Annotated in this window: 113 protein-coding genes and 3 tRNA genes (1 of these 116 only partly in view); 78 read left to right on the plus strand and 38 right to left on the minus strand. The window is 64.5% G+C overall.

Annotation, left to right across the window (positions count from 1 at the left end; all coding sequences use genetic code 11):
• Both AC1DGP_RS16545 and AC1DGP_RS16550 read left to right on the plus strand, forming a co-directional pair.
• Positions 1–422 (plus strand): amino acid ABC transporter ATP-binding protein (locus AC1DGP_RS16545; protein WP_476832321.1); only part of this gene is annotated, 422 nt, incomplete at its 5' end.
• Between the two features lie 231 nt (positions 423–653).
• The gene (locus AC1DGP_RS16550) at positions 654–923 is read left to right on the plus strand and encodes a hypothetical protein (protein ID WP_162768527.1); all 270 of its coding nucleotides are present in this window, start codon (positions 654–656) and stop codon (positions 921–923) included.
• A gap of 72 nt (positions 924–995) precedes the next feature.
• Here the strand turns inward: AC1DGP_RS16550 and AC1DGP_RS16555 are convergent, their stop codons facing one another.
• Together AC1DGP_RS16555 and AC1DGP_RS16560 are read right to left on the minus strand one after the other, a co-directional pair.
• On the minus strand, positions 996–2,165 hold the full coding sequence (locus tag AC1DGP_RS16555) for a glycerophosphodiester phosphodiesterase (protein ID WP_441505482.1): 1,170 nt from the start codon (positions 2,163–2,165) through the stop codon (positions 996–998).
• A gap of 220 nt (positions 2,166–2,385) precedes the next feature.
• Positions 2,386–2,526: a hypothetical protein gene (locus tag AC1DGP_RS16560; RefSeq protein ID WP_441505483.1), complete on the minus strand. Its 141-nt coding sequence runs from the start codon at positions 2,524–2,526 to the stop codon at positions 2,386–2,388.
• Positions 2,527–2,938: 412 nt separating this feature from the next.
• On the opposite strand from AC1DGP_RS16560, the gene AC1DGP_RS16565 reads away from it, so the two are divergent.
• Genes AC1DGP_RS16565 through AC1DGP_RS16580 form a run of 4 tightly spaced genes read left to right on the plus strand, consistent with a single transcriptional unit; the run spans position 2,939 to position 7,353 of the window.
• Positions 2,939–4,237 (plus strand): RsmB/NOP family class I SAM-dependent RNA methyltransferase, encoded by a 1,299-nt coding sequence (locus AC1DGP_RS16565; protein ID WP_441505484.1) that lies wholly within the window; start codon positions 2,939–2,941, stop codon positions 4,235–4,237.
• 50 nt (positions 4,238–4,287) lie between these two features.
• Positions 4,288–5,850 (plus strand): glutamine-hydrolyzing GMP synthase, encoded by a 1,563-nt coding sequence (guaA, locus tag AC1DGP_RS16570; protein WP_441491912.1) that lies wholly within the window; start codon positions 4,288–4,290, stop codon positions 5,848–5,850.
• On the plus strand, positions 5,847–6,161 hold the full coding sequence (locus tag AC1DGP_RS16575; RefSeq protein WP_441505485.1) for a hypothetical protein: 315 nt from the start codon (positions 5,847–5,849) through the stop codon (positions 6,159–6,161). The genes guaA and AC1DGP_RS16575 overlap by 4 nt, the downstream gene beginning before the upstream one ends.
• 40 nt (positions 6,162–6,201) lie before the next feature.
• A complete protein-coding gene (locus AC1DGP_RS16580; RefSeq protein WP_441505486.1) occupies positions 6,202–7,353 on the plus strand; it encodes an MFS transporter in 1,152 nt (383 codons plus the stop codon).
• A 376-nt stretch (positions 7,354–7,729) separates the two neighbouring features.
• Here AC1DGP_RS16580 and AC1DGP_RS16585 read toward each other — a convergent pair whose 3' ends face one another.
• The 4 genes from AC1DGP_RS16585 to AC1DGP_RS16600 all read right to left on the minus strand — a co-directional run bounded on the left by AC1DGP_RS16585 (position 7,730) and on the right by AC1DGP_RS16600 (position 11,085).
• Entirely contained in the window at positions 7,730–8,980 is a 1,251-nt protein-coding gene (locus tag AC1DGP_RS16585) for an RNA polymerase sigma factor (protein WP_476775426.1), read from the minus strand.
• Positions 8,980–9,333, minus strand: a complete 354-nt coding sequence (locus tag AC1DGP_RS16590) for a YciI family protein (protein WP_476769066.1) — start codon at positions 9,331–9,333, stop codon at positions 8,980–8,982. The genes AC1DGP_RS16585 and AC1DGP_RS16590 overlap by 1 nt, the downstream gene beginning before the upstream one ends.
• 36 nt (positions 9,334–9,369) lie before the next feature.
• Positions 9,370–9,768, minus strand: a complete 399-nt coding sequence (locus tag AC1DGP_RS16595) for an MAPEG family protein (protein WP_441491904.1) — start codon at positions 9,766–9,768, stop codon at positions 9,370–9,372.
• A 327-nt stretch (positions 9,769–10,095) separates the two neighbouring features.
• Positions 10,096–11,085, minus strand: coding sequence for a zinc-dependent alcohol dehydrogenase family protein (locus tag AC1DGP_RS16600; RefSeq protein ID WP_476832353.1), 990 nt, complete (start codon positions 11,083–11,085; stop codon positions 10,096–10,098).
• 105 nt (positions 11,086–11,190) lie between these two features.
• Between AC1DGP_RS16600 and AC1DGP_RS16605 the strand changes: the two genes are divergently transcribed.
• Entirely contained in the window at positions 11,191–12,090 is a 900-nt protein-coding gene (locus AC1DGP_RS16605) for a LysR family transcriptional regulator (RefSeq protein ID WP_441491902.1), read from the plus strand.
• Positions 12,091–12,192: 102 nt separating this feature from the next.
• On the opposite strand, the gene AC1DGP_RS16610 is transcribed toward AC1DGP_RS16605, so the two are convergent.
• Together AC1DGP_RS16610 and AC1DGP_RS16615 are read right to left on the minus strand one after the other, a co-directional pair.
• A complete protein-coding gene (locus AC1DGP_RS16610) occupies positions 12,193–13,116 on the minus strand; it encodes a PLP-dependent cysteine synthase family protein (protein ID WP_476824936.1) in 924 nt (307 codons plus the stop codon).
• 1 nt (position 13,117) lies between these two features.
• On the minus strand, positions 13,118–13,480 hold the full coding sequence (locus AC1DGP_RS16615) for a DUF488 domain-containing protein (RefSeq protein ID WP_441491900.1): 363 nt from the start codon (positions 13,478–13,480) through the stop codon (positions 13,118–13,120).
• Positions 13,481–13,567: 87 nt separating this feature from the next.
• On the opposite strand from AC1DGP_RS16615, the gene AC1DGP_RS16620 reads away from it, so the two are divergent.
• A complete protein-coding gene (locus tag AC1DGP_RS16620) occupies positions 13,568–14,050 on the plus strand; it encodes a MarR family winged helix-turn-helix transcriptional regulator (protein ID WP_441491899.1) in 483 nt (160 codons plus the stop codon).
• Between the two features lie 181 nt (positions 14,051–14,231).
• The gene (locus AC1DGP_RS16625; protein WP_441491898.1) at positions 14,232–14,864 is read left to right on the plus strand and encodes a 2'-5' RNA ligase family protein; all 633 of its coding nucleotides are present in this window, start codon (positions 14,232–14,234) and stop codon (positions 14,862–14,864) included.
• On the opposite strand, the gene AC1DGP_RS16630 is transcribed toward AC1DGP_RS16625, so the two are convergent.
• The gene (locus AC1DGP_RS16630) at positions 14,856–15,515 is read right to left on the minus strand and encodes a helix-turn-helix transcriptional regulator (RefSeq protein WP_441491897.1); all 660 of its coding nucleotides are present in this window, start codon (positions 15,513–15,515) and stop codon (positions 14,856–14,858) included. The genes AC1DGP_RS16625 and AC1DGP_RS16630 overlap by 9 nt on opposite strands.
• Positions 15,516–15,598: 83 nt before the next feature.
• On the opposite strand from AC1DGP_RS16630, the gene AC1DGP_RS16635 reads away from it, so the two are divergent.
• Genes AC1DGP_RS16635 through AC1DGP_RS16645 form a run of 3 tightly spaced genes read left to right on the plus strand, consistent with a single transcriptional unit; the run spans position 15,599 to position 17,022 of the window.
• Positions 15,599–16,195, plus strand: a complete 597-nt coding sequence (locus tag AC1DGP_RS16635) for a superoxide dismutase (RefSeq protein WP_441505488.1) — start codon at positions 15,599–15,601, stop codon at positions 16,193–16,195.
• A 7-nt stretch (positions 16,196–16,202) separates the two neighbouring features.
• Entirely contained in the window at positions 16,203–16,538 is a 336-nt protein-coding gene (locus AC1DGP_RS16640; RefSeq protein WP_441491895.1) for a tetratricopeptide repeat protein, read from the plus strand.
• A complete protein-coding gene (locus tag AC1DGP_RS16645; RefSeq protein ID WP_441491894.1) occupies positions 16,531–17,022 on the plus strand; it encodes a DUF2165 family protein in 492 nt (163 codons plus the stop codon). The genes AC1DGP_RS16640 and AC1DGP_RS16645 overlap by 8 nt, the downstream gene beginning before the upstream one ends.
• A 36-nt stretch (positions 17,023–17,058) precedes the next feature.
• Here the strand turns inward: AC1DGP_RS16645 and AC1DGP_RS16650 are convergent, their stop codons facing one another.
• A complete protein-coding gene (locus AC1DGP_RS16650) occupies positions 17,059–18,093 on the minus strand; it encodes an aldo/keto reductase (RefSeq protein WP_441491893.1) in 1,035 nt (344 codons plus the stop codon).
• Positions 18,094–18,148: 55 nt separating this feature from the next.
• Positions 18,149–19,330, minus strand: coding sequence for an MFS transporter (locus AC1DGP_RS16655; RefSeq protein ID WP_441505489.1), 1,182 nt, complete (start codon positions 19,328–19,330; stop codon positions 18,149–18,151).
• Between the two features lie 104 nt (positions 19,331–19,434).
• On the opposite strand from AC1DGP_RS16655, the gene AC1DGP_RS16660 reads away from it, so the two are divergent.
• The 4 genes from AC1DGP_RS16660 to AC1DGP_RS16675 all read left to right on the plus strand — a co-directional run bounded on the left by AC1DGP_RS16660 (position 19,435) and on the right by AC1DGP_RS16675 (position 22,794).
• Positions 19,435–20,340 carry a LysR family transcriptional regulator gene (locus AC1DGP_RS16660; protein WP_441505490.1) on the plus strand — a complete coding sequence of 302 codons (906 nt, stop codon included), beginning with the start codon at positions 19,435–19,437 and terminating at the stop codon, positions 20,338–20,340.
• Positions 20,341–20,388: 48 nt separating this feature from the next.
• Positions 20,389–20,739, plus strand: coding sequence for an ArsC family reductase (locus tag AC1DGP_RS16665; protein WP_441505491.1), 351 nt, complete (start codon positions 20,389–20,391; stop codon positions 20,737–20,739).
• A gap of 98 nt (positions 20,740–20,837) precedes the next feature.
• The gene (gene tgt, locus AC1DGP_RS16670) at positions 20,838–21,962 is read left to right on the plus strand and encodes a tRNA guanosine(34) transglycosylase Tgt (protein WP_441505492.1); all 1,125 of its coding nucleotides are present in this window, start codon (positions 20,838–20,840) and stop codon (positions 21,960–21,962) included.
• A 34-nt stretch (positions 21,963–21,996) separates the two neighbouring features.
• Positions 21,997–22,794 carry a hypothetical protein gene (locus AC1DGP_RS16675; RefSeq protein WP_441505493.1) on the plus strand — a complete coding sequence of 266 codons (798 nt, stop codon included), beginning with the start codon at positions 21,997–21,999 and terminating at the stop codon, positions 22,792–22,794.
• On the opposite strand, the gene AC1DGP_RS16680 is transcribed toward AC1DGP_RS16675, so the two are convergent.
• On the minus strand, positions 22,699–23,697 hold the full coding sequence (locus AC1DGP_RS16680) for a DMT family transporter (RefSeq protein WP_441505494.1): 999 nt from the start codon (positions 23,695–23,697) through the stop codon (positions 22,699–22,701). The genes AC1DGP_RS16675 and AC1DGP_RS16680 overlap by 96 nt on opposite strands.
• Positions 23,698–23,864: 167 nt before the next feature.
• Between AC1DGP_RS16680 and AC1DGP_RS16685 the strand changes: the two genes are divergently transcribed.
• Complete coding sequence (locus AC1DGP_RS16685) at positions 23,865–24,536, plus strand: hypothetical protein (RefSeq protein ID WP_441505495.1); 672 nt, start codon at positions 23,865–23,867, stop codon at positions 24,534–24,536.
• Between the two features lie 18 nt (positions 24,537–24,554).
• On the opposite strand, the gene eno is transcribed toward AC1DGP_RS16685, so the two are convergent.
• Positions 24,555–25,838 (minus strand): phosphopyruvate hydratase, encoded by a 1,284-nt coding sequence (gene eno, locus AC1DGP_RS16690; protein ID WP_476832322.1) that lies wholly within the window; start codon positions 25,836–25,838, stop codon positions 24,555–24,557.
• Positions 25,839–25,981: 143 nt separating this feature from the next.
• Here eno and queF point away from each other — a divergent pair, with 143 nt between their 5' ends.
• Positions 25,982–26,437: a preQ(1) synthase gene (gene queF / locus AC1DGP_RS16695; protein ID WP_441505496.1), complete on the plus strand. Its 456-nt coding sequence runs from the start codon at positions 25,982–25,984 to the stop codon at positions 26,435–26,437.
• A gap of 2 nt (positions 26,438–26,439) precedes the next feature.
• Here queF and AC1DGP_RS16700 read toward each other — a convergent pair whose 3' ends face one another.
• The 3 genes from AC1DGP_RS16700 to AC1DGP_RS16710 form a co-directional block, all read right to left on the minus strand.
• The gene (locus AC1DGP_RS16700; RefSeq protein ID WP_441505497.1) at positions 26,440–27,642 is read right to left on the minus strand and encodes an MFS transporter; all 1,203 of its coding nucleotides are present in this window, start codon (positions 27,640–27,642) and stop codon (positions 26,440–26,442) included.
• Positions 27,643–27,649: 7 nt separating this feature from the next.
• Positions 27,650–28,510, minus strand: a complete 861-nt coding sequence (gene kdsA / locus AC1DGP_RS16705; RefSeq protein ID WP_441505498.1) for a 3-deoxy-8-phosphooctulonate synthase — start codon at positions 28,508–28,510, stop codon at positions 27,650–27,652.
• A 72-nt stretch (positions 28,511–28,582) separates the two neighbouring features.
• Entirely contained in the window at positions 28,583–30,007 is a 1,425-nt protein-coding gene (locus AC1DGP_RS16710; protein WP_441505499.1) for a multicopper oxidase family protein, read from the minus strand.
• Between the two features lie 227 nt (positions 30,008–30,234).
• Between AC1DGP_RS16710 and AC1DGP_RS16715 the strand changes: the two genes are divergently transcribed.
• The 6 genes from AC1DGP_RS16715 to AC1DGP_RS16740 all read left to right on the plus strand — a co-directional run bounded on the left by AC1DGP_RS16715 (position 30,235) and on the right by AC1DGP_RS16740 (position 38,230).
• A tRNA-Leu gene (locus AC1DGP_RS16715) sits at positions 30,235–30,319 on the plus strand.
• Between the two features lie 91 nt (positions 30,320–30,410).
• Positions 30,411–31,862 (plus strand): trigger factor, encoded by a 1,452-nt coding sequence (gene tig, locus AC1DGP_RS16720; protein WP_441491881.1) that lies wholly within the window; start codon positions 30,411–30,413, stop codon positions 31,860–31,862.
• A 147-nt stretch (positions 31,863–32,009) separates the two neighbouring features.
• The gene (locus AC1DGP_RS16725) at positions 32,010–32,636 is read left to right on the plus strand and encodes an ATP-dependent Clp protease proteolytic subunit (RefSeq protein ID WP_441480223.1); all 627 of its coding nucleotides are present in this window, start codon (positions 32,010–32,012) and stop codon (positions 32,634–32,636) included.
• Between the two features lie 339 nt (positions 32,637–32,975).
• Complete coding sequence (clpX, locus tag AC1DGP_RS16730; protein WP_476832323.1) at positions 32,976–34,244, plus strand: ATP-dependent Clp protease ATP-binding subunit ClpX; 1,269 nt, start codon at positions 32,976–32,978, stop codon at positions 34,242–34,244.
• Positions 34,245–34,535: 291 nt separating this feature from the next.
• On the plus strand, positions 34,536–36,965 hold the full coding sequence (gene lon / locus AC1DGP_RS16735; protein WP_069880649.1) for an endopeptidase La: 2,430 nt from the start codon (positions 34,536–34,538) through the stop codon (positions 36,963–36,965).
• Positions 36,966–37,141: 176 nt separating this feature from the next.
• The gene (locus tag AC1DGP_RS16740) at positions 37,142–38,230 is read left to right on the plus strand and encodes a MerR family transcriptional regulator (protein ID WP_441505500.1); all 1,089 of its coding nucleotides are present in this window, start codon (positions 37,142–37,144) and stop codon (positions 38,228–38,230) included.
• A gap of 245 nt (positions 38,231–38,475) precedes the next feature.
• On the opposite strand, the gene AC1DGP_RS16745 is transcribed toward AC1DGP_RS16740, so the two are convergent.
• The 4 genes from AC1DGP_RS16745 to AC1DGP_RS16760 form a co-directional block, all read right to left on the minus strand.
• Positions 38,476–38,552: transfer RNA gene (locus AC1DGP_RS16745), tRNA-Asp, on the minus strand.
• A gap of 1,277 nt (positions 38,553–39,829) precedes the next feature.
• Positions 39,830–39,905: transfer RNA gene (locus AC1DGP_RS16750), tRNA-Val, on the minus strand.
• 81 nt (positions 39,906–39,986) lie between these two features.
• A complete protein-coding gene (locus AC1DGP_RS16755; protein WP_441505501.1) occupies positions 39,987–40,616 on the minus strand; it encodes a YcbK family protein in 630 nt (209 codons plus the stop codon).
• A gap of 64 nt (positions 40,617–40,680) precedes the next feature.
• Positions 40,681–41,004, minus strand: a complete 324-nt coding sequence (locus tag AC1DGP_RS16760; protein ID WP_441505502.1) for an HdeA/HdeB family chaperone — start codon at positions 41,002–41,004, stop codon at positions 40,681–40,683.
• Between the two features lie 243 nt (positions 41,005–41,247).
• On the opposite strand from AC1DGP_RS16760, the gene AC1DGP_RS16765 reads away from it, so the two are divergent.
• The 29 genes from AC1DGP_RS16765 to AC1DGP_RS16905 all read left to right on the plus strand — a co-directional run bounded on the left by AC1DGP_RS16765 (position 41,248) and on the right by AC1DGP_RS16905 (position 67,624).
• Positions 41,248–41,628, plus strand: a complete 381-nt coding sequence (locus AC1DGP_RS16765; protein ID WP_069882720.1) for an NADH-quinone oxidoreductase subunit A — start codon at positions 41,248–41,250, stop codon at positions 41,626–41,628.
• Positions 41,629–41,693: 65 nt separating this feature from the next.
• Positions 41,694–42,278 (plus strand): NuoB/complex I 20 kDa subunit family protein, encoded by a 585-nt coding sequence (locus AC1DGP_RS16770; protein WP_476832324.1) that lies wholly within the window; start codon positions 41,694–41,696, stop codon positions 42,276–42,278.
• A 68-nt stretch (positions 42,279–42,346) separates the two neighbouring features.
• On the plus strand, positions 42,347–42,952 hold the full coding sequence (locus AC1DGP_RS16775) for an NADH-quinone oxidoreductase subunit C (protein ID WP_441505503.1): 606 nt from the start codon (positions 42,347–42,349) through the stop codon (positions 42,950–42,952).
• A gap of 5 nt (positions 42,953–42,957) precedes the next feature.
• Positions 42,958–43,392, plus strand: coding sequence for a GFA family protein (locus AC1DGP_RS16780; protein ID WP_441491875.1), 435 nt, complete (start codon positions 42,958–42,960; stop codon positions 43,390–43,392).
• 2 nt (positions 43,393–43,394) lie between these two features.
• Complete coding sequence (locus AC1DGP_RS16785) at positions 43,395–44,585, plus strand: NADH-quinone oxidoreductase subunit D (RefSeq protein WP_069880658.1); 1,191 nt, start codon at positions 43,395–43,397, stop codon at positions 44,583–44,585.
• Entirely contained in the window at positions 44,585–45,529 is a 945-nt protein-coding gene (gene nuoE, locus AC1DGP_RS16790) for an NADH-quinone oxidoreductase subunit NuoE (protein WP_441505504.1), read from the plus strand. Before AC1DGP_RS16785 ends, nuoE begins: the two co-directional genes overlap by 1 nt.
• 8 nt (positions 45,530–45,537) lie before the next feature.
• A complete protein-coding gene (gene nuoF, locus AC1DGP_RS16795; RefSeq protein WP_113518448.1) occupies positions 45,538–46,842 on the plus strand; it encodes an NADH-quinone oxidoreductase subunit NuoF in 1,305 nt (434 codons plus the stop codon).
• A 4-nt stretch (positions 46,843–46,846) separates the two neighbouring features.
• Positions 46,847–48,910, plus strand: coding sequence for an NADH-quinone oxidoreductase subunit NuoG (gene nuoG / locus AC1DGP_RS16800; RefSeq protein WP_441505505.1), 2,064 nt, complete (start codon positions 46,847–46,849; stop codon positions 48,908–48,910).
• Between the two features lie 6 nt (positions 48,911–48,916).
• Positions 48,917–49,936 carry an NADH-quinone oxidoreductase subunit NuoH gene (nuoH, locus tag AC1DGP_RS16805; RefSeq protein ID WP_113518450.1) on the plus strand — a complete coding sequence of 340 codons (1,020 nt, stop codon included), beginning with the start codon at positions 48,917–48,919 and terminating at the stop codon, positions 49,934–49,936.
• Entirely contained in the window at positions 49,936–50,178 is a 243-nt protein-coding gene (locus tag AC1DGP_RS16810) for a hypothetical protein (protein WP_441505506.1), read from the plus strand. Before nuoH ends, AC1DGP_RS16810 begins: the two co-directional genes overlap by 1 nt.
• A gap of 22 nt (positions 50,179–50,200) precedes the next feature.
• Entirely contained in the window at positions 50,201–50,689 is a 489-nt protein-coding gene (gene nuoI / locus AC1DGP_RS16815) for an NADH-quinone oxidoreductase subunit NuoI (RefSeq protein ID WP_043236790.1), read from the plus strand.
• A 181-nt stretch (positions 50,690–50,870) separates the two neighbouring features.
• Positions 50,871–51,494, plus strand: coding sequence for an NADH-quinone oxidoreductase subunit J (locus tag AC1DGP_RS16820; RefSeq protein ID WP_113518452.1), 624 nt, complete (start codon positions 50,871–50,873; stop codon positions 51,492–51,494).
• Positions 51,491–51,799: an NADH-quinone oxidoreductase subunit NuoK gene (gene nuoK / locus AC1DGP_RS16825; RefSeq protein WP_043236787.1), complete on the plus strand. Its 309-nt coding sequence runs from the start codon at positions 51,491–51,493 to the stop codon at positions 51,797–51,799. The genes AC1DGP_RS16820 and nuoK overlap by 4 nt, the downstream gene beginning before the upstream one ends.
• Before the next feature lie 27 nt (positions 51,800–51,826).
• A complete protein-coding gene (gene nuoL / locus AC1DGP_RS16830; RefSeq protein ID WP_441505507.1) occupies positions 51,827–53,878 on the plus strand; it encodes an NADH-quinone oxidoreductase subunit L in 2,052 nt (683 codons plus the stop codon).
• A 4-nt stretch (positions 53,879–53,882) separates the two neighbouring features.
• Entirely contained in the window at positions 53,883–55,394 is a 1,512-nt protein-coding gene (locus AC1DGP_RS16835; RefSeq protein WP_441505508.1) for an NADH-quinone oxidoreductase subunit M, read from the plus strand.
• Between the two features lie 12 nt (positions 55,395–55,406).
• Positions 55,407–56,834 (plus strand): NADH-quinone oxidoreductase subunit NuoN, encoded by a 1,428-nt coding sequence (gene nuoN, locus AC1DGP_RS16840; RefSeq protein WP_441505509.1) that lies wholly within the window; start codon positions 55,407–55,409, stop codon positions 56,832–56,834.
• A 13-nt stretch (positions 56,835–56,847) separates the two neighbouring features.
• Entirely contained in the window at positions 56,848–57,606 is a 759-nt protein-coding gene (locus AC1DGP_RS16845) for a biotin--[acetyl-CoA-carboxylase] ligase (protein ID WP_476832325.1), read from the plus strand.
• 111 nt (positions 57,607–57,717) lie between these two features.
• Positions 57,718–59,388 carry a ribonuclease J gene (locus AC1DGP_RS16850; RefSeq protein WP_441491867.1) on the plus strand — a complete coding sequence of 557 codons (1,671 nt, stop codon included), beginning with the start codon at positions 57,718–57,720 and terminating at the stop codon, positions 59,386–59,388.
• A 110-nt stretch (positions 59,389–59,498) separates the two neighbouring features.
• On the plus strand, positions 59,499–59,903 hold the full coding sequence (gene mce / locus AC1DGP_RS16855) for a methylmalonyl-CoA epimerase (RefSeq protein ID WP_476770135.1): 405 nt from the start codon (positions 59,499–59,501) through the stop codon (positions 59,901–59,903).
• A gap of 34 nt (positions 59,904–59,937) precedes the next feature.
• Positions 59,938–60,315 carry a RidA family protein gene (locus AC1DGP_RS16860; protein WP_476770136.1) on the plus strand — a complete coding sequence of 126 codons (378 nt, stop codon included), beginning with the start codon at positions 59,938–59,940 and terminating at the stop codon, positions 60,313–60,315.
• Between the two features lie 102 nt (positions 60,316–60,417).
• Positions 60,418–60,648, plus strand: coding sequence for a DUF1467 family protein (locus tag AC1DGP_RS16865; protein WP_069880671.1), 231 nt, complete (start codon positions 60,418–60,420; stop codon positions 60,646–60,648).
• Between the two features lie 381 nt (positions 60,649–61,029).
• Positions 61,030–61,581 (plus strand): peptidylprolyl isomerase, encoded by a 552-nt coding sequence (locus AC1DGP_RS16870; protein WP_441491865.1) that lies wholly within the window; start codon positions 61,030–61,032, stop codon positions 61,579–61,581.
• Positions 61,582–61,599: 18 nt separating this feature from the next.
• Complete coding sequence (locus tag AC1DGP_RS16875) at positions 61,600–62,229, plus strand: hypothetical protein (RefSeq protein WP_441491864.1); 630 nt, start codon at positions 61,600–61,602, stop codon at positions 62,227–62,229.
• Positions 62,229–62,699 carry a peptidylprolyl isomerase gene (locus AC1DGP_RS16880; RefSeq protein ID WP_441491863.1) on the plus strand — a complete coding sequence of 157 codons (471 nt, stop codon included), beginning with the start codon at positions 62,229–62,231 and terminating at the stop codon, positions 62,697–62,699. Before AC1DGP_RS16875 ends, AC1DGP_RS16880 begins: the two co-directional genes overlap by 1 nt.
• Positions 62,700–62,830: 131 nt before the next feature.
• Positions 62,831–63,937 carry a tRNA preQ1(34) S-adenosylmethionine ribosyltransferase-isomerase QueA gene (queA, locus tag AC1DGP_RS16885; protein WP_441505512.1) on the plus strand — a complete coding sequence of 369 codons (1,107 nt, stop codon included), beginning with the start codon at positions 62,831–62,833 and terminating at the stop codon, positions 63,935–63,937.
• Positions 63,938–63,999: 62 nt separating this feature from the next.
• Complete coding sequence (locus AC1DGP_RS16890; protein ID WP_441505513.1) at positions 64,000–64,662, plus strand: tetratricopeptide repeat protein; 663 nt, start codon at positions 64,000–64,002, stop codon at positions 64,660–64,662.
• A gap of 45 nt (positions 64,663–64,707) precedes the next feature.
• The gene (der, locus tag AC1DGP_RS16895) at positions 64,708–66,099 is read left to right on the plus strand and encodes a ribosome biogenesis GTPase Der (protein ID WP_441491860.1); all 1,392 of its coding nucleotides are present in this window, start codon (positions 64,708–64,710) and stop codon (positions 66,097–66,099) included.
• Positions 66,096–67,193 carry an NAD(P)/FAD-dependent oxidoreductase gene (locus tag AC1DGP_RS16900; protein ID WP_476832326.1) on the plus strand — a complete coding sequence of 366 codons (1,098 nt, stop codon included), beginning with the start codon at positions 66,096–66,098 and terminating at the stop codon, positions 67,191–67,193. Before der ends, AC1DGP_RS16900 begins: the two co-directional genes overlap by 4 nt.
• Positions 67,194–67,210: 17 nt before the next feature.
• Positions 67,211–67,624, plus strand: a complete 414-nt coding sequence (locus AC1DGP_RS16905) for an NUDIX hydrolase (protein WP_476770024.1) — start codon at positions 67,211–67,213, stop codon at positions 67,622–67,624.
• Between the two features lie 112 nt (positions 67,625–67,736).
• On the opposite strand, the gene AC1DGP_RS16910 is transcribed toward AC1DGP_RS16905, so the two are convergent.
• The 10 genes from AC1DGP_RS16910 to rpsF all read right to left on the minus strand — a co-directional run bounded on the left by AC1DGP_RS16910 (position 67,737) and on the right by rpsF (position 77,370).
• Positions 67,737–68,480 (minus strand): SDR family NAD(P)-dependent oxidoreductase, encoded by a 744-nt coding sequence (locus AC1DGP_RS16910; protein ID WP_441491857.1) that lies wholly within the window; start codon positions 68,478–68,480, stop codon positions 67,737–67,739.
• Positions 68,481–68,492: 12 nt separating this feature from the next.
• Complete coding sequence (gene purF / locus AC1DGP_RS16915; protein ID WP_476775416.1) at positions 68,493–69,965, minus strand: amidophosphoribosyltransferase; 1,473 nt, start codon at positions 69,963–69,965, stop codon at positions 68,493–68,495.
• Positions 69,966–70,007: 42 nt separating this feature from the next.
• Entirely contained in the window at positions 70,008–70,691 is a 684-nt protein-coding gene (locus tag AC1DGP_RS16920; protein WP_441505517.1) for a CvpA family protein, read from the minus strand.
• A gap of 107 nt (positions 70,692–70,798) precedes the next feature.
• Positions 70,799–72,196 (minus strand): DNA repair protein RadA, encoded by a 1,398-nt coding sequence (gene radA, locus AC1DGP_RS16925; RefSeq protein WP_441491854.1) that lies wholly within the window; start codon positions 72,194–72,196, stop codon positions 70,799–70,801.
• 6 nt (positions 72,197–72,202) lie between these two features.
• Entirely contained in the window at positions 72,203–73,336 is a 1,134-nt protein-coding gene (gene alr, locus AC1DGP_RS16930) for an alanine racemase (protein ID WP_476832327.1), read from the minus strand.
• The gene (locus tag AC1DGP_RS16935; protein WP_069880684.1) at positions 73,333–74,820 is read right to left on the minus strand and encodes a replicative DNA helicase; all 1,488 of its coding nucleotides are present in this window, start codon (positions 74,818–74,820) and stop codon (positions 73,333–73,335) included. Before AC1DGP_RS16935 ends, alr begins: the two co-directional genes overlap by 4 nt.
• A gap of 166 nt (positions 74,821–74,986) precedes the next feature.
• The gene (gene rplI, locus AC1DGP_RS16940) at positions 74,987–75,553 is read right to left on the minus strand and encodes a 50S ribosomal protein L9 (RefSeq protein ID WP_441491852.1); all 567 of its coding nucleotides are present in this window, start codon (positions 75,551–75,553) and stop codon (positions 74,987–74,989) included.
• Between the two features lie 26 nt (positions 75,554–75,579).
• Entirely contained in the window at positions 75,580–76,527 is a 948-nt protein-coding gene (locus AC1DGP_RS16945) for a DUF2232 domain-containing protein (protein WP_441505519.1), read from the minus strand.
• A gap of 141 nt (positions 76,528–76,668) precedes the next feature.
• A complete protein-coding gene (gene rpsR, locus AC1DGP_RS16950) occupies positions 76,669–76,914 on the minus strand; it encodes a 30S ribosomal protein S18 (protein WP_038367644.1) in 246 nt (81 codons plus the stop codon).
• A 3-nt stretch (positions 76,915–76,917) separates the two neighbouring features.
• Positions 76,918–77,370 (minus strand): 30S ribosomal protein S6, encoded by a 453-nt coding sequence (gene rpsF, locus AC1DGP_RS16955; RefSeq protein WP_113518472.1) that lies wholly within the window; start codon positions 77,368–77,370, stop codon positions 76,918–76,920.
• Between the two features lie 324 nt (positions 77,371–77,694).
• Here rpsF and fabD point away from each other — a divergent pair, with 324 nt between their 5' ends.
• The 4 genes from fabD (at position 77,695) to fabF (ending at position 81,216) form a co-directional block, all read left to right on the plus strand.
• Positions 77,695–78,639, plus strand: coding sequence for an ACP S-malonyltransferase (gene fabD, locus AC1DGP_RS16960; RefSeq protein ID WP_441505520.1), 945 nt, complete (start codon positions 77,695–77,697; stop codon positions 78,637–78,639).
• A 38-nt stretch (positions 78,640–78,677) separates the two neighbouring features.
• A complete protein-coding gene (fabG, locus tag AC1DGP_RS16965; protein WP_476775414.1) occupies positions 78,678–79,415 on the plus strand; it encodes a 3-oxoacyl-[acyl-carrier-protein] reductase in 738 nt (245 codons plus the stop codon).
• Between the two features lie 256 nt (positions 79,416–79,671).
• Entirely contained in the window at positions 79,672–79,905 is a 234-nt protein-coding gene (locus AC1DGP_RS16970) for an acyl carrier protein (RefSeq protein ID WP_043236751.1), read from the plus strand.
• 45 nt (positions 79,906–79,950) lie between these two features.
• Entirely contained in the window at positions 79,951–81,216 is a 1,266-nt protein-coding gene (gene fabF / locus AC1DGP_RS16975) for a beta-ketoacyl-ACP synthase II (RefSeq protein ID WP_441491919.1), read from the plus strand.
• A gap of 44 nt (positions 81,217–81,260) precedes the next feature.
• On the opposite strand, the gene AC1DGP_RS16980 is transcribed toward fabF, so the two are convergent.
• A complete protein-coding gene (locus tag AC1DGP_RS16980; protein ID WP_441491848.1) occupies positions 81,261–81,491 on the minus strand; it encodes a hypothetical protein in 231 nt (76 codons plus the stop codon).
• Between AC1DGP_RS16980 and mltG the strand changes: the two genes are divergently transcribed.
• From mltG to gmk, 3 genes are all read left to right on the plus strand, one after another.
• Positions 81,484–82,716, plus strand: coding sequence for an endolytic transglycosylase MltG (mltG, locus tag AC1DGP_RS16985; protein ID WP_441505521.1), 1,233 nt, complete (start codon positions 81,484–81,486; stop codon positions 82,714–82,716). The two genes, AC1DGP_RS16980 and mltG, sit on opposite strands and share 8 nt — an antisense overlap.
• 184 nt (positions 82,717–82,900) lie before the next feature.
• On the plus strand, positions 82,901–83,782 hold the full coding sequence (locus tag AC1DGP_RS16990; RefSeq protein WP_441491846.1) for a YicC/YloC family endoribonuclease: 882 nt from the start codon (positions 82,901–82,903) through the stop codon (positions 83,780–83,782).
• 6 nt (positions 83,783–83,788) lie between these two features.
• Entirely contained in the window at positions 83,789–84,436 is a 648-nt protein-coding gene (gmk, locus tag AC1DGP_RS16995) for a guanylate kinase (protein ID WP_476775412.1), read from the plus strand.
• A gap of 9 nt (positions 84,437–84,445) precedes the next feature.
• Here gmk and rsmA read toward each other — a convergent pair whose 3' ends face one another.
• Genes rsmA through lptF form a run of 5 tightly spaced genes read right to left on the minus strand, consistent with a single transcriptional unit; the run spans position 84,446 to position 91,210 of the window.
• The gene (gene rsmA / locus AC1DGP_RS17000; protein WP_441505523.1) at positions 84,446–85,300 is read right to left on the minus strand and encodes a 16S rRNA (adenine(1518)-N(6)/adenine(1519)-N(6))-dimethyltransferase RsmA; all 855 of its coding nucleotides are present in this window, start codon (positions 85,298–85,300) and stop codon (positions 84,446–84,448) included.
• Positions 85,297–86,313 (minus strand): 4-hydroxythreonine-4-phosphate dehydrogenase PdxA, encoded by a 1,017-nt coding sequence (pdxA, locus tag AC1DGP_RS17005; RefSeq protein WP_441505524.1) that lies wholly within the window; start codon positions 86,311–86,313, stop codon positions 85,297–85,299. Before pdxA ends, rsmA begins: the two co-directional genes overlap by 4 nt.
• A 49-nt stretch (positions 86,314–86,362) precedes the next feature.
• On the minus strand, positions 86,363–88,870 hold the full coding sequence (locus tag AC1DGP_RS17010) for an LPS-assembly protein LptD (RefSeq protein WP_441491843.1): 2,508 nt from the start codon (positions 88,868–88,870) through the stop codon (positions 86,363–86,365).
• A 58-nt stretch (positions 88,871–88,928) separates the two neighbouring features.
• Positions 88,929–90,017: an LPS export ABC transporter permease LptG gene (lptG, locus tag AC1DGP_RS17015; RefSeq protein WP_441491842.1), complete on the minus strand. Its 1,089-nt coding sequence runs from the start codon at positions 90,015–90,017 to the stop codon at positions 88,929–88,931.
• Positions 90,017–91,210 carry an LPS export ABC transporter permease LptF gene (gene lptF, locus AC1DGP_RS17020; RefSeq protein WP_441491841.1) on the minus strand — a complete coding sequence of 398 codons (1,194 nt, stop codon included), beginning with the start codon at positions 91,208–91,210 and terminating at the stop codon, positions 90,017–90,019. Before lptF ends, lptG begins: the two co-directional genes overlap by 1 nt.
• A 162-nt stretch (positions 91,211–91,372) precedes the next feature.
• Here lptF and AC1DGP_RS17025 point away from each other — a divergent pair, with 162 nt between their 5' ends.
• The 3 genes from AC1DGP_RS17025 (at position 91,373) to AC1DGP_RS17035 (ending at position 93,767) form a co-directional block, all read left to right on the plus strand.
• Entirely contained in the window at positions 91,373–92,866 is a 1,494-nt protein-coding gene (locus AC1DGP_RS17025) for a leucyl aminopeptidase (RefSeq protein WP_441505601.1), read from the plus strand.
• Positions 92,867–92,913: 47 nt separating this feature from the next.
• Positions 92,914–93,366 carry a DNA polymerase III subunit chi gene (locus AC1DGP_RS17030; protein ID WP_441505525.1) on the plus strand — a complete coding sequence of 151 codons (453 nt, stop codon included), beginning with the start codon at positions 92,914–92,916 and terminating at the stop codon, positions 93,364–93,366.
• 134 nt (positions 93,367–93,500) lie between these two features.
• A complete protein-coding gene (locus AC1DGP_RS17035; RefSeq protein WP_441505526.1) occupies positions 93,501–93,767 on the plus strand; it encodes a hypothetical protein in 267 nt (88 codons plus the stop codon).
• A gap of 150 nt (positions 93,768–93,917) precedes the next feature.
• On the opposite strand, the gene AC1DGP_RS17040 is transcribed toward AC1DGP_RS17035, so the two are convergent.
• Positions 93,918–95,792, minus strand: coding sequence for an ABC-F family ATP-binding cassette domain-containing protein (locus tag AC1DGP_RS17040; RefSeq protein WP_441491838.1), 1,875 nt, complete (start codon positions 95,790–95,792; stop codon positions 93,918–93,920).
• A gap of 165 nt (positions 95,793–95,957) precedes the next feature.
• Between AC1DGP_RS17040 and AC1DGP_RS17045 the strand changes: the two genes are divergently transcribed.
• From AC1DGP_RS17045 to AC1DGP_RS17065, 5 genes are all read left to right on the plus strand, one after another.
• The gene (locus tag AC1DGP_RS17045) at positions 95,958–96,146 is read left to right on the plus strand and encodes a hypothetical protein (protein ID WP_441505527.1); all 189 of its coding nucleotides are present in this window, start codon (positions 95,958–95,960) and stop codon (positions 96,144–96,146) included.
• A 54-nt stretch (positions 96,147–96,200) separates the two neighbouring features.
• Complete coding sequence (gene coaD, locus AC1DGP_RS17050) at positions 96,201–96,701, plus strand: pantetheine-phosphate adenylyltransferase (protein WP_441505528.1); 501 nt, start codon at positions 96,201–96,203, stop codon at positions 96,699–96,701.
• Between the two features lie 152 nt (positions 96,702–96,853).
• Positions 96,854–98,185 (plus strand): proline--tRNA ligase, encoded by a 1,332-nt coding sequence (gene proS, locus AC1DGP_RS17055; RefSeq protein WP_441505529.1) that lies wholly within the window; start codon positions 96,854–96,856, stop codon positions 98,183–98,185.
• Between the two features lie 37 nt (positions 98,186–98,222).
• Positions 98,223–99,524 carry a lipoprotein-releasing ABC transporter permease subunit gene (locus tag AC1DGP_RS17060; RefSeq protein WP_441491834.1) on the plus strand — a complete coding sequence of 434 codons (1,302 nt, stop codon included), beginning with the start codon at positions 98,223–98,225 and terminating at the stop codon, positions 99,522–99,524.
• 19 nt (positions 99,525–99,543) lie between these two features.
• On the plus strand, positions 99,544–100,233 hold the full coding sequence (locus AC1DGP_RS17065; protein WP_069880703.1) for an ABC transporter ATP-binding protein: 690 nt from the start codon (positions 99,544–99,546) through the stop codon (positions 100,231–100,233).
• Between the two features lie 27 nt (positions 100,234–100,260).
• On the opposite strand, the gene AC1DGP_RS17070 is transcribed toward AC1DGP_RS17065, so the two are convergent.
• A complete protein-coding gene (locus AC1DGP_RS17070; RefSeq protein WP_441491833.1) occupies positions 100,261–101,235 on the minus strand; it encodes a DMT family transporter in 975 nt (324 codons plus the stop codon).
• A gap of 407 nt (positions 101,236–101,642) precedes the next feature.
• Here AC1DGP_RS17070 and dnaE point away from each other — a divergent pair, with 407 nt between their 5' ends.
• The 10 genes from dnaE to pyrH all read left to right on the plus strand — a co-directional run.
• The gene (gene dnaE / locus AC1DGP_RS17075) at positions 101,643–105,116 is read left to right on the plus strand and encodes a DNA polymerase III subunit alpha (RefSeq protein WP_441505531.1); all 3,474 of its coding nucleotides are present in this window, start codon (positions 101,643–101,645) and stop codon (positions 105,114–105,116) included.
• Positions 105,117–105,133: 17 nt separating this feature from the next.
• Entirely contained in the window at positions 105,134–105,748 is a 615-nt protein-coding gene (gene pncA, locus AC1DGP_RS17080; RefSeq protein ID WP_476832328.1) for a bifunctional nicotinamidase/pyrazinamidase, read from the plus strand.
• A 9-nt stretch (positions 105,749–105,757) separates the two neighbouring features.
• On the plus strand, positions 105,758–106,450 hold the full coding sequence (locus tag AC1DGP_RS17085) for a helix-turn-helix transcriptional regulator (protein WP_441505533.1): 693 nt from the start codon (positions 105,758–105,760) through the stop codon (positions 106,448–106,450).
• Between the two features lie 69 nt (positions 106,451–106,519).
• Entirely contained in the window at positions 106,520–106,891 is a 372-nt protein-coding gene (locus AC1DGP_RS17090; RefSeq protein WP_441491830.1) for a VOC family protein, read from the plus strand.
• Between the two features lie 10 nt (positions 106,892–106,901).
• Complete coding sequence (locus AC1DGP_RS17095) at positions 106,902–107,219, plus strand: EVE domain-containing protein (RefSeq protein ID WP_441505534.1); 318 nt, start codon at positions 106,902–106,904, stop codon at positions 107,217–107,219.
• A gap of 344 nt (positions 107,220–107,563) precedes the next feature.
• Positions 107,564–107,959, plus strand: a complete 396-nt coding sequence (locus AC1DGP_RS17100; RefSeq protein WP_441491828.1) for a pore-forming ESAT-6 family protein — start codon at positions 107,564–107,566, stop codon at positions 107,957–107,959.
• 99 nt (positions 107,960–108,058) lie between these two features.
• On the plus strand, positions 108,059–108,385 hold the full coding sequence (locus AC1DGP_RS17105) for an MmcQ/YjbR family DNA-binding protein (RefSeq protein ID WP_441491827.1): 327 nt from the start codon (positions 108,059–108,061) through the stop codon (positions 108,383–108,385).
• Positions 108,386–108,546: 161 nt separating this feature from the next.
• The gene (locus AC1DGP_RS17110) at positions 108,547–109,551 is read left to right on the plus strand and encodes a 30S ribosomal protein S2 (protein WP_069880713.1); all 1,005 of its coding nucleotides are present in this window, start codon (positions 108,547–108,549) and stop codon (positions 109,549–109,551) included.
• Between the two features lie 203 nt (positions 109,552–109,754).
• Entirely contained in the window at positions 109,755–110,678 is a 924-nt protein-coding gene (tsf, locus tag AC1DGP_RS17115; protein WP_113518499.1) for a translation elongation factor Ts, read from the plus strand.
• Positions 110,679–110,784: 106 nt separating this feature from the next.
• Positions 110,785–111,297, plus strand: the 5' portion of a protein-coding gene (gene pyrH, locus AC1DGP_RS17120) for a UMP kinase (protein WP_069880715.1). 195 nt of this gene lie beyond the right edge of the window; the window shows 513 of its 708 coding nt (coding positions 1–513); its start codon is at positions 110,785–110,787; its stop codon lies off the right edge, out of view.

The raw sequence follows: 111,297 nt of genomic DNA on the forward strand, positions 1-111,297 counted from the left end.
CGATCTGGGTGCGCAAGATGCCGAAGAAGGATGCCGAGGAGATCGGCATGCACTATCTCAAGCGCGTGAAGATCCCGGAGCAGGCGCTGAAATATCCGGGCCAGCTCTCGGGCGGCCAGCAGCAGCGCGTCGCGATCGCGCGCTCGCTCTGCATGAGCCCGAAGATCATGCTGTTCGACGAGCCGACCTCGGCGCTCGACCCCGAGATGGTCAAGGAGGTGCTCGACACCATGGTGAGCCTGGCCGAGGAGGGCATGACCATGCTCTGCGTCACCCATGAGATGGGCTTTGCGCGCCAGGTCGCCGACCGCGTCATCTTCATGGATGCCGGCCAGGTCGTTGAGATGAACGAGCCCAACGAGTTCTTCAAGAACCCGCAGCACGAACGCACCAAGCTCTTCCTCAGCCAGATCCTGCACTGAGGCCGGGCAAGACTTGAACCATGCGGCGCGCCGAACCCTCGGCGCGCCGCAACTGCGTCAAGGTTAGAGCGAGGACCGAGCGTCGTCTGCCATAGTGGACGCTGCCATGGCGATTGATCCAACAGGCATAGATAGAGATAGCCCCCCGTATCTCTCCACTATCGGCGCGATCAAATTCCGGAACAATTCGGGATGTACCCCGTTCTTGCCTGCAGAATGGAGGAACGCATCATGAGATTCATCATTCCGACGATGACTGCTGTCCTGCTTGCGACGAGCGGCGCCTATGCCCAGTCGATCAACATTGGACCGGGCGGCGTCTCGGTCGATCCACGCTCGCCGCGCGAGCGCGCCATCGACCGCGAAATCCGCCGCGAAGAGCGCATGCGCGATCGCGCCCGCTGGGAGCGCAGCAGCTGGCGCGGCGATTGCCGCACCGTGAGGACCATCGAGGAAACGCCGCGTGGCGAGATCAGGCGGACGACGCGGGTCTGCGATTGATCTCCCGCTGAAATGTGCAAGAGAAAGCCCGCCCTGGTGATCCGGGGCGGGCTGCTGATCGTTGGGGCTGGCTTATTTGGCGTCGCGGGCCTTCACGGCGGCATCGGGGAAGTCCGAGAACAGCCCGTCGATGCCGAGATCGAAGAAGGCCTTGTACTCGGCAGCGGGATCGCTCTTGAAATTCGAGGTTAGCCGCTTCGGCTCGCTGCGGAACGTCCAGGTATGGACGAAGAGTCCGGCCGCATGCGCGTCCTTGACGACATTGGTCGGCGCGATCAGCACCCGATCCTGCTCGTCGATCTTGCCGTCGCCGTTCAGATCCTTCGGCTTGCCGTCCTCGCCGATCGTCTGCTTGCCGGCGAGGATATAGGGCTTCCACGGTCCGACGCCGTCGGCATAGGTCTTGATCTCCTTCAGCCCGTCGGCCGTGACCAGGTCCTTGAAGGTGCGCTTGTCGCCGGTGACGACGAAATCGTAGGGCTTGTCGAAGGGCGCGGCCAGCACGATGCCGCCATCCTTGTCGACGTCATCGGCATCGACGAGCTGGACGAGGCGCAGTTGCGTCTTGCCGCGCAGATATTTGAGATTGGCCGTCTCGAAGCTCTGGATGATCACGGGCGAGGACTTTTCGGTCCAGCCGGCCGCCTTCAACTGATCGAGCAGGCGGTCCTCGAGCGGCAGCCCGATCGCGGCATGAAAGATCGGGTGCTTGGTCTCGGGATAGATGCCGATGGTGCGGCCGGTCCGGGTGCTTTCKGCCTTGGCGAGATCGATGATCTCCTGCAGCGTCGGGATCGGGAACTTGCCATTATGCGACTGGTCGCGATCGGGCATCGCCTGCTTGGCGCGCAGCGTCTTGATCTCCGCGAGGGTGAAATCCCCGGCGAACCAGTCATTGGTGTCGACACCGTCGACCTTCCTGACAGTCTTGCGAGCAGCGAATTCCGGTCGCTCCGAAACGTCCGTGGTGCCGCTCAGCATCGGCTCGTGCCGTGCGACGAGTACGCCGTCCTTGGTCGCGACAAGATCCGGCTCGATGAAATCGGCGCCCTGTTCGATCGCCAGCTTGTAGGATTCGAGCGTGTGCTCGGGCCTGTGGCCGCTGGCGCCGCGGTGACCGACGATGAGGGGCTTCTTCCCATCGAGGGTCGGCACGGGTTGGGCGAAGGCGGGCGATGTGGCAGCAACGCCGCCGCAGGCAAGGGCGGCCAGCAACGTGGCCGAAAGTAGCGTCTGTTTCATCGGATCTGTTCCCTGATCGCGGCAAGAGCGCGCGACCATGATCAGACGATATGACAGCTCCGTGAAGTGGTCTTGTGCCGCAAGGACAACTTTGTGGCGAGGCGCGGGGGCGCTGCCCGTCCGGTCTGTATCGTGGCGCGTCCTGACGGACGACGATCGAGAGGCCCGGCAGAAGCGTCGCCCGGCCAAGCCAGAGCGACGCTTGTGATCGGCTGCGGGCTCAGCGCTTGTTTTCGAGCGTCGTCTTGGCGTCGAGGCGCTTCTGCGGGGGCGGCGTCAGGTCTGGCGGCGCTGTTGTGGCGCAGGCCGTGAGGGCCAGGGCAAGAAGACCGGCAAGCGTGATTCGGCAAAAGCGCTGCATGGCGTGGTTTCCACTTGATCGGAGCGATCGCCCCCGGTGTGCCGCTGACGACGACGCTTCGTCAAGCAGACGGCTTCACATGGTAATACGTCGATTTTCAAGCTGGACGCAGCAAGCGCAACCAGCCTCGGTTGCCGGATCATCCTGCGATGAGGACCGTAAGCCCGGGAAGCCCGGCTCGCCATGCGGATTGCGGCATTCGGGGAGAGTGCCGCAAGATCGGCCGGAGTGGTGGCCCGGTCATGAGCGCCCGTGAGCGGCGGAGCAGAACGTCTGCTCAACCGGGACGGAATGTCCGGGACATGCCTTCGCCTCAAGTATCCGGTCGAGACGTTGTTGCCCCTGCCTCGTCTATATGACACCACAGCGCCGAGATTATGCCGCACACGCCGGCACCAGACGGAACGACGCAATGACCCCTGCCGCCCGCATCAGCGCCGCCATCGAGGTGCTGGACGATATCATACAGCGTCGCCGGCCGGCATCCGACGCCCTGAAGGATTGGGGTCTGTCGCGGCGCTTTGCCGGGTCGAAGGATCGTGCCGCAATTGCGACCCTGGTCTATGACGCGCTCCGCCGCCGCTCCTCCTCGGCCTTCGCCATGGGCGAGGAGACCTCGCGCGCGATGGTTCTCGGCATGCTCGCCGGCCTGCGCGAACTCCGGATGGAAGAGATCGCCGAACTGTGCTCGGGCGAGAACCACGCGCCCGCGCCGCTGACGCGCGAGGAGGCGACCCGGCTGATCACCTTCGATCTCGACGACGCACCGGGCTGGGTCCGCGCCGATGTGCCTGAGTGGCTTTGGCCTGCTTTCTCAGCGAGCTTTGGCGAGCAGGCCGTGTCGGAAGGCGCCGCACTGGCCGATCGTGCGCCGATCGATATCCGCGTCAATCGCCTTAAGTCGAATCAGGCCAAAGTGTTGGCGGAACTCGCTCATCTTGGAGCGGAGGCGGGGGCATGGTCCCCTGATGCGATCCGCTTCCTGCCGGGGGCGGATGGGCGCGGCCCTTCGCTGCAGAGCGAGCCGAGCTTCTTCGAGGGCGCCTTCGAGATCCAGGACGAGGGCTCGCAGCTCGTCTCGCTACTGGCCGGCGCCAAGCACGGCGAGACCGTGGTCGACCTCTGCGCCGGCGCCGGAGGCAAGACGTTGGCTCTCGCTGCCCAGATGCAGAATCAGGGTCGCCTGTTCGCGACCGATCTCGATAGCCGTCGTCTGGCGCCACTGCATGAGCGTCTGGCGCGCTCGGGCGCCAGTATCGTCCAGATCCGCGTCCCGCGCAGCCGCGGCCATGAATCCCTCAGCGAAGTCATTGGCGAGGCCGATCTCGTCCTGGTCGATGCGCCCTGCACCGGTTCCGGCACCTGGCGGCGTAATCCCGACGCAAAATGGCGCGTCAGACCGGGCGCGCTCGCCGAGCGGATCAAGGACCAGGCCGAGGTGCTGGCGCGCGCAGCCCGCCTGGTGAAACCCGGCGGTCGTATTGCCTATGTCACCTGCTCGGTGCTTCCGGATGAGAATGACGGGGCCGTTTCAGGGTTCCTGCAGCGCCACCCCGGCTTCACCCTCGTGCCGAGCCAGGAGATCCTGTCGTCGAGGGAAGGCGACTTTGCTTTGCTCGCGCGGTTCTCGACCGCGCTTGGCCTGCAATTGTCGCCGCAGCGCACCGGGACGGACGGATTCTATCTGGCTTGCGTCAGGCGCGAGGCCTGAGGCGCGCTTGCGCCGTTGCGCCTGCGCGCGTGATGGCGTAACCGGGCGCGATGACGAGCAAGCCCCACGACTCCATCCTCATCATCGATTTCGGTAGCCAGGTCACGCAGCTGATCGCGCGTCGCGTACGCGAGATCGGCGTCTATTGCGAGATCGCGCCGTTCCAGTCGGCCTCCGAGGCCTTTCAGCGGATGAAGCCGAAGGGTGTCATCTTTTCCGGCGGGCCGGCCTCGGTGCCGGATGAAAATTCGCCGCGTGCGCCCCAGGAAGTCTTCTCGGCGGGCCTGCCGCTTCTCGGCATCTGCTATGGTCAGCAGACCATGGCGCATCAGCTCGGCGGCAAGGTCGAGGGCGGGCATGCGGCCGAGTTCGGCCGCGCCGATGTCGAGATCGTCGCGCCCTCGGCACTGTTCAGGGAGGTCTGGAACCAGGGCGGCCGCTTTCCGGTGTGGATGAGCCATGGCGACCGCGTCACGCAGTTGCCGGCTGGTTTTTCGGTCAAGGCGACCTCGGAGAACGCGCCCTTTGCGGTGGCGAGCGACGAGGAGCGGCGTTTCTATTCGACCATGTTCCATCCGGAGGTGGTGCATACGCCGGACGGCGCCAAGCTGCTGCGCAACTTCGTCGTCGATATCTGCGGCTGCGTCCCGGATTGGAGCATGTCCGCCTATCGCTCCGAGACCATCGCCAAGATCCGTGCGCAGGTCGGCAAGGGCAGGGTGATCTGCGGGCTTTCCGGCGGCGTCGATTCCGCCGTTGCCGCCGTGCTGATCCACGAGGCCATCGGTGACCAGCTCACCTGCGTCTTCGTCGATCACGGCCTGATGCGGATGAACGAGGCGGAAGAGGTCGTGCGCCTGTTCCGCGACAGCTACAATATCCCGCTCGTGCATGTGGAGGCTGAGGAACTCTTCCTCGCCGAGCTCGCCAAATGCGGCTCCGATCCGGAGGCCAAGCGCAAGACCATCGGCCGCCTCTTCATCGAGGTCTTCGACGAGGAAGCGCGCAAGCTCGGCGGTGCCGATTTCCTGGCGCAGGGCACGCTCTATCCCGACGTGATCGAGAGCGTCTCCTTCTCCGGCGGGCCCTCGGTGACGATCAAGTCGCACCACAATGTCGGCGGATTGCCCGAGCGCATGAAGATGAAGCTCGTCGAGCCGCTGCGCGAGCTGTTCAAGGACGAGGTCCGCGTGCTGGGCCGGGAGCTTGGCCTGCCCGAGGCCTTCGTCGGCCGCCATCCCTTCCCGGGGCCGGGCCTCGCCATTCGCTGCCCCGGCGAGATCACCAAGGAAAAGCTCGACATCCTGCGCAAGGCCGACGCGATCTACCTCGAGGAGATCCGCAAGGCCGGTCTCTACGACGTGATCTGGCAGGCTTTTGCCGTGCTGCTGCCGGTGCGCACCGTCGGCGTGATGGGTGACCACCGAACCTACGACCATGTCTGCGCGTTGCGTGCCGTCACCTCGGTGGACGGCATGACGGCCGATTTCTATCCCTACGACATGGCCTTCCTCGGCCGCACCGCGACTCGTATCATCAACGAGGTCAAGGGCATCAACCGGGTCGTCTACGACGTGACGTCGAAGCCGCCCGGTACGATCGAGTGGGAGTGATTCAGACCCGCTCGAATGTCGCGCTGAGGGTCTTTCCCGGCCTCGAACATCACAATCTGCGCCGGCTCTTCCATGCCGGCATCTGCGTTCCGGTCAACTCCGGTGATCCAACGTATTTTAGAGGTCACGTAAGCGAAAATCTCATCCCCTCGGCCGAGGGATTGGGCCGGACCGCAGAGGAGCAATTGACCCTGGCAGACAACGGCCTCAGGGCCGCGTTCGTCGATGAGGACAGGCGTAAAACGAACCGGAAGGTCATCAAGGGCAGGAGTCCACTGGGTCTTGCAGCGGTCTCCTACAATGAGACCTGAAAATACAGATTCTCCGCTCCGCATCTGGCTTGCGGTAATCGTGCTCGGCATCGCCTCGTTCACAATGGTCACGACCGAGTTCGCGCCGATCGGGCTGCTGTCCCAGATCGCCCTGGATCTGGGGCGAGATCAGGCCTCGGTCGGGCTCACGGTGACGCTCTATGCCTGGATCGGCGCCGCGAGCGGCCTGTTGTCGGTCGTTCTGCTCCAGAAGTTTCCTCGCAAGCCATTGCTCATCGTCTTGATGCTCATTCTTTCCGCGACCAATCTTGCGGCGATGATTTCCCACAGCTTCGACGGGTTGTTGCTGGCACGCGCGGTGGGCGCTGTCGTTCACGGTTTCTTCTGGGCCATGGCTGCTGCGGTCGCGTCACAGATTGCACCGTCCCACCGTATGGGTGTTGCAACCGCAATCATATTCGGCGGGATCTCGATGGCGACCGTTGTCGGCGTGCCGCTCGCGGACCTCGTCGGTCAGGCGAGTGGATGGCGTGCAGCGTTTGGCTCAATTGGCGCAGTCGGGCTGCTTACCTCGGTCCTGATGATCGCAGTTCTTCCCAAAATGCAGCCCGGATCGCCGGCAGGATGGAGAGAGCTTGGATCGGTGTTCCGCAGACATGACCTGCTGGGGATCTATGCTGTAACGGCATTCATGGCGGCGGCGAATTTCGCAGCGTACACTTTTATCGAACCATTCCTCGGAGAAATTCCGGATCTTCCCCAGGTCATGATCGGTGTGTTGCTGTTCGGCTTTGGGGGAGCAGGATTCCTTGGGAACATCCTGACCGGCTTTCTCATCGACCGCTTCATGAAGTCCATCATCACTGCAGGGCTGTTTGCCTTGTGCCTGGCGCTTGTTGGCCTTGGATGGTTCGGTCCTCAGCTGGGAACAGGTTGGGTCTTCGTCTTGCTCGTCATCTGGGGCGCCGCCATCGCGGCGCTGTTCGCGGGCCTGCAGACCTGGATCCTGCGCGCGGCCGGTTCGACAGTCATGTCCGCTGCCGCGATACACTCGGCGGTCATCAATTCGGCCATCGGCTTCGGAGCCATCCTCGGCGCCCGGATATTGACTGTATCCGGCGTATCCGGAGTGATGCTGGCCGCCGGAATGGTCGTCATTGTCCCGCTTCTGATCATCCTGTTGCAAGCGGCTCCCCAGGCTGGCCCGAAGGAAAGGGGGAGCGTTGCTTGATGGTTGAGGCTGCAGTCAGACGCCGGCAGGCTTCTCAAGAATACTGAGACGGGTTCGGCAACGGTCCGGTGATCTTGCCTTTGAAATCAGGACCCCAACTTTTTGACAGTCCTGATGTCGGAGTTTTTGCGGTTACAGATTAGATTTGCGAGAAATGTCCATTGGTTATTCGTTGTTCAAACAATCGAGTGGAGTGAGGGCGAGCGGCGGCAGCAGGCCAGCACCCACCGCTCGCGGGTATGCGAGTATGTGCATGCGACAACGACCTTTGATCGCCGATAGCGCTCCTCAGATTGTCGAGGCCATGGCTTTGACCAACTCCTGAGGGGCTCCTTCACCGCCGGATTTGGGATCAGATTGACCGCCAGTGCGGTCCCTAAGATGTCTCTGCCGCGTGCCGGGCGACCTGATCCCGGCGGCACCTGAGAAAGACCGCGTCCGATGGACTGGACGCAAGGCCGATGGCGCGATCAAAGGCCGCAAGCGCGGCGTCGGTCGGGCCCGAGCGGGACAGCAATTCGGCACGTGCCGCATGAAACGGCTGATAGGCCGAGAGCGCTGAGGCAAGCAACTCAAGAGCGTGCAAGCCTGCTTGGAGTGCGCCAGCTTCCGCCAATGCCACGGCGCGGTTCAACCGGACGACCGGCGTCGGTTCGATCCGCAACAGGCTATCATAGAGCAGGACGATCTGCGGCCAGTCGGGCGGCTCCGCCTGGACATGCAAGGCGGCAATCGCCGCCTTGATCTGAAAGGCCCCCGGCGCGCGTCGCGCCACTGCACGATCGAGCAAGGCCAGCCCTTCGGCAATCCGGGCGCCATCCCAAAGCCTACGGTCCTGCACTGCAAGTGGGACGCTGGTTCCGCCGGCATCGAGCCGTGCCGCGCGGCGGGCTTCGGTGATCAGCATCAGCGCCAGCAGTCCCTCGATTTCGGCCTGGTCCGGACGCAGGCCATTCAACATGCGCGCAAGATAGATGGCCTCTTCACCCAAAGGACTGGCGTGAGATTCGTCCGTGCCCGAATAGGCCTGGTTGAAAATGAGATAGACGACGGTCAGGACGGATTGCAGCCGCTCTGCCCAGGCTTCCGGTCCGGGTACGGCATAGGGAATGCCGGCGGCGAGTATCTTTGCCCGTGCCCGCGAGAGGCGCTGGCCCATGGTGGTTTCGTTGTCGAGGAAAGCAGCGGCAACGTCGGCCGTGCTCAATCCGCCCAGGGTGCGAAGCGTCAGTGCGACCCGGGTCGTGGGCTCCAGCGCCGGATGGCAGCAGGTGAAGATCAGCCGCAGGCGTTCGTCGGCAATATCCTCGGTCGTCGTCTCGGCTGCTTCGGCTAGGGAAAGCCGGGCGATCTCGCCAGCCTTGCGGTCCTCACGGGCCGACTTGCGCAAGCGATCGATCGCCTTGCGCAGCGCGACCTTCAAGAGCCAGCCCTGAGGCGAGGCAGGCAGCCCCGTCCTTCCCCAATGCACCACCGCCGAGGCCAGGGCGTCCTGCAGCGCGTCCTCGGCAAGCTGAAAATTCTTCAGCTGAACAATCAGCGCAGACAGAAGCCGCCCCCGATCCATCCGCACCATATTCTCGATGGCGCAGGAAACCGATCGGGGATCGGGGGCGGCCTCCGACATCAGGCGTCGTAGTCCATCACGGGCCGCACTTCGATCGTCCCATAGGCCGCCGACGGGATCATCGCTGCGAAGTGCAGGGCGGCATCCAGGTCGGGAACCTCGAAAATATAGTACCCGCCGAGGCGTTCCTTGGTCTCGGCAAAGGGGCCATCCATCGTCTCCACCTTGCCTCCGCGAATCCTCAGACTCGTGGCGGTCTCGACATCCTTCAGGCCTTCGCCCGCCACATAAGCGCCCGCCGCCTTCAGGGTTTCGTTGAAGTCGAAATACCCCTTCATCATCACCTCGAATTCAGGCGTGCCATAGGCTGGCTCGAGGGACGGGTCACTATAGATCAGCGCCATGTACTGCATGTCAGGTCTCCGGTGTTGGGCAGGTTCGGGGAGGTGTCAGGGGCGAGAGCCAAGCGCCGCGAGGGCGAGGGCCGCGGTCAGCGTCAGTGTCGCAAGGATGCAGGCGGAGTTACCCGCGATCCGCAGGGGATGGGTGGGGGCATTGGCGCGCAGTCCGATGGGGTGCAAAATCCGCCCGATGACGACCAGCAGCCCGGCGGCATGGAGCCAGAGCGGGCCGGCGCCCTGGCCCTCGGCCAGCACCATCAGGATGAGGATCATCGGCACCCATTCGACGAAATTGCCATGCCGGCGGATGCGTTCGTGCAGATTGGCATTGCCTGCATCTCCGATGGAGACGCTCAATGCCGAGCGGGTTTTGGTGACGCCGATCCACAGGGCCAGAAAGATCACGGCCAGGGGGATCGCATAGAGCGAGGTAATCGGAAAAATCATCAGGTTGGGCCATTCAGCTTGGTTTCGATGCCCCAAGAACGCTGCCCAATCCCGGATTTCGACATCCAGGCAAAAAATTTCAAACGAGCATGCCGGGTGGCATCCGCTAGGGTAAATTGGCCGCCTGGGCCAGTGGTATGAAATTCTATGAAGAATTACTCTGATGGAAAAGGGTGAAGTCGTTCGTATGATATTACATTTCGATACTGTGCCTCACAGCGGATAAATATAGCCTGAAATTCATTCGATCGCCCAATGCGGATAGACTTCGCGGTGAAGTCCGGTCCTTGGAGGCGCCGCGCCTCCGGCGGGAGAACGCACGAGCGATCAGATCGTCACGACGATCTTGCCGAATTGTTCGTTCGACTCCAGGAACCGGTGCGCCTCGACGATCTKGTCGAACGGAAAGATCCTGGCGATGGTCGGCTGAAGCGATCCGGACGCCAGCCCGTCGAGGATGAACGCCTTGGCCGCCTCGAGCCGCGCGGGATCACTGAGGATCTCGTGTACGAGGTAGCCGCGGAGCGTCAGCGTCTTGCTGAGGACGGCGAAGAGCGGGAAGGGGGGCGGTTCAGGGCTCAAACCGCCATATTCGATGAGAATGCCACCCCGCGACATCGCGGCCGTCAGCGGGCCGAATATCGGGCCGCCGATCGGATCGAGCACGACGCGTACACCATTCCGGCCAGCGATGTCCGACAGCCGCGCTTCCAGATCTTCCTCGGCCGAAGCGACGACATGGGTCGCGCCAAAGGCGAGCAGGGCCTGCTTTTTGCCTGAGGTGCGCGTGACCGCGATCGTGGTCGCGCCCACCGTCTTGGCAATCTGGAGCGCGGCAAGTCCAACGCTGCTTGATGCAGCCGTGATGACGACAAAGTCCTCCCTGCGGAGCTTGGCGATGTCGATAAGCGCCCCATAGGCGGTGAGGTACTGCATCCAGAAGGCGGCAGCCGCTTCGAAACTGAGCGATGGCGGATGCTTCACGACGAGTTCGGCTGGAAACGTGGCAAGCTCGCCATAGGCGGGCCAGCGCACCATCGACACGGGTGGCACCACGCTGGCGGCGTCGCCAAGTACCAACCCTTCCACATCGTCGCCGACGGCTTCAATGATGCCTGCTGCCTCAAGGCCGAGACCGGACGGCAAAGTCGGTGTCTCGATATAGGTGCCGGCGCGCAGCAACGCCTCGGCGCGGTTCAGCCCGAGCGCCTTGACCCGGATCTGCACCTCGCCTCGGCCGGGAGCCGGAACCGTCACGGTCTCGATGCGCAAGACCTCCGGACCACCATGCTCATGAAAGCGAACGACGCGTGCCATTGGCTGTAACTCCAAATTATTTGAACCGAATAAGCTATGCGTTCGGGCCGTGCCGCGGATAAATGGCTGAATCGGAAGATCAGTCAAAACTATGGGTTCTGAAAGATGGATCGCCTTACGAGCATGGCCGTGTTCGTCAAAGCCGTTGACTTGGGCTCGTTCGCGGCTGCCGCCGAGGCTCTCGATCTGTCGGGGCCGATGGTCGGCAAGCATGTCCGCTTCCTGGAAGAGCGGCTGGGCGTGCGCCTCATCAACCGCACCACGCGCCGCCAGAGCCTGACGGATTTCGGGCGCACCTATTTCGATCGCTGCCGCGTCGTTCTGGCCGAAGCCGAGGCTGCAGATGCGCTCGCTGCCGACCAGCTTTCAGAACCGCGCGGAAAGCTGCGTGTCACCATGCCTGCGCTCCTCGGCCGATGCTGCGTTGCGCCCATCCTGCTGGAGCTCGCGCGGCGCCATCCCGCGCTGGAGCTTGATCTGTCGTTCAGCGACCGCATCGTCGATCTTGCCGAAGGGAACTACGATCTCGCCATCCGGACAGGCGAGCTGGCGAACAAGACAGGCGTGATCGCGCGACGCATCGCTCGTCACCGGATGCTCGTCTGCGCGTCGCCGTCCTATCTCGAGACACACGGCCGGCCCGGTCAGATCGAGGAGATCGGTCGGCATCACGCCATCATCTACAGCCGGCCGGGCTGGATTCACCCGTGGCTGTTCGCGCGCGAGGGCCAGCCACCGGTGGAGGTTGCGCCGGTCGGCCGGTTGCGGCTCGACGACCTTGATGCCGTGGCCGATGCCGCAGCTTCCGGCCTGGGCCTTGCCTGGCTGCCATCTTGGCTGATTCAGGAGCGCATTCAGGCAGGCAAGCTTGTGCCGTTGTTGCTGAATGAGCCGGGATATGTGTTCGACAACTACGCGCTATGGCTGCAGACGCCTCACCTGCCGCGCAAGGTACGTCTCGCCGTCGATGCGCTGGCATCGGCGCTGCCCAGGCTCATGGCCTGAAATGCAGGGCATAGGGCGTMGCGACGACTTCAAGGCGCTTTCGGCCGCCCATTCCATCCCCACCGGACAAGAACGGAGTGTCGTGCGTCGGCCGGCAGCGCCTCAGTGCTTGCTGAGATATTTCATACCGGTATCGCACATCACGGTGACGATGGTCGCGCCGGGGCCGAACTGCTCGGCGAGGCGTAGCGCTGCGACGACATTGGCTCCCGTCGACGTTCCCGCGAAGAGGCCTTCCTCTCGGGCGAGGCGGCGGGCCATGGTGGCAGCCTCCTCGGTCGAAACCAGATCAATCCGGTCGGCGATGTCCTTCTCCCAGAGCGGCACGACATAGCCGGCGCCGATCCCGTCGATCTTGTGGGCTCCGGTCGCGCCGCCCGACAGCACCGGGGATTCGGCGGGCTCCACGGCCGCAATTGCGATCGCGGCATTGTGCCGGCGCAGCGCCTCGCCGGTTCCGCGGAGCGAGGCGGCGGTGCCGACGCTCTGGACGAAGCCGTCGATCCTGCCCTTCGTCTGCGCCCAGACTTCGTCAGCCATCCGGTGATAGGCCGACATCTGGTCGCGGTTCTTCATCTGGTCGGTCCAGAAACTGCCGGTCTCGGCGGCAAGGACCCGTGCGGCTTCGATCATGTCGCGGGTGAGCTTCTCGGTCATGCGGCCGCTCTCACTGGGAATGATCTGAAGCTGGGCGCCCAGCAGTTTCATATGCTCGAGCTTCTCTCGCGCGAACGCGTCCGAGGTCACGATATGCAGCGGGTAACCCTTCACGGCACAGACCAGCGAGAGGGAGACGCCCGTGCTTCCGCCGGTATATTCGACGACGGAACCTCCCGGCTTCAGGCGGCCGTCCGCTTCGGCGGCCTCGACCATCGCCAGCGCCATGCGGTCCTTCATGCTCCCCGTCGGGTTTTCGCTTTCCAGCTTCAGCAGGATCCGGGCGCCGTTTGCCGGTGCGATCCGCCGCAGCGCGAGGAGGGTGGTGTTGCCGACGAGGTCCAGGATGGTTCGGTCCGGGTGGTTCATCTCAGGCGCCCTGCTGTTCGAGCCAGATCTTGAGCGCAACCGCATTGTTCCGCTCTTCGTCACGCGCCGCGTAGAGCAGGGTCACCGGACCTTCGCGCAGATGCCGGAAAAGCTCCCTGGTGGCCGCTTGCGCCGCTTCGCTCGTCAATTCGTCCGCATAGGCCGCGCGGAACGCATCCCAATCATCCGGCTTGCCGTGAAACTGCTTCCGCAGGGCATTGCTCGGCGCGATCTCCTTGAGCCAGAGGTCGATATGCGCCTTGTCCCTGGAGATGCCGCGCGGCCAAAGCCGGTCGACCAGGATGCGCTTGCCGTCATTGGCGGCCCGGTGGTCGTAGACGCGCTTCAGGACGAATGAGGCCATTGGACGTCTGCCACGTGGGGAACGAGGCGCCCGGATCGCGCGACGCCCATTTCCATGCATCTACATGTATTGTAGATGCATATAACCATGAGAGCTGGGAAGCAATCGCAAGGCAGCCTGCGACGCGAGGCTCGCGCCCTGGTCGACGCTTGCCCGGCCTGGAATGCCCGGCTGGCGGCGCGACGCATTTCGCTGTTCATCGATCGGGACATGGCGGCCCTTGGCCTTACCGCGGCGCAAGCCGGGCTGATGGCGCAGATCGCGACCATCGGCGACGATACGCTCGGCGCACTCGCTCAGCGGACCGGGCTCGAGCAATCCACGCTGTCGCGCAATCTGCGTACGCTGGAACGCGAGGGGCTGATCGAGATCGCGGTGGTGGAGGCAGACTTGCGGCGTCGTGCAGTGTGGCTGACCGAAGCCGGCGTACGGCGGTTACAGGAGGCCCTGCCGGTCTGGCGTCAGGCCCAAGCCCGTCTCGCGCAGATCCTGAGGCCTGGACTGGCGCGCGAGCTCGCAGACCACAGCGAGGCGCTGAACGAGGCGAAGCCCGGATCACGATTGCCTTGAAAGCTCCAAAATCTCTTGGTCGAGTGCGCGCCCTGGTCCCCCTCCGGCGAGCATCGGGCGCTGAGGTCGGTCGCGCTGCGATTGGAGGGCCTGGCTAGCGGGCAGCAGGACAAGCGTATCGGATTTCGTGCTGCGGTAGCGGTCGGGCGTCTTGCCGGACAGGTCGAGAGCGAGGTGCGAGATGACACCTGTCGACGCGTGTGATCTGTCGTTTCCGGATCTCAGTCTTCCGCAGAACCTTCGCGGCCCCCCGCGGGCAGGCAATCGCGAAAGCGTCGCAATCTTCTTCGCGCTCCTGCCGGAGCCGGACACAGCGAGCTACATTTCCCATCTCGCCGGCGACCTTCGCGCCGAGTTCAAGCTGCACGGTCGGCTGCGCCCGCCGAGCCTGCTCCATGTCTCGCTCAACAAGGTCGGCAATTTCATCGAATTGCCGAGGGAAATCATCGCCGCAGCGCTGGAAGCCGGCCGAATGGTCGAGGCCCATCAGTTCGCCGTGAGCCTTGACCGGTTCCTCAGTTTCAGCGGCGGTGAACCTCACGCCCTTGTCCTGTGCTGCGGGGAGGATCTCGCCGCGCTTTCGACACTGCGCCGCAACATCGATCGAGCGCTCAAGAGGGTCGGGCTGAAACCGGGTGGTCAGGCAGGTTCGACGCCCCATGTGACCATATTATACGACCGCGAACTCGTACCTCCCATGGGGCTCGAGCGGCCGATCGGCTGGGTTGCCCGCGACTTTGTCCTGATCGAGAGTTTCCAGGGACAAGGCCGATACGAGATTCTGGGGCGCTGGCCGCTGCACCCGCTATGTTGAAGGTCGAATGCGGTAAGCGCAGCGCCGCGCGCCATGAAGGATGTGTTCCTCTCGTTCGACCGAACAGCCCGGTCCGAGCGCGTCTCTGAAGATCGCGAGTTCGGCGCGGCAAAACCCCTGGCAAATCGACGCCGCGGCGCAGATCGGACAGTGGTTCTCGATCAGAAGCCAGCCATCGTCCGATCGCTGCCATTCGGCCATATAGCCTTCGCGGCTCCGGATCTCGGTGAGCGCCGCAATGCGGGCCTCCAGCCCTTCGGCGCCCGCCATGGCTGCCTGATAGGCGGTTCGCATCTCGGTTTCGCGGGCGTTGATCAAACGGTCGAGCGCGTCTGCCCCCAGGAGTTCGCGCACGGACCGCAACAGGCTGACCGTGAGCTCCGCATGGCTGTCGGGGAAGCGCGCCTGACCCTTGTCGGTCAAACGCCAGAACTGGGTTGGGCGGCCGACACCTCGGGACACGGTCTCGGTTTCGACAAGGGCTTCGGTCGCGAGCTTCGCGAGTTGCTGCCGCGCGTTCTCGCCCGTGGTGCCAAGCGCCCTTCCCAGATCAGCCGCGGTCTGTGCGCCGCGTGTCTTCAGCAGGGTCAGCAGCCGGTCAGCCGGCGGACGGGGCAGTGATGATGCATTTTCCAAGTCGTAGCTTGACATATTTCAGGAGCGCCAATATTCCAAGTCAATACTTGTTTTATAGAGCTTGCAGCAACCCGCTGCAAGCTGCGCTGGAGATGACGATGCCCTTCACGGTTCCGAGCCTGCCTTACGCCCTCGATGCGTTGGCGCCCGTCATGTCGGCAGAGACGCTGGACCTGCATCACGGCAAGCACCATCAAGCTTACGTCACCAAGCTCACCGAGCTTGTTCCGGGCTCGGCCTTCGAAGGTTTGAGCCTTGAGGAGATCATTCGCGGCTCCTTCGAAAGACCGGGCGCAGAGGCGATCTTCAACAATGCCGGCCAGCACTGGAACCACAATTTCTTCTGGCCCTCGCTAAGGCCCGATGCCGGCGGCATGCCCGGCAGGCTGGAAGCCCGGCTGAAGGGCGACTTCGGAACGATCGATGCCTTCAAGGCCGAGTTCGTGAAGCAGGGCCTTGCCCAGTTCGGTTCCGGCTGGGTCTGGCTGGTGCAGACGCGGGAAGGGCGTCTTGCCGTCACCAAATCAGCCAACGCGATCAACCCGCTGGTCCATGACCAGACGCCGCTGCTCGGCTGCGATGTCTGGGAGCATTCCTATTATGTCGACTATCGCAACCGCCGTGCCGATTACCTCCAGGCCTTCGTCGATCATCTCGTCGACTGGGATGTGGTCGCGTCGCGCTTGCCGGCCTGAGCCGATGATGGGACTCGCTGAGCGGCTCTCGGCGCGGCTCGCGGCTGGCGCCGAGAGCCACATCCTCCGCTTCGCCCTTGGCGCCGCCTGCCTGAAGAGCGGCGACGGCCCGGCCGCGATCGTACACCTCGAGCGCGCGGTCGCGCTTGATCCTGATTATTCGGCGGCATGGGCGCTGCTTGGCCGCGCCCGGTTGCTGGCGGGGCGGACGGAAGCGGCGTGCACAGCGTGGCAGCGTGGAATTTCGGCGGCCGAGCGGCGAGGCGACATTCAGTCCGCCCGGCAGATGCAGGTCCTCCTCAAACGCGCTTCAAAACCTGCCGGAGACGTGGATCGTGCCTGATCTGCCCTCAGCGATCCTGCTGTTCAAGACGATGCTGGTCTGCGGTCTTTCGCTCTGGTCGGCGATCACGGTCCTGAACAATATTGGCGACTTCCGTGGGGCGGCCGGCGCCATTGCGCGAACATTGGCGATGACGCCACTCAGGGAGGAGCCCGCGATCCCGACGCCGCTGCTCCGGCGGGCGCTGCGCTGCGATCACTGGTCTGTTCTCGCGCTTGCCGCAATCCTCGCGATGCAGGCCCTTGCGACAGCGCTGCTCGGCCTTGGTGGGTTTGAGTTGATCCGTGCCTGCCTGACTGCCGCGGCTCCGGCGCGGGGCATCTGGTTCTCGACTGCGGGGCTGGGCGTGATGGCGCTGGTCTGGCTGTCGATGATGAGCGGCGGGCTCTGGTTTGGCTACTGGATCCGTCAGGGCGAACTTCAGCTGACGCAGATCGCCCTGCTCACCATGACCGTTGTGGCTGCGCTGGCAGTCAATGCCTGACGCCGCTCGGGCGTCAGGCTGGCTTGTCCTGCTGTCTCAGACGATGGGCGGGTTGAGCCGCGCAAACCCCGCCTGACGGCGATAGGGAAAATAGGGATAAGGCGCGGTCACGCTGCTTGCTGCATCCAGCCGTGCGATCTGCTCTGCAGTCAGCGACCAGCCGACCGCTCCGAGATTCTGCCGGAGCTGCTCCTCGTTGCGGGCGCCGATGATGACGCTCGACACGGTCGGGCGCTGAAGCAGCCAGTTGATCGCGATTTGCGGTACCGATCGGCCGGTCTCCTTGGCGACCTCGTCGAGCGCATCGACCACCGCATAGAGCCTGTGATCGTCGACCGGCGGACCGAACTCGGCGGTCTGGTGCAGGCGGCTTCCCTCCGGCAGCGGCTGGCCGCGGCGCAGCCTACCGGTGAGGCGGCCCCAGCCGAGCGGGCTCCAGACCAATGCGCCCACGCCCTGGTCGCGCCCGAGCGGCATCAGTTCCCATTCGTAGTCACGCCCGACCAGCGAGTAATAGACCTGATGCGCGACATAGCGCGGGTAGCCATGCCTCTCCGCGAGTGCGAGCGACTTCATCAGCTCCCAGCCGGCAAAGTTGGAGACGCCGACATAGCGGAGCTTGCCGGCGCGCACGAGGTCACTGAGCGTCGACAGGACCTCCTCGATCGGCGTATGGGCATCGAAGGCGTGGAGCTGCAACAGGTCGATATGCTCGGTGCCGAGCCGGCGGAGCGCATCTTCGACCGCCTTGATCAGGCGCGGGCGCGACGATCCGGCATCGTTTGGTCCATCGCCCATCGGAAGGCTGGTCTTGGTCGAGATCAGCACCTCGTTGCGGCGCCCCTTGATCGCCTCGCCCAGCACCTCCTCGGACGCTCCGTTGGAATAGACATCGGCGGTGTCGAACAGGGTGAGACCGGCCTCAAGGCAGATGTCGACCAGTCGCCGGGCTTCTCTGGCGTCGGTGGTGCCCCAGGCGCCGAAGAGCGGACCCTGGCCACCGAAGGTTCCGGCGCCGAAGCTGAGGGCGGGGACCTTGAGGCCGGATGCTCCGAGATTACGATAGTCCATGATGGCTCTCCTTGTTGGTGTGATGGAGCAGATAAGTCTGGTTGGATGAAATCGCTCAGCAGCCACTCAGGGCCGGTGCCGTGACCGCGGCTTTGCGATCGAGGCGCAGGCTCCAGAGGGCGACCACGAGGCCGCCGATCGGCATCAGCGCTGCGACGAGGGGGACGGCCGTCAGGCCGGGCCCATGGTCGATCACCGCGCCGCCCGCCCAGGCGCCGAGCGCATTGCCGAGATTGAAGGCGGCGATGTTGAGGCTGGAGGCGAGGCTCTGGCCAGCCCCGGAAGCCTTCTCCAGCACCCAGATCTGAAGGGGAGGGACGGTGGCGAAGCCGGCGGCGCCGAGCAGCCCGACGAAGATGGTGGCTGCGATGCCGTCGTGAATGGCGAAGGTCATCAGCCCGAGCACCAGCGCCAGGACGAGCATGCTGCCGATCACCGTCGGGACCAGGTAACGGTCGGCCAGCCGCCCGCCGATCAGGTTGCCGATGATCAACCCACCCCCGAAGACGAGCATGACCGGTGAGACCAGGCTATCGCCGAGCCCGGTCACCTTGGTCAGGATTGGCGCGATATAGGTGAAGACCGCGAAGACGCCGGCAAAGCCGAGGACAGTCGTCAGCAGGCCGAGCAGTAAGGGGCGTTGCGCCATCGCCTTCAAATCGGTGCGCCAGTCGCTCGCCTCCGGTGCCGCCTTATCCTTCGGCACGAAGGCCGCGATGATGGCGAGCGCGACGATGCCGACGAGCGTCACAGCCCAGAAGGTGGCGCGCCAGCCGAGCTGCTGCCCGAGCCAGGTGCCGAACGGCACACCGAGGATATTGGCGATCGTCAGGCCGGTGAACATGATCGCGATGGCAGAGGCCTTGCGCTCCTGCGGCACCAGGCCGGTGGCGACGACCGAGCCGACGCCAAAGAAGGTGCCATGCGCGAAGGCGGTGAGGATGCGCGCTGCCATCAGCAGTCCGTAGTCCGGAGCCAGAGCGCAGGCGGCGTTGCCGAGCGTGAAGATGACCATGAGGGCGAGCAGCACGGTTTTGCGCGGCCAGCGCGCGGTGAAGGCTGTCATCAGCGGCGCCCCCACGACGACGCCCAGCGCATAGCCGGAGATCAGCAGGCCGGCCGAAGCGATCGAGACGCCGAGATCGGCGCTGACCTCGATCAGGAGTCCCATGATGACGAATTCGGTGACGCCGATGCCGAAGGCGCCGGCGGTGAGAGCATAGAGTGCAATGGGCATGGTGGTTGTCCGCAAGACGGGAGGATGTCTCGCGGCAAGATGGCGCGCTGCAGCATCGTGCGTTAGACTGCCGCAAGGAATATCATTTGTGAGATGAATTCATCATGGCGCGTTTGGAGATCAACCGCTCCGGCGAGATGGAGGTCTTTGCCCGGGTCGTCGAGCTCGGCGGCTTCTCGGCGGCGGCCCGTGCCTTCCGGATGACGCCTTCGGCCGTCAGCAAGCTCGTCGCCCGGCTGGAGAGCCGCCTTGGCACGAGACTGGTCAACCGCTCGACGCGCAAGCTCCAGCTCACGCCCGAAGGCGGCATCTTTTATGAGCGCAGCATCCGTGTCCTGGCCGACCTGGACGAGGCGGAGCGTAGCGCCTCCTCCAGCGAGAGCCCGGCGGGCCGCATTCGCCTCAATACCAACGCCTCCTACGGCACGCATATTCTCGCGCCGGTCGTGCCGGAATTCCTGGCGCGCTACCCGGGCGTGACGCTCAACCTCGTGCAGACCGATGCCATCATCGACCTCATGGAAGAGCGTACCGATGTCGCGGTCAGGGCCGGTCCGCTGAAGAGCTCCAATCTCATCGCCCGCAAGCTCGGCGCGACCCGCATGACGATCGTCGCGGCGCCGATCTATCTGGAGCGGTTCGGCGAGCCGAAGAGTGTCGCGGAACTCGACGGCCATAACCGTATCGGCCTCTGCTACGCCCGCACCATAGAAGGCTGGCCGCTGCTCGATGGCGGTCAAGCCGTCACCGTCCCGATCGTCGGCAGCACGCAGACCAGCGATGGCGAGGCATTGCGGCATCTGGCTGTCGCGGGGGTGGGGCTCGCGCGGCTGGCGACCTTCACCGTGCGCGAGGATATTCGGGCCGGAAGACTGCGGCCGGTTCTGGAGGAGAGCAATCCGGGCGATCTCGAGGAGGTGCACGCCGTCTATCTCGGGCAGGGCGGACCTCTGCCGGCGCGTATCCGGGCGTTGCTCGATTTTCTGGGGGAGAAGGCGCGCGTCGGTTGAGCCTGGCCCAATCCCTGCCTAGACCAAGGCGTTCAGGCAGAGGGCGACATGGCGATCACGATTTACGGCATCAAGAACTGCGACACGATGAAGAAGGCCCGAACCTGGCTGGACGAGCACGGGGTCGCCTATCGCTTCCATGACTACAAGGCCGTTGGCGTGGCGCGCGCCAGTCTCGAGGCATGGTGCGCGGAACATGGCTGGGAAACGATCCTGAACCGCGCCGGCACCACGTTTCGGGCGTTGGCCGATACCGACAAGCAGGGGCTCGACACTGGCAAGGCAATTTCCTTGATGCTGGCGCAGCCCTCCCTGGTCAAGCGGCCGGTGCTCGACCTTGGCTCGCGGACATTGGTCGGTTTCAAGCCGGCGCTCTACGAGGCGGCCTTCCCGCGCTGATCCAGGACCATGGCCATGCCGGGCTCGGCCGTGCCGTCACGGTGGGCCGGCGTGCGCTGCACTTCCGTTGTCGCTGCGGCTGCGCTACCTCGCTGCGCATGACAACCGATTTCAGCTTCCATCTGCTCGGTCGGGACGGCGCTGCCCGTACCGGCGAGATCCGCATGCCACGCGGCGTAATCCGCACCCCGGCCTTCATGCCGGTCGGCACAGCCGCGACCGTGAAGGGAATGTATCCCGAGCAGGTCAAGGCGCTCGGCGCCGATGTGGTGCTCGGCAATACCTATCACCTGATGCTGCGCCCCGGCGCGGAGCGCATCGCGGGTCTTGGCGGCCTGCACAGTTTCATGAACTGGCAGCACCCGATCCTCACCGATTCCGGCGGGTTCCAGGTGATGTCGCTCTCCCAGCTTCGGAAGCTGACCGAGGAGGGCGTGACCTTCCAGTCGCATATCGACGGCTCGCGCCACATGCTCTCGCCCGAGCGCTCGGTCGAGATCCAGAACCTGCTCGGCTCCGACATCGTCATGCAGCTCGACGAATGCGTCTCGCTGCCATGCGAGGATATCGTCGCCGAGAAGGCGATGCGCCTGTCGCTGCGCTGGGCCGAACGCTGCAAGACGGCCTTCGGCAATCCCGCGGGCAGGGCGCTCTTCGGCATCGTCCAGGGCGGTTCCGTGCCGTCCCTGCGTGTCGAGAGTGCCAGGTCGCTCGTCGACATGGACCTCAAGGGCTATGCGATCGGCGGCCTTGCGGTCGGCGAGCCGCAGGACGTGATGCTCGCGATGATCGAGACGGTAGAGCCGCATCTGCCGCAGGAGCGCCCGCGCTACCTGATGGGCGTCGGCACTCCCGACGATATCGTCGAGTCGGTGAGCCGCGGCATCGACATGTTCGACTGCGTGATGCCGACCCGTGCCGGGCGCCATGGCCAGATCTTCACCCGCTTCGGGCGGATGAACCTGCGCAATGCCAAGCACGCCGACGATCCCCGGCCGATCGACGCGCAGTCGAGCTGCCAGGCTGCCAACGGCTATGCGCGCGCCTATCTGCACCATCTCGTCAAGGCCGACGAGATGCTCGGCAAGATGCTGCTGACCTGGGTCAATCTCGCCTACTATCAGGATCTGATGGCCGGGCTGCGCGCTGCGATCGCGGCCGGAACGCTGGTCGATTTCATCGCGGAGACCAAGGAAGGCTGGGCGAAGGGCGAGCCGGCATGATCGCGATTGCGACAGCCAAGTCCCGGCTGGAGCGATGATCGACCCCTGGCTCGGCATGCTGCTGCTCAAGATGGCGACCGCGGCAGCGATCGTCGTCGGTTGCTCGCTGCTGGCCGAGCGGACCGGTCCGCTCGTTGCGGCCCTGATCGCGACGCTGCCGATTTCGGCCGGGCCGGTCTATGTCTTTCTGGCGCTCGACCACGACCCGGCCTTCATCGCCGCCGGTGCGCTCGGCAGCATGGCTGCCAATCTCTCAAATGCCGGTCTGGCGCTGGTCTATGTCCTGCTCGCCCAGCGCCTCGGCATGGTGGCGAGCCTCGTGACGGGGCTGGCGACGTGGTTCACGATTGCCATCGTGCTGCGGCAGCTCACGCCGCCGGTCATGGTTATGGCTGCACTGACTGTGGCGGTCTTTGCCGGCCTTCACATGCTCTTCAGGCCGTATCTGGCGGCGCGGCCGGCGGCGCCTCCCGGGCGGCCCTGGTACGCGATCCCGCTGCGCGCCGCTTGCGTCGCCGGGCTGGCGGGGACGGTGACGACCATCAGCGCACGCGTCGGCCCGGGTTGGTCCGGCGTGCTGGCGGCTTTTCCCATCGTTCTGTCGAGCCTCATCGCGATGCTACAGCCGCGCATTGGTGGCCCCGCGACGGCGGCCGTCATCGCCAACTGCGCGCTCGGCCTTCTCGGATTCGGCCTTGCGCTTGGCCTTGTTCACCTGACGGCGGTGCCGCTCGGCTCATGGCCGGCGCTCGGCCTCGGGCTTCTGCTTTGCGTCGGCTGGAATCTGGGCCTGATGACTATTGCCCGTCGCACGCGTCGGGCGGCGCCATGACGCGATGAATAGGCCGCCAATGATCAGGATGAAGCCCACCACCTGAAGCGGGCCCGGGATCTCGCCCAGGATCGGGATGGCGAGCAGGGTGCCCGTCACCGGGATCAAAGGGGGAAAACGCCCGACGACGGAGGCGCCGAGCACATGTGCCGCCCAGCCCCAGATCCACAGGCCGATGATGACGTTGAGCACGCCCTGGTTGAGCGCATGCGCGACGAGCACCCACCACGGCGCGACATCGAAGCCGCGGAAATAGAACAGGAAGTAGAACGGCAGATAGGCCATCGACAGGACCGAGACGATCGCCGCCGCCTTTAGCCCGTTCACCTTCCAGAGCTGGATCAGCAGCGGGTAGAAGCCCCAGAGCAGCCCGACGCCGAGAAAGCAGAGATCGCCGCGCAAGGTGCCGGCCGTCGAAGCGGTGCTGCCGGCTATGCCGAGGCAGGCCAGGCCTGCGAGAACTCCGATGACGCCGATGATCAGGTTCCGCGTCAGCATGGCGCCAAACAGCACGACACTTCCTGCGATGCCGATCAGCGTCACCGTTCCAGGGCCGATGGTGGCGCCATGAGCCGCCGGGGCTAGCGTCAGCCCGGTCAGCATCAGATAGGTCATCGGAAAGCCGCTGGTGATCGCGAGCCAGATTCCGCGCCGCCAGGTCACGCCGCCGCATGTCGCCAAGCCCCCATCCCTGAGGAAGATTGGCAACAGCAGAAGACCAGCGGTCGTGAAGCGCAGGGCTAGCAGATCGTGCTGGCTCAGTCCGTTGAGCACGGCGTGGCGGCTGATCACGAAGTTCGAGCCGAAGATCAGCACGCTGCACAGCATGCCGATGACGGCGAGACGCCAGCGCAGCCGTACTGCCTTTTGATCCATCAGCGAAGCGTCGGCGATCTTGTCCATGCTTCGATTAATCCCGCATCGCACAATCGCGATATGCCCGATGCTGCATGGCGCGCCCGCACCCGTCGCGGGATGGGAAATCTGTCGAGGGCCGCAATTGCTCCCCGGCTGCGCCATTTTGTCGCCGTGTCCGGCCTCTTCTCTCGAGGCGACCAAGGGATGAACTCATGAACGACGATACGACGAAGATGGCGATCGGCCGGGTTCTGCGCAGCTTCGGCGGCCAGGTCGCGGTTTCGGTCACGGCCTCCGTGGCTGCCGCCGGAGTTCTGGCCTTTCTTCAGATCCAGTCCGGAGCTGCCCATCGCGCGACCATGGCTGAGCAGATCGTCCGGGCGTCGCAGCCTGATGCCGAGCTTGCAAATGCCTCGGAAGCGCCCGTGAGCAAGTTCCTGGAGCGGCATCGCGATCAGATGAGCGCCGGCAATGCGGAGTCCGTCTCGCCCACCAGGGCCTTGGCTGTGCCGGCGACGTTGCTGATGCCGATGGCGACAGCCTGGGCGCTGCCAGCCGGCACGACACCCGCCTTGGCTCGCTTTGAACCGCAACGTAGCAGCGCGCCCGTCACTGCGGCGGCGCACACGGTCCCGCGCGAGCGGAGCAAGCCAAGCGTCGCGGCAGCGCAGCCTTTGCCGATTTCGCCACCGCTGCAACTGGCGGCCTCCGCGGGGGACGCCACGACGGCCGTCGCTTCAACGCGCGGGCCAAGCCTGCTGGGACTGGAACTGCCAGACGGCGTTACGCGGGCCGGCCGCGCGCTGGGCGGCCTCGCCGATCGGGTCGGTGCCGCCGGGACCTGGACGGTCTCGACGGCAAGCCAGCTCCTGCCGAGTTGGTGAGAGCAGGCGCCTTCAGCTTCAGGCCAGCGCCTTCAGCGCCGAGCGGCCGGCATAGATCGCCTGGGCGCCGAGTTCTTCCTCGATGCGCAGCAGCTGGTTGTACTTCGCGGTACGGTCGGAGCGGGCAAGCGAGCCCGTCTTGATCTGCCCGCAATTGGTGGCGACAGCGAGATCGGCGATCGTTGCGTCCTCGGTCTCGCCCGAGCGGTGCGACATCACCGCGGTGTAGCCGGCGCGCTGCGCCATCTCGACGGCGGCAAGCGTCTCGGTCAGCGAGCCGATCTGGTTGACCTTCACCAGGATCGAGTTCGCGGTCTTGCTCTTGATGCCCTGCGACAAGCGGGTGACGTTGGTGACGAAGAGATCGTCGCCCACGAGCTGGCACTTGCTGCCGACGAGATCGGTCAGAGCCTTCCAGCCCTCCCAGTCATCCTCGGCCATGCCGTCCTCGATCGAGACGATCGGGTAGTTGYCGACGAGCTTGGCGAGGTATTTGGCCTGCGCCTTCGGATCGCGGGTTTTGCGTTCGCCTTCATAGACGTAGGAGCCGTCCTTGAAGAACTCCGTCGCGGCGCAGTCGAGTGCCAGCGCGATGTCTTCGCCCGGCCGGTAGCCGGCCTTCTCGACCGCCTGCATGACGAAATCGAGCGCAGCCTCGGCCGATTTCAGGTTCGGCGCGAAGCCGCCCTCGTCGCCGACATTGGTGTTGTGGCCGGCGTCGTGCAGAGCCTTCTTCAGCGTGTGGAAGACCTCGGCGCCCATGCGCAGGGCTTCCGCGAAGGAAGGCGCGCCGACCGGCATGATCATGAATTCCTGGAAGTCGATCGGGTTGTCGGCATGGGCGCCGCCATTGACGATGTTCATCATCGGCACGGGCAGGACGCGGGCGGAGGTGCCGCCGACATAGCGATAGAGCGGCAGGCCCGAGCATTCGGCTGCGGCCTTGGCGACGGCGAGCGAGACGCCGAGAATGGCGTTGGCGCCGAGCTTCTTCTTGTTCGGCGTTCCGTCGAGATCAATCATGGTCTGGTCGATCGCGGCCTGGTCCTCGGCATCCATGGCGACGAGGGCTTCGGCGATCGTGGTGTTGACGATTTCGACGGCCTTCAGCACGCCCTTGCCGAGATAGCGGCTCTTGTCGCCGTCACGCAGCTCTACGGCTTCATGCGCGCCCGTCGAGGCGCCGGAGGGGACCGCGGCGCGGCCCATCGAGCCATCCTCGAGCACGACGTCGACCTCGACGGTCGGATTGCCACGGCTGTCGAGGATCTGGCGGCCGATGATGTCGATGATCGCGGTCATGGGAGGCTCCGGTGCGAGGCGAAACGGAAGGATGCCGCGCTTCTAGCCAAGCGCAGGCGTAACGGAAAGAGGCGTCGCGGCGATTGGCCGGTGGCGCGGGCGCGCCCGAGGCTCTAGAAGGCCGCCTTCAAGGAGCCATGACCATGACGATCGACGCCTCGACCCTGCAACTGGGCCATGCCAGTGCACTGCCGCAATCTCCCGAGGAGGCCCGCCTCGACCGTGTGCCCAATCCGCATGCCGGCACGAATTATCTCGCGCGCTTCACATGCCCGGAATTCACCTCGATCTGCCCGGTGACCGGCCAACCCGATTTCGGCATCCTGGTCATCGATTATCTGCCCGGCCAATGGCTGGTCGAATCGAAGTCGCTGAAGCTCTATCTCGGGTCGTTCCGCAACCACGGAGCCTTCCACGAGGATTGCACCGTCAATATCGGCAAAACACTGGTCGAGCTGCTCGAGCCGGAATGGTTCCGCATCGGCGGCTATTGGTACCCGCGCGGCGGCATCCCGATCGATGTGTTCTGGCAGACCGGCGAGCCGCCGAAGGGGCTCTGGCTGCCCGATCAGGGCGTCGCTCCTTACCGCGGCCGCTGAGTTCAGGTCCGCGAGCCTGCCAGCGGCAGGATGCGCGGCGTCACGATGCCAAGCAGGCCGATCCCTGCCGCAAAGAGCAGGATCGCGCCTGTCGTGCCGAGCAGATGCAGCGCGATGCCCATGGCGACGGGGCCGATCGCATGGCCAAGGAACAGCGCGCAGGCGAAGAGCGAGACGGCCGAGCCGCGCGCTGTCGGAGCGAGCTCGGTCGCCTGAGCCTGGAAGGTGCCGTGCATCAGGAAGAAGCCGAACCCGTTCAGGGTGAACAGGCCAACCGCGCTCCACCAGGGTAAGAAGGGCAGCGAGAACAGCACATAGCCCGTCGCCATCAGGAGCCCGCCGGTGACCGTCATGCGGGCCGGTCCGAGGCGCTCGACCAGGATGCGGGTCAGGATCCCGTAGATGATGCCGCCAAGCCCGGTTCCGGCGATCACCAGCCCGGCCAGCGAGGGGCCGATCCCTGAGCGCTCCTGCAGGATCGCCGCGACATAGGGCGGCATGCCGAAGATCAGGCTGCCCTCGGTGATGACGATCGCATAGAGCAGCTTGCTGCGCGGGTTGGCGAAGACGGATCTGTAATTCGCCAGCGCGCCCGCAAAGCTGAGCGGCAGCCGTGCCGCGTCCGGGCGCGGCTTCAGCACGACGATGACCAGAAGCGCTGCAGCCGCCGCCATGGCAGCGGCCATCACGAAGACACTGCGCCAGCCGAAATGCTCCGCGATGACGCCCGAGCAGGCGGCCCCGGCCATTTGCCCGACGATCATCAGGACAAGGAAGCGTCCGAGCAGTACCTGCCGCTCGGCCATTGGCGCGCGGTCGCCGATCGCGGCCATGGCGATGGGGATGACGCCGCCGGCAACGATGCCCGTACTCGCCCGGATCACCGTCAGTACGTCGAAGGACAGGGAGAAGGCGGCAGCCATCGAGAGCAGGGCAAGCAAGCCGAGGCAGACACTGATCGTCCGCAGCTTGCCGACCGAATCCGCGATCGGGCCCAGGAAGGGCTGACCGACCGCGTAGGCAAAGGAGAACGCAGTTGCCATGGCGGCGATCTGCGCAATCGTCCGGCCGAACTCAGCTGCCAGTGTCGGCACCAGCGGATCGAGGATCCGCATGGTGAAGGTCGATGCGAAGCCGCAGGCCCCGAGGACCAGGATCAGCGGGCGCAGCGAGGCGGGCTTGGTTGCGGTAACGGGCTTGTCCATACGCGCCTTAAACCGGCGCGCGCCTCGCCTTGGCAAGCCGATCAAAGCCTTGCAGCTCTGCGATCAGCGCAGGGAAGTCCGCGAGCGGCACCATGTTGGGGCCGTCCGACGGCGCATTGTCGGGGTCGGGATGGGTCTCGATGAAGAGGCCGGCGACGCCGACCGCGACCGCGGCCCGCGACAGCACGGGCACGAATTCGCGCTGACCGCCTGTGGAGGCGCCCTTGCCGCCCGGCTGCTGGACGGAATGCGTTGCGTCGAAGATCACCGGTGCCCCGATGCCGTCGGCCATGATCGGCAGCGACCGCATGTCGGTGACAAGCGTGTTGTAGCCGAAGGACGCTCCGCGCTCGGTGACCATGACATTCGGATTGCCACTCTCGGTGATCTTGGCCGCGACGTTGACCATGTCCCAGGGGGCCAGGAACTGGCCCTTCTTGACGTTGACGACGCGCCCGGTCTGTGCGGCTGCAACCAGCAGATCGGTCTGACGGCACAGGAAGGCAGGAATCTGCAGGACGTCGACGACCTCGGCCACGGCGGCGCATTGCCCGGCCTCGTGCACATCGGTCAGGACCGGCAGGCCGGTGCGTTCGCGGATCTCGGCGAAGACGGGCAGGGCGGCCTCGAGGCCCATGCCGCGCTGCCCCTTGACGCTGGTCCGGTTCGCCTTGTCGAAGGAGGTCTTGAAGACCAGTCCGATCTCAAGTCTTGCCGCTATCTCCTTGAGCGCAAGCGCGATTTCTAGCGCGTGCTCGCGGCTTTCCATCTGACAGGGGCCGGCGATCAGGGCAAGCGGCAGGGCGTTGCCGAAGCGGACCGGCCTCGCGAGGTCGGCGCCGATCGTGACGATGGCGTTGGCGGACATGGCGGCTCCAATGCGGTTGCTGGTGGCGGGCTTAGGTCGCTCGTCCGGCTGAGGTCAAGCCGGGGCCGCAGCTCAGGTCACCTCGAACCAGGTCCAGAGACCGAGATCGAAGCGCTCCAGCACGGTCGACGAAATCAGCCAGCGGCCAGGATTGTCGGCGATGAAGGCGATGTGCAGCCGCCGCCCTTCGGGGATCTGGACGGTATCGAGGAAATAGGGCTCCCAGCCGTCGTCGAGCGGATGCAGCAGGCGAAAACTATGGCCGTGGACATGGAACGGCTGCAGGAAAGCAGTGCGATTATCGATCGCGATCACCACCGGCGCGCCGCGCCTGACGCTGAAGAGGGGCTTGGCATCAGGCGTGCCGACTGCACCGTTAATCGCCCAGGGCCGGGCGAGATCGAGGCCGGAGAGGTCCAGTTTGCTGTCGGCGGTGACCTTGGCTCCGCCGGTCACGACGACTTCGCTACGCTTGGCGTCCTGCAGTCGCACGGCGAGCGGCAAGGCCGGATTCGGCTTGAGCGCAGCGACCTCGCCTGCCGCCGCCTGCCTTGCTCCCTCCGCGACGAAGCGCAGCAGAGGAACGCCCGAGCCGGTCAGCGCCGTGACCATTGCTGTGGCCCCCGCTTCGTCCGGCATGTCGAAGACGAGATCGTAGCGCGTGCCGGGGGCGAAGGGCAGCTGAGCGCGCACGGGTTCGAAATTATCGGTCGGCTGGCTGTCGACGGCCATGACGAAGGGCTTGATGCCGTCGAAACGCAGCCGCGTGATCCGGGCATTGCAGGCATTGGCGAGGCGCAACCGAACGCGTGCCCCCGGGAGCACCGCGATGCGCTGCGGCGGCGCCTTGCCATTGACGGTGATCCAGTTACCGAGCCGGCCGGCGGCGGCTCCTTCGGGCCCCTTCGCGTCAAAGGCCTGGATCGATTGGTCGTCGCCCAGCAGCCAGTCGGTCACCACCACCGGCAGGTCGAGATCGACGCGTGGCGGCTCAGTCTCCTCAACGATGAGCAGGCCGGCCAGGCCGCGTCCTGCCGGCTCGGACGAGGCGCCGACGAGGAGAGGGCGATACAGGAAGAAGCCCGAATCGGGCGGCGTCAGCCGGTATTCGAAGCTGGCTCCCGGCGCGATCGGCTGCTGGCTGAAGCCTCCGACGCCATCCATCTCGGACGATCCGCGCAGGCCATGCCAATGCAGGCTCAGCGGTCTCGTCGTTCGGTTCTCCAGCCGGAGCCGCAGCGTCTGTCCCAGCTTGATCCGCAATACGGGCCCAGGCGTTTCACCGTCGACGGCCCAGACTTCGCTCTCCGGGGCCGGAGGCGGCCGCAGGCGTGTCTTCGCCGGGCCGGCAACGAGGTTCCGGTTCGGCAGCGCGGCTGAATCGGCGTTCTCCGTCCGGGACTTCACTGGGGTGGTGGCCGGCAAGGATTGTGCGCCCGCCTCGCCCAGGACTGCACAGGCGCCCAGTCCCGCCAGCACGATGCGCCGTGTCGGCATGGTCGCCTGGCAACTGTGAGAAGGAGGACGGCGAGCGCTTCTGTCGGTCATGGCAAGCGGCATAATCCGTGGCGCGCGATCTGGCGAGAGGCCGGTATGGCGCCCCTGATTCAACGGCTTCGCAGAACCGTCGCATTTTTTTGCTGCATGCCGCGCCTGAAATGCGTATAGCACCGCGGCCCAACGATGGCGGCGCTGCGTTTGCTCGCGCGCAGCGCATCGGGTCGGCGGGCGTGGCGGAATTGGTAGACGCACTGGATTTAGGTTCCAGCGGCGAAAGTCGTGGGGGTTCGAGTCCCTCCGCCCGCACCAGACTTGGCCGGATTTCTCAAGCGCGGCGGCGGGCAACCCGACGGCGCGCGTTTGGATTTTTGAATTAACGAGCAGTTGGCGGAACGAAACAATGAACGTGACCGAAACCCTGTCCCAGGGCCTCAAGCGCGAATTCCAGGTGGTGCTGAACGCTGCCGACCTCAAGACCAGGCTCGATGATGGCCTGCAGGGCCTGCAGGGCAAGGCGCGTATCAACGGTTTCCGCCCCGGCAAGGTACCGGTCGCGCATCTGCGCCGGCTCTATGGCCGTTCGGTCATGGCCGATGTGCTGCAGAATGCAGTCAACGAGGCCAACCAGAAGATCGTCGCGGATAACGGCCTGAAGCTCGCTTTCGAGCCGCAGATCCGGTTCCCGGAGAACAAGGACGAGATCGAGGCCGCGATGGAGGCCAAGGGCGACCTCGCCTTCACGGTCGCGCTCGAGGTCCTGCCGAAGATCGAACTCGCCGACATCTCCGACGTTTCCCTGGTCAAGCCGGTGGCGGAAGTGCCTGAGAGCGAAGTCGATGCCGCGCTCGAGCGCATGGCGTCGCAGAACCGCAGCTTCACCTCGAAGGGTGCGAAGGCCAAGGCCGAGAAGGGCGATCGCCTGATGATCTCCTTCGTCGGCACGCTCGAGGGCGAACCCTTCGACGGCGGCACCGGCGAGGGCATTCCGCTCGATCTCGGCGCGGGGCAGTTCATCCCGGGCTTCGAGGATCAGCTCGAGGGCGCCAAGACCGGCGAGAAGCGCACCGTCAAGGTGACGTTCCCGGAGAACTACACCGCGACCCACCTTGCCGGTAAGCCGGCCGAGTTCGAGGTCACCGTCGACGACGTGCAGGGTCCCGACGCCCTCAAGATCGACGACGAGCTCGCCAAGGGCTTCGGCATGGAGTCGCTCGATGCGCTCAAGAGCGCCGTTCGCGAGCAGATCGGCCGTGATTTCGGCGCCCAGTCGCGCCGCAAGATCAAGAAGAGCCTGCTCGACGCGCTTGATGGCAAGTACACGTTCGAGCTGCCGCCGACCCTGGTCGAGCAGGAGTTCGCTGCCGTCTGGAGCCAGGTCGAGGCCGACATGAAGGACGCGAAGAAGACCTTCGCGGACGAGAACACCACAGAGGACGAGGCTCGCGCCGAGTACCGCCGGATCGCCGAGCGCCGGGTGCGCCTGGGCCTCGTGCTTGCCGAAATCGGTGAGCAGGCCAAGGTTCAGATCTCGGATGACGAGGTCACCCAGGCCCTGGTCGAGCGAGTCCGTCAATTCCCCGGCCAGGAGAAGCAGGTCTGGGAGTTCTACCAGAAGAACCCGCAGGCTCTCGCGGAGATCCGCGCCCCGATCTTCGAGGAGAAGGTCGTCGACCATCTGCTCAGTCAGGTGAAGGTCGAGGACCAGACGGTCAGCCGCGAGGCGCTCTACGCCGATGAGGACGCCACCGAGGAGGCCGGTGAGGCCAAGCCGAAGAAGGCAGCCGCCAAGAAGGCCAAGAAGTCCGAGGCCAAGGCGGACGACGCTGCCAAGGCCGACGACGCTTCGGCCTGAGACTTTCGGAAACCTTGATTCAAGATTGGCGCCGCCCGGCAATGGCCAGGGCGGCGCTTCCCTTTTCAGCCACGATCTGCGTGCTTATGTGGATGGTATTCACGAAATCCGCTGATTCCCGGCGACCGCGACCCCAAGGACAGACCCATGCTGCGCGATCCGATCGAGACCTACAACAATCTCGTCCCGATGGTGGTCGAGCAGTCGAGCCGCGGTGAGCGCGCCTTCGACATCTACTCGCGCCTGCTGCGGGAACGCATCATCTTCCTGACCGGCCCGGTCGAGGATTTCTCCGCCTCGCTGATCGTGGCGCAGCTGCTGTTTCTCGAGGCCGAGAATCCGAAGAAGGAAATTTCCTTCTACATCAACTCGCCGGGCGGCGTGGTCACGTCGGGCCTGTCGATCTATGATACGATGCAATTCATCCGCTGCCCGGTCACGACATTGTGCGTCGGGCAGGCGGCCTCGATGGGCTCGCTGTTGCTGACCGCGGGCGCCAAGGACATGCGCTTCGCGCTGCCGAATGCGCGCATCATGGTGCACCAGCCCTCCGGCGGCTTTCAGGGCCAGGTCACCGATATCCTGATCCACGCGCGCGAGGTCGAGAACCTCAAGCGCCGGCTGAATGAGATCTATGTCAGGCATACCGGCCGCAACTACGACGAGGTCGAGGCTGCGCTCGAGCGCGACAACTTCATGACCGCCGAGGCGGCCCGTGATTTCGGCCTGATCGACAAGGTCATTGATCGGCGTCCGGAAGACGCCGCGGCCTGATCGGGCCGGAATGGAGAACCGGGCAGGGGCCGAAACACGCCTTGGGCGTTTCGGCCCCCGTCTGGTGTCGGCTGCGACGAGCCGCCCCGCTATCTGTGGGTTGGCTTGATCAGCCGGGCGTCCCATATTGATTTGGAAAGCGGCCCCATGCTTGCATGGGGACTCGGGTGAGCGGACAGGCGCAGCTGGTGTCCGGTTTTGGGTCAGGTTTTCAGGTCGGATGTCTCGACCTGACGCGTTAACCTAATAATCGCGAACTGAGCGGCCTATTATGACGGAGAGACGACGCCCGCATCCGCTTCGGCTGGTGTGGACCGACTCCGGAAATGGAGATGAACGATGAGTAAGGTCAGCAGCGGCGATTCGAAGAGCACGCTCTACTGCTCCTTCTGCGGCAAGAGCCAGCACGAGGTTCGCAAGCTGATTGCGGGACCGACCGTGTTCATCTGCGACGAGTGCGTCGAGCTCTGCATGGACATCATCCGCGAGGAATCCAAATCCGCGCTGGTGAAGTCGAAGGACGGCGTCCCGACCCCGCGCGAGATCCGCAAGGTGCTGGATGACTATGTCATCGGCCAGGACCACGCCAAGAAGGTGCTCTCGGTCGCGGTTCACAACCACTACAAGCGGCTTTCGCACGCGACGAAGCACAACGACGTCGAGCTGGCGAAGTCGAACATCCTGCTGATCGGGCCGACCGGTTCGGGCAAGACGCTGCTCGCGCAGACTCTCGCCCGCATCCTTGATGTGCCCTTCACGATGGCGGATGCGACGACGCTGACCGAGGCGGGCTATGTCGGCGAGGATGTCGAGAACATCATCCTGAAGCTGCTCCAGGCCTCCGACTACAATGTCGAGCGGGCACAGCGCGGCATCGTCTATATCGACGAGATCGACAAGATCAGCCGCAAGTCAGACAATCCCTCGATCACCCGCGACGTCTCGGGCGAGGGCGTCCAGCAGGCGCTGCTCAAGATCATGGAAGGCACGGTCGCCTCCGTGCCGCCGCAGGGCGGGCGCAAGCATCCCCAGCAGGAATTCCTGCAGGTCGACACCACCAACATCCTGTTCATCTGCGGCGGTGCCTTCGCCGGGCTGGACAAGATCATCTCCAGCCGTGGCAAGGGCACCTCGATCGGCTTCGGCGCGATTGTGAAGGCTCCGGACGACCGCCGTACCGGCGCGATCTTCCGTGAGGTCGAGCCCGAGGATCTGCTGAAATTTGGCCTGATCCCGGAATTCGTCGGCCGTCTGCCGGTTCTGGCGACGCTCGAGGATCTCGACKAGGCGGCGCTGAAGACGATCCTGACCGAACCGAAGAACGCGCTGGTGAAGCAGTATCAGCGCCTCTTCGAGATGGAGGATACCGAGCTCACCTTCACCGATGAGGCCGTCAGCCTGATCGCGCGCAAGGCGATCGAGCGCAAGACCGGTGCACGCGGCCTGCGTTCGATCATGGAGAGCATCCTGCTCGAGACCATGTACGAACTGCCAGGGCTGGAAGGCGTCGAGCAGGTCGTGATCGGGCCGGAGGCTGTCGAGAACAAGTCGCGTCCGCTCTTCATCTATGCGGAACGCGAGGAAGAAACGAAGTCGGCCTCGGCCTGAGCTCCGCTGAATTTGGCCATTTCGGGAACGCGCGCCTGTTGGCGCGCGTTTTGCGTTCGAGAGGCGGTTGCCTTGCCGGAACGCTCCTTGCGACAAAGCAACGTTGGAAGACGTCTTCGGCTTGCTTGAAAGCCGGCACAGAAGCCTCCACTTTAGGTGCACCTGCGAGAGTCGCGCGCCTTCTAAGGGCGGGGCCCGCGGGGGCGGTCAGGCGAATGGTCGTCTTGCCGCTTACGTCCGATCGTTCCGCCCATCAGGGGGTTCGCCGGGCGCAACTGCAAAGGATAAGTCATGACTGGCTCGGCGCCCCGCGCTCCTTTCGTTCCCGGCGAGACCGGCACCTATCCGGTTCTCCCCCTGCGCGACATCGTCGTTTTCCCGCATATGATCGTCCCGCTCTTCGTCGGGCGCGAGAAGTCCATTCGCGCCCTTGAGGAAGTGGTCAAGACCGACGGCCTGATCCTGCTTGCGACGCAGAAGAACGCCGGCGATGACGATCCGGCGACCAAGGACATTTATGAGATCGGCACGCTTGCCCGCGTGCTTCAGTTGCTGAAGCTGCCCGACTCCACCGTCAAGGTGTTGGTCGAGGGCGTCGGCCGCGCCAAGGCGACGTCCTATGTCGCCGAGGAAGCCTTCTATCAGGCTGATGCGATCGGGCTCTCCGAGGAAGAAGGCAAGAAGGTCGAGGTCGAGGCGCTCGGCCGCTCTGTCGTCAGCGAGTTCGAGAGCTATGTGAAGCTCAACAAGAAGATCTCGCCCGAGATCGTCGCCGCCGTCTCGCAGATCGACGAGCCCTCCAAGCTTGCCGACACGGTTGCCTCGCACCTGGCCGTCAAGATCGCCGACCGTCAGGCCGTGCTCGAGATCGTCAATGTTGCGCACCGGCTGGAGAAGGTGCTCTCGCTGATGGAAAGCGAGATGTCGGTTCTGCAGGTCGAGAAGCGCATCCGCTCGCGCGTCAAGCGCCAGATGGAGAAGACCCAGCGCGAGTACTATCTCAACGAGCAGATGAAGGCGATCCAGAAGGAGCTTGGCGACGGCGAGGAAGGCCGCGACGAGCTGGCCGAACTGGAAGAGCGCATCGTCAACACCAAGCTCTCCAAGGAAGCCCGCGACAAGGCGATGGCGGAGATGAAGAAGCTTCGCCAGATGTCGCCGATGTCGGCCGAGGCGACGGTGGTCCGCAACTATCTCGACTGGATGCTCGGCATTCCGTGGGGCAAGAAGTCGAAGATCAAGAAGGACCTCGCCGTCGCCCAGCAGGTGCTCGACGACGATCACTACGGTCTCGACAAGGTCAAGGACCGCATCGTCGAATATCTCGCCGTGCAGCAGCGCGCCAACCGGCTCGCCGGCCCGATCCTGTGCCTCGTCGGCCCTCCGGGTGTCGGCAAGACCTCGCTCGGCAAGTCGATCGCCAAGGCGACCGGCCGCGAGTTCGTGCGCATGTCGCTCGGCGGCGTGCGTGACGAGGCCGAGATCCGTGGCCACCGGCGCACCTATATCGGTTCGATGCCCGGCAAGATCATCCAGTCGATGAAGAAGGCGAAGACCGCCAATCCGCTCATCCTGCTCGATGAGATCGACAAGATGGGTCAGGACTTCCGTGGCGATCCCTCGGCGGCCCTGCTCGAGGTGCTTGATCCCGAGCAGAACGCCGCCTTCAACGACCACTATCTGGAGGTCGACTACGACCTCTCGAACGTCATGTTTGTGACCACGGCCAACACGCTGAACATTCCGCCGGCCCTTCTGGACCGCATGGAGGTGATCCGCATCGCTGGCTACACCGAGGAAGAAAAGGTCGAGATCTCTCGTCGTCACCTGATCCCGGAGACGATCAAGAAGCACGGCCTTGAATCCAAGGAATGGTCGATCGATGACGAGGCCCTGATGACGCTGATCCGGCGCTATACGCGCGAGGCCGGCGTCCGCAACCTCGAGCGCGAGCTTTCCAACACCGTGCGCAAGGCGGTGAAGGACATCATCCTGACCAAGAAGAAGAAGGTCGCGATCACCCCGACCGTGCTCGAGGACTATCTCGGCCCGCCGCGTTACCGCTATGGCGAAGCCGAGACCGAGGATCAGGTTGGTGTCGTCACGGGTCTTGCCTGGACGGAGGTCGGCGGCGAACTGCTGACGATCGAAGGCGTCATGATGCCCGGTCGGGGCAAGATGACCGTCACAGGCAATCTGCGGGACGTGATGAAGGAATCGATCTCGGCAGCGGCATCCTATGTCCGCTCGCGCGCCATCGATTTCGGTATCGAGCCGCCACTCTTCGAGCGGCGCGACATCCACGTCCACGTTCCCGAGGGGGCGACCCCGAAGGACGGTCCGTCGGCCGGTATCGCCATGGCGACTGCGATCGTCTCGGTGCTGACCGGCATTCCGACCCGTCGTGATCTTGCCATGACCGGCGAAGTCACGCTGCGGGGCAGGGTGCTGCCGATCGGCGGCCTCAAGGAGAAGCTCCTGGCTGCGCTGAGAGGCGGCATCAAGAAGGTGCTGATCCCCGAGGACAACGCCAAGGATCTGATCGACCTGCCGAAGTCGGTGAAGAGCGGCCTGGAGATCGTGCCGGTCGCACGCATGGAGCAGGTGCTCCAGCACGCGCTGATTCGCCAGCCGGTGCCGATCGTCTGGGAGGAGGACCTCTCGGCGGTTCGCCCCAAGGCGGCCGAGGATGACGCTTCGGGCGGACTCGTCGCCCACTGACGCGGTCATCCCGCACGACACACGAGTGACCAGAAGGCCGGCAGCATCGCTGCCGGCCTTTCTCGTTTCCGGATGGCTATCGTGATTGCGCTGGGCTCCGCTCGACCACCGTTCGCCGAAGAAGGCGCTTGAGCCGGTCCCTGGGTCATAGCTTACGCCGGGGGCGAGGAGCAGAGATGAGCAACCGATCCGACAGAAACAACCTGCTGGCCGCCCAGGAATGCGCCGAGCGCATTGGCCTGACGGCGCGTGCGCTACGCCTCTACGAGAAGCGCGGCCTGATCAAGCCGCGCCGCAGCGAGAAGGGGTGGCGGCTCTACGGCGCCGACGAGATCGCCCGCCTGCATGAAGTCCTTGCGCTGAAGCAGCTCGGGCTCAGCCTGGCACGCATCACCGCGCTGCTGCAGGGCAAGGCGGTCGATCTCGATCGCATCCTGACGCTGCAGCAAGCCGCCCTGCGGGAGCAGCACAGCCGTACCGAGCGTGGGCTGTCCCTGGTCGGGGCGGCGCGGGCGAAGCTGTCGACCGGCGGCTCATTGTCGACCGACGAACTGATCAAGCTGGCGAAGGAGGCCACGATGAGTGAAACGCAGACCGACGAAGTCGCCTGGCGGCGCTATGAGCAAGCGCGGCCGCGCTCCGCTATCACGATCGATCCGGCCCTGCTCGACGGCTATGTCGGGGACTACCGGCTCACCTCCGGGCTGATCCTGTCGATCAGCCGTAGAGGCGATGCGCTTCTTCTGGAATCGTCGGGGCAGATGCCCGTGGAACTCTTTGCCGAGAGCGCCACGAAGTTCTTTCTGAAGTTTCCAGCAGCGCAGGTCAGCTTTGTTCCCGGTCCTGGCGGGCGCGCCGAGGCCCTGGTCCTCCATCAGGATGGTCACGAATCGATGGCCGAGCGCATTAGCGCGGACGAGGCCCGGAGGATCGCAGAGGCGCTGGGCCGCAGGGTCCAGTCCAACCTCCCGCATCCCGACAGCGAGACGACACTGCGCCGCGTCATCGAGGAGCATCAGGCTGGACATCGCTATGTCGAGAAGATGAGCCCGGAGCTGGCTGTGGCCGTCGAGGAGCAGTTCTCCCTGGTGAGCGCTGCGTTGCTGGCCAAGGGGGCTCTGGAGGCGCTGCGCTTCAACGGCGTCGGACAGAGTGGGGTCGATGTCTATGAGGCGCGCTTCGCCGCGCCCGGCGTGCTGGAATGCGGAATCGGCTGGACTGACGACGGCGTGATTCACACCCTGTGGCTGCGACCAGTGCCATAGGCGCGAGAGCGTCTTCCGATTCGAAGCGAGAATCGACGGCGCGTGCTGACGGCGAATCTGCAGCGCCTGCGGCGGTCACTTCGACGCATCAAGCAGGTCGTGACGGAGCGCTCGAAACCGTGCTTGGACCACACCGAAAACAATGAGAGGCAAAGGCGGGAGGAGCAGTCATCCCGGGGCCCAACATCATCCAAAAACCGCTTGTAACGGTGGATGCGAATTTTCATCTATCTGCTTGAGATAAATGGCGCGGGCGACGGGGCTCGAACCCGCGACCTCCGGCGTGACAGGCCGGCACTCTAACCAACTGAGCTACGCCCGCGCTGGGCGGCTAAGGCGTCTTGGCCTCAGCGAGGTTGGGATTAGGGTGCCGGGCCGGCGGTGTCAAGCGCGAGGTGCCGGCAAAATTCATCTTCCCCAAATTCCAAACCGTCGGGTGCGCCGGCAGGCGCAAGCCGCTGACTTTTGCAGTGCAAAACGAGACACAAGTCGCCTCAAACTCGATTTCATCGGCACTTTCGGCTGCTCGCATGATCCGTCGCGCGCCGTGAAAGCTCGAACCGGGCAGAGGCCCAGAACCCCTAAAAAGGGCCGGGGACCGGTCCAAAGATGGATTCGGCGGGCTCCTCAGCCGAAGCACCTCAGCCGAGTTATCAACAGGCCGGTTCGGCCGACAACTTTCGAACACGCTCGCAACGGCCACCCCCATTGGAGAGGGCGGCTTCATGGCATCGCGGAGCGGCGAGCCGGCTCCATTGCCGGCTTTTTGTTCGCACATGAATCCGCTTGCCGGCCGAAATCTGCTCATGCTTACCTGTGGTTAACCAACAGTCCCGGGCGGGGGCGAAACGATGACGGACGCGACGCGCATTCGACAATTGCGAGCGGAACTCTGCCTCCGGCTTGAGGCGCATGGCGTCGCAGATCCGCGGGCAGCGCAGATGATCGACCCGATCGGGATGGTAACCAGCTGGCCGCCGGGTGAGCCTGTGGAGCAGGCTGGCGACCACCCGGCGCTGCTCCGTTCAGAGGCTCGCGACGCTCACATACTGGGCTGTCTCGATGGCGCGATCCGTCAGATCTCCCGGCGATGATCGGTGCGGGGCGACACGATCGGAAAACTGCTCGAACAGCTGAGCGAAACGACGGGGCACGGTCCAGGGGAGGCGCCAGCAGCTCTCATCTCCCCGGCCCTGGACTGGTCGGATTGTGCGGATGGCAGCGAGCGTGGCTGTTGATCCTCGTCTTGCTGCTGCTGTGGGTGGCTCCCTGGATCATCGTGCACGTCACGAGAACGGCGTCCCTGTGAACGGCTCGGCGACCTCTGCGGCGTTGTCCGCGCGCACAGGATGACGACACTTCACGGCCGGTGCCTTGCAAAAGGGTCAAAGGGCCGTCGCATGTACGGTGCAATCAACCACCCAGCCGATCGAGCGTGCAGAACAGGGCTATGGGCAGGATCGACACCCGTTGCCGCGACAGCCTGAACGAATTCCTGGGGGCGGCAATCGCGGACGGAATGGGGCTAGATGAGCACACCGGCCGCGCGCTCTGCCGGAAGCAGGGCGGGAACTGGCCTGAATTCATGGTGCTGGGCGCTGGTGGGCGGTGACGGGCTCGAACCGCCGACCCTCTCGGTGTAAACGAGATGCTCTACCAACTGAGCTAACCGCCCCTCCGAGTTGCGGTTTAAGGCTTCATCGCCGCGCCTTCAAGCCTTGAGAGCGGGGGAAGCCAGGATAAGGCCTCACCAGTCTCACCAGGGCCGGCGTGGTCCGGTGTCGATGTGGATAAGTCCGTTCCAATAGACCTTGTGGCCGCCGACCTCCGGCAGCGAGCGGGCATAGTCGAGCACGACGCGCGGCCGCACGCCGGGTACGCGGAAATCCATGGCCTCACAGCGCTTATGATAGGAGCCGCGCCGGGCGCGCCAGGGCGGCCGCCAGGTCGAGGTCACCTTCACGGCTCCGTACTTGTCGGCAATCTTGCCGAGAATCGATTTGAGCAATTGCGGCAGGCAGGCGGTCGAGGTGCCGGGGTCAGTCGAGATGCCCGGCCGGTCCGGTTTTTCGTCCGGATCGAAGGCCGGCTCCGCTCCGGCCTTCTGGCCGGGTGTCAGCTTCGGCCATTCCGGGCCTTCATCTTCATCGGGCTCCGTGACGGCAGGCGAATTCGGGGCCGGCGGAGAATCGGCCTGCTCGGCGACTGGCACGGGAGTAAGAACCGGGGCGGCCGGGGGAGGGACCACGATGGCAGGCATCGCCGCCTTTGCCGGCAGGTCCAGATCGAAGGGCCGTCCGGGCGGGAGCGGCGCCAGCATCATCTGGCCGTCCTCTGCGCCGGCGTGAGATGCCGACAAGGCGAAGACGATCGCGAGCAGCGGCAACGGGAACCTGAGCGGCAGAGGCGATCCGATATTTCCTGTAGGCAAGGGCTTAGGCAAAGGCATCTCAGGGGGTGGGCGCTGGCAGGAAGACGGCGCGTGTCTCGGCGCCGAGGAGCGGAAGCTGCGGCGTCTTTGCGCAGAGCGAGAGAAGTTCGGCAGGCGCCGCGGTGACCTTCTCGACGTCGAGCAACGGACGCTGCGCACCGCCGGCATAATAGCCGGCGAGCCACAGCACGAGCTGACTCTGGTCGTTGCTGATCATGGCGCTGAACTCGGCGCAGGTCGCGCGGGCGAGATCGATACTCTCGGCATGTGTTGCGCCGGCGGGGGCGAGCAAGCTCCCGGCCAGAGTCGCGAGCGCCGCGATACGGTGGAGTGGTCGGACCATGCGTCTCGCTCCTGGGGCGGCTGATTCCCGCAATAAAGCCGATTCGTAACCATCTTGTCGCGGCGTGCGCCTGCTACTTGGTGCGAGCTATCGGTTTTGCGGTAAAAATTGCGTGCAATGCGTCTGGTTCATTGCCGTGGCGCGGTTGTGCGACGCGGCGAACCCTTGCGTGATTCTAGAGTAGGGGCTAATCGACTGCCGATGCGTGTGCCGCGGGTCTGGGCCCGCGAAGCGAGGTTGTCCATGCAAGCATTACCTGTACCGTCCTTGCTGAGCGACTACCTGCCGCTGGCCATCTTCATCGGCGTTTCCATGGTCATCGGTCTTGCGCTGCTGATCGCACCGTTCGCCGTCGCGTATTCAAAACCGGACGCTGAAAAGCTCTCCGCCTATGAGTGCGGTTTCAACGCGTTCGATGACGCGCGCATGAAGTTCGATGTCCGCTTCTATCTGGTCTCGATCCTGTTCATCATCTTCGATCTCGAGGTCGCCTTCCTGTTTCCCTGGGCGGTCGCGTTCGGCGATCTCGGCTGGTATGGTTTTTGGTCAATGATGATCTTTTTGGGCGTCCTGACCGTCGGATTCGTCTACGAATGGCGCAAGGGCGCGTTGGAGTGGGACTAACCGCCGGCTCGCGAGGCGCCGCCTCGGTGTTGATCTGACGGTAACGGGTTCACAAGGGTAGTTTCATGGCAATCACAGCGATCGACCGCGGCGATCCGCTCGTCGCGCCCGCGCCCCGGGGGCTGCTCGGCCCGGACGGGAAGCCGGTGGGTGCGCGCGATCCCTTCTTCGTCGAGATCAACAACGAACTCGCGGACAAGGGTTTCCTCGTCACGGCGACCGACGACCTGATCAACTGGTCGCGTACCGGATCGCTGATGTGGATGACCTTCGGCCTCGCCTGTTGCGCCGTCGAGATGATGCAGCTGTCGATGCCGCGCTATGACGTCGAGCGCTTCGGCTTCGCGCCACGCGCGTCCCCGCGCCAGTCCGACGTGATGATCGTTGCCGGAACGCTGACCAACAAGATGGCTCCGGCGCTGCGCAAGGTCTATGACCAGATGCCCGAGCCGCGCTACGTCATCTCGATGGGCTCCTGCGCCAATGGCGGCGGCTATTACCACTATAGCTACTCGGTGGTGCGCGGCTGCGACMGCATCGTGCCGATCGACATCTATGTGCCCGGCTGCCCCCCGACTGCGGAAGCGCTGCTCTATGGCGTGCTGCTACTGCAGAAGAAGATTCGGCGTACCGGCACGATCGAACGCTAACGCCCCCGCACCCTGGCGGGGATTGCTCCGGTCGTGACGATGCGAGCGGCGAAAAGGTTGAGGTTGAGATGAGCGAAGAGCTCGTGACACTCGGTGAAGAGATCAAGGCTGCGCTGCCCGGCGCGGTCGTGAACGCTGTCGTCGCCTTCGATGAGCTGACGGTCGAGGCCGAGGCTGCGTCGATCGTCCAGGTCATGGCGACGCTTCGCGACGATCCGCGCTTTCGCTTCGTGAACTTCACCGATATCGCCGGCGCCGATTATCCCGCACGCGAGAAGCGCTTCGACGTCGTCTATCATCTGCTGTCGCCGCGCCATAACCGGCGTATCCGCGTCAAGGTGCAGACCGACGAGGCGATCCCGGTTCCGTCGATCATCGATGTCTTCCCGGCCGCGAACTGGTACGAGCGCGAGGCCTATGACTTCTATGGAATCCTGTTCTCGGGGCACCCGGATCTGCGTCGAATCCTCACCGATTACGGGTTCGAGGGCTATCCGCTGCGCAAGGACTTCCCGCTGACCGGCTTCGTCGAGGTTCGCTATGACGACGAGCAGAAGCGGGTCGTCTACGAACCCGTGAAGCTCAGCCAGGAATTCAGGAATTTCGACTTTTTGAGTCCCTGGGAAGGCACGGATTACGTGCTGCCAGGTGACGAGAAGGCGAAGGGAGCCTGAACGCGATGGCTGCTGCCGACAAATCCCTGTCCGGAGGCTGTCTCTGCGGTGCGGTCCGCTTTGCGGCCGTGCCGGAGAAGCTGGAAATGGATGTCTGCCATTGCGGCATGTGCCGGAAATGGAGCGGCGGCACCTTCATGGCCGTGCCATGCACCGGGGTCACGGTAGACGATGACGCGTCGCTCAGCGTGTATCCGTCGTCCGACTGGGGCGAGCGCGTGTTCTGCAGGACCTGCGGCTCCAGCCTGTTCTGGCGGCTGCGCGGCGGAGAGGGGCATGTCGCCGTCTCCTTGCAGAGCTTCGACGACCTTTCGCCCTTTGCCTTCACCGAAGAAATCTTCATCGACGAGAAGCCAGCGCTCTATGCCTTTGCAGGAGAGCGGCCGCGCAAGACCGGCGCGCAGGTCGTCGCCGAATTCGCCGCGAAACAGGCGGGCTGAGAATGACCGAGCACAACATCCGCAATTTCTCGATCAATTTCGGGCCGCAGCACCCGGCGGCACACGGCGTGCTGCGCCTCGTGTTGGAGCTCGACGGTGAGATCGTCGAGCGCGTCGATCCGCATATCGGCTTGCTGCATCGCGGCACCGAGAAGCTGATCGAAGCCAAGACCTATCTGCAGGCGCTGCCCTATTTCGACCGGCTCGACTATGTCGCGCCGATGAACCAGGAGCATGCCTATTCGCTCGCGGTCGAGAAGCTGATGGGGGTGACCGTGCCGCGGCGCGGCCAGCTCATCCGCGTGCTCTATTCCGAGATCGGCCGCATCCTCTCGCATATCCTCAACGTCACCACGCAGGCGATGGACGTCGGTGCGCTGACGCCGCCGCTCTGGGGCTTCGAGGAACGCGAGAAGCTGATGATCTTCTATGAGCGGGCCTGTGGCGCGCGCATGCATGCGGCCTATGTCCGGCCGGGCGGCGTTCACCAGGACCTGCCGCCCTCGCTGATCCACGATATCGCCGAATGGTGCGACCCCTTCCTCAAGGTCTGCGACGACCTCGAAGGACTGCTCACCGACAATCGCATCTTCAAGCAGCGCAATGTCGATATCGGCGTCGTCGATCTCGACACCTGCTGGAAATGGGGCTTCTCGGGCGTGATGGTGCGCGGCTCCGGCGCCGCCTGGGACCTGCGCAAGAGCCAGCCTTACGAATGCTATGAGGAGATGGAATTCGACATCCCCATCGGCAAGAACGGCGACTGCTACGACCGCTACTGCATCCGCATGGAAGAGATGCGCCAATCCGTGCGCATCATGAAGCAGTGCTGCGAGAAGCTGCTGGCTGCCGATGGTGGCGGCCCGGTCTCCTCGCTGGACGGCAAGATGGTGCCGCCGAAGCGCGGCGAGATGAAGCGCTCGATGGAAGCGCTCATCCATCATTTCAAGCTCTACACCGAGGGCTACAAGGTCCCCGAAGGCGAGGTCTATGCCGCCGTCGAAGCGCCAAAGGGCGAGTTCGGCGTCTATCTCGTCTCCGACGGAACCAACAAGCCCTATCGCTGCAAGATCAAGGCTCCGGGCTTCGCCCATCTCCAGGCCATGGATTTCATGTGCCGCAAGCACATGCTGGCGGACGTCTCCGCAATCCTCGGCTCTCTCGACATCGTTTTTGGTGAGGTGGACCGCTAATGTCCGTCCGTCGTCTCGCGCCCGATCACGTTCAACCCGCGTCCTTCGCCTTCACTGCGGCGAACGAGAACTGGGCTGATCAGCAGATCGCCAAATATCCGGAAGGCCGGCAGGCTTCCGCCGTGATTCCGCTGTTGTGGAAGGCCCAGGAACAGCATCACGGCTGGGTTCCGCGCGCCGCGATCGAGGCCGTGGCGAAGAAGCTCGCGATGGCACCGATGCGCGTGCTGGAGATCGCGACCTTCTACACCATGTTCAATCTGCAGCCGGTCGGAGCCCATTTCATCCAGCTCTGCGGCACGACCCCTTGCGCGCTGCGCGGAGCCGAGGCGCTGAAGAAGGTCTGCGAGGACGTCATCGGCCCGCAATCGACCGTATCTGCCGATGGCAAGCTGTCCTGGCTCGAGGTCGAATGCCTCGGCGCCTGCTGCAACGCCCCGATGGCGCAGGTCAATTTCGACTATTACGAAGACCTGACGCCCGAGAATTTCCGCGCGCTCCTCGACGATCTGCGACATGATCGGCCGACGAAGCCCGGCCCGCAGATCGACCGCTCCTGCTCGGAACCGGTCGGCGGTGGCGAAACGCTGAAGGATCCGGGCCTTTATGACGGCTCCGTGATCGGGGCCGGCAACTGGCAGGCTCGCGTCACCGAACAGCGCAAGGCAGCGGCCGAGGCTGCAGCTGCCACGGCTGCGGCGGAGGCAGCGGCCAAGGCGGCTGAGGCGACGCCGGCAGCGGTTGCGACCAAGCTTGCTACCGAGACGGCGGCTCCCGCCCGTCCGAAGCCTTCTTCCCCGGCCCAGCCTGCGGGCTCCGCGCAGGACACACCGGCAGCCGGCGGCAAGGTCGACAAGGACGCCGTTGCTGAATCTGCGAAGCCGGCCGATGCGCCGGCGCGCCGTACGCGCGCTGCCAAGCCCAGCGACAAGCCGAAAGAGTGAGGCGAGACATGCTCGCAGATCGCGACCGCATCTTTACGAACCTCTACGGCCGGCACGACCTGTCGCTGAAGGGCGCCATGGCGCGTGGCGCCTGGGACGGCACCAAGTTCCTGCTCGAGCAGGGGCGCGACTGGATCATCGACGAGATGAAGCGCTCGGGCCTGCGCGGGCGCGGCGGCGCCGGCTTCCCGACCGGACTCAAGTGGTCGTTCATGCCGAAGCAGAACGACGGGCGTCCGCATTACCTCGTCGTCAATGCCGACGAATCGGAGCCCGGCACCTGCAAGGACCGCGAGATCATGCGCAACGACCCGCATACGCTGGTCGAAGGCTGCCTGATCGCTTCCTTCGCGATGGGCGCGCATGCGGCCTACATCTATATTCGCGGTGAGTATGTCCGTGAGCGCGAGGCGTTGCAGCGCGCCGTCGACGAGGCCTATGCGGCAAACCTCATCGGCAAGAACAACAAGCACGGCTATCCATTTGATCTCTATGTGCATCACGGCGCCGGCGCCTATATCTGCGGCGAAGAGACGGCGCTGCTGGAGAGTCTCGAAGGCAAGAAGGGCATGCCGCGGCTGAAGCCGCCATTCCCGGCCAATGTCGGCCTCTATGGCTGCCCGACCACCGTCAACAACGTCGAGTCGATTGCGGTGGCGCCGACCATCCTGCGCCGCGGCGCGAGCTGGTTCTCCTCGCTCGGCAATCCAAACAATGTCGGCACCAAGCTGTTCTGCGTCTCGGGCCATGTGAACAAGCCCTGCAACGTCGAAGAGGTGATGGGCATCCCGTTCCGCGAGCTGATCGACCGCCATTGCGGCGGCATCCGCGGCGGCTGGGACAATCTGCTCGCTGTCATCCCCGGCGGCTCTTCCGTGCGCATGGTGCCCGCCGAGCAGATCATCGACACGCCGATGGATTTCGATTCGCTCTCGAAGCTGCGCTCGGGCCTTGGCACCGCCGCGGTGATCGTCATGGACAAGTCGACCGATATCGTCCGCGCCATTGCCCGCATCAGCTATTTCTACAAGCATGAGAGCTGCGGCCAGTGCACGCCGTGCCGCGAGGGCACGGGCTGGATGTGGCGCGTGCTCAACCGCATGGCCGAGGGCAGGGCGCAGAAACGCGAGATCGACATGCTGCTGGACGTCACCAAGCAGGTCGAAGGCCACACGATCTGCGCGCTCGGCGATGCCGCGGCCTGGCCGATCCAGGGGCTGATCGCGCATTTCCGTCACGAGATCGAAAAGCGCATCGACGATTATGCCGCCAATCCGCATTCCGAGCCGGCGCGGCTGATGGCGGCGGAGTAAGACCATGACCAAACTCGTCATCGACGGCATCGAGGTCGACGTCCCGGCCGATTACACCGTGCTCCAGGCCTGCGAGGCTGCCGGCGCCGAGGTGCCGCGCTTCTGCTTCCATGAGCGCCTCTCGATCGCCGGCAATTGCCGCATGTGCCTCGTCGAGGTGAAGGGCGGGCCGCCGAAGCCCCAGGCCTCCTGCGCCATCGGCGTGCGCGACCTGCGCCCCGGCCCGAATGGCGAGCCGCCGGTCGTCTCGACCAAGTCGCCGATGGTCAAGAAGGCGCGCGAAGGGGTGATGGAGTTCCTGCTCATCAACCACCCGCTCGACTGCCCGATCTGCGACCAGGGCGGCGAATGCGACCTGCAGGACCAGGCGATGGCCTATGGCGTGGACAATTCCCGCTATGCCGAGAACAAGCGTGCGGTTGAGGACAAGTATATCGGCCCGTTGGTGAAGACGACGATGACGCGCTGCATCCACTGCACGCGCTGTGTCCGCTTTACCACCGAAGTCGCCGGCGGCACCGATCTCGGCGCCATTGGCCGCGGCGAGGACATGGAGATCACGACCTATCTCGAACAGGCGATGGGTTCGGAACTCCAGGGCAACATCGTCGATCTTTGCCCGGTCGGCGCGCTGACCTCGCGGCCCTACCAGAACAAGGCCCGACCCTGGGAGCTGACCAAGACCGAATCCGTCGACGTGATGGATGCGGTCGGCTCGGCCATCCGGGTCGATTCCCGCGGCCGCGAGGTGATGCGCATCCTGCCGCGCGTCAACGAGGCGGTGAACGAGGAGTGGATTTCCGACAAGACCCGCCATGTCGTCGACGGCCTGCGCACGCAGCGTCTCGACCGGCCCTATATCCGGCAGAACGGCGCGCTGAAGCCTGCAAGCTGGAACGAGGCCTTTGCGCTGATCGCGGACCGGCTGAACGCGACCGGGCCTGAGCGCGTTGGCGCGATCGTCGGCGACCTTGCCGCGGTCGAGGAGGTTTTCGCGCTGAAGAGCCTGATGGTCGCGCTTGGCGTCGGCAATATCGACAGCCGCCAGGATGGGACGAAGCTGCATCCCAAGCATGGTCGCGCCAGCTACCTCCTCAATGCCGGCATCGCCGGGATCGAGGATGCAACCTCGCTGCTGATCATCGGCGCCAATCCGCGCAGGGAAGCGCCGATCCTCAACGCCCGCATCCGCAAGCGCTGGCTGCGCGGTGACTTCAAGGTCTCGCTGATCGGCGAACAGGCCGATCTGACCTACGCCCATGACTATCTCGGCGCTGGTCCCGAGACCCTCGCCGATCTCGTCAAGCGCGCTCCGGCTGCCGGCGACAAGCCGATGGTTCTGGTCGGGCAGGGCGCTCTCGCCCGCGCGGACGGCGACGCGATCCTCTCGCTCGCCGCCAAGGCGGCACAGGTGCTGGGCGCGGTCAAGGACGGCTGGAACGGCTTCGGCGTGCTGCACACCGCAGCCGCCCGCGTCGGTGCGCTCGATCTCGGCTTCGTGCCGGGCGAGGGTGCACTCGATGTCGCCGGCATGGTTTCGCCCGGCGCACTCGATGTGCTGTTCCTGCTCGGCGCCGACGAGGTCGAAGTCCCGGCCGGGGCTTTCGTGATCTATCAGGGTACCCATGGCGACCGTGGCGCGCATCGCGCTGATGTCATCCTCCCGGGCGCCACCTATACCGAGAAGTCCGGCACCTATGCCAACACCGAGGGCAGGGTGCAGATGACCGATCGTGCCACTTTCCCGCCGGGCGATGCCCGCGAGGATTGGGCGATCCTGCGGGCGCTCTCCGGTGTGCTCGGCAAGACCTTGCCCTTCGACTCGCTCGCGGCGCTGCGCCAGGCACTCTACGCTGCCCATCCCCATTTCGCCGGGCTCGATACGCTTCCGGCGGCTGACGCCTCTTCGCTTGGCGCCCTTGCGGGACTTGGCGGCAAGACCGACAAGGCTGGCTTCGCCTCGCCGGTCGCTGATTTCTACCAGACCAACCCTATCGCGCGTGCCTCGGCCGTGATGGCGGAATGCTCGGCGCTGGCCTCCGGCCGGATGCGGCAGGCGGCGGAGTAAGGCCAGATGAACTGGGATATCGTCCTCGATCTCGCGATCATTCTCGGCAAGAGCCTGCTGCTGCTGGTTTGCCTGCTCGTCTTCATCGCCTTCATCCTGCTGGCGGACCGCAAGATCTGGGCGGCGGTGCAGCTTCGGCGCGGCCCGAACGTGGTCGGGCCGTTCGGCCTGTTCCAGAGTTTCGCCGACCTGCTGAAATTCGTCTTCAAGGAGCCGATCGTCCCGTCGAGCTCCAACAAGGGCGTCTTCCTGCTCGCCCCGCTGGTCTCCTGCGTGCTCTCGCTCGCGGCCTGGGCGGTCATCCCGGTCGCGGATGGCTGGGCGATCGCCGACATCAATGTCGGCATCCTCTACATCTTCGCGATCTCGTCGCTCGGCGTCTATGGCGTGATCATGGGCGGCTGGGCCTCGAACTCGAAATACCCGTTCCTCGGCGCCCTGCGCTCAGCGGCCCAGATGGTCTCCTACGAAGTCTCGATCGGCTTCGTCATCATCACCGTCCTGCTCTGCGTCGGCTCGCTGAACCTGTCAGCCATCGTGGAGGCGCAGAACACGAGCTGGGGCATGCTGCGCTGGTTCTTCCTGCCGCTGTTCCCGATGTTCGTGGTCTTCTTCATCTCGGCCCTGGCCGAGACGAACCGGCCGCCCTTCGATCTGCCGGAAGCGGAGTCCGAGCTCGTCGCCGGCTTCATGGTCGAGTACTCCTCGACGCCGTATCTGCTGTTCATGCTCGGCGAATACGTGGCGATCATGACCATGTGCTCGCTGACCACGATCCTGTTCCTCGGGGGGTGGCTGCCGCCGTTCCCGATCGCGCCCTTCACCTGGCTGCCCGGCGTGTTCTGGTTCGCGCTCAAAATCTGCCTGGTGTTCTTCATGTTCGCCATGGTGAAGGCCTTCGTGCCGCGCTACCGCTATGACCAGCTGATGCGCCTCGGTTGGAAGGTGTTCCTGCCGATCTCCCTGGTCTCGGTGGTGGTCGTGGCGGCAGTGCTGCAGATCACTGGCTGGGGGCCGGTGCGCTGATGGAATTATCCGCTGCGGGGCTGATCGGCGCTGCCGTCGGTCTGGTCCTGGGGTGGGTGGACTACAAGGTCGTCGGAGATCTCGTCGAGCGCGCGCTGCGCCGGACGGACACCTCGACGACACGCGAGGAGAAGGACGATTACGAACGGCGCATCAGGCTGTTCAGGATCGTCTTTCTGATCGGCACCATGGGGTTCTTCCCCATTCTGGGTTACCTGCTCGGCCGTCTGCTGTTCGGTTGAGTTTGTGAAGAGGATGAGAGCGATGTCACTCGCGCAAGCCGCCAAAGGGCTGCTTCTCAAGGAGTTCGTTTCGGCGTTCTTCCTGTCGATGCGCTATTTCTTCAAGCCGAAGGCGACGCTCAACTATCCCTTCGAGAAGGGCGTGCTTTCGCCGCGCTTCCGCGGCGAGCATGCGTTGCGCCGTTATCCCAATGGCGAGGAGCGCTGCATTGCCTGCAAGCTCTGCGAGGCGATCTGCCCGGCCCAGGCCATCACGATCGAGGCCGGTCCGCGACGCAATGACGGCACGCGTCGCACCACGCGCTACGACATCGACATGACGAAGTGCATCTATTGCGGCTTCTGTCAGGAAGCCTGCCCGGTGGACGCCATCGTCGAGGGGCCGAACTTCGAATTCGCGACCGAAACCCGCGAAGAACTGTTCTACGACAAGGCAAAACTGCTGGCGAACGGTGATCGCTGGGAGCGCGAGATCGCGCGCAACATCGCGATGGATGCGCCGTATCGCTGAGGCGGTGAAGACCTCCGCGGCTCCGGGCATCCGGGGCAGCGGGCAGGGATGACGAGGGATGGGGAGCGTCGCGCGGTTGTCGCGTCCGGCGGGCCTCTCTATAGACGCTCAAAACTGTGCCTGACTCGCTCGGGCACGCTTGAAACGAGGGCCGCCCGCAAGGGCGGAAGGGCTGACCGAGATGAACGCCGCAGCGGCATTCTTCTATCTGTTCTCTGGCATCACCGTCGCTTCGGCGTTCATGGTGGTGTCGTCGCGCAACCCCGTTCATTCGGTGCTGTTCCTGATCCTGGCCTTCGTCAATGCGGCTGGCCTGTTCCTGCTGCTCGGGGCCGAGTTCCTCGCGATGCTGCTGGTCGTCGTCTATGTCGGCGCGGTCGCGGTGCTCTTCCTCTTCGTGGTGATGATGCTCGACGTCGACTTCGCCGAGTTCCGCCAGGGCTTCCTGAACTACCTGCCGGTCGGGGCGCTGGTCGGGCTGATCTTCCTGGTCGAACTGCTGCTGGTGGTTGGCGCCTGGGTGATCGATCCGAAGATCGTCAGCACGCCCGTCGCCGCGATCCCGGCCAATATCAGCAACACCGAGGCGCTCGGCCAGGTGCTTTACACCCAGTATGTCTATTACTTCCAGGCGGCCGGTCTGGTGCTGCTCGTCGCCATGATCGGCGCGATCGTCCTGACGCTGCGCGACCGTCCCGGCGTCAAGCGCCAGAATGTCGTCGCCCAGAACGCCCGCACCAAGGAAACCGCGATGGAAGTGCGCAAGGTGCCCTCGCGCGCCGGCCTGCCTGAGGAGACCGTCTGATGATCGGCCTGGGACATTATCTCGCGGTCGGCGCGATCCTGTTCACGCTTGGCGTGCTCGGTATCTTCATCAACCGCAAGAACGTCATCGTCATCCTGATGTCGATCGAGCTCATCCTGCTCGCGGTCAACATCAACTTCGTGGCCTTCTCGTCGTTCATGAACGATCTCGTCGGCCAGGTCTTTGCGCTCCTGGTGTTGACTGTCGCGGCGGCGGAAGCCGCGATCGGCCTCGCCATTCTTGTCGTCTACTTCCGAAATCGCGGCACGATCGCGGTGGAAGACATCAACATGATGAAAGGCTGAGCGCGCCTGCGCGCCCTGCTAGCTGCCATGTATCACGCGATCGTCTTCCTCCCGCTCCTCGGCTTCCTGATCGCCGGCCTCTTCGGCCGGCTGATCGGATCACGCGCCTCGGAGATCGTCACCACCTCGCTGCTGATGGTCTCGGCCGTCCTGTCCTGGATCGCCTTCTTCAATGTCGGCTTCGGCGCGGGCACCACGCGCATCCAGGTGGCGACCTGGCTCGCATCCGCCGATCTGCGCGTCGACTGGGCTTTCCGCGTCGACACGCTGACAGCGGTCATGCTGGTCGTCGTCAACACCGTCTCCTCGCTCGTGCACCTCTACTCGATCGGCTACATGCACGAGGATCCGCACCGGCCGCGCTTCTTCGCCTATCTCTCGCTCTTCACCTTCGCCATGCTGATGCTGGTGACGGCGGACAACCTGGTCCAGATGTTCTTCGGTTGGGAAGGCGTCGGTCTCGCCTCCTATCTGCTGATCGGCTTCTGGTACCAGAAGCCCTCGGCGAACGCGGCTGCGATCAAGGCTTTCGTCGTCAACCGCGTCGGCGATTTCGGTTTCCTCCTCGGCCTCGCCCTGGTCTTCGTGCTGTTCGGCTCGGTCACCTTCGACAGCATCTTCCCGAAGGCGGGCGAACTGACCGGCCAGACCTTCCGGTTCCTCGGCTATGAGTGGAACGCGCTGACCCTGACCTGCCTGCTGCTGTTCATGGGCGCGATGGGCAAGTCGGCGCAGTTCCTGCTCCACACCTGGCTGCCTGACGCCATGGAAGGCCCGACTCCGGTCTCGGCACTGATTCATGCCGCGACCATGGTCACCGCCGGCGTCTTCATGGTGGCGCGCCTGTCGCCGATCTTCGAATATGCGCCGGTCGCAATGACCGTCGTCGTCGTCATCGGCGCAACCACCGCCTTTTTCGCGGCGACCGTCGGTCTGGTGCAGAACGACATCAAGCGCGTGATCGCCTATTCGACCTGCTCGCAGCTCGGCTACATGTTTGTCGCGCTGGGCGTCGGAGCGTATTCCGCCGGTATCTTCCACCTCTTCACCCACGCCTTCTTCAAGGCGCTGCTGTTCCTCGGGGCCGGCTCGGTCATCCACGCGATGCACCATGAGCAGGACATGCGCCGCATGGGTGGGCTGCGGAAATACATTCCCTTCACCGCGGCCGCGATGACGATCGGCACGCTGGCGCTGACCGGTTTCGGCATTCCCGGCACCATGTTCGGCTTCGCGGGCTTCTTCTCGAAGGACGCGATCATCGAGAGCGCCTTTGCGGCCAAGCATGGCTTCGCCACCGACTACGCCTTCGTGCTGCTGGTCGTGGCTGCCTGCTTCACCTCGTTCTACTCCTGGCGCCTGTATTTCATGACCTTCGAGGGGCGTCCACGCTGGGCCGACCACGGCCATGACGCGCATGGTCATGACGATCACGCTCATGCCGCGCACGCGCATGGTCACGATGACCATGCCCATGTCGGACATGGCCATGACGGTCACGGCGATCACGCGCACCAGCCGCATGAGAGCCCGCTCAGCATGCTCGTGCCGCTTGCGGTGCTCGCGCTCGGTGCCGTTGCCGCGGGCTTCGTCTTCAAGGAAGCCTTCATCGGCCACGACTACGAGCATTTCTGGAAGGCCTCGCTGTTCACCGGCAAGGACAACCACATCCTGCATGCGATGCACGAGGTTCCCGGCTGGGTCGTGGCCTCGCCCTTTATAGCGATGGTGCTCGGCTTCGTCGGCGCGCTCTACTGCTACGTGCTGCGCCCGGACGTGCCAGGCAAGCTCGCGAAGGCGAACCCTGTCCTGTACCGCTTCCTGCTCAACAAGTGGTATTTCGACGAGATCTACGACTTCCTGTTCGTTCGCCCGGCGAAATGGCTCGGCCGCTTCCTCTGGAAGAAGGGCGACGGCTTCATCATCGACGGTTTCGGCCCCGATGGCGTCTCGGCTCGGGTGGTCGATGTCACGAACCGCGTCGTCCGGCTGCAGACCGGTTTTGTCTATCACTATGCCTTCGCCATGCTGATCGGCGTCGCGGGCCTGGTGACCTGGTATTTGCTGACTCGCGGGTGAGATGATGTTCGGTTTCGGTATCCTCACCGGTCTACTCCTCCTGCCGCTGGTTGGCGCCGCCTTCATCCTGGCGCAGCGCGGCGACGAGGCTTCGGTCAGCTCCAACGCTCGCTATGTCGCGTTGGCGACGACGATCGCGACCTTCTTCCTGGCTTGCGTCGCCTGGGGCCGGTTCGACTCGGCCAATCCGGCCTTCCAGCTGGTGGAGACCCATGGCTGGGTCTCGGATGCGATCAGGTTCAAGCTCGGCGTCGACGGTTTCTCATTCCCGTTCGTGGTGCTGACCGCCTTCCTGATGCCGTTCTGCATCCTCGCGTCCTGGACGTCGGTCGAGAAGCGGGTTCGCGAATACATGGTCGCGTTCCTGATCCTCGAGACGCTGATGATCGGTGTCTTCGTCGCGCTCGACCTCGTGCTGTTCTACGTCTTCTTCGAAGCCGGCCTGATCCCGATGTTCCTGATCATCGGCATCTGGGGCGGCAAGCGCCGCGTCTACGCGTCCTACAAGTTCTTCCTCTACACGCTGCTCGGCTCGGTGCTGATGCTGCTCGCGCTGATGGCGATGTACTGGAATGCCGGTACCACCGACATCCCGACGCTGCTTGCGCATAAGTTCCCGGTCTCGATGCAGCCCTGGCTCTGGCTCGCCTTCTTCGCATCCTTCGCCGTGAAGATGCCGATGTGGCCGGTCCATACTTGGCTGCCTGACGCCCACGTGGAAGCACCGACCGCGGGCTCCGTCATCCTGGCGGCGATCCTGCTGAAGATGGGCGGCTACGGCTTCATCCGTTTCTCGATCCCGATGTTCCCAGAAGCCTCAGCGATGTTTGCGCCGCTGGTCTTCGCGCTCTCCGTCATCGCCATCATCTACACCTCGCTGGTGGCGCTGATGCAGGAGGACATCAAGAAGCTGATCGCCTACTCGTCCGTCGCCCATATGGGTTTCGTCACCATGGGCCTCTTCACCCTGACGCCGCAGGGCATTCAGGGTGCGATGTTCCAGATGGTCAGCCACGGGCTGGTCTCCGGCGCACTCTTCCTTTGCGTCGGCGTGATCTATGATCGCATGCATACCCGCGAGATCGCCGCCTATGGCGGGCTGGTCAACCGGATGCCGCGTTACGCCGTCGCCTTCATGGTCTTCACCATGGCCAATGTCGGGCTGCCCGGCACGGCCGGCTTCGTCGGTGAGTTCCTGACCATCTTGGGGGCCTTCAAGGCCAATCCCTGGGTCGCGTTCTTTGCAGCTTTCGGCGTCATCCTCTCGGCCGGCTATGCGCTCTGGCTCTATCGCCGCGTCGTGTTCGGCGAACTGGTGAAGCCCGAGCTCAAGAGCATCACCGATCTCAACACCCGCGAGGTCGTCATCCTCGCTCCGCTGATGCTGCTGACGATCTGGTACGGCATTGCGCCGGGTACCATCCTCGACGCCTTTGCTGCGCCGACCGAAGCCCTCATCAAGAATTATCAGGCCGCACTCACCGCCGCGAAAACGGCGATGCTGGTCGTACAGTAAGGTTTGGCAGCAATGACCTTGCCCGCCCTCGGCCCAGCTCTGCCGGAAATCACCCTCGCCATCGGCGCGATCGCCATGGTGCTCTACGGCGCCATCCGCGGCGAGGGCGCGACCCGTACGCTCGAAGCCTTCGGACTTGCCTTGCTCGCGCTAGCGCTCGTGATGGTGCTCTCGGGCACCGGCAAGGCGGTGACCTTCAACGGCGGCTTCGTCGCTGACGGTTTCGCGCGCTTCATGAAGGCACTGACCCTGATCGGTGCCGGCGCGGCGATCGTGCTCGCAGGCGATTTCATGCGCCGCGACGGCTCGATGCGTTTCGAGTTCCCCGTGCTGGTCGTGCTCGCCACGATCGGCATGATGATGATGATCTCGGCCAGCGACCTGATCGGCCTTTATATCGGTCTCGAGCTGCAGAGCCTTGCGCTCTATGTCGTCGCCGCCTTCGACCGCGACAATACCAGGTCGACCGAAGCGGGCCTGAAGTACTTTGTCCTCGGCGCGCTGTCCTCGGGCATGCTGCTCTATGGCAGCTCGCTGGTCTATGGCTTCACCGGCACCGTGACCTATTCCGGCATCGCCCAGGCCGTCCACGGCGAGCATATCAGCCTCGGGCTGATCTTCGGCATCGTCTTCGTCGCCGCCGGCCTTGCCTTCAAGATCTCGGCCGTGCCCTTCCACATGTGGACACCGGACGTCTATGAGGGTGCGCCGACGCCGGTCGCCGCCTTCTTCGCGACTGCGCCCAAGATGGCTGCGATGGCGATGATGGTTCGCATCTTCGTCGGGGCGTTCCCGGGCGCGCTGCATGAGTGGCAGCAGATCATTATCTTCATGTCGATCGCCTCGATGGCGCTCGGCGCCTTCGCTGCCATCGGCCAGCGCAACATCAAGCGCCTGCTCGCCTATTCCTCGATCGCCAATATGGGCTATGCGCTGGTTGGCCTTGCGACAGGAACGGCAGCGGGCGTCCAGGGCGTGATGACCTATATGGCGATCTATCTCGCCACGACGCTTGCCGCTTTTGCCTGCGTTCTGCTGATGCGCCGCAACGGCAAGCCGGTCGAAGACATCTCCGAGCTTGCCGGGCTCTCGCGTACCAATCCCTGGATGGCTTTCGCGCTGGCGATGATGATGTTCTCGCTCGCCGGCATTCCGCCGCTGGCCGGTTTCTGGGCGAAGTTCTACGTTTTCTATGCCGCGATCGATGCCAAGCTCTACGCACTTGCCGTGATCGGCGTGGTGACCAGCGTGGTCGGCGCCTACTACTACCTGCGCGTCATCAAGGTGATGTATTTCGACGAGGCGAAGCCGGCCTTCGAGAAGGGGGACATCGGCGTGCGCGGCGTGCTGCTGGTCTCGACTCTGTTCGTGCTGATGCTCTCGTTCGTGCCGGCCCCGCTGTTCGACTCGGCTGCTGCTGCCGCCAAGTCGCTGTTCTAAGGGGGCGGGCGGCGTGCTCGGCGAGGCGGCACGCGCCGCCGGCTACCGGCTGATCGTGCGGGACGCGGTAGGCTCGACCATGGAAGAGGCGCGTCGCGCCTCCGACCAGGGCGACCCTGGCTTACTCTGGATCGTGGCTCGCAGCCAAAGCGCCGGGCGTGGCCGTCATGGCCGCAACTGGGGCTCACCGCCCGGAAATCTCTACGCCAGCCTCTTGCTCGTGCAGCCCTGCGAACCTGCGCTGGCGCCGCAGCTCGGGTTTGTTGCCGGCCTCGCCTTGCATGACGCCGCAGCCAGGGTGACCGGCCTCTCTGCTCCGCGCCTTGTTTTGAAATGGCCCAACGACCTGCTGATCGACCGCGCCAAGACGGCGGGGCTGCTGCTCGAAGGCGAGAGCCGGGCAGGGCGCTTTGCGGTCACCATCGGCATGGGCGTCAATGTCGCCAGCCGACCGGACGATACCCCTTATCCCGCGACCTTCCTGAAGGCCGAAGACCAGGCTGCGAGTATCGAGGCTCTGCTGGCCGCGCTCAGCGACGCCTGGGTTGCCCGCTTCGATGCCTGGTCATTGCCGGGCGGCTTTGGCCCGGCCCGGGCGGCCTGGCTCGAACGTGCAGCATTCCTCGGCGAGACCATCACCCTGCGCCTGGCGGAGGGGCCGCTGAGCGGTCGCTTCCTTGGCCTCGATGCTTCGGGTCGGCTCGAGCTCGATGTCGCAGGCGCGCGACATCTGGTTGACGCAGGCGATCTCTATTTCGGCCCTCCCGGCTGAACGGCTACGCCTGTCCCAGAGCGGCTCCTGTCGCGCTTCCACGGCCTTCATGCTAGGCCTTGCCACTCATCCGGCGCGCTCTGCGCCCTGCCTTTTGCCTTAGGATTTCCCGTGACCCGTTCCAGCGACCAACTCGTCTTCGTTCCCCTCGGCGGCCTAGGCGAGATCGGTATGAATGCGGCACTCTATGGCTTCGGGCCTGAAGGGCGGCGCAAATGGATCCTGGTTGATTGCGGCCTGTCATTTGCCGGTCCCGATGTTCCGGGCGTCGACATCGTCCTCCCCGACCTGCGCTACATCATCGAGGAGCGGGCCAATCTGCTTGGCATCGTGATCACCCACGCGCATGAGGATCATATTGGCGCGCTCGCGGCGCTGTGGCCCTCCCTGCGCGCGCCCGTCTACTGCACACAGTTCGCGGCCGGGCTGCTTGCCACGCGGCGGCTGGGCGAGCCCGGCGCTCCGAAGGTGCCGATCAACGTCGTCGCCCAGGGCGGACATGTTACGCTGGGGCCCTTCGAGATCGAGTTCGTGCCGGTGGCGCATTCCATTCCGGAATCCTGCGCGCTGGCGATCCGTACTCCGGTCGGCCTCGTCGTTCATACCGGCGACTGGAAGATCGACCCGACGCCGCAGGTCGGCCTGCCAACCGACGAGAAGCGACTGCGCGAGCTCGGCGACGAGGGCGTGCTCGCCCTGATCTGCGACTCGACCAACGTTATGCGTGACGGCATCAGCCCGAGCGAGGCGGACGTCGCAGCCAAGCTGAAGGAACTGGTCGCTTCCGCGCCCGGCCGAGTCGCCGTCACGACATTCGCCTCGAATGTGGCCCGGCTGCGGGCCGTCGCCGAAGCTGCCATGGCCGGTCATCGCGATGTCGTCGTGGTCGGCCGTGCGATGGACCGTGTCATCGATGTCGCGCGCGAATGCGGCTATCTCGACGGCATTCCGGCATTCCGCTCCGTCGAGCACTATGGCTACCTGCCGCGCGACAAGGTTGTGGCGCTGCTCACCGGCAGTCAGGGTGAGCCGCGCGCCGCGCTCTCGCGCATTGCGTCCGACGATCATCCCGAGATCGCCCTGTCGCCAGGCGACCGTGTGATCTTCTCGTCCCGCACCATTCCGGGCAATGAGAAGGCGGTCGGCAACATCCTGAATGCACTGGCACGGGACAATATCGAGATCATCACGGACCGCACGCATCTCGTCCATGTCTCGGGCCATCCGCGCCGCGAGGAAATGGCCCGGCTCTATGGCTGGCTCCGACCGAAGATCGCCATTCCCGCCCATGGAGAGGATCTGCATCTGAGCGAGCACGCGGCCTTCGCACGCGGGCTCGGCGTCAAGAACGTCGTTCGTGCCGGCAATGGCGACATCATCGCCATTACGGCCGATGGCGCCGGCAAGATCGATGAAGCACCCCATGGCCGGCTCTATCAGGACGGGGCTCTCCTGGTGAATGCCATGGAGAAGACGATCCAGGAGCGCCGCCGGCTCTCCTTTGCCGGCATGATTTCGGTCGCGGTTGCGGTTGACGACAAGGGCGGTATCGCCGGCGAGCCAGAGATTGCCGTGCTGGGCCTGCCGCCGGCCGCGCGCGACGGCACGCCCTTCGACGAACTGGTCGCCGATGCGGTCTCCGACCTGCTCGACAACATCCCCAAGGCGCGTCGCCGCGATCCTGAAGCGCTGCGCAACGCGCTGGAGCGTGGCCTGCGTAGCACCGTCAACGAGGAATGGGGCAAGAAGCCGCTGGTGCATGCGCTGGTGATCGAAGTCTAAGATATCGGCCCGAAAACTGGATTGCGGTTTTCGGGCCGATGCCAGCGCGGAAGGCTAGATCATCGGCAGTATGGACGGCGGTGTTCTCGCCGGATGCAAGGGAGCTCTGAATGATTGGTCGCCTCAACCATGTCGCCATCGCCGTAAAGGACCTTGCGGCCTCGAGTGCGCTCTATCGCGATACGCTCGGTGCACGCGTCTCCCAGCCGCTGCCGCAGCCTGAGCACGGCGTCACGGTCGTCTTCGTCGAGCTGCCCAACACCAAGATCGAGTTGCTCGAGCCCCTTGGAGCGGATTCGCCTGTCGCGAAATTTCTCGAGCGGAATGTCGATGGCGGCATTCATCACATCTGCTACGAGGTCGACGACATCCTGGCTGCGCGGGACCGGCTGAAGGCAACGGGCGCGCGCGTGCTCGGTTCCGGTGAGCCGCGCATCGGCGCCCATGGCAAGCCAGTCCTGTTCCTGCACCCCAAGGATTTCTGCGGAACGCTTGTCGAACTGGAACAGGCCTGAGATCCGACGGCGCGAAACAAGCGGGAGACGATTGATGATCGAGTTCTTCGGTGAGCCCGAAGCGGGCTCGCCACGCCCGTTCAGTGCGGCGACGCGGGCAGCGGGGCTTATCTTTGTCTCCGGACATTCGGCTCCGCATGATCCTGCGAACGGCATCCACCGCGGTGCGACACCGGTCGATGAGGTTCGCAATGCGCTGGGGCGGATCAGCGAGATTCTGACGGAAGCGGGCAGCAGCCTCGACCGTGTCGTGCAGATGACGATGCTGATCACCGACCCATCCGACTACGTCGCCTGCAATGCTGAATATGTGAAGCATTTCCCCGGCGGCCTGCCGGCGCGCCATACCGCGCGCTTCGGCGTGCCCACGGAAGCGCGCGTCGCATTCTCCTGCGTCGCCTTGGTCGGATAGGCTTTCGCGTGGATTGCGAGGGGCTGCGGCAGCGAGGAGCCTTGCCGCAATCCCGCTGGCTTGCCATGAGATGACCGCCTCCGCCCGAGAAAGGATCAGGCCATGACCATTGCTGGCGGTCTCGCCGTTTATTTCGTGATCTGGTGGACGGTTCTGTTCGTGACCCTGCCGTTCGGGGTCCGCAGTCAGGCGGAGGACGGGGAGGTCGTTCAGGGCACCGAGCCAGGCGCGCCCGTGCTTCCGGGCCTCGCCAAGAAGGCGCTGATCACAACGATCCTGGCCGGAATCATCTTCGTGTTCGTCTGGTATATCTGGTCGGCCTACGATCTTTGATCGGCCGCGGACGGTAACGCCAAAAACAAAGGGCAAGGCCGAAGCCTTGCCCTGGAGTCTGTTTTTTCCGCAGTAACGGCGCACATCTGGTTGCGTGCGACTCATATACTAGGCGGGCGTTTGTTCCTCCCGAGACCTGGTCCGCGGCGCTCAAGGTTTCCCCGAGCGAGCCCAGCGCCAGATGAGTATCCGATTGTGACAGGGCTGTCACCCATTTAGGCAGCGCTAGCCTGATCTTTTTGCAAGTTAAATGAAGTTTGCTCTTGTGCAGTGCAGCATGCTCCAGATGTGGCGGCTCAACGCCTTGTTCCCGTCAAAGGATGCCGTTACGACGCCGGTGATGATCGGCCGGATCCTCCGGCAACGACGGAGATGCTTCACATGCTGCGCAGTTCTCTCGCCATTCTCGCCCTTGCTGCGTCGCTCGGCTGCGCTCAGGCGCAAGCGCCGGCCTCCGATCCCAACAATACGGTCGTGCTCGAGACCAAGGACGGCAACATCACGATTCGTCTTCGTCCCGATCTGGCGCCCAAGCATGTCGAGCAGATCAAGGCGCTGACCAAGCGTGGCTTCTATGATGGTATCGTCTTCCATCGCGTCATCGACGGCTTCATGGCCCAGACCGGCGACCCCACCGGCACCGGCACGGGCAAGTCAGACCTGCCTAATCTCCCGGCTGAATTCAGCCCCACGCCCTACAAGGTCGGCTCGGTCGGCATGGCGCGTTCCGCCTCGCCCGATTCCGCCAATTCCCAGTTCTTCATCTGCTACGAAGGCTGCGGTTCGCTGACGGGGCAGTACACGCTGTTCGGCGAAGTAGTGTCCGGCATGGATGTGGCGCGCAAGATCAAGAAGGGCAGCTCGGCCAATAATGGCCAGGTCAGCGGCCCCGACAAGATCGTGCGCATGCGTCTTCAGTCCGACGCGAAATAGCAACGAGCGGCTACCTGCATGTCGCGTGTCCTGCCCCTGTTCGTCGCCGGCTTGTCGATCGTCATGGTCGGCGCTGGCGCGGCACAGGACACACGCGACCTGGGATTGCCACCGCCCTCCGGCTCGCAGAACCCGGTTCTGCCTCCGCCTTCCGGCTCGCAGAATCCCGTGCTGCCCCCACCGACGGGGCAGCGCTACCTGCCGGGGATCGGCGGGCCGTTCGGGGAACACGCGCCACGCCGCGCCATTCCAAGCCTGCCGCCTCCTGTCGATTCGGGGCTGAGCGGTTCGGTCTCGCCAGTGACGCGGAGCTTTGAAGGCGACGCCGTCGATCGCGTTTCGGAGCTCGGTCCAGCGTTTCGACGCTGCTGGAATCCGCCTGCGATGACCGGCTCCAGCGACAGCGCCATGGCGACTGTCCGCTTCAGCCTGCGGCGCGACGGCACCATCTTTGGCCAGCCGCGCGTCACCTGGGAAACGCGCCGCACCGACCCCGATCTGCGGGAACGGTTCACCGCCTCCGTGATCGACGCCATCCGAAACTGCGCACCTGTGAGGTTGTCGCCGCGCTTCGGAGCGAGTATCGCGGGGCGACCCTTCACCATTCGCTTCCACGGCCGTGCGCCGTCCAATGAAAGGCCGATCTGATGTCGCTCGATCCCGAGAACACCCTCGTCATGGAAACCACAAAGGGCCGCGTTGTCATCAAGCTGCGCCCCGACCTCGCCCCTGCCCATGTCGAGCGCCTGAAGACGCTGGCGCGCCAGGGCTTCTATGACGGCATCGTCTTCCACCGCGTCATTGATGGCTTCATGGCGCAGGTCGGCTGCCCGCATGGCACCGGCACCGGCGGCTCCGACCTGCCGGACCTGAAGGCCGAGTTCAACGCCGAGCCGCATGTTCGGGGCATCTGCTCGATGGCCCGTTCGCAGAACCCGAACTCGGCCAACAGCCAGTTCTTCATCGTCTTCGACGACGCCCGCTTCCTCGACAAGCAGTACACGGTCTGGGGGCAGGTCGTTGAAGGCATGGAGAATGTCGACAACATCAAGCGGGGCGAGCCGGTGCGTGAGCCGGACTCCATCGTCTCGATGAAGGTGATGGCCGACGCGGCCTGATATCGCCACGGGCCCCGTTCGAACGGGGCCTGAGTTCAGATGAGCCCTCATCCCGGCAGCGCCGCAGGCGCGTCCCGACGGATGGGGGCTCATCTTGTTCTGGTTCGCAGTTTTGTGAGGCGGATTCGATCGTGGATGTCGAACTTTTCGACTTCGACCTGCCGGAAGAACGTATCGCGCTGAGGCCCGTCAGCCCACGCGATGCTGCGCGGATGCTCGTGGTGCGGCCGGATGCAGCCGAACCATTCGAGGATCGCGGCGTTCGCGAACTCGCCAGCCTGCTTCAACCCGGCGACGCGCTCGTCCTCAACGATACGCGCGTGATCCCGTCCCGGCTCTACGGCCGGCGCGTCAGGGGAGAGGCCTCGGCGCGCGTCGAGATCATGCTGCACAAGCGCGAAGCATCCGACCGATGGCTCGCGTTTGCCAGGCCGGCCAAGAAGCTCGCTCTCGGCGAGACGGTCGTGTTCGGCTCGGATGCGGCATCGAATGCGTGCGAGCTCGGCGCGCTGCATGCCGAGGTCGTCGGAAAGGGCGAGGGCGGCGAGGTCGAGTTGCGCTTTGCCTGGTCCGGTCCGGTGCTCGATGAAGCGATCGCGCGGCTGGGTGAGTTGCCGCTCCCGCCCTATATCGCGGGCAAGCGGCCGACCGATCTGGCCGATGCCCACGACTATCAGACGGTTCACGCCCGTATGGATGGAGCCGTGGCCGCCCCGACCGCCGGTCTCCACTTCACGCCGGAGCTGTTTGCAGCCCTCGACGCGCACGGCGTTTCCCGCCATTTCGTGACGCTTCATGTCGGCGCGGGCACGTTCCTCCCGGTCAAGGCCGAGGATACGCGCGAACACCGCATGCATGCCGAATGGGGTAGCGTGAGCACTGAGACCGCAGCAGCGCTGAACCAGGTCAAGGCAAGGGGAGGCCGCATCGTTGCCGTTGGGACCACGGCCCTGCGGCTGCTCGAGAGCGCTGCCGGTGAGAACGGGGTCGTCGCGCCATTCTCCGGTGATACGGCCATCTTCATCACGCCAGGCTATCGCTTCCGGGCCGTCGATATCCTGATGACGAACTTTCACCTGCCGCGCTCGACACTGTTCATGCTGGTCTCGGCTTTCTGCGGGCTCGACCTCATGAAACAGGCCTATGCCCATGCGATCGCGGAGAAATATCGGTTCTATTCCTATGGTGACGGCAGTTTGCTGTTCAGGGCTGAACCCACCACGCCACGCCACGCTTGATCCGGCTCGCAATCGGCCAGCGAAAATGCTACCCGGCAGGGTGAAGAGGATTGTGACACCCTATGGCCGATATTTTTCGTGAGATCGACGAGGAGGTCCGGCGCGACAAGGCGGCGGCGCTCTGGAAGAAATATGGCAACCTGCTGATCGGTTTGGCCGTGGCTGCTGTCGTGGCCGTCGCAGCCTGGCAGGTCTGGCTGTATCGCGAGCAGCAGGCTTCGCAGGCCGTGGGTGCGCGGCTGGAAGAGGCGCTGAGGGCTTCGCGCGACAATCGCGGCGCCGAGGCGGAGTCGATCCTCGTTGACCTCGCGGCCAACGCGCCGGCGGGATACCGCCAGATCGCGCGGTTCCGCCTGGCTGCCGAAACCGGCAAGCGCGACGCTGCCGCGGGCGCAACGGCCTTCGACGCACTGGCGAATGACAGCTCTCTCGATCAGCTCTATCGCGATCTTGCCCGGCTTCGTGCCGGGATGTTGCGCGTCGATCTTGCGCCCTATGCCGAGACCCGCGCCGCGCTTGAGCCGCTCGCGTCTCCGCAGGGCGTCTGGCGCCATTCGGCCCGTGAGTTTCTCGGCATTGCCGCCCTCAAGGCCAATCTGTTCGAGGATGCCGGCCGCTGGTTCGATGCCATCGTGACCGATCCGCAATCGCCGCAGGTGCTGCGCCAGCGTACCGATCTCTATCTTGCGCTGGTGCGCGGCGGCGCCGTCGAGACCAAGAATTGACCCGACGCGCCGATCCCGGCGCGTAACAGGACGAATTTGAACACCATGACCGCGACCGTCGCCATCATCGGCCGGCCGAATGTCGGCAAATCGACGCTCTTCAACCGGCTCGTGGGCAAGAAGCTCGCTCTGGTCGATGACCGGCCGGGCGTGACCCGCGACCGGCGCGAAGGTGATGCCTCACTCGGCCATCTGCGCTTCCGCATCATCGATACCGCCGGACTCGAGGAGGCCGACAAGGACTCCCTTGCGGGCCGCATGCGCGCTCAGACCGAGACCGCGATCGCTCAGGCCGACGTGATCCTTTTCATGATCGATGCGCGGCTTGGCCTGACGCCGATGGACCAACCCTTCGCGGATCTGGTGCGCCGTTCTGGAAAGCCTGTGATCCTGCTCGCCAACAAGGCGGAAGGGAACAAGGGCAAGGACGGCACATTCGAGGCCTATGCGCTCGGGCTCGGCGACCCCGTTCCGTTCTCGGCCGAACATGGCGAAGGCACCGCGGATCTGCTCGAAGCGCTCGTGCCATTCATTGCCGACGAGCCAGACGAAGACGAGGACGATCAAGCCTGGGCCGAAGCTCCCGCCGCGGATCTCGATGAAGACAGCGACCCCAACAAGCCGCTGCGCGTCACCATTATCGGCCGCCCCAATGCCGGCAAGTCGACGCTGGTCAACCGGATGATTGGCGAAGACCGGCTGCTGACGGGACCGGAAGCCGGGATCACCCGAGACACCATCTCGGTTGACTGGGAGTGGCGCAGCCGCCCGGTCAAGCTCTTCGACACGGCGGGCATGCGCAAGCGCGCCCGCATCGAGGAGAAGCTCGAAAAGCTCTCGGTCGCCGATGCGCTTCGGGCCATTCGGTTCGCCGAAGTCGTCGTCGTCCTGCTCGATTCGACCATTCCCTTCGAGAAACAGGACCTGACGCTGGTCGACCTGACCGAGCGCGAAGGCCGGTCGGTTGTCATCGGGCTGAACAAGTGGGATCTCGTTGCCGACAAGCAAGGCCTGCTGGCCGAGCTCAAGGAGAAGGCGAACCATTTGCTGGCGCAGGTGCGCGGCGTGCAGATCGTTCCGCTGTCAGGTCTGGCGGGCGAGGGTATCGACCGGCTGATGCAGGCTGTCTTCGCCAGCTATGACGTCTGGAATCGCCGCGTCTCCACGGCGCGGATCAACCGCTGGCTCGAAGGCGTGCTCTCGGCTCACCCGCCTCCGGCCGTCGCCGGACGCCGCATCAAGATCCGCTATATGACGCAGGCAAAGGCGCGCCCGCCGACTTTCGCGCTGTTCGGCAACCAGCTCGACCATTTGCCGGTGTCCTATACGCGCTATCTCGTCAACAATCTGCGCGAGGCATTCGAGCTGCCGGGCACACCGATCCGCCTGCATACGCGCGGCGGTGACAATCCCTACGATCGCAACAAGCGCAAGTGAAGGTCACCGTCGTCGGCGCGGGCATTGGCGGCCTTGCGACGGCCTGGGCTCTCAGCGGACGTGGCCATGACGTAACGCTGCTCGAGCAGGCGCCGGTGATTCCCAATCCCTACGCCGCCTCGGGCGACCAGCATCGCATCATCCGTCGCGCCTATGGCAGTGCCGATGGCTATGCCCGCACCATCCCGGAGGCCTTCGCGGCATGGGACGAGATGTGGGCTGATCTCGGCCGGTCCCACCTCGCCAATTGCGGCGTTCTCGGCGTCTCGCTGCAGGAGGGCGACGAGGGCGAGCAGTATCGCGACGGGCTCGACCGGACGTCACAGCCTTATACGCTGCATGCGCCTGCCGAAGCCGCGACGCGCTGGCCCTTTCTCGATGCGGCAAGCCTCCGCTACGCCTATTTCAGTGCCGACGGCGGCGCTCTCTTTCCGGCACGGATTGCGGCGGATCTGCTCCGACTTCTGGCGGAACGCGGCGTCGCGATTCAGGCCAATGCGCGTGTTTCTGCCGTGGAGCCGGATGCCGGCGTCGCCATCCTTGACGATGGGGCGCGGATTGCTGCCGACCAGGTCGTGGTGACGGCTGGGGCCTGGGTGCTGCGCCTGTTCCCGGAACTCGGCGATGCGCTGAAGACCTACCGCACTGCGGTCGTCTATCTCGATCCGCCCGGGGATCTCCGTGACGCCTGGCAGCGTGCGCCTGCCATGGTCAGCGTCGGTGGCGACAGACACGGTTACATCCTGCCGCCGGTGGACGGGACCGAACTGAAGCTGGGCGCAGGAATCCATCGCCGCCCGAGAGAGCCCGACGAGGAGCGCGAGCCTCGTCCCGGGGAGGGCGAGCAGATCCGCGACTATTTTGCCCCGCCGCTCGCTCAGCTCGATGAGTATCGCGTCAAGCGTACCGCGACCTGCGCCTATACCTTCACCGAGGATGGCACATTCTTCGCGCGCCGGATTGGCAAGGCGCTCGCGGTCTCCGCATGTTCGGGGCATGGCTACAAATTTGGCGCCGCGGTCGGTCGACGGGTCGCGACTGCTCTGGAGAGCGGAGACGACGCCGCATTGTTCCGCTGGTTGCGGGCGGAGTAGGCCAGATGGAGGGGCGGATGCTCGAGACGGTCAGCGCCCTGTTCGTCAGCCCGGAAAACAAGGTTCTGCTCGGCTTGAGGGCATCCTGGAAGCGCGCATGGGCCGATCACTGGGATGCGATCGGTGGCCGGGTCGAACCGGGGGAAGGCCTCCAGGAAGCGCTTCTGCGCGAATGCCGTGAGGAAGTTGGCCTTGTCCCGACACGGTATCAGCTGGTGCTGTCGGAGCCGGAGCGCTTTCCGGAGCGCAATGGCGAGGCGCTGCACCACATCTACGTCGTGCATGCCTGGGCGGGCGGGGACGCGGTCAACCTCTGCGACGAGCATGTCGAGATACGCTGGTTTACGCTCGACGAGATGGCGGCGCTGCCAAACCTCACCATCCCCGATCTGATCACGCTGGCGCGTGCGGCGCCGCGCGCGGGAGACTGATTGCTCTCGAGCAGGGCATCAGACCGAAAAGTGGAATCCACCTCTCGGGGAAAATCCGATGCTGCCTAAAGAGAGGGATCGCCACTTTGCGCCCCCCAGGACGCGCGCCAATTTAGGCCGGCATTTGCGGGCTCAGTACCTTGCCCTGCGGAAAATCGAAAATCTTGCCGGTCTCCGCCCAATCGGGCGAGGCCAGGCGTACGAGATGCGGAGCGAGGTCTTCCGGGGTCTTCAGCGTCAGCGGATCCTCGCCMGGCATCGCTTCTTCCCGCATGCGGGTGCGCAGGGGGCCGGGGTTGACGATCATCACCTTGAGCGGGGTCGTCACGGTCTCGGCTGCATAGGTGCGCGCCATGGCCTCGACGGCCGCCTTCGAGATCGAGTACGGGCCCCAATAGGCCAGGCACTTATGCGCCGCACCTGACGACATCACGATGACCCGGCCCGAATCCGAGGCCTGCAGGGCCGGTTCGACCGATTTGATCAGGCGCCAGTTGGCCGTGACATTGGTTTCGAACACCTTGGCCCATTCCTTCGGCGAGGCATGGGTGAGCGGGGTCAGGGGGCCGAGGATGCCGGCATTGGCGAGCAGGATGTCGAGTTTGCCCCAGCGCTGCAGCAGAGCGGGGCCAAGCTTCTCGATCGCAGCCGCATCGCCGAGGTCGACAGGAACCAGCGTCGCACTGCCGCCAATGCCCTGAATCTCATCATCGAGTTCTTCAAGCGCGCCGGAGGTTCGCGCCAGAGCAACGACATGGGCGCCGGCATTGGCGAAGGCGAGGGCTGCGGCGCGGCCAATACCGCGCGACGCGCCAGTGACGAGCGCGACGCGCCCTGCGAGAGGCTTGGTCATCATAGACTCTTGTGATCAGCCGGCTTCGGCCAAGAGGGACAATTCCTGCTTGGCGCTCTCGCCGATGACGTCGGTCAGCGAGGTCGGGTAGTCGCCGGTGAAGCAATGGTCGGTGAATTGCGGCCGGGCGGGATCGCGCCGTTCATGCCCCATGGCGCGGTAAAGACCGTCGACCGAGAGAAAGGCGAGCGAATCCGCGCCGACGAACTGGCGCATCTCCTCAAGGGTATGCGTTGCCGCCAGCAGCTTCTCGCGGTCGGGCGTGTCGATGCCGTAGTAGTCGGGATGGGTGATCGGCGGCGACGAGATGCGGAAATGCACCTCGCGCGCTCCAGCCTCGCGCATCATCTTGACGATCTTGAACGAGGTCGTACCGCGCACGATCGAGTCGTCGACCAGAACGATACTCTTGCCCTCGACCACGCTGCGGTTGGCCGAATGCTTCAGCCGCACGCCGAGTTCGCGGACCTTCTGGGTCGGCTCGATGAAGGTGCGCCCGACATAATGGTTGCGGATAATGCCGAGCTCGAAGGGAACGCCGCTTGCCTGGGCAAAGCCCAGCGCCGCCGGCACGCCCGAATCCGGTACGGGCACGATCACATCGGCATTTGCCGGCGCTTCCGAGGCCAGCTGCGCGCCCATGCGCTTGCGACGTTCATAGATGCTCTGGCCCTTCACGATCGAGTCCGGCCGGGCGAAGTAGATATACTCGAAGATGCAGGGGCGTTCCGCAACCGGCGGGAAGGGCTTGTGGCTCTCGATGCCGTCCTCGGAGATGACGACGACTTCGCCGTTCTCGACCTCACGGACGAACTTGGCGCCGATGATGTCGAGCGCACAGGTCTCGGAGGTCAGGATCGGTGCCCCGTCGAGCTCGCCGAGCACGAGCGGGCGGATGCCCAACGGATCGCGAGCGCCAATCAACTTCTTGTTGGTGATGCCGACGAAGGCATAAGCGCCCTCGATCTGGCGGATGGCATCGACAAAACGATCGATGAAGCGGGTCTTGCGGCTGCGGGCGACAAGATGGAGCAGCACCTCCGTATCGGAGGTCGACTGATAGATCGCACCGTCACGGACAAGGTTGCGGCGCAGCGTCAGGCCGTTGGTGAGGTTGCCGTTATGCGCAACGGCAAAGCCGCCGCCATGCAGCTCGGCGAAGAGCGGCTGGACGTTTCGGAGGATCGTTTCCCCCGTTGTCGAATAGCGCACATGACCGATCGCCTGCGCGCCCTGGAGATTGTCGATGACCGAGGCTTCCGAAAACGCATCGCCGACAAGGCCGAGACGCCGCTCCGAATGGAAGCGCCTGCCGTCGAAGGTCACGATACCAGCCGCTTCCTGGCCACGATGCTGGAGAGCATGCAGGCCGAGCGCGGTCAGCGCGGCGGCATCGGCATGACCGAAGATGCCGAAGACGCCGCATTCCTCGCGCAGCCGGTCGGCATAGGGATCGAAGGCGTCGTGGGTCTCGGGTTGAGACGTCATTACGGGCTCCATACGCTGTAACACGGCTGCGTTACGCTCCAATTACGGACGAGTTTGGGCAGGCGTTCCCGGGCGGGTGCCTTCGATCGCACGCTGTAGCGCCTGGCGGTCGTTGGCGTTCGGCACTTCAGTGCGGCGCTGCGGGTCAGCGGTCGGGCTCGCCGGTGGGCGCGGCTCCTCGGCCGGCGCCTCGGCGGGCTCTTCGCCGGTCTTGGGCTTCAGCAGCTTCTTGACGAAGTCAGAATTGATGTCCTGCGGCAGCATCGTCAAAAGCGAGCGGCCGGTCTCTTCGAGGATCGGCTTGGCCTTGGCGTCCTTTGCCCAGGTCGGGAGATTCTTGTCGCCCATCAGCGCGGTGAAGAACACGTAACCGATCACCGCCAGCAGCAGCCCGCGGGCGGCGCCGAAGACAAAGCCGAGCGTCCGGTCGAGCGCGCCGATACGCGAGTCGAGGACGAAATCGGAAATCCGGGCAGTCACGAGCGACACGATGATCAAGGTTACCAGGAACAGGGCCGCGATCACGGCGACCAACGCGATGGTCTGGTTCGGGATATGTTGCTGCGCCAGCGGCAGGAGCTGGGGATGAAACACCCAAGCCACCACAGCTGCCGTCGCCCAGGACGCGATAGCCAACACTTCTCGTGTCAGCCCGCGCACAGCGGCCAGCAACGCCGAGATCAGAACCACGCCGATGACGACGAGATCGAGGATTGTGACAGGCATGTAGGAAGCCGCTTCTCTAGCATCTAGGGGTGGCCCGCAAGAAATGGGCTGGCCGCAACGATTTTGCTATACGCGTTCGAAGGGGTTCCGTCACCCTTGGGGGCGGTTCATTTCACATCCCTGCGAGGAGCGCGAGCCGCGATATCGGCGACGAGCTCCGCAACATGCCCGAAACGGCGCAGTCCCAGCCCGCTGCCATCGCCGAAATCTGCTCCACCTGCGGGAAAGAGTGCAGCCTCGAAGCCGAGCTTGGCAGCCTCGCGCAAGCGGGCAGCCGTGACGGAAACCGGACGAATCGCCCCCGACAGTGCGATCTCGCCAAAATAAACGCCTTCGGCCGGCAGAATCGCTCCGGTCAGCGAGGAGATCAGCGAGGCGGCAACCGCCAGATCCGCGGCCGGCTCGTTGACCCGCAGGCCGCCGGCTACGTTGAGATAGACATCATGCTGGCCGAGCCTTAGGCCGCCATGGGTTTCGAGCACGGCAAGCACCATCGCGAGACGGCTGTTCTCCCAGCCGACGACAGCGCGCCGCGGCGTGCCAAGTGAGGTCGGCGAGACCAGCGCCTGGATCTCGACCAGCACCGGCCGCGTGCCCTCAACTCCGGCGAAGACCGCGGCCCCAGGGGCGGCCTGATCCCGGCCCGCCAGGAAAAGGGCCGATGGATTGGTGACTTCCGACAATCCCTTGCCGGTCATCTCGAAGACGCCGATCTCGTCAGTTGCTCCGAAGCGGTTCTTCTGCCCGCGCAGGACGCGGAAGGCATGTGCGCCTTCGCCCTCGAAGGAGAGAACGGCGTCGACCATATGCTCGACCACACGCGGCCCGGCGATCTGACCGTCCTTAGTGACATGGCCTACGAGGATCAGGCAGGCGCCGCTGGTCTTGGCATAGCGGATCAATGCCTGGGCCGAGCCTCGTACCTGCGTCACTGTGCCCGGCGCGCTTTCAACCTCGCCCGACCACATGGTCTGGATCGAATCGATCACGACGAGGGCCGGACGCTGACCCTGATTGAGGGTGGCGACGATGTCCTCGACATTGGTTTCTGCAGCGAGGTCGACCGGCGCATCGGCGAGGCCCATGCGTTCGGCCCGCAGGCGGACCTGCCCGGTCGATTCTTCGCCCGAGACATAGACGACGCGATGGCCGCCATTGGCGAGCGCCGCACAAGCCTGCATCAGCAGGGTCGATTTGCCGATGCCGGGATCGCCGCCGATCAACAGCACAGAGCCGGGCACGAAACCGCCACCGGTGACGCGGTCGAGCTCACCGATGCCGGCGACAATGCGGGGAGCATCCTGTGTCTCGCCTTTGAGCGTCTCGAGCGCAAAGACACGGCCCCGCGCGCGGCCGTTCGACGAGCCGCGTCCGCCCGGCACCGGCGCAGCCTGCGCTTCCTCGCTGAGCGACGACCATGTGCCGCAGGCGTCGCATTTGCCCTGCCAGCGATGATAGACTGCGCCGCAGGCTTGGCAGGTATAGGTTGGACCGCGTTTCGCCATTCGGCACTAGAGCCCGACATAGCGGCGCGCATAGCGCCCGCCCAGCCCGGTCAGGATCTCGTAGCCGATGGTCTTGGCTCCAGCGCCCACCGTCTCGATGTCGAGCGGCCCGCCGATCAGCGTCACCGGCGCGCCCCGCACGGCGGCAGCGGCAGGCGCATCCGTGACATCGATGATGATCAGGTCCATCGAAACCGTGCCGACGAAGGGGCAGGTAACGCCGCCAACGATCGCCGAACCGCCGGTGCTGCTATCCGTCCAGCTCGCATTGCGCGGGTAGCCATCGGCATAGCCGAGGCAGATCGTGGCGAGCTTGCGCGGCCCCGGTGCGGTCCAGCGGCCGTTATAGCCCACCTGCGTGCCGGCCTGGACCTCGCGCAGTTGGAGAATGCGTGCCTCCAGCCCGATGACAGGCTGCATCGGGTTCGGCTGGTTCGGCGTCGGGTTGCCGCCATAGAGTGCGTAGCCCGGCCGGGTGAGCTGATAGGATGGGACATCCTTGAGGAAATGACCCGAAGAGTTCTTCAGCGAGGCGGGAATGCCGGGGAAGGCGGCTGCAATATCGGCGAAGGCTGCGGCCTGTCGCGCGTTGGCTGGATCGGCCTCATCCTCGGATGAGGCGAAATKCGACATCACAAGACCGATGCCTGCGGCCGTGATCGTGCCTGAGCGCTCACGCGCGAGGTTCAAGCCTTCGCCGGCCCAGAGCCCGAGCCGGTTCATCGCGGTGTCGACATGCAGTGCCGCCGACCTGACCGCGGCTCCGCCCTGGCGGAAAGCGGCCCATTCGAGCAGTTCTTCATGCGAACCGAGCACCGGTGACAGGCCGTGCAGGGCAAAGTGGCCGCAGGTTTCCGGCAAGAGGCCGTTCAGCACATAGATCGCCGCGTCCGGATCCACGGCTCGTGCCCGAATGCCCTCGGACAGATGGGCGACGAAGAACGTCCGGCAGCCGGCCTTGGCGAGAGCTGTGACCGCTGGCTCGATGCCGATGCCATAGGCGTCGGCCTTGACCACGGCGCTGGTCTCGGCCCCGCTGGCACGCTGTCCGAGCGCACGCCAATTCGCTACCAGCGCCCCGAGATCGATCGTCAGTGTCGCGCCGGCCATGCCGGCATCCGGGGTATCGAAGGCGGTCATATCTGTTCCGGCAAATGGGCTTCTTCGGCGCGGTCGGAGAAGCGTGTGACGTCGGCATCGAACTGCAGGGCGATGGTGCCGGTCGGGCCGTGACGCTGTTTGCCGATGATCAACTCGGCGAGACCATGGGCCACCTCCATCTCGTTGAGCCAGGTCGCATGTTCCGGCGTGCCGGCACGCGGTTCCTTGCCCTTGAGGTAATATTCCTCGCGATAGACGAACATCACGACGTCAGCGTCCTGCTCGATCGAGCCCGATTCGCGCAGGTCCGAGAGCTGGGGCCGCTTGTCGTCGCGGTTCTCGACCTGGCGCGAGAGCTGCGAGAGCGCGATGATCGGTACCGAGAGTTCCTTGGCCAGCGCCTTCAGGCTGGTCGTGATCTCGGTCAGTTCCTGCACGCGGTTCTCGCCCTTCTTGGCCGAGCCCGAGAGCAGCTGGAGGTAGTCGATGAAGAGAGCATCGAGCCCCTTCTGGCGCTTCAGCCGTCGCGCGCGCGCCATCAGTTGGGCGATCGAGAGGCCACCGGTCTGGTCGATATAGAGCGGCAGTTTCTCGATCTGGTTTGCGACATCGGCCAGCCGCGCGAAATCGCCTTCGGAGATGCGGCCCTGCCTGATCTTGTATGACGAGATGCCCGATTGTTCGGCGACGATACGGGTCGCGAGCTGGTCGGCCGACATTTCGAGTGAGAAGAAGGCGACGATACCGCCGTCGACGGATTTGAGCGAACCGTCATCCTGTCGCTCGCCGCGCCAGGCCTTGGCGATGTTGAACGCGATATTGGTCGCAAGCGAGGTCTTGCCCATGGCCGGGCGACCGGCCAGCACGATCAGGTCCGAGCGCTGCAGGCCGCCCATGCGCGCGTCGAGATCGCGGAGGCCGGACGAGATGCCTGAGAGACCGCCGGCGCGCTGGTAGGCGCTCGCCGCCATGTCGATCGCGAGGCGAAGCGCGCCATCGAATTTCTGGAACCCGCCCTCGTAGCGGCCCTTCTCGGCCAGTTCATAGAGCCGACGCTCGGCTTCCTCGATCTGCTCGCGAGGCGCCATCTCGACCGGTGCGTCATAGGCGACGTTGACCAGATCCTCACCGACGCCAATGAGCAGGCGCCGGATGGCGAGTTCGTAGATGGTGCGCCCGTAATCCTGCGCGTTGATGATGGTCGTGGCCTCGGCCGCGAGGCGCGCGAGATATTGCGAGGCCGTGATGCCGCCAAGATCGATCTCGGCGAGAAATGTCTTCAACGTGATCGGCGTCGCGATCTTGCCCGCTCGGATCAAACTCGCGGTCAACTCGAAGATGCGCTGGTGGATCGGCTCGAAGAAATGGTCCTGCAGCAGGAAGTCCGAGACGCGGTAGAACGCGTCGTTATTGACCAGGATTGCACCCAGCAGCGCCTGCTCAGCCTCGATATTATGGGGCTGGACGCGATACTCCGCCTCTTGACTGTCGAGACGGGCAACGAGGGCGGTGGCAGTGGCCATGATCTGCGGGCAAGCTCGGCTGAGATGAGTCGGATAAAATGTACTCTAGCACCCTGACGCCCGATGCCAGCAGGCAATGCGGCTTCCTCCCGATCTTCACACCCCTCCAACGAAAAGGGCGCCGTGTTGCCACGGCGCCCTTGACTCATGGTTAGACGAGGTCGTCTCAGCGATCGTCGTTGTCGCCGGCCTCGGCCAGTGCCGCGCCGACCTCGAGACCGAGATCGTCGAGATCGAACTCCTCGCGAGCCGTGACGTTCTCACCGCGGACCTGGCGCTCGGCCTCTTCAGCGGAACGGGCGATGTTGATGGTGACGGTGACCGAAACCTCAGGATGCAGCACGACCGGAACGGTGTGCAGACCGAGCGTCTTGATCGGCGCGTTCAGGGTGATCTGGCTACGGTCGACGCTGAAGCCGTCCGCGGTCAGGGCCTCGGCGATGTCGCGGGTCGAGACCGAACCGTAGAGCACGCCGGACTCGCCCGACTGACGCAGCATCACGACCGAGTGGCCGTTCAGCGTCTCGGCGACCGAATCGGCCTCCTTCTTGAGCTCGAGATTGCGGGTCTCGAGCTGGGCGCGCTGCGTCTCGAAGCGCTTCCTGTTCTCTTCGGTGGCGCGCAGCGCCTTGCCGCGGGGCAGCAGGAAATTACGGCCGAAGCCGTCACGCACGCGGACGACTTCGCCCATCTGGCCGAGCTTGGCGACGCGTTCGAGCAGGATCACTTCCATTGGTCTTCTCCTTCTTGTGTTTGATGTCAGGCGTTAGGCATGGGTGGAACGGTGGGTGGGGCCTTTCGGCGCCCCAGCAGAGAATCGACGATGCCGGCAAGCGACAGCAGCGGTGTCAGCAGGGCCTGCATGATGACGAGCGCGAGATAGACCGAGATCAGCGCCGGCCCGCGCCAGGCTTTGCCGCGCGTCAGATCGTGGATGGTGGCCAGCCCGCTGAACATGAAGGCAGCGAGGAGTGCGCCGGTCATCGCAGCTCCGGCGACGCCGATGAAACCGCCGAGCGTGCCTATCGCCATTGCCAGGCCAAGCAGGATCAGCGCCTGGCGGGGAACCGTCGTTGCCGGAATGAAAGGCCACGGGCGCGGCAGCCGGCCGGAGACCTGCACTGCCTTGGCCGCAAGCCAGAGATTGGCGACGATCGTCGTGACGAAGGACGCGCCGATCCCGACGGGGACCGCGGGCGCGAGCGTCAGCGCAAGCTCGGAAACCTTCACATCTGCTGGCAAGGCGATGAGGCGGCTGCGCACCATCTCGGAGAGCAGGTTCTCGATGACGCGTGCGATCACCGTGCGATAGGTGTCGTAGTCCGTGGTCATCACGAGAGCGCTGCCAACGGTTGTCAGCGCGGCTATTGCGGCGATCCAGACCAGAAGATGACCGAGCGGATACCACTCGGCACCGCCCGTGCCGTCATGACGGGCAAGAAGCGCGAGGTAGGCAATCCACCAGGCTGGCAGCGCGACGATCAGCGCATAATTCAGCCCGGCGGCAAAGCTGAGCGCGATCATGCCGGCGATCGCGCCGGCTGCGGTCGCAACAAGCCCGGCGCGATGATTCCAGCCGAGTGCCGCGATGAAGATCGGAAGAGGGGCTGCGGAATACAGCAGAATAGCCAGCGGCGATCCGGTGATCACCACTGCGAAAAGAAGGGCCGAGACAAGGCCCGCACCGATGCCGACGATCGGAAGCATTCTTCGTCCTGCTGTCCCGCTGCTCGAAAATGGCAGGGTGAGAGGCATCTTGCCTCAACATACCCGGCGGGATTTCACCGCTGGGCGACTAGGGGTTCGGCCATCGCCGGTGCAAGGCACCGGCGATGGGTCGCAATCCGCTTAGCGGATGACGTAGGGCAGCAGGCCCAGGAAGCGGGCGCGCTTGATCGCCTGGGCGAGCTCACGCTGCTTCTTGGCCGAAACGGCCGTGATACGCGACGGCACGATCTTGCCGCGCTCGGAGATGTAGCGCGAAAGCAGGCGCACATCCTTGTAGTCGATCTTCGGAGCGCCTTCGCCCGAGAACGGGCAGGACTTGCGGCGGCGGAAGAAGGGGCGGCGGGCGCCGGCGGAAGCGGTCGACATGGCTTAGGCCTCCGTGCCGGTGGTTTCGGTGGTCTCGTCTTCGCGACGCGGACGGTCACGGCGCGGGCCGCGATCGAAACGGTCGCCGCCACGCTCGAAGCGGTCACCGCCGCGCTCGCCGCGGTCGTCACGATCGCGCTTCTGCAGCATGGCCGACTGGCCTTCCTCGAGCTCCTCGACGCGGATCGTCAGGAAGCGCAGGACGTCTTCGTTGATGCGCATCTGGCGCTCCATCTCCAGCACGGCGGCGGAGGGAGCGTCGATGTTCAGCAGCGAGTAATGAGCCTTGCGGTTCTTGCGGATGCGATACCCGAGCGACTTCACGCCCCAGTACTCGGTCTTGGTGACCGAGCCGCCATTCGCCTCGATGATGCCCTTGAACTGTTCGACAAGAGCTTCGACTTGCTGCGCGCTGACATCCTGCCGCGCGAGCAGCACATGCTCGTACAATGCCATTATGGCCTTCCTTTGTTTTACCCTGTTTCGCTCGGCGCGGAGCCCTCCGAGCCCTGGATAAGGCCCGACAGGATTTCATCGAAGGCGGAGACACGGGATGGCGGTTCGAGAGCCGAACCTGCGGATGCTTGATAAGCGCCCGCCATCCGTTCAGCCTCCGGCCGAACAAACAGGAGGCGGCTGATACAGCGTCGTGGCCATTTCCGCAAGCCAAATCACTGCACAGGTGGCCGCGAATTCTCCAGCAAAGCTTGACTTGGCCTCCCAAGCAATGTGAGAGCGCCGTCGCGATGACTAATTTATGAACATCGGGATTTTCTCAGCATGACAACCGCGTTCATCTTTCCCGGCCAGGGCTCTCAGGCCGTCGGCATGGGCAAGACCTTGGCCGACGCCTTTCCGGTGGCCAGGGCAGTCTTTGCCGAGGTCGACGACGCCCTGTCGCAGAAGCTTTCGGCGATCATGTGGGATGGTCCTGCCGAGGAGTTGACGCTGACCGCCAATGCTCAGCCTGCCCTGATGGCTGTGAGTCTTGCCGTGATCCGCGTCCTTGAGGCGGAGGCGGGCCTGTCGCTGCAGCGCGATGCGGCCTTCGTGGCCGGCCACTCGCTCGGCGAGTATTCTGCGCTGGCGGCTGCCGGCAGCTTCTCGATTGCGGATGCTGCGCGCTTGTTGCGGATTCGCGGCGACGCCATGCAGAAGGCTGTGCCGGCAGGCGAGGGGGCGATGGCAGCGCTGCTCGGGGTCGAGCTCGAACAGGCGCGCGAGATTGCCAGGGATGCAGCGCAAGGCGAGGCCTGCGAAGCTGCCAATGACAATGGTGGCGGACAGGTCGTTCTCTCCGGCAGCAAGGCGGCGATCGAGCGGGCTATTGCGCTCTCCGGGCAGCGCGGCGTCAAGCGCGCCCTGCCACTACCGGTATCAGCGCCCTTCCATTGCGCGCTGATGCAACCTGCCGCCGATGCTATGCGCGAGGCCCTGGCAAGGGTCGCTCTGGCGGCGCCGGTTGTTCCGGTGATGGCCAATGTCGGAGCTGCTCCGCTGAGCGACCCGGATGCGATCCGCGCGTCGCTGGTGGCGCAGGTGACGGGAACCGTGCGCTGGCGCGAATGCGTGCAGGCTATGGCCGATGCCGGCGTGACCCGTTTCGTCGAGGCAGGCAGCGGTAAGGTGCTGGCCGGCTTGGTCAAGCGTATCGCAGCCGGCACGAGTGCGGTTTCGCTCGGCGCCGCCGACGATATCCGCAATTACAGTGCCCAGAACGGGTGAGCCGGCAGGATGCCGGGTCGATATAAAGAGGAGGCAGCATGTTTGACCTGACGGGGAAGAAAGCCCTGGTCACCGGCGCGACCGGAGGGCTGGGCGGCGCGATCGCCCGCACGCTCCACGGCCTCGGTGCCAGCGTCGCTCTGTCCGGCACGCGGGTCGAGGCGCTCGAGGCTCTCGCAGCCGAGTTTGGCGAGCGCGTCGTGATTGCGCCCTGCAACCTGTCGGACAAGGATTCGGTCGAGGCGCTCGTCCCGACTGCTGAGGAGAAGCTCGGGGGGCTCGATATCCTCGTCAACAATGCTGGCGTGACGCGCGACAATCTTTTCCTCCGCCTCAAGGACGAGGACTGGGACAGCGTGATCGCCGTCAATCTGACCGCAGCATTCCGGCTGTCGCGGGCGGCCGTGAAGACGATGATGCGCCGCCGCTATGGCCGCATCGTTTCGATCGGTTCGGTCGTCGGCGTCACCGGCAATCCCGGGCAGGGCAATTACGCCGCCTCGAAAGCCGGGCTGATCGGGATGTCCAAGGCGCTGGCGGCGGAAGTCGCCAGCCGCAACATCACGGTGAATGTCGTTGCACCGGGCTTCATCGAGTCGCCGATGACGCAGGCGCTCAACGACAAGCAGCGCGAAGGCATCCTCGCCGACGTGCCGATGGGCCGATTGGGTGTGGGTGACGATGTTGCTGCAGCTGTCGCTTATCTCGCCAGCAACGAGGCCGCTTACGTGACCGGGCAGACGCTTCACGTCAACGGTGGAATGGCAATGATTTGAAGGTCTTGAGAAGGTTCTTTGTAACCTTCCCAGATCGGTTTGCGGCTCTCGTCAGCTATCGACGAGTGTGTTAACTAGCGCCGTCGCGCTGCAGCGCGCGTGCTCGGGGGGACTTGACGCGAACCCTGTTGTTGCGTTTGTGCAGCCTTAAGAGTTCCGCCCCGGCGGCATTCCGGAAGGGGTGCCGGGTGGCGGGAGCGGTTCCCTACACGCATCGCGATCCAGCGATGCGTTTCAAGCTTTGAGGAAAAGATCCATGAGCGATGTCGCCGAGCGCGTGAAGAAGATCGTGATCGAGCATCTCGGCGTCGAACCCGAGAAGGTCGTCGAAGGCGCCAACTTCATTGAAGATCTGGGTGCCGACAGCCTCGATACGGTCGAGCTCGTGATGGCTTTCGAGGAAGAGTTCGGCGTCGAGATTCCGGACGATGCTGCCGAGACGATCGTCACGGTCGGCGACGCCGTCAAGTTCCTCTCGAAGAGCGCCTGATCGGCCTCTGGCCGTTACTGCATCATGAGCCCACGCAGCTACACCATGCGACGTGTCGTGGTGACCGGGCTTGGCATGGTGACGCCGCTTGCATGCGGCGTCGAGCCGACCTGGTCACGTCTGATCTCCGGCGCCAGCGGCGCCGGTCCGATCACGAGCTTCGACGCGAGCGACCTTCCCGCCCAGATCGCCTGCAATATTTCGCGCGGCGATGGTTCCGACGGCACCTTCAATCCTGACGATTGGATGGAGCCGAAGGAACAGCGGAAGGTCGATGATTTCATCGTCTTCGCAATGGCGGCTGCGACGCAGGCGCTCAATGATGCCGGGTGGAAACCCGAAAGCTACGAGGACCAGATCGCGACCGGTGTCGCGATCGGGTCCGGCATTGGTGGGCTCGGCGGCATCTATGAAGCGTCGATCCTGCTCAAGGAGCGCGGCCCGCGCCGCCTCTCGCCTTTCTTCATTCCCGGCCGGTTGAGCAATCTCGCCGCCGGCTATGTTTCGATCACGCACGGCCTCAAGGGGCCGAATCACGCAGTGGTCACGGCTTGCTCGACCGGCGCTCATGCCATTGGCGATGCCTCGCGGATGATCGCTCTCGGCGATGCCAAGGTGATGGTCGCGGGTGGCACCGAATCGGCGATCAACCGCATCGGCATTGCCGGGTTCTGCGCGTGTCGCGCGCTGTCCACTGGCTTCAACGACACGCCTGAGAAAGCCTCGCGTCCCTATGACAAGGATCGCGACGGCTTCGTCATGGGCGAGGGGGCAGGGGTCGTCGTTCTCGAGGATCTCGAGCATGCCAAGGCGCGCGGTGCGCGCATCTATGCCGAAATCGTCGGGTACGGCATGTCGGGTGATGCTTATCATATCACCTCGCCGGCCGAGGATGGCGACGGTGCCTATCGTTGCATGTCGGCGGCGCTCGATCGTGCCGGGGTCACGGCGGGTGATCTCGACTACATCAACGCGCATGGCACCTCGACCCAGCTCGGCGACGAAATCGAGCTGCGGGCAGTCGAGCGGCTGCTCGCCAACGCTCCGCGGAAGCCCGCCATGTCCTCGACCAAGTCGGCGACGGGACACCTGCTCGGCGCGGCAGGCGCGATCGAGGCGATCTTCACGGTCCTCGCGATTCGCGACCAGATCGCACCGCCGACGATCAATCTCGACAACCCATCCGTCGAGACCGATCTGGACCTGGTGCCGAATGTCGCGAAGAAGCGCAGCATCGAGATCGCTCTCTCCAATTCCTTCGGGTTTGGCGGGACGAACGCCTCGCTGGTGATCCGGCGTTTCGTCGACTGACGCACCGGCCGATGAGGCTCAGCGCGCTTTCGCCATAATTTCTGCTAGTCTGTCACCGGATTTCGGGACAGGCTCGAAATGCGTCGCATCGCCAGGGCATTGCGGCGAACCTCACGACACCAGAACGCGAGCGCCAGCACTGTGAACACTTCGCCCCGCGTCGCCCCGAAGAGCCCGAGCGAGGCGTTGAAGCCGGTGGCGCCGCCTGCTCCGCCGCCGAAGGCGCGTCGCAGGAGGCGCAATCCCTTCATCGGCATGCTCAGCGGGTTGTTCACGACTGCGCTCGTCTTGGCCGGCGTCGTCGGTGCTGGAATCGCTGTGGTCGGCAGCCAGGGTAAGGCGCCAGGGCCGCTCGCGAGCGACCGTGTGCTGATCATTCCCAAAGAAAGCGGCCTCACCGAAATTGCCGAGCTCCTTCAGCGCGAGGGATTGATCGAGCATCCCTGGACCTTCAAGGTTTCGGCGCTGATCTCCGGCAATTGGACCAAGCTCAAGGCGGGTGAGTATCTGTTCAAGGCTCGCGCCAGCCAGCAGGACATTCTCGACATCATTGCCGAGGGCAAGGCGGTCGAGCATTCGATCACCGTGCCGGAAGGTCTGACCAGCGAACAGATCATCGCGCGGTTGCGCGACAATGATCTCCTCACGGGCGACGTCATTCAGGTGCCTCGCGAGGGGACCATCCTGCCCGACACTTTCAAGTTTCCACGCGGGTTCACACGGCAGGCGATCGTCGACCGGATGACGCGCGATCAACGCCGTATCCTCAACGATGTCTGGAGTCGCCGCCCTGCCGACCTGCCGATCAAGACGCCGCAGGAGTTGGTGATCCTGGCTTCGATCGTCGAGAAGGAAACCGGCCGCGCCGACGAGCGCCCACGCGTTGCCGGTGTCTTCATCAACCGTCTGAACCGCAAGATGAAGCTGCAATCCGACCCGACGATCGTCTACGGGCTCGTCGGCGGCAAGGGCACGCTCGGCCGCGCGATCCAGCGTAACGAGATTACCCAGGCGACGCCCTACAATACCTATGTCATCGACGGACTGCCGCCGGGCCCGATCGCCAACCCGGGCCGTGCCGCAATGGAGGCCGTGGTCAACCATTCCAGGACCAAGGAGCTCTACTTCGTGGCTGATGGCAGTGGTGGGCACGCCTTCGCCGAGACCTTGGAGCAGCATAACCGCAATGTCGCCCGCTGGCGGCAGGTCGAGTCGCAGCGGCGCGAGGCTGGCAAGCCCTCGCCGGATTCGAATGTCGACAAGGTGGAACCGCCGCCCTCGCCGGATAATCGCACCGAAGCGCCTGGGGCCTCGCGAGCGGCCGATGCGACGTCCGGGGACAGCGAGACGGTGGGGGGCAGCCGGCGTGCGTCGGCGGATGGTCCGGCGGGAACGCGCGCGCGCGCCTTCGATGCGTCGGAAGGGACGAACCGCGATCCGCTGCTGAACCGAAGCTACGATCTCAACTCGTCGAAGCAGGTTCCAGCACTGCGCCCCTGAGCGGCTCTGGCGAGTATGGGCAGTCACGCCCGATTTCTCCCCATCTTCGCGCTTCTATGTGTGCAGCGCGACTTGCGAGCGGTGTTTCGCCTCACTACGGTCCCGCCGCATCAGATACAGCGTCGAGCGGTGATCCTGCGCATTGTGATCGCACGGTGAGCCGTCGGGGGGAGTTTCAGCGTCCATGGCGATCGAGAGCATGACCGGCTTTGCCCGCGCAGCCGGCACCGCAGGTCTTCATGCCTGGGCATGGGAAATCCGCAGTGTCAATGCGCGCGGCCTCGATGTGCGCGTCCGGGTACCTTCCGGGTTCGAAGCCCTGGCCGAGGCGGCGCGCAAGCGCCTCGGCGCCGCCTTTTCTCGCGGTACATTGCACGTGAATCTCTCGATCAACAGCGATGCCCGGCCGGCGAAGCCTCGTATCAACGAGGCGGTGCTTGCGGGCCTGCTGGAATCCGTCGCGAGGCTGCCCGCCTCCGACAGCATCCGTCCGGCGTCCTTTGACGCGCTGCTTGGGATTCGCGGCGTGGTCGAGATTGCCGACGAGGACGAGGATATCCTGGCGCAGCTCGAGGCCCCCTTGCTTGCTGGCCTGGACGCGGTGGTCCTGGGTCTCAAGGAGGCGCGCTCCGCCGAGGGGAGAGCGCTTGAATCCGTTCTCACAGGCCACCTTGCCAGCATTGGCCGTCTGACCGATGAGGCGGAGCAGCATCCCGGGCGGAGTGTGGAAGCGATCCGCGCACGGCTCGCGACGCAGGTGCAGGCCCTGCTCGATGCCAGCCCGGCACTCGATCCGCAGCGCCTGCATCAGGAGGCCGCGCTGCTAGCGGTCAAAGCCGATATCCGCGAGGAGATCGACCGGCTGCATGCTCATGTTGCCGCGTTGCGGGGCTTGTTCGATCAGGGCGGGCCGATCGGCCGGAAGCTCGACTTTCTTGCGCAGGAATTCGGGCGAGAATCCTCGACGCTTTGCGCCAAGGCCGGTGATGCCGGGTTGTCGCGCATCGGGCTCGAGCTGCGGACGGTCGTCGACCAGATGCGCGAACAGGTTCAGAATGTGGAGTGACGGCTGATGGCCGATCTGGTGCGCCCGGCCCGTCGTGGCCTGATGTTGATCCTGTCCTCTCCCTCGGGAGCGGGCAAATCGACCCTGACGCGAACGCTGTCGCAGAAGGAAACCAATCTCGATCTATCGGTCTCGGTCACGACCCGGCTCAAGCGCCCCTCCGAGATTCATGGCGTCCATTATCACTTCATCGACCGCCCTGCCTTCGAGACGTTGCGCGAGCGCGATGATCTGCTCGAATGGGCCGAGGTCCATGGCAATGGCTACGGGACCCCGCGCAAGCCCGTCGAGGATGCGCTGAAGGCCGGCCGCGATGTGCTCTTCGACATCGACTATCAGGGCACGCAGCAGATCCTCGAAAAGGCGCGCGAGGATGTCGTCGCCATCTTCATCCTGCCGCCGTCCATGGCGGAACTGCGCTCTCGGCTCGTGCGTCGCGCCGAGGATGCGCCTGAGGTCATCGCCAAGCGACTCGACAACGCCCGCGACGAGATCGCTCGTTGGAGCGTCTACGACTACGTCATCATCAATGACGATCTCGGTGCTGCCTATGAATCGGTCCGCGCGATCCTCACCGCCGAACGCCTGAAGCGTTCGCGCGCGATTGGTATGAGTGAATTTGTCGCCGGGCTCCTCAGCGAAGCAATCGCGTAGGGTGCGCCGCTATCCGGCCTTCAGCCCAGCCAGGGCGTTGGCGAGGCGCACGAATCCTGAAACGGGCACTTCCTCTGCGCGCGCCGTTGGCGACAGGCCGGCGGCCTCGATCATCGGCTGCGGATCAGGCGTCACGGCCTTGAGGCTCTGGCGCAGCATTTTCCGGCGCTGGCCGAAAGCAGCCAGCGTGACACGCTCCAGCAATCTCTGTTCGCAGGGCTCCGGCCTCAGTCGCGGCACGAGTTGAACGATAGAGGACGTGATTTTCGGCGGCGGCACGAAAGCGGACCTGGGCACGTCGAACAGGATCTTGGTTTCGCAACGCCAGTTCGCGAGAACGGCCAGCCTGCCATAATCGGCGCGCTGCTCCGGGGTTGCAACGATGCGCTCGGCCACCTCGCGCTGGAACATCAGCGTGAGCGAGTTCCACCAGGAGGGCCAGGGTTCCTGGCTGAGCCAGCCAACGAGCAACGGCGTGCCGATATTATAGGGCAGGTTGGCGATGATCCGGGCGGGCGAGCCGCCAAGATGAGAGGAGAGGTCGACGGCAAGCGCATCGCCGTCAATCACCTCAAGCCGTCCCGGGTAATGTGCGGCGATCTCGGCCAATGCCGGCAGGCAACGTCGATCACGCTCGACCGCGATGACACGTCCAGCCCCGTTAGCGAGCAAAGCACGCGTCAGTCCACCTGGGCCAGGGCCGATCTCGACCACAGTCTCGCCATCGAGTGGCCCGGCGGCGCGGGCGATCCTGCTTGTCAGGTTGAGATCGAACAGGAAGTTCTGGCCCAGCGACTTCTGCGCCATCAGGCCGTGGCGTTCGACCACCTCGCGCAGCGGCGGCAGCGTGTCGATCTGACTCATGGCAGGCGGCTTTCGGAATGGGCCGCCATGCGGGCTGCCAGCCGCAGCGCGGCGCAAAGGCTGTCGGGGCGGGCAATGCCGCGGCCTGCAATGTCGAAGGCCGTTCCGTGATCCGGTGAGGTACGGATGAAGGGCAGGCCAAGTGTCACGTTGACGCCCTCGTCGAAGGCAATCGTCTTGATCGGGATCAGTGCCTGATCGTGATACATCGCCAGTGCCGCATCGTACCCGGCACGGGCGCGGGAATGGAACATCGTGTCGGCAGGATAAGGACCGCTTGCGTCGATTCCCAACGCCTTGAGCTGCGCGACGGCTGGCGCCACCACCGCAGCATCCTCCTCGCCCAGCGCTCCACCTTCTCCCGCATGCGGATTCAGCCCGCTCAGTGCGATCCGTGGCTGCGGAATTCCGAAGCGGGAGGCCAGTTCGCGAGCGACAATTCGCCCCGTCTCGACAATCAGATCCGTCGTCAGCAGCGATGGTACTGCACTGAGCGGCACGTGGATCGTTACCGGAACAACCGCCAGATCTTCGCACCAGAGCATCATCACGGGGTGGGGCGTCCTGCCTCCATCCGCCGCAAGATGCGCCAGATATTCCGTATGGCCGGGATGCCTGAAACCGGCGGCGTAAAGAACGCTTTTGGCAATGGGATTGGTGACCAGCGCGGCCGCATGTCCTTCGCGCACCGCGGCGACGGCGCGATCGATCGCCTCGATAGTCCCCGCAGCCGTGGCCGGATCAGGATGTCCGGATACCACGATCGCGGTCTTCTCAAGCGCAATGACGGGCAGGGCCTGTTCGAAAAGCGCCTCTGCCTCATGCCAGGCGCAGCCAACGATGGGCACATCGAGGCCCAGCCGTCGTGACAGGCTTTCCAAAAGACCGGGGTCGGCAATGCAAGCAAACGGCGGAAGAGCTGCGGGCTCCCGCAGCACCCAGGCTTTCAAGGCCAGCTCAGGGCCGATCCCTGCCGGATCACCTTGCGTGAGAGCGAGCAGTCGCGGTGACACGTTCTTCTCCACCCGCACCGGCTCGCTCGCAGTAATCCTGATTCTACCCTCAGCGAGCGGCGACGCCGTCGCCTGTCGAGCCCTGGCCCAGGTTCTGCGAGTAGCTGATCTCGCCCAAGGTGCGCAGTTCGAGCTTGAACATCACCGTCCGCGTATCCTTCGTGGCGCCGGACTGCCGGTCGGCATAGGACTGCGAATAGGAGATGTCGAACACGGTGCATTCGTCGGTGTAGTTGATGCCGAAGCTCATCGAGGCGGGCTGGAACGGGCCCGTCTTGGGATAGGTGAGTGCCGCAAGGGCTACGGGATCGAGTTGGGCTGCCACGAAGGCATCACGATACCGCTCGCGGTCGAACTTGTACTTGTCGAGGTCGAACAGGACCCCGGCGCGGACGCGCCAGTATTGCGCGATCCCGAGCGAGCCGTTCAGGCCGAGACCCTCGCGCCGCCGCGGAATGCCCAACTCGGGCTGGGGCTCATAGCGGCCATAGGTCACGGAGGTCGATACCACGCCATTGCTGTAGGTGGCGCCTGCATCGATCCGCTGCGCCTCGAACGTCGATTCGTCCAGCCGCGCCGCGCCGGACAGGAAGAAGTTCTTGAACGGCGAGATTTGCGCGCGGGTGACGAAATCGGACCGCGTCGTTTCGAGACCTGAATCCAGGCCGGTATTGACCAGGTCGGCTTGTGCGAAGGAATTGCGCCCGGCGAGATTGAAGGACTGGCCGACAAGGAAATTGGCGTAGGCCTCCTTGCCGAAACGGCCTGTGTAGAGCGCGCCGACATTCGCTCGCGTGCCACCCTCGACCCGATCATAGCCGGAGAACTTGCCGCTCCACTCGAACAGGTTGGTGTCGTCGAAGACGAGGCTTTGCGCATCTTCGTTGGCGACCCGCAAGACATTCGTCTCGTTCGGACGTGCAACGAACTGGGCGACTGGCTCGATGATATGCGTGCCCCACGAGGTCTTGGCCACGAAGGGGTAGCGGTACATCAGGCCGACCGCCGGCATGACGCGCCCGAAGACATCGTCGGATGTGTTGAAGATCGAGGAAACGTTGGCGTTGGAAAAGCCGGTCGTCGACGGATTGACCGAGAAGATATCCGCGCGAACCGACGCATACGGCGTCCAGACCTGGCCGAGCGAATCGATGAAATTGCGCCGCCAGGACACTTCCGCTGTTGCGCGCGCCACCGAACCGCCGATGCCGCGCACCAGGCACTGGTCTTTCTGGTAGACCGCGCAGCCATCATAGAGCGGGTTCGGCGTCGTGATCAGGAAGTTCTTCTGGGCCGGAATCTGCTGGAAGGCAGCGGCGTCCCGCGTGAGGCTTGTGACGTTCACATTGAACGCCAGTTCACCGCCAATGACGTCCGGCTTGTGCACCCGCTTGTTGTAGTCGAATACCGGCAGGACGAGCGGCTGCTGCTTCTGCCAATCGGACGACGTCAGGGGTTGGAAATAATAGCCACGCAGGTCGAACCAGGCATTCGGGCTCTGGCCGTTGAGATAGCCCGTAGAGATCGATTCCTGCAGGTAGGTCGTCGAGCTGATGCTCTCGCTTCGGATGCGATAGTTCTTCCAGAACCAGCGGTCCGTCGACATCGCGACGTCCCAGCCGTAGGTCCAGCGCGGATTCAAATAGAATTTGCCAGTGGTTTCCAGCGAGCCGCGGAAATCGCTGTCGCGCGCGCCGTACGGCGTCGGCTGGAACGCATCCGGCTCCGCCTGGAAGATGCCGGCTGCACGGATGTTATAGGACCCGTTGACGAGCCGGTGACGCCACTCGGCCTGGCCAAGGAATCCCTGCCGCGAGAGATAGGTTGGCGTGACTGTGAGATCGTAGTTCGGGGCGAGGTTGAAGAAATAGGGCAGGCCAACACCGAAGCCGAGCGCGCTGGTGTTGATGAAGGCCGGCGACAGGAAGCCGCTCTTGCGCTTCACCGTCGAGTCCGGGCCCGACATGTACGGGATATAGGCGATCGGAACCCCGGCGAATTCCAGCCGGGACGATTCGTAATAGATCGTCTGCTCGGACTTCTTATGGATAATCCGCGCCGAGCGGACCTGCCAGAGCGGCGGCTTTTCGGGCTTGTCCTTGCAGGGCTCGCAAGCGGTGTAGATGCCCTTCTCAAAGACGAAGGTCTCGCCGTCCGTACGTTCAGCCCGCGGAGCGGTAAACCGCGTCTTGTCCGGGTTCACGACGCGCAGCGAATCAATGAAGCCGTCGCGGAAATCGTCCGTCAGATTGAAGCGGTCGCCGGTGATGACGGTACCGTTCGATTCGGTGATCCGGGCATTGCCGCTGGCGATGACGCGCTTGCTGGCGCGGTCATAGGTGACCTTGTCGGCTTCGATCGTACGGCCCTGATAGAGAATCTGGACGTCGCCGACAGCCGAGACGCTGTTGTTCTTGTTGTCGTAGACCAACTCGCGCGCGTCGACGACCATGCGTTCCTGCGGCTTCGCCGGAGCTTGCGCGAAAGCGCTCCCTCCTGCCGTCAGGCAATAGGCCAAACTCGAGGCGAGGGCGGTCGCCGCGGCAAAACGAGCCATGCGTCTCACGCCAGAGGCCATATGCTCAATCCAAAATTAACCATAGGCACAGTACTAGTTACCCGTCTTCCTGGTGAAGGAGAGCGAGCGCCCCAAGCATCGTCCCCACAACCGCCGGCAACCACGCGGCCACCATGGGATTGACGATCCCTGATGCCCCGAGCTCTTCCGACAGCTGCGTCGCGACATAGAGCACGAACCCGGCCGCCACGCCACCTATCACCAATCTCGTAACACCACCAAATCTGAAAAATCTTAAGGAAACGGATGCCGCCACCAGGATCATGGCAACGAGCAGAAGCGGCCGCGCCTTGAGCGACTGATAGCGCAGCTCGTAGCGCGTGGAATCAAGGCCGGCCTTCTGCGTCCGTTCGATCACTGTCGGCATCGACCAGAACCCAACAGCGTCGGGCGGGGTGAAACTTTGCCGCACCTGGTCGGGCTCCAGAGTCGTCGCGAGCAGATAGGTCGTGTAGCTCTGTGGCTCTTCCGTGGCAGACACGACGCGTGCATCGGTCAATTCCCAATAGCCGCGATGCAGGATCGCTTCCCTTGCCTCCACGCGCTCGTTGAAGCCGCCATTCGCATCGAAGCTAAAGACAGCGACCTGGGAGAGGCCTGACGCGTCCGGCAAGGCTGCCGCAGCGCGAATAATCGCCTGCCCGTCGACGCTGCGCTGGCGAATCCAGATTTCCTGCGCTCCGGACGCCTGGGTACTCCTCGCGAAGAGCCTGGCTTCGAGGGCCGTCGCGCTGCGCTTCAGTTCGGCTGCGAGCGGGTTGTAGATCATGATCGAGACAAAGCCGATCACTGCTGCGACCAATGCGGCCGGCTGCAGGAATTGCCAGGCCGAGACGCCCACGGAGCGGGCCACCACGAGCTCAAGCTTCCGGCTTAGCGTCAGCAGTGCGAACATGCCACCGAACAGCACGGCAAAGGGAAAGATCTGCTCCGCCACCGCAGGCGCGCGAAACAGCGCGAGCCTGATGATTTGCGGCGTCGTCGCGAGCGGCGAATCGCCGGCACGGCGCATCAGCTCGACGAAATCGAGCGTCAGGATCAGAAAGAAGAAGGTGCTGAACACGCTGATGATGGCGCGTGTGAAGCGCTTCGTCAGGTATCGGCCGAAGGTCGAGACAAGCAGCATCAGGCGCGACGCAGGCGAGAGGGCAGGGCGGATAGCGACAGGATGATCGGCTCGAACAGCTTGTTGAGCCGCGGCCTCAGCGACGCGCCAAACATGATAAGGGCCGTAGAGCAGATGATTGTGACCAGGGGCAGAAGGTAGAGCAGGACGACTGCAAAACCCGATCTGACGCTGGCGGTCCACGCGGCGTAGGCGCCGATGCGGACCGCACCGACAATCAAAATCGCTGCCTGGATCGCGACATTGCGGCCCTGACGCGTCGTACGCGCTTCGCCGAGGGCGGCGAAGGCGACGAGCATGAACGCGATCGGGTAGAGCGGCGCCGAAAGACGATTGTGCAGTTCGGCGCGGAACCGCCCGGCCTGCAGCTTGTAATAGGCTTCATTGGGGTCCTGTCGCAGCAAGGCCCAGGTCGTGCGTTCGCGTGGCTTGTAGATCACCCTGTCGCCATTGCCTTCGCCATCGCCGCCTGTCGACTCGCCCGATAGAGCCGACAGGTTGAGCGCGTAGCGCTCGAAGGAGATGATCGAAGTCGACTCCTTGTTCTTGGCTTCGCGCTGGATGGTACCCTTCTCCAGCATCAGGAAGCTGTTGCCGTCCGATTCCACTGTCCGGCCGCGCTCGGCGATGTAGACGGAGGGTTGGCTGGGGTCGCGGCGGTCCTGCATAAAGATGCCGAGCAGCGCGTCACCCGAACGCTCGCGGTAGTGAAACGTCACTCCGGAATCGAGTGAGACGAACTGGCCTTCCTTCACGACATTGGCGACGAAATCGGCCCTGATCAGCGTGATCAGGTCCCGCAACGCCCGGAACCCCGACGGCATGACCGAAATCGCCATCCAGCCGACAAGGAGGGAGGTCGCCAGCGTCAGCACGATGAACGGGCGGGTCAGCCGGTAGGGCGCGACTCCGGCCGCATTCATGACGATCAACTCCGAATCGCCGTTCAGCCGGTTCAGCGTGTAGAGCGTCGACATGAACAGCGCGACCGGTGCGATGCCCGCGATCAGCGCCGGCAACGAAAGCAGTGTCACCGTGAAGAAGATGTAGATGGTCTGGCCCTTGCCGGTGATCAGGTCGACCTCACGCAGGGCCTGCGTCACCCAGATCACGCTGGTCAGCCCGATCAGAAGTACGATCGCTGCGACCGCGGCGATCTTCAGGATGTAGCGGTCGAGACGGAGAAGACGCACGCGTTAGCTTCCGGTGAAACCGAGGGCAGTTCGAGGCTCCCCTTGGACGGTTCGCCAAACACTCCCTATGGTATAGCCACGATCATGGCGCAAACGGGAATCGTTCGCATCATGTTCACGACCTTCCTGAAGAGCCCTATTCCCGCCAATTGTGAGCAGCTTATGTCGCAGCGCCTGAAGCTTGAGGTCAAAGCCCTGAACACCATCGGCGGGCAGGACCTCGTCATTTTCGTGTCGGACAAGCTGACCCCGGCGAAGCTTGCCGAGGATTGGCTCGGAGAGGGCGCTCATGCACTGCTCGCCAGGGCTGCGGCAGCCGACAAGTTCAAGGGCAAGGTGTTTTCCGGGATGACGTTGCTGGCGCCGGACGGGGCCGGGTATGAGCGGCTGGTCGTCATCGGGGTCGGACCTGATGCAGATCACGATAAGCTCGATTTCGCCAAGCTTGGCGGGGCTGTTGCGGGCAAGCTTGGCAGTGGCCGCTCGGCCGATGTGATCATCGCTCTGCCTGACGTTGAAATCAGTGCCGAGCAAGCAGCCGCGGTCGCTCTCGGGTTGCGGCTCCGGGCCTATGTCTTCGACCGTTACAAAACCAAGACCCGCGAAGCCGACGATGCCGATCCGATCACCGTGACGCTGCGCACCCCCGACCCTGCCGCTCTCAAGAAGGCCCTCAAGGCCTGCGAAGCTGTCGCCGGCGGCGTCGAGATTGCTCGCGATCTCGTGAACGAGCCGCCGAATGTGCTCTATCCCGAAGAATTCGCCGAACGCGCCGCCAAACTTGAGAAGCTTGGTGTCGAGGTCGAGATTCTCGATGAGAAGCAACTCAAGAAGATCGGCATGCGGGCCTTGCTTGGCGTTGGCCAGGGGTCGCGCCGGGAGAGCCGCGTCGTCGTCATGCGCTGGAATGGCGCCAAACCCGGAGTTCGGCCCGTCGCCTTCGTCGGCAAGGGCGTCACGTTCGACACTGGCGGCATCTCGCTGAAGCCGGGCGCCGGGATGGAGGACATGAAGGGGGACATGGCCGGAGCCGCCTGCGTCACCGGACTGATGCATGCGCTCGCAGCGCGCAAGGCCAAGGTCAATGCGATTGGCGTGATTGGGCTGGTCGAGAACATGCCGGATGGCAACGCCCAACGCCCCGGTGACATCGTCACCTCGCTTTCAGGGCAGACCATCGAGATCATCAATACCGACGCAGAGGGGCGGCTCGTCCTCGCCGATGTGCTCTGGTACACGCAGGACAAGTACAAGCCGCGCTTCATGATCAACCTGGCAACCCTGACAGGAGCGATTTTGGTAGCGCTCGCGCAGGAGAATGCCGGGCTGTTCTCGAATGATGACGAGTTGTGCGAGCGACTGGCAGTCGCTGGCAAGGCCACCGGCGAAACCGTCTGGCGCATGCCGCTTGGCGCAGCCTACGACAAGATGATCGATTCAAAGTTCGCGGACATGAAGAACTCGGCCGGGCGTTATGGCGGTTCGATCACTGCTGCGCAGTTCCTGCAGCGGCATGTCAATGAAACGCCCTGGGCGCATCTCGACATCGCCGGCACCGGCATGGGCTCGCCAAACAGCGAGACCAATCGCTCCTGGGGCTCGGGCTGGGGCGTGCGCCTCCTCGACCGGCTCGTCGCGAATCATTACGAGTCCTGATTCACTCGAAACATTGTTTCGCAATGCTCTGATAAGAAAGGGCTTTCATGACGGAAGTCCTGTTCTTCCATCTTCAGTCGCGTCCGCTGGAGCAGGTTCTCCCGACCATCCTCGATCGGGCGCTGTCGCGCGGCCAGAAGGTGGTCATCGAGGTCTCCAGTTCCGAGCGGGCGAGCGTGCTGGACGATCATCTGTGGACCTACGCGGATGACAGCTTCCTGCCGCATGTCATGGCGAGCGAGCCGGATGCACCGACCAATCCGGTCGTGCTGACGACACAGGCCCATAATCCCAACGCGGCCCAGGTTAGAATCTGCGCTGACGGCATCCGTATTCCCGACGCATTGCAGGACTACGAGCGCGTCGTCCTCATCTTCGACGGCGACGACCCCGACGCGCTTGCGGCTGCGCGCGAGGATTGGAAGGCAGTTCGCGCCACAGGCGCGACGGCCAGCTACTGGCAGCAGGACGAAACCGGTCGCTGGGAGAAAAAAGCGTGAGAGTGCCTGTTCTGTTCGTGTGCGCTGTGGCTCTGGGCGGATGTTCCGTCGATATTGGCGGTTTCTCCTTCACTCAGGATTCCAGCGGTACGCGAACCAGCAGCGCTTCAGCCCGCGCATCCACTCAGGAAGCCATGCTGACCGCCGATGGCGGTTGCGAGGCGGAGGTTTCGCTCGATCCGTCGACGCGTCCACTGCCAAGGGAGATCGCGCTGGGCGTGACCGAATGCGAACTCGTGAAATTGAAGGGGGGCCGGCCGACCGATGTCCTCATCGGTGAGAGCGGCAAGGGCCAGCGCGAGGTGCAGGTGCTCTATTCCGAGCCCGGCGGCCGCGAGATCTATATGTTCACCGACAACCGCCTCAGCCGAATCGTAAAGCCGGGACAAGGGGAGGGCTGAAGCATCGGCCCGAACAGTGGATTGCGGTGTTCGAGCAAGCCGATTCCACCACAGGAGCTTAGATCATCGGACCGGATACGCGATCCGATCGGATGATCTACGCATCGGACGATAGTTCGGATTTCGCCCGAGCCTATCGTCTGGGCCGCTTCAGGCGTTCTCGAGTTCCTCGCTCAGTCCGAGCCATTCTTCCTCCGCGGCCGTCAGTGCCTCCGACAATTCCGCACGCTGGCGCGAGAGCTGCAGGGCTTTTTCCGGATCGCGGGCGAATGCTGCACCGTTGCCTAGCACGCCATCGACCTTCTCGATCAATCCGGTCAGCTTGGCGATCCGTGCCTCGGCCAGGTTGAGCTTCTGACGCAGCGGCCCTTGGGCCACACGCTTGACGGCTGCGCCCTTGCGTTCTTCGGCCTTGCTGTTGGTATTCGCCGTCTCTGCGGGCTTCTCGCGACGGGCTGCCTTGGCGCCTCCGAGGACGAAGGCGCGATAATCCTCCATGTCGCCGTCAAAATTCTTCACCGTGCCGTCGCCGACGAGCCAGAGCCGGTCAGCGCAGGCTTCGATCAGGAAGCGGTCGTGGCTGACCAGGATGACAGCGCCGGGATAGTCGTTGATAGCCTTGACCAAGGCGGTGCGACTGTCGATGTCGAGATGGTTCGTCGGTTCGTCCAGGATGAGCAGATGCGGGCCACCGAAGGCCGCGATTCCGAGCATCAGCCGCGCCTTTTCGCCGCCGGACAGGTTCTTGACCGGTGTATCCGCCTTGCTGGCGGGAAAGCCGATCTGAGCCGCTTTCGAGCGCACCTTGGCTTCCGGCGCATCAGGCATCAGGTCGCGCAGATGCGCGACCGGCGTTTCCTCCATCCGCAGCTCGTCGAGCTGATGCTGGGCGAAATAGGCGGTCTGAAGCTTCGACGAACGTCGCAGATCGCCTGACAGGGGTGGGAGCCGCCCGCCGATCAGCTTGCAGAAGGTCGATTTGCCGTTGCCGTTCGAGCCAAGCAGCGCAATCCGATCGTCCGGCAGCAAAGTGAGGTCGAGCCGCGACAGCACCTTGCGCTCGCCATAGCCGGCGCTGACATCATCCAGCACCACCATGGGTGGCGAGAGCGGCCGCTCCGGCCCCGGAAGGCTGAATGGCTGCACGTCACGGTCGACGATGGTCGCGATCGATTCCATCTTCTCCAGCCGCTTGACGCGCGATTGCGCCTGGCGCGCCTTCGAGGCCTTGGCCTTGAAGCGATCGACGAAGGCCTGGAGATGCTTACGCTCGGCGTCCTGCTTCTCGCGCTGCTTCGCGAGCAGCATCTGCTTCTCGGCACGCTGGCGTTCGAACGAGGAATAGCCGCCGCGATAGATGGTGAGTTTGCCCTGATCGAGATGCAGGATGTGATCGACACAGGTGTCGAGCAGTTCGCGGTCGTGGCTCACCACCAGGACGGTGTGCGGATAGCGCTCCAGATAGTCGTAGAGCCAGAGCGTGCCTTCGAGATCGAGATAATTGGTCGGCTCGTCGAGCAGCAGCAGATCCGGTTCGGCGAAGAGCACGGCAGCGAGAGCAACGCGCATGCGCCAGCCGCCCGAATAATCGGAGCAAGGGCGTTGCTGCGCGGCCTCATCGAAGCCGAGCCCGTGCAGGACGGTCGCTGCCCGGGCCGGGGCGGCATGCGCGCCGATATCGGCGAGCCGGGTCTCGATCTCGGCGATGCGCAGCGGGTCGGTCGCGGTTTCGGCTTCCTTCATCAGGGCCGCGCGCTCGGTGTCGGCTGCGAGCACGACCTCGATCAACGATTCCGGGCCACCGGGGGCTTCTTGGGCGACGCCACCGATCCGCATGCCCCTCGGCACGCTGACCGAACCGCCCTCAGGCGAGAGATCGCCGGTAATGATCCGGAAGAGCGTGGTCTTGCCGGTGCCGTTGCGACCGACGAGGCCGACGCGTGATCCGTCCGGCAGGGCCGCACTGGCCCGGTCCAGGAGCAGCCGTTCGCCGAGCCTGTAGGTGATATCGTTGAGCGTGAGCATGGCGCGGATTTAGGGCCTGGAGCCATGGCAAGCAATGGTTAACGCTGCGGGCTAACGCGATCGAAAGACCAATCATGTTTTTGACATGAAGCAGCCACGGCTCCGCCGGAGCTGCCCTTCAGCCATGGGATTGCGTCTATATCCATGATTCGCAAAGAGAAACCGATGCATCTCAGCCCCCGGCATATGGTTCAGCGGCGCTTCTCCACGACCGCAGCTGCCCTGGCGATCGTCTCTCTGATCCTGGGCAGCGCCGGTGCGCTGAGCGCGCTTCTGGTCGATCGTCGCACCGAGCCGTCCGTGACCTGGCAGTCCGTGCCGCAGCAGGATGCCGGGACGACGTCGTTCAGATAGAGCCGGTTCGCTGCCGCGCTTGCCGCAAGGATGCCCCGAGGGTAACGCTGTCCCATGAGCAGAACCGCTTTCTATCCTGGATCCTTCGACCCGATCACCAATGGCCATGCCGATGTGATCGCTGGTGCTTGCCGGCTATGCGACAGGCTGGTGCTCGCTATTGGGGTCCACCCGGGCAAGGCCCCGATCTTCTCGGCAGACGAGCGCGCTCATCTGCTGCGGGAGGTTGCAAGCCCGATTGCTGCTGCTGCCAAAGTCGCGATCGAAGTCGTGACCTTCGACTATCTCGCCGTTCAGGCGGCCAGGGAGGCAGGTGCGACGATCATGATTCGCGGCCTGCGTGACGCCACCGATTTCGACTACGAAATGCAGCTTTCCGGCATGAACCAGGCCATGGTGCCCGAGTTGCAGACCGTGTTTCTGCCGGCTTCCGCGAGGACGCGCCACATCACTTCGACGCTTGTGCGGCAGATCGCCTCCATGGGGGGCGATGTCTCGGCTTTCGTGCCATCCGCGGTCAGCGGCCAACTCAAGGCGAAGTTCCCGAAGCGCTGACCTAGCGATAGTCGAGAGCCGAGCCGATCGTTTGGCATCTTCCTCCGTATTCTGCGGATTTGCGTTTGCATTTTGCCGGCGGCGATGGTGTCTCTGGGACAACATGACTCGCTGCGCGCTGAGCCGCGTACTGCCCTCGAACGAGTTTTCCGATGCGCCTTTCCCGCTATTTCCTGCCGATCCTGCGTGACACGCCCAAGGAAGCCGAGATCGTCTCGCATCGCTTGATGCTGCGCGCCGGTATGATCCGCCAGCAATCGGCAGGAATCTACTCGTGGCTGCCACTCGGCCTGCGGGTGCTCAACAAGATCAACGCGGTGGTGCGCGAGGAGCAGAATCGTTCGGGCGCTATCGAGGTTCTGATGCCGACCATTCAGTCGGCCGATCTCTGGCGCGAGAGCGGGCGGTATGACGCCTATGGCAAGGAGATGCTGCGCATCAAGGACCGGCACGACCGCGACATGCTGTACGGGCCGACCAACGAGGAGATGATCACCGACATCTTCCGGTCCTATGTGAAGTCCTACAAGGACCTGCCCCTCAATCTCTACCATATTCAGTGGAAGTTCCGGGATGAGGTCAGGCCGCGCTTTGGCGTGATGCGTGGGCGCGAATTCCTGATGAAGGACGCCTATTCCTTCGATCTCGACCAGGCCGGCGCGCGGCACGCCTACAACCGCATGTTCACCGCCTATCTCAGGACCTTCGCCCGGCTCGGGCTGAAGGCAATCCCGATGCGTGCCGATACGGGCCCGATCGGTGGCGACCTCAGCCACGAGTTCATCGTCCTCGCTTCCACCGGCGAGAGCGAGGTATTCTGCCACAAGGACTATCTCAGCTTCGAGACGCCGAAGGTCGACACCGACTTCGATAGCGTCGACGGATTGCAGGCCATCGTCGACAAATGGACGAGCCTCTACGCTGCGACCGAGGAGATGCACGACAAGGCGGCATTCGACGCGGTTCCCGCCGGCCAGCAACTGTCGGCGCGCGGTATCGAGGTCGGGCATATCTTCTATTTCGGCACGAAGTATTCCGAGCCGATGGGCGCGACGGTGACCGGGCCGGACGGGCAGCAGGTGCCGGTGCATATGGGCTCTTATGGCATCGGCCCGAGCCGTCTCGTCGCAGCGTTGATCGAGGCCGGTCACGACGATGCCGGCATCGTCTGGCCGGACGAGATCGCACCGTTCGACATCGCGGTGCTGAACCTGAAGATCGGTGACGCAGCGACCGACGGCGCCTGCGAGCAACTCTACAGAGCGCTCTCCGCCAAGGGCTATGACACGCTCTATGATGATACAGACGGTCGGCCAGGCGCCAAGTTCGCGACGGCAGACCTGATCGGCGTACCGTGGCAGGTCATCGTCGGGCCTAAGGGCCTGGCTGAGGGCAAGGTGGAAATCAAACGCCGCGCCGGCGGAGAGCGCGAACTCGTCTCGCTCGCGGCTGCGCTGGAACGCTTCCCGGGCCGCTCGGCTTGAGTGGGAGCGGCATGATCGCGGAGCGGAGCAGGCGCCGATGAACGTGGCGGTGGAGTCGATGTCGACCGAAGCAGAGCAGCCCACCGGCACACGCCCCTTTGCGGGTTTCGAATGGCTGCTGGCCGGGCGCTACCTGCGCACGCGTCGGCGCGAAGGCTTTGTTTCGGTCATCGCGGGCTTCTCGTTCCTCGGCATTTTGCTCGGGGTCGCCACGCTGATCATCGTGATGTCGGTGATGAACGGCTTCCGGAAGGAACTCCTGGAGAAGATCGTCGGCGTCAACGGCCACATCTTTGCGACGCCGATTGATCGCCCGCTCGATGACTACGAAGCGGTCGCGGCACGGCTGCGGCAGGTTCCCGGCATCAAGCTCGCAATCCCCTTGGTGGAAGGCCAGGCGCTTGCTTCGTCGCAATACGCCAATGGCGGCGTGCTGGTGCGCGGCATTTCCGAGGCGGATCTGAAGTCGATCCCCTTCATCGGCAACAATATCAAGCGCGGTACGCTCGATGGTTTCGACGCCGCCGCCGGCGTCGCCATTGGCAGTCGGCTTGCCGCGGCGCTCTCGCTGACCGCTGGCGACACGATCACGCTCGTTTCTCCGAAGGGAGCCTCGACCCCGTTCGGAACCGCTCCGCGCATCAAGGCCTATCCGATCCAGGCGGTATTCGAGATAGGCATGACCGAGTTCGATTCCTCGTTTGTCTTCATGCCGCTGGCAGAAGCGCAGGCCTATTTCAACCGCGATGGCGATGTGAACGTCATCGAGGTCTTCATCGACAATCCGGATCGGACCCAGGTCGTGCGCGATGCGATCGAGGCCGACGCGCCACGGCCGCTTGTGCTGTCCGATTGGCGGCAGCGCAACCGTACCTTCTTCAACGCGCTCGAGGTCGAGCGGAACGTCATGTTCATCATTCTCACCCTGATCGTGCTGGTGGCGGCGCTGAACATCGTCTCGGGCCTGATCATGCTGGTGAAGGACAAGACCGAGGACATCGCGATCATGCGCACCATGGGCGCGTCTCGCGGCACTGTGCTGCGCGTCTTCCTGATCACGGGGGCGGCCATCGGCGTGTTCGGTACATTGGCAGGGCTAGGCCTCGGCGTTCTCTTCGCCAACAACATCAAGTCGATCATGGCCACCCTGAATTGGATCACCGGGGCCAATCTCTGGGATCCGACAGTACGCTTCCTGAGCGACATTCCCTCCGTGATCGACTGGCGGGAAGTGGCGAGTGTCGTCGGGATGGCGTTGGTCCTATCGCTGCTGGCGACGCTGTATCCGGCCTGGAAGGCCGCGCGGCTGGACCCGGTCCAAGCCCTGCGGATGGGTTGAGGCAGAAGAACCCGTGGCCATGCAACGCGAAACACCGGCGCTCTTCCTCTCCCAGATCGAGCGCTATTACCCACAGACCGATGCTCCGCTCGAGATCCTGCGCAAGGCGGATTTCGCACTGTGGCCGGGCGAGCTTGTCGCGCTTGTTGCACCGAGCGGTACCGGCAAATCGACGCTCCTCCATGTCGCCGGCCTGCTCGAGAAACCCGATAGCGGCGAGGTCTTCGTCGGCGGAATCGCGACCAGCAAGCTGGACGACAAGGGCCGCACCCGGCTGCGCCGCACCGAGATCGGTTTTGTCTACCAGTTCCACCATCTGCTGCCTGAATTCACGGCGCTCGAGAACGTCATGCTGCCGCAGCGCATTCGCGGCCTGCGGAAGCGGGAAGCCGAGGAGCGGGCGACTGAACTGCTCGCCTTTCTCGGGCTCGGCGAGCGGCTCGACCATCTTCCGGGCGAGCTTTCCGGTGGCGAGCAGCAGCGCGTCGCGATTGGGCGTGCGGTCGCCAATGCGCCCCGTCTGCTCCTCGCGGACGAGCCGACCGGCAATCTCGACCCTCACACCTCGCTGCATGTCTTCAACACGCTGGTCGCCTTGGCCCGGGCTTCGGGTCTCGCGGCCCTGATCGCGACCCATAATCTCGACCTCGCCCGGCGGATGGACCGGCAGGTGACGATTCGGGACGGGCTGGTCGTTCCGCTGCGTTAGCGCGGGCACGGCTTCTCCCGTTGCGCACTACCGGGCGCGCCCGCGCTTTCCGCGAGCTGGCGCCACGACGGCAAGGCCGGCAATCACGATCACGAGAATGCCGATCCAGGTCGCGGTCGATGGCAGATCGTCGAACATCGCGTAACCCAGCGCGGTCGCGCCAAGCAGTTCGAGATAGACGAGCGGCGACAGCGTCGAGACCGGCGCCATTCTGAAGGCGCTGATCGTGAGCAGGTTGCTGACGGCCGAAAGCAGTCCCATCAGGAGGATCAGCAGAATCTCCTCGCGATTGGGCACCGTCCACTGGAACAGGACGATAGGCGTCAGCAACAGGATGCCGAAGACGAGCTGGATGGTCAGTGCCGACAGCGGTGTGCTGCCCTGGGCGGTCGCTCGGGTCATCACAAGGTAGCACGCCATCAGTCCGCCCGACGCCAGCGCGATCAGCGTGCCGGAACTGCCGTCAGCGCCCGGTCTCACGATCAGCATGGCTCCGATGAAGCCTAGAATGACGGCCGCCAGCTTTCGGCGATCAAGCCGCTCGCGCAGGACAATCATGGCCAGCAGGGTCGCGATGATCGGCGCGATGAAGTAGGCACCCAGAGCGTCGGCAAGCGGAATGCGCGCGATTGCGGTGAAATAGAGCGTCATCGCGCCAACCAGGAAGGCGGTGCGCAGAAGCTGCGGCAGGATCTGGTTGCGGCCAATCAGCGGCGCCGGCGCGCGCGCCTGCACATACAGCACGACAGGCAGTACGAAGCCGAGCGCCGCGACATAACGAGCCCAGCTTAGAAAGGCCGGGGAATGCGCTCCGCTGAGATACTTGCCGATCGCATCCGCGCCCGGGATGAACAGCATCGATATGGCCATCAGGACGATGCCCAGCGCGGGGCTACGCGTGCTGCCGGAGGCTGACGCGCGCTCGTCCTGCTGGTTCGCCTCGGCGGGTTCTGAGCGGAGATTGGCGACGGAAGCGCCGGAGGCATCTGAACTTTGGTCCATGCGGCTCTCTAGCAGATTCCGCGGCGCCGACAGCCGTGGACGAGCCTGAATGCGCCGACGGGAAAGCGTACGCGACCTACGCCGAAGGGTTAATCGCCTTCCACCACCATCAAGGGGATATTAACCTCCATCCAGACGTCCAGAATGGAACTAACGCTGCGCGATTGACGAGAACAAAACAGGAATTATGATGGACATATAGCGAACATCTGGAGGTCAAGATGGTTTTAGCACGTAAGCTGGTCGTCGGAATGGTGGAGCTTGCCTCGCTCGGCCTCTTCCTTGGGATGATCTGGCTCTGGGCGGCGCTGCTCGCCGCTCCTAGCGTCTGAGCCATCCACAGCCGGGCGGAAAGCCTCTCGACTGGACCGGTCGGCCCGCTCCATAAGGGCGGACGAGGTGACCCGATGAGTCGTGAGCAGGGCCGGTCCCGCATTCTGTCCGAGGTGGGTTTCGTCCATCTCCACGTTCATTCGAGCTATTCCCTGCTCGAAGGGGCCATGACGGTCAGCACGCTGGCCAAGCTAGCCACTGCGGACGGCCAGCCCGCTTTGGCCCTGACCGACAGCAACAATCTCTTCGGCGCACTCGAATTCTCCGAGAAGCTCGCTGGTGGCGGCATCCAGCCCATCGTGGGCGTCCAGCTCTCGGTCGATTTCGCCGACGAGGTGGATAGCGGCCGCCGGCCCGTTCAGGCGCAGGCCGTGCCGCACATCGTGCTGCTTGCCATGTCCGAGGCGGGCTACGGCAATCTGATGAAACTCGTCACCGAAGCGTGTCTCGCAAGCGGCGGCGCCGGGCAGCCGATTTCGTCGCTCGAGAAACTGACGGCACATCATGACGGCGTGATCGCGTTGACCGGCGGGCCGGGCGGCCCGATCGACAGTGCGCTGCGTGCCGGGCAGGTAGCCCAGGCTGGCGCTCGCCTGGCAAAGCTCGCCGAAATCTTCGGCGACAGGCTCTATGTCGAGATCCAGCGCCATGGCCGTGATGGCGAGGCTGCCGTCGAGGCGCATCTGCTCAGGCTCGCCTATGATTCCGAACTCGCCATCGTCGCGACCAACGAGCCCTTCTTTGCCAAGGCCGGGGATTTCGAGGCGCATGATGCGCTGCTTGCGGTAGCCGAAGGGCGGCTGGTCTCCGACGGCGAGCGCCGGCGCGTGACGCCAGGGCATTTCTTCGTCACCCGGTCCGAGATGAAGCGCCGCTTCGCCGATCTGCCGGAGGCGCTGGCCGCGACCGTCGAGATCGCGATGCGCTGCACCTGGCGCGTCACGACACGCAAGCCGATCCTGCCGCGTTTCGGCGAGGAGGGGCGCGACGAGGCAGAGGAGCTCGAGGTCCAGGCGCGCGCCGGTCTGGCGGCTCGGCTGTCCAAGCACGGCCCGGCTTCGGGCTATACTGTCGGTGAATACGAGTCGCGGCTTGATTTCGAGCTTTCGATCATCAACCGCATGAAGTTCCCGGGCTACTTTCTCATCGTCTCGGACTTCATCAAATGGGCGAAGGACCAGGGCATCCCGGTCGGGCCGGGACGCGGCTCCGGCGCGGGTTCGCTCGTTGCCTATGCGCTGACCATCACGGACGTCGATCCGCTCCGCTTCGGCCTGCTTTTCGAGCGCTTCCTCAATCCCGACCGCGTCTCGATGCCGGACTTCGACATCGACTTCTGCCAGAACCGACGCGAAGAGGTGATCGACTACGTCAAGCGGCGCTATGGTGAGGAGCGCGTTGCGCAGATCATCACCTTCGGCACGCTGCTGGCGCGTGGTGTGCTGCGCGACGTCGGCCGCGTGCTGGAAATGCCCTATGGCCAGGTCGACAAGCTGACCAAGCTGGTGCCGCAGAACCCGGCGAAGCCGATCTCGCTGCCGGAGGCGATCGCTGGCGAGCCGAAGCTGCAGGCGGCTGCGGACGAAGAGCCGGTTGTGGCCCGCCTGCTCGAAATTGCCCAGAAACTGGAAGGGCTTCACCGCCACGCTTCGACCCACGCCGCAGGCGTGGTGATCGGCGATCGACCGCTCGAGCAACTCGTCGCGCTCTCGGTCGATCCGCGTACCGGTATGCGCGTGACCCAGTTCAACATGAAATGGGTCGAGCAGGCCGGCCTGGTGAAGTTCGACTTCCTCGGCCTCAAGACGCTGACGACGCTGACGACCGCCGTCACGCTGATTGCCCAGCGCGACATCCAGATCGACCTCGCCAAGCTGCCTTTCGACGATCCGAAGAGTTACGAGATGCTGGCGCGCGGCGAGACGGTCGGCGTGTTCCAGGTTGAATCGGCGGGCATGCGCAAGGCCCTGGTCGAGATGAAGGCCGACCGGATCGAGGACCTGATCGCGCTCGTCGCCCTCTACCGGCCGGGTCCGATGGACAACATCCCGACCTATTGCCGCCGCAAGCTCGGCTTGGAGGATCCCACCTATCTCCATCCGAAGCTGGAACCGATCCTGGCCGAAACGCATGGCATCATCGTCTACCAGGAACAGGTGATGCAGGTGGCTCAGGCGCTCTCGGGCTATTCGCTCGGTGAGGCCGATCTGCTGCGTCGCGCCATGGGTAAGAAGATCAAGGCGGAGATGGACGCTCAGCGCGACCGCTTCGTGAAGGGCGCCGTCGAAGGCGGCATGACGAAGAGCATCGCCTCCGAGATCTTCGACCTGCTCGCGAAATTCGCCGACTACGGCTTCAACAAGAGCCATGCCGCCGCCTATGCCGTCGTCGCGTTCCAGACCGCCTATCTCAAGGCGAACTTCCCAGTCGAGTTCCTCGCCGCGTCGATGACGCTCGACATGGGCAACACCGACAAGCTCTCGGAATTCCGGCGCGATGCCGAGCGCCTCGGCATCACGGTCGAGCCGCCGTCGATCAACCGCTCGGGCGTCGAGTTCGACGTGGCCGATGGCGCGATCCGCTACGCGCTCGGCGCGATCAAGGGGGTGGGGCGCACGGCGGTCGAATCCGTCGTCGTGGCGCGTAATTCGGACGGGCCGTTCCGCGATCTCGCCGATTTTGCGCGCCGCATCGACACCAAGCTCGTCAATCGCCGCACGATCGAGGCCCTGATCGCCGCTGGTGCGCTCGATCCGCTGGAGAAGGACCGTGCACGTGCCATGGCGGCGATCGACGGCATGCTGGCGCTCTCCAACCGCACGCGCGAGGCGGCTGCCGGTGGCCAGTCCGAGCTCTTTGGTGGGGGCTCCGTCGCGGAAGCCTTTCGCATCCCGCCGACCGAGCCGTGGGCGCCGGCAGAGCGGCTGCGGCGCGAACATGACGCTGTCGGCTTCTTCCTGTCGGGGCATCCGCTCGACGATTACGAACATGTGTTGAAGCGGCTGCGCGTTCAGCGCTTTGCCGATTTTGCCAAGACGGTCAGGGCAAACGGAACCTCCGTCGCCAAAGTTGCGGTCTCGGTCATCGACAAGTCGGAGCGGCGCACCAAATCCGGCAACAAGATGGGCATCGTCAACCTGTCAGACCCCAGCGGGCAGTTCGAGGCGATCCTGTTCTCGGAAGGACTGCAGCGTTACCGCGATCTGCTGGAGCCGGGCCGGGCGCTGGTGTTGCGCCTCAGCGCGGTACTCGATGGCGAGGATGTGCGACCACGCATCGAGGATGTCGAGGTGCTCGATGATCTGGCCGCTCGCCAGAAACAGGATCTGCTGGTCTACTTGCGCGACGACAGGGCACTGGGCAGCATTGCGGAGCGCATTCGCCCGCGCGAAGGCGCCCGCGCCGAGGGCAAGGTTGCGGTGATCATGATCCTCGATGACGGCGCGCAGGAGGTCGAGATCGAGTTGCCGGGCCGCTACCCGGTCAACCAGCAGATTGCCAACGCGGTACGGGCGGCGCCGGGAGTGGTCAGCGTCGAATTGCGCTGAGAGGCGGAGAGGGCAGCATGACAGCGCTGATTGTCGTCGATGTGCAGAACGATTTCTGCCCGGGCGGCCGTCTCGCCGTTACTGGCGGAGACGAGATCATCCCTCTGGTCAACGCGCTCGGTCTCCGCTTTGAAACGGTGGTCCTGACCCAGGACTGGCATCCGGCGGGGCACTCCTCCTTTGCCTCGCACCATCCTGGCAGGAAGCATTTTGAGAGTGTGGCGATGGCCTATGGCGAGCAGGTGCTTTGGCCTGATCACTGTGTCCAGGGCACGCGAGGCGCGGAGTTTCGTCCAGGCCTCGACCTGCCGCATGCCCAAGCCATCATCCGCAAGGGCTATCGATCCGGGATCGACAGCTACTCCGGCTTCTTCGAGGCCGACCGTGTGACACCCACAGGATTGGGGGGCTATCTCAAGGAGCGCGGCATCTCGCGAGTCGCCATTGTCGGGCTCGCGACGGATTTCTGCGTCAACTGGACGGCGCAGGATGCTGCCCGGAGCGGGCTGGAGACCTTTGTTGTCGAGGAGGCCTGCCGCGCCATTGATCTCAATGGCTCGCTGGCCAAGGCCTGGTCCGACATGTCGGCGCTGGGGGTGAGGCGCTTCGCCCCGCAGGAGTTACCAATGTGACGCAGGCAGATGTCGCGCTCGCAACGCCTGCTTGATCTGATCCAGCTGCTGCGGCGCCATCGTCGCCCGGTCTCCGGCCGGCGGCTCGCCGACGAGCTCCGTGTCAGCATACGCACCCTCTACCGCGACATCGTCACCTTGCAGGCGCAAGGCGCGCCGATCGAGGGGGAGCCGGGACTGGGCTATGTTCTCAAGCCGGGTTTCATGCTGCCGCCGCTGATGTTCTCCGAGGACGAGATCGAAGCACTGGTGCTCGGCTCGCGCTGGGTTTCCGACCGGGCTGATGGCCGCCTTGCCCTGGCTGCGCGCGATGCGCTGGCCAAGATCCTCGCCGTCCTGCCGGGGGATCTGCGCGATGATGCCGAGGCGTCCGCCCTGTTGGTCGGCCCCGGTGCCGCGATCATGGCGGAGAGCTTCGATCTCTCGGCCATCCGCAAGGCGATCCGTTCAGAGCGCAAGCTCTCGATCCTCTACCGGGATGGTGCCGGGCAGGCGAGCGAGAGGGTCGTCTGGCCATTCGCCTTGAGCTTTTTCGACCATGTCCGCGTCGTCGTCGCCTGGTGCGAACTGCGGCAGGATTTCCGGCATTTCCGCACCGACCGCATCTCGCAGGTTCAGCCGCTCGATATCCGCTATCCGCGCCGGCGCCAGGGCTTGCTGAAGGAGTGGCGCGAGCGGGAGGGAGTTCCGCCGCCATCGTGAGCGACACTGCCGGAAATTGGCAGCATCTGCATCTAGGATCTCCTCATCGCCCAACCGGAGACACGACCGATGCAGAACGCCAGTTTCGTCATCCTTTACGTCGACAGCCCGACTGCTAGCTGCCGGTTCTATCGTGCGCTGCTCGGAGCCGAACCGGTTGAAGCCTCTCCGACCTTTGCATTGTTTGCGCTGAAGTCGGGCATCATGCTCGGGCTCTGGTCGCGCCATACGGTCGAGCCGGGAGCGGAAGCGGCCGGTGGCGGCGGAGAACTGGGCATGCCTGTCGGTCACGCCGATCAGGTCGATGCGATCCATAAGGAGTGGAAGGAACGCGGCATCACCATCCTTCAGGAGCCGGTCGATCTCGATTTCGGCCGCACCTTTGTCGCGACCGACCCGGATGGCCATCGCCTGCGTGTTTTCTCTCCGACCGAAGCCTGAGGAGGCGAGCATGACCGGCTATTGGATCGCCGTCGCTTCAGCCGAGCATGTCCGGCTAGGGGTGGCCGGAGGCTTCATGCAGGTTTGCCATGGCAAGACCGGGCCCTTGCGTCGGATTCGAGCCGGTGATGGCGTCGCCTGCTACTCGCCGACTGAAACCTTCGGTGGCGGGGAGAGGCTGCAGGCCTTCACCGCGATCGGCCGAGTCTGCGGCGATGAGCCCTATCCCGCCGATATGGGGGGCGGCTTCGACCGTCCCGGCGCGATGTCGCCTGGCTTGCCGCATCCGAGGCATCGATCAAGCCACTGCTCGACAGGCTGGAATTGACATCCGGGCGGCTGAACTGGGGCTATCTGTTTCGCTTCGGGCTGGTCGCCGTCAGCGCTCATGACTTCACTCTGATCGCTCAGGCTATGTCTGCTCGCGAGTCGGAAACCCTGACAGCTGCGTGACGCCTGGCGCCCGAGCGGCGCCGTCGCAAGGCGGGCGGCTGTCCGGATCCTTGCCAAAAGGGGACGATCGGGAATGCTGCGCTGCGGGGCGACCTCCGGTTGAGTGTACCCTGCCATGACAGTCGCGCGATTGTCTTGACCTGCCCGCAAGGTTAGTCACGACCCTGGGGAAGCGGGGTACGCGTCGATCCGATCTTCATTGCTTGAGGGAAAGCCGTTATGTCGTTTCTTTTGAAGCCCTTTTGCGCAGTTGGCGCACTGGTTTCCGTTCTCTCTGCCGGTCCGGCCTTGGCGCAGAGCCAGGCCGACCAGCTCGCTGTCGTCTATCAATCGGGCCGCAATCAGCTTGGGATCCTGACCTACTGCAACGAGAAGGGTCACATCGGAGCTGATGTGGTCGAGATCCAGAAGAAGATGCTCGGCCTGATCCCGGCTCCTGCCGACAAGAGCGGCGGGGATGCCGCCGAAGCGCAGGGCAAGAAGGGGACGATCGCCATGATGGGCGTCACTCAGGACATCGAGGCCATAGCCAAGGCCCAGAATGCATCGGCCGCGACCTACTGCAAGCAGATTGGCGATGTGGTGAAGCAAGCGGGCGCAGCCCTGCCCAAATAGCCATCCGGGGTCGCGCTCTCGGGTTATGGTCGCCGGTCATGATGAGGCCGGCGAATCCGGCTTCCGGCTGAATTCGTTCTGGCTTGGGAGGTGAGGACGATGCCGACGGGAGATGATCTGCGCCGTCTGGCGCTGGCTCTGGACGGCACGGTCGAGGCTCCGCACTTCGACCGGGTCGCCTTCAAGGTCTCGCGAATCTACGTCACTCTCGCTCCTGACGGTTGCAGCGCGAATTTCGGCTTCTCGCCCGAGGAGCAGGAATTCAGGTGCATGATGGCGCCGGATGCCTTCAGCCCGGTGCCAAATGCCTGGGGCAAGCGGGGTTGGACGACAGCCGATCTCTCCAGGCTGGGCCTGGCTGAACTTGCCGGAGCGCTCGAGGCGGCATGGGCGCATGGCGCGCAAAAGAAGCCACGGCGCCGATGACCTGGTGAGGTGCGAGCCTTGCGTTGCCACGCTTTCCCGTGTAAGGCGCAGGCCATCCCACATGGGGAGCATCGCCTCACTTCCGAGGCGTTCCGGTGACGTGGCAGTCCATGCCTTGTTCATTCGCACCCCAGAGGCTCAACCGGAAGGACGATCGAATCATGGCTCTGCCAGACTTTTCCATGCGCCAGCTGCTCGAAGCCGGCGCGCATTTCGGCCACCAGGCTCACCGCTGGAACCCGAAGATGTCGCCGTATATCTACGGCACCCGCAACAACATCCACATTCTCGACCTGTCGCAGTCGGTGCCGATGCTCTCGCGCGCCCTGCAGGCTGTCAGCGACACCGTGGCCCGTGGCGGCCGCGTCCTGTTCGTCGGCACCAAGCGCCAGGCGCAGGACTCGATCGCCGACGCTGCCAAGAGGTCGGCTCAGTACTACGTGAACTCCCGTTGGCTCGGCGGCATGCTGACCAACTGGAAGACCATCTCGGCCTCGATCCAGCGCCTGCGCAAGGTCGACGAGCTCCTGAATGGCGGCAGCACCGGCCTGACCAAGAAGGAACGCCTGATGCTGGCGCGTGAGCGCGACAAGCTCGAGAAGGCGCTCGGCGGCATCAAGGACATGGGCGGCACGCCCGACATGATCTTCGTGATCGACACCAACAAGGAAGCGCTCGCGATCAAGGAGGCCCAGCGCCTCGGCATCCCGGTCGCCGCCATTGTCGACTCGAACTCGGATCCGGATGGCATCACCTACCCGGTGCCTGCCAATGACGACGCCGGCCGCGCCATCCAGCTCTATTGCGACCTGATCGCCCGTTCGGCCATCGACGGCATCTCGCGCGCCTCGGGCGACCATGGCATCGATCTCGGTGCTGCCGAGGCCCCGATCGTTGAGACGGCGATCATCGAGCCGGCCGCAGACGCTGCCCCGGTGTTCGAGCTGCTTACTGCGCCGCGCGGCGCGCCGGACGACTTCATGAAGCTCTCCGGCATGGGTCCGGAGCTGGTTCAGAAGCTCAATGACGGTGGCCTGTTCCACTTCTGGCAGATCGCTGCGATGTCGCCGGCCGATGTCGTCAAGGTTGATGCCGATCTGAAGCTCGGTGGTCGCATCGAGCGCGACGGCTGGGTTGCCCAGGCGCGCGATCTCGCCGAGGCCTGAGAGCAAACTCAGGGCGGCGCGTCATCGGCGCGTCGCCTCGGCAGCGCAGCAATGCGCGGCAGATGAATGAAGTCACGCCGACGGCCGGTCACGGAGCGTCGGCGTTTTCCCTTCGCGCTATGGCGCGCTCTGAAATCGAAGACCGTGCCGTTGGCCGCCAGCGTCGTTGCGCAGGCCCGGCACATGACAGCAAGGAACGACAGATGGCTGCGATCACCGCCGGCATGGTGAAGGAACTCCGCGACAAGACTGGCGCGGGCATGATGGATTGCAAGACCGCGCTGGCCGCGACCGACGGCAACATCGAGGCCGCCATCGACTGGTTGCGCACCAAGGGCCTCGCCAAGGCCGCGAAGAAGGCCGGCCGCGTTGCCGCCGAGGGCCTGGTCGCCGTGGCCGTGTCCGAGAACCGCGGTGTCGTTGCCGAGGTCAATTCCGAGACCGACTTCGTTGCGCGCAACCTCGAGTTCCAGGCGCTCGCCCGCACGATCGCCGACGTCTCGCTGGAGCGCGGCGGCGACGTCGAGGCACTGCTCGCCCATCACTATCCGGGCGGCGGCACCGTCGCTGACGCCATCGCCAATGCCATCGCCACGATTGGCGAGAACATGACCCTGCGCCGCGTCGCCGAGGTCAAGGTCAGCGCCGGCGTCATTGGCCATTACGTCCACGGCTCGGTCGCCGATGGTCTCGGGAAGATCGGCGTCATCGTCGGTCTCGAGACGACCGGCAAGGGCGAGGAGCTCGCAGCCCTCGGTCGTCAGCTTGCCATGCACGTCGCCGCTACCAATCCAGTCGCGCTCGATCTCGCTTCGGTCGATCCGGCGATCCTGGAGCGCGAGAAGGCGATCCTGGCCGAGAAGAATGCCGGCAAGCCCGCCAACGTGCTCGAGAAGATCACCGAGAGCGGCTTGAAGAGCTACGCCAAGGAATACTGCCTGCTCGAGCAGGCCTATATCCATGACGGCTCGAAGTCCGTCGCCCAGGTGCTGAAGGAAGCCGAGGGCAAGGTCGGTGCTCCGGTCAAGCTGACGGGCTTTGCTCGCTTCGCGCTCGGCGAGGGCATCGAGAAGGAAGAGACCGATTTCGCTGCCGAAGTCGCTGCGGCTGGTGGCACGACGGGCTGAGAAGCCGGTTGATAGGATCTGAAAAAGGCCGCGCTCTGCGCGGCCTTTTTTGTAAGAAGACGATGTTGGTGCCGAATCGCGCCGTCCCAGTCCATGGAGAAAGCCGGTGAGACCCAAACGCGTTCTTGTGAAGCTCTCCGGCGAAGCCCTTGCGGGGAAGGCCGGATCCGGCCTCGACGGTACGACGCTGACTGCGCTCGCCGCCGATATCGCAAAGGCCGCGCATGAAGGTGTCGAGATTGCGATCGTCGTCGGCGGCGGCAATTTCTTTCGCGGCGTCCAGGGCTTGAACAAGGGCCTCGACCGACCAAGCGCCGATTCGATCGGCATGCTCGGCACGGTGATGAACGCTCTTGCGCTGGAGCATGCCATCGAGATCGCCGGCGCCCCGGCCCGCGCCATGTCGGCTGTGCCCATGCCCTCGCTCTGCGAGAGCTACGCTCGCCGGCGCGCGCTCGACCATCTCAGCCACGGCAAGGTCGTCATTCTCGGGGGCGGCACGGGCAATCCCTATTTCACCACCGATACCGGAGCTGCCCTTCGGGCGGCCGAGCTCGACTGCCAGCAATTGCTGAAGGCGACGCAGGTCGATGGCGTCTACACCGCCGATCCGAAGAAG

The organism is Allobosea sp. 05T433 (assembly GCF_056396065.1).

Excerpts from the sequence above, each read along its gene's own strand:
- AC1DGP_RS16550 (WP_162768527.1), top strand. The coding sequence starts at position 654 with ATGAGATTCATCATTCCGACGATGACTGCTGTCCTGCTTGCGACGAGC.
- AC1DGP_RS16560 (WP_441505483.1), bottom strand. The coding sequence starts at position 2,526 with ATGCAGCGCTTTTGCCGAATCACGCTTGCCGGTCTTCTTGCCCTGGCC.
- AC1DGP_RS16565 (WP_441505484.1), top strand. The coding sequence starts at position 2,939 with ATGACCCCTGCCGCCCGCATCAGCGCCGCCATCGAGGTGCTGGACGAT.
- guaA (WP_441491912.1), top strand. The coding sequence starts at position 4,288 with ATGACGAGCAAGCCCCACGACTCCATCCTCATCATCGATTTCGGTAGC.
- AC1DGP_RS16585 (WP_476775426.1), bottom strand. The coding sequence starts at position 8,980 with ATGTCGGAGGCCGCCCCCGATCCCCGATCGGTTTCCTGCGCCATCGAG.
- AC1DGP_RS16590 (WP_476769066.1), bottom strand. The coding sequence starts at position 9,333 with ATGCAGTACATGGCGCTGATCTATAGTGACCCGTCCCTCGAGCCAGCC.
- AC1DGP_RS16595 (WP_441491904.1), bottom strand. The coding sequence starts at position 9,768 with ATGATTTTTCCGATTACCTCGCTCTATGCGATCCCCCTGGCCGTGATC.
- AC1DGP_RS16605 (WP_441491902.1), top strand. The coding sequence starts at position 11,191 with ATGGATCGCCTTACGAGCATGGCCGTGTTCGTCAAAGCCGTTGACTTG.
- AC1DGP_RS16610 (WP_476824936.1), bottom strand. The coding sequence starts at position 13,116 with ATGAACCACCCGGACCGAACCATCCTGGACCTCGTCGGCAACACCACC.
- AC1DGP_RS16615 (WP_441491900.1), bottom strand. The coding sequence starts at position 13,480 with ATGGCCTCATTCGTCCTGAAGCGCGTCTACGACCACCGGGCCGCCAAT.
- AC1DGP_RS16620 (WP_441491899.1), top strand. The coding sequence starts at position 13,568 with ATGAGAGCTGGGAAGCAATCGCAAGGCAGCCTGCGACGCGAGGCTCGC.
- AC1DGP_RS16625 (WP_441491898.1), top strand. The coding sequence starts at position 14,232 with ATGACACCTGTCGACGCGTGTGATCTGTCGTTTCCGGATCTCAGTCTT.
- AC1DGP_RS16630 (WP_441491897.1), bottom strand. The coding sequence starts at position 15,515 with ATGTCAAGCTACGACTTGGAAAATGCATCATCACTGCCCCGTCCGCCG.
- AC1DGP_RS16635 (WP_441505488.1), top strand. The coding sequence starts at position 15,599 with ATGCCCTTCACGGTTCCGAGCCTGCCTTACGCCCTCGATGCGTTGGCG.
- AC1DGP_RS16640 (WP_441491895.1), top strand. The coding sequence starts at position 16,203 with ATGGGACTCGCTGAGCGGCTCTCGGCGCGGCTCGCGGCTGGCGCCGAG.
- AC1DGP_RS16650 (WP_441491893.1), bottom strand. The coding sequence starts at position 18,093 with ATGGACTATCGTAATCTCGGAGCATCCGGCCTCAAGGTCCCCGCCCTC.
- AC1DGP_RS16655 (WP_441505489.1), bottom strand. The coding sequence starts at position 19,330 with ATGCCCATTGCACTCTATGCTCTCACCGCCGGCGCCTTCGGCATCGGC.
- AC1DGP_RS16660 (WP_441505490.1), top strand. The coding sequence starts at position 19,435 with ATGGCGCGTTTGGAGATCAACCGCTCCGGCGAGATGGAGGTCTTTGCC.
- AC1DGP_RS16665 (WP_441505491.1), top strand. The coding sequence starts at position 20,389 with ATGGCGATCACGATTTACGGCATCAAGAACTGCGACACGATGAAGAAG.
- tgt (WP_441505492.1), top strand. The coding sequence starts at position 20,838 with ATGACAACCGATTTCAGCTTCCATCTGCTCGGTCGGGACGGCGCTGCC.
- AC1DGP_RS16675 (WP_441505493.1), top strand. The coding sequence starts at position 21,997 with ATGATCGACCCCTGGCTCGGCATGCTGCTGCTCAAGATGGCGACCGCG.
- AC1DGP_RS16680 (WP_441505494.1), bottom strand. The coding sequence starts at position 23,697 with ATGGACAAGATCGCCGACGCTTCGCTGATGGATCAAAAGGCAGTACGG.
- AC1DGP_RS16685 (WP_441505495.1), top strand. The coding sequence starts at position 23,865 with ATGAACGACGATACGACGAAGATGGCGATCGGCCGGGTTCTGCGCAGC.
- queF (WP_441505496.1), top strand. The coding sequence starts at position 25,982 with ATGACGATCGACGCCTCGACCCTGCAACTGGGCCATGCCAGTGCACTG.
- AC1DGP_RS16700 (WP_441505497.1), bottom strand. The coding sequence starts at position 27,642 with ATGGACAAGCCCGTTACCGCAACCAAGCCCGCCTCGCTGCGCCCGCTG.
- kdsA (WP_441505498.1), bottom strand. The coding sequence starts at position 28,510 with ATGTCCGCCAACGCCATCGTCACGATCGGCGCCGACCTCGCGAGGCCG.
- AC1DGP_RS16710 (WP_441505499.1), bottom strand. The coding sequence starts at position 30,007 with ATGCCGACACGGCGCATCGTGCTGGCGGGACTGGGCGCCTGTGCAGTC.
- tig (WP_441491881.1), top strand. The coding sequence starts at position 30,411 with ATGAACGTGACCGAAACCCTGTCCCAGGGCCTCAAGCGCGAATTCCAG.
- AC1DGP_RS16725 (WP_441480223.1), top strand. The coding sequence starts at position 32,010 with ATGCTGCGCGATCCGATCGAGACCTACAACAATCTCGTCCCGATGGTG.
- lon (WP_069880649.1), top strand. The coding sequence starts at position 34,536 with ATGACTGGCTCGGCGCCCCGCGCTCCTTTCGTTCCCGGCGAGACCGGC.
- AC1DGP_RS16740 (WP_441505500.1), top strand. The coding sequence starts at position 37,142 with ATGAGCAACCGATCCGACAGAAACAACCTGCTGGCCGCCCAGGAATGC.
- AC1DGP_RS16760 (WP_441505502.1), bottom strand. The coding sequence starts at position 41,004 with ATGGTCCGACCACTCCACCGTATCGCGGCGCTCGCGACTCTGGCCGGG.
- AC1DGP_RS16765 (WP_069882720.1), top strand. The coding sequence starts at position 41,248 with ATGCAAGCATTACCTGTACCGTCCTTGCTGAGCGACTACCTGCCGCTG.
- AC1DGP_RS16775 (WP_441505503.1), top strand. The coding sequence starts at position 42,347 with ATGAGCGAAGAGCTCGTGACACTCGGTGAAGAGATCAAGGCTGCGCTG.
- AC1DGP_RS16780 (WP_441491875.1), top strand. The coding sequence starts at position 42,958 with ATGGCTGCTGCCGACAAATCCCTGTCCGGAGGCTGTCTCTGCGGTGCG.
- AC1DGP_RS16785 (WP_069880658.1), top strand. The coding sequence starts at position 43,395 with ATGACCGAGCACAACATCCGCAATTTCTCGATCAATTTCGGGCCGCAG.
- nuoE (WP_441505504.1), top strand. The coding sequence starts at position 44,585 with ATGTCCGTCCGTCGTCTCGCGCCCGATCACGTTCAACCCGCGTCCTTC.
- nuoF (WP_113518448.1), top strand. The coding sequence starts at position 45,538 with ATGCTCGCAGATCGCGACCGCATCTTTACGAACCTCTACGGCCGGCAC.
- nuoG (WP_441505505.1), top strand. The coding sequence starts at position 46,847 with ATGACCAAACTCGTCATCGACGGCATCGAGGTCGACGTCCCGGCCGAT.
- nuoH (WP_113518450.1), top strand. The coding sequence starts at position 48,917 with ATGAACTGGGATATCGTCCTCGATCTCGCGATCATTCTCGGCAAGAGC.
- AC1DGP_RS16810 (WP_441505506.1), top strand. The coding sequence starts at position 49,936 with ATGGAATTATCCGCTGCGGGGCTGATCGGCGCTGCCGTCGGTCTGGTC.
- nuoI (WP_043236790.1), top strand. The coding sequence starts at position 50,201 with ATGTCACTCGCGCAAGCCGCCAAAGGGCTGCTTCTCAAGGAGTTCGTT.
- AC1DGP_RS16820 (WP_113518452.1), top strand. The coding sequence starts at position 50,871 with ATGAACGCCGCAGCGGCATTCTTCTATCTGTTCTCTGGCATCACCGTC.
- nuoL (WP_441505507.1), top strand. The coding sequence starts at position 51,827 with ATGTATCACGCGATCGTCTTCCTCCCGCTCCTCGGCTTCCTGATCGCC.
- AC1DGP_RS16835 (WP_441505508.1), top strand. The coding sequence starts at position 53,883 with ATGTTCGGTTTCGGTATCCTCACCGGTCTACTCCTCCTGCCGCTGGTT.
- nuoN (WP_441505509.1), top strand. The coding sequence starts at position 55,407 with ATGACCTTGCCCGCCCTCGGCCCAGCTCTGCCGGAAATCACCCTCGCC.
- mce (WP_476770135.1), top strand. The coding sequence starts at position 59,499 with ATGATTGGTCGCCTCAACCATGTCGCCATCGCCGTAAAGGACCTTGCG.
- AC1DGP_RS16860 (WP_476770136.1), top strand. The coding sequence starts at position 59,938 with ATGATCGAGTTCTTCGGTGAGCCCGAAGCGGGCTCGCCACGCCCGTTC.
- AC1DGP_RS16865 (WP_069880671.1), top strand. The coding sequence starts at position 60,418 with ATGACCATTGCTGGCGGTCTCGCCGTTTATTTCGTGATCTGGTGGACG.
- AC1DGP_RS16870 (WP_441491865.1), top strand. The coding sequence starts at position 61,030 with ATGCTGCGCAGTTCTCTCGCCATTCTCGCCCTTGCTGCGTCGCTCGGC.
- AC1DGP_RS16875 (WP_441491864.1), top strand. The coding sequence starts at position 61,600 with ATGTCGCGTGTCCTGCCCCTGTTCGTCGCCGGCTTGTCGATCGTCATG.
- AC1DGP_RS16880 (WP_441491863.1), top strand. The coding sequence starts at position 62,229 with ATGTCGCTCGATCCCGAGAACACCCTCGTCATGGAAACCACAAAGGGC.
- AC1DGP_RS16890 (WP_441505513.1), top strand. The coding sequence starts at position 64,000 with ATGGCCGATATTTTTCGTGAGATCGACGAGGAGGTCCGGCGCGACAAG.
- der (WP_441491860.1), top strand. The coding sequence starts at position 64,708 with ATGACCGCGACCGTCGCCATCATCGGCCGGCCGAATGTCGGCAAATCG.
- AC1DGP_RS16905 (WP_476770024.1), top strand. The coding sequence starts at position 67,211 with ATGCTCGAGACGGTCAGCGCCCTGTTCGTCAGCCCGGAAAACAAGGTT.
- purF (WP_476775416.1), bottom strand. The coding sequence starts at position 69,965 with ATGACGTCTCAACCCGAGACCCACGACGCCTTCGATCCCTATGCCGAC.
- AC1DGP_RS16920 (WP_441505517.1), bottom strand. The coding sequence starts at position 70,691 with ATGCCTGTCACAATCCTCGATCTCGTCGTCATCGGCGTGGTTCTGATC.
- radA (WP_441491854.1), bottom strand. The coding sequence starts at position 72,196 with ATGGCGAAACGCGGTCCAACCTATACCTGCCAAGCCTGCGGCGCAGTC.
- AC1DGP_RS16935 (WP_069880684.1), bottom strand. The coding sequence starts at position 74,820 with ATGGCCACTGCCACCGCCCTCGTTGCCCGTCTCGACAGTCAAGAGGCG.
- rplI (WP_441491852.1), bottom strand. The coding sequence starts at position 75,553 with ATGGAAGTGATCCTGCTCGAACGCGTCGCCAAGCTCGGCCAGATGGGC.
- AC1DGP_RS16945 (WP_441505519.1), bottom strand. The coding sequence starts at position 76,527 with ATGCTTCCGATCGTCGGCATCGGTGCGGGCCTTGTCTCGGCCCTTCTT.
- rpsR (WP_038367644.1), bottom strand. The coding sequence starts at position 76,914 with ATGTCGACCGCTTCCGCCGGCGCCCGCCGCCCCTTCTTCCGCCGCCGC.
- rpsF (WP_113518472.1), bottom strand. The coding sequence starts at position 77,370 with ATGGCATTGTACGAGCATGTGCTGCTCGCGCGGCAGGATGTCAGCGCG.
- fabD (WP_441505520.1), top strand. The coding sequence starts at position 77,695 with ATGACAACCGCGTTCATCTTTCCCGGCCAGGGCTCTCAGGCCGTCGGC.
- fabG (WP_476775414.1), top strand. The coding sequence starts at position 78,678 with ATGTTTGACCTGACGGGGAAGAAAGCCCTGGTCACCGGCGCGACCGGA.
- AC1DGP_RS16970 (WP_043236751.1), top strand. The coding sequence starts at position 79,672 with ATGAGCGATGTCGCCGAGCGCGTGAAGAAGATCGTGATCGAGCATCTC.
- fabF (WP_441491919.1), top strand. The coding sequence starts at position 79,951 with ATGCGACGTGTCGTGGTGACCGGGCTTGGCATGGTGACGCCGCTTGCA.
- AC1DGP_RS16990 (WP_441491846.1), top strand. The coding sequence starts at position 82,901 with ATGGCGATCGAGAGCATGACCGGCTTTGCCCGCGCAGCCGGCACCGCA.
- gmk (WP_476775412.1), top strand. The coding sequence starts at position 83,789 with ATGGCCGATCTGGTGCGCCCGGCCCGTCGTGGCCTGATGTTGATCCTG.
- rsmA (WP_441505523.1), bottom strand. The coding sequence starts at position 85,300 with ATGAGTCAGATCGACACGCTGCCGCCGCTGCGCGAGGTGGTCGAACGC.
- AC1DGP_RS17010 (WP_441491843.1), bottom strand. The coding sequence starts at position 88,870 with ATGGCTCGTTTTGCCGCGGCGACCGCCCTCGCCTCGAGTTTGGCCTAT.
- lptG (WP_441491842.1), bottom strand. The coding sequence starts at position 90,017 with ATGCTGCTTGTCTCGACCTTCGGCCGATACCTGACGAAGCGCTTCACA.
- AC1DGP_RS17025 (WP_441505601.1), top strand. The coding sequence starts at position 91,373 with ATGTCGCAGCGCCTGAAGCTTGAGGTCAAAGCCCTGAACACCATCGGC.
- AC1DGP_RS17030 (WP_441505525.1), top strand. The coding sequence starts at position 92,914 with ATGACGGAAGTCCTGTTCTTCCATCTTCAGTCGCGTCCGCTGGAGCAG.
- AC1DGP_RS17035 (WP_441505526.1), top strand. The coding sequence starts at position 93,501 with ATGCTGACCGCCGATGGCGGTTGCGAGGCGGAGGTTTCGCTCGATCCG.
- AC1DGP_RS17040 (WP_441491838.1), bottom strand. The coding sequence starts at position 95,792 with ATGCTCACGCTCAACGATATCACCTACAGGCTCGGCGAACGGCTGCTC.
- AC1DGP_RS17045 (WP_441505527.1), top strand. The coding sequence starts at position 95,958 with ATGCATCTCAGCCCCCGGCATATGGTTCAGCGGCGCTTCTCCACGACC.
- coaD (WP_441505528.1), top strand. The coding sequence starts at position 96,201 with ATGAGCAGAACCGCTTTCTATCCTGGATCCTTCGACCCGATCACCAAT.
- proS (WP_441505529.1), top strand. The coding sequence starts at position 96,854 with ATGCGCCTTTCCCGCTATTTCCTGCCGATCCTGCGTGACACGCCCAAG.
- AC1DGP_RS17060 (WP_441491834.1), top strand. The coding sequence starts at position 98,223 with ATGAACGTGGCGGTGGAGTCGATGTCGACCGAAGCAGAGCAGCCCACC.
- AC1DGP_RS17065 (WP_069880703.1), top strand. The coding sequence starts at position 99,544 with ATGCAACGCGAAACACCGGCGCTCTTCCTCTCCCAGATCGAGCGCTAT.
- AC1DGP_RS17070 (WP_441491833.1), bottom strand. The coding sequence starts at position 101,235 with ATGGACCAAAGTTCAGATGCCTCCGGCGCTTCCGTCGCCAATCTCCGC.
- dnaE (WP_441505531.1), top strand. The coding sequence starts at position 101,643 with ATGAGTCGTGAGCAGGGCCGGTCCCGCATTCTGTCCGAGGTGGGTTTC.
- pncA (WP_476832328.1), top strand. The coding sequence starts at position 105,134 with ATGACAGCGCTGATTGTCGTCGATGTGCAGAACGATTTCTGCCCGGGC.
- AC1DGP_RS17085 (WP_441505533.1), top strand. The coding sequence starts at position 105,758 with ATGTCGCGCTCGCAACGCCTGCTTGATCTGATCCAGCTGCTGCGGCGC.
- AC1DGP_RS17090 (WP_441491830.1), top strand. The coding sequence starts at position 106,520 with ATGCAGAACGCCAGTTTCGTCATCCTTTACGTCGACAGCCCGACTGCT.
- AC1DGP_RS17095 (WP_441505534.1), top strand. The coding sequence starts at position 106,902 with ATGACCGGCTATTGGATCGCCGTCGCTTCAGCCGAGCATGTCCGGCTA.
- AC1DGP_RS17100 (WP_441491828.1), top strand. The coding sequence starts at position 107,564 with ATGTCGTTTCTTTTGAAGCCCTTTTGCGCAGTTGGCGCACTGGTTTCC.
- AC1DGP_RS17105 (WP_441491827.1), top strand. The coding sequence starts at position 108,059 with ATGCCGACGGGAGATGATCTGCGCCGTCTGGCGCTGGCTCTGGACGGC.
- AC1DGP_RS17110 (WP_069880713.1), top strand. The coding sequence starts at position 108,547 with ATGGCTCTGCCAGACTTTTCCATGCGCCAGCTGCTCGAAGCCGGCGCG.
- tsf (WP_113518499.1), top strand. The coding sequence starts at position 109,755 with ATGGCTGCGATCACCGCCGGCATGGTGAAGGAACTCCGCGACAAGACT.